The organism is Photobacterium ganghwense, from assembly GCF_003025595.1.
GTDB classification, from domain to species: Bacteria; Pseudomonadota; Gammaproteobacteria; order Enterobacterales; family Vibrionaceae; genus Photobacterium; species Photobacterium ganghwense.
The window spans coordinates 172723-288065 of the sequence record NZ_PYMI01000004.1 but is presented as its reverse complement, the minus strand read 5'-3'; the positions used below and the strand labels follow the sequence as shown (position 1 = coordinate 288065).

General features: G+C 47.9%; 117 protein-coding genes, 4 pseudogenes and 1 riboswitch (2 of these 122 only partly in view). Of the genes and pseudogenes, 72 read left to right on the top strand and 49 right to left on the bottom strand.

Translation table 11 applies throughout. The features are described from left to right. The 4 genes from C9I92_RS15740 to C9I92_RS15725 all read left to right on the top strand — a co-directional run. Positions 1-473, top strand: the 3' portion of a protein-coding gene (locus tag C9I92_RS15740) for a YceH family protein (RefSeq protein WP_047885960.1). It extends 193 nt beyond the left edge of the window; the window shows 473 of its 666 coding nt (coding positions 194-666); its start codon lies beyond the left edge, outside the window; the stop codon is at positions 471-473. Positions 474-625: 152 nt separating this feature from the next. Next, complete coding sequence (locus C9I92_RS15735; RefSeq protein ID WP_084712608.1) at positions 626-997, top strand: GIY-YIG nuclease family protein; 372 nt, start codon at positions 626-628, stop codon at positions 995-997. 162 nt (positions 998-1159) lie between these two features. After that, positions 1160-1702, top strand: coding sequence for a YaeQ family protein (locus C9I92_RS15730; RefSeq protein ID WP_047885959.1), 543 nt, complete (start codon positions 1160-1162; stop codon positions 1700-1702). A gap of 300 nt (positions 1703-2002) precedes the next feature. Then, positions 2003-2671, top strand: a complete 669-nt coding sequence (locus tag C9I92_RS15725) for a YdcF family protein (protein ID WP_047885958.1) — start codon at positions 2003-2005, stop codon at positions 2669-2671. Between the two features lie 218 nt (positions 2672-2889). Here the strand turns inward: C9I92_RS15725 and tenA are convergent, their stop codons facing one another. From tenA to thiD, 5 genes and pseudogenes are all read right to left on the bottom strand, one after another. Beyond that, positions 2890-3561, bottom strand: a complete 672-nt coding sequence (gene tenA, locus C9I92_RS15720) for a thiaminase II (RefSeq protein WP_047885957.1) — start codon at positions 3559-3561, stop codon at positions 2890-2892. Positions 3562-3688: 127 nt separating this feature from the next. Beyond that, entirely contained in the window at positions 3689-4636 is a 948-nt protein-coding gene (locus C9I92_RS15715; RefSeq protein ID WP_047885956.1) for an ABC transporter substrate-binding protein, read from the bottom strand. Positions 4637-4671: 35 nt separating this feature from the next. Then, positions 4672-5400, bottom strand: a pseudogene (locus C9I92_RS15710) (ABC transporter permease); the annotation flags it as partial. A gap of 154 nt (positions 5401-5554) precedes the next feature. Continuing rightward, positions 5555-6310, bottom strand: a complete 756-nt coding sequence (locus tag C9I92_RS15705; protein ID WP_047885955.1) for an ABC transporter ATP-binding protein — start codon at positions 6308-6310, stop codon at positions 5555-5557. A gap of 6 nt (positions 6311-6316) precedes the next feature. Further along, a complete protein-coding gene (gene thiD / locus C9I92_RS15700) occupies positions 6317-7144 on the bottom strand; it encodes a bifunctional hydroxymethylpyrimidine kinase/phosphomethylpyrimidine kinase (RefSeq protein WP_047885954.1) in 828 nt (275 codons plus the stop codon). Between the two features lie 71 nt (positions 7145-7215). Then, positions 7216-7312: riboswitch (TPP riboswitch) on the bottom strand. Between the two features lie 532 nt (positions 7313-7844). Here thiD and C9I92_RS15695 point away from each other — a divergent pair. The 6 genes from C9I92_RS15695 to C9I92_RS15670 all read left to right on the top strand — a co-directional run bounded on the left by C9I92_RS15695 (position 7845) and on the right by C9I92_RS15670 (position 11592). Further along, positions 7845-8264, top strand: a complete 420-nt coding sequence (locus C9I92_RS15695) for a GFA family protein (protein ID WP_047885953.1) — start codon at positions 7845-7847, stop codon at positions 8262-8264. Between the two features lie 39 nt (positions 8265-8303). Continuing rightward, a complete protein-coding gene (locus C9I92_RS15690) occupies positions 8304-9314 on the top strand; it encodes a S66 family peptidase (protein WP_047885952.1) in 1011 nt (336 codons plus the stop codon). A gap of 2 nt (positions 9315-9316) precedes the next feature. Further along, positions 9317-9655 carry a hypothetical protein gene (locus C9I92_RS15685; protein WP_047885951.1) on the top strand — a complete coding sequence of 113 codons (339 nt, stop codon included), beginning with the start codon at positions 9317-9319 and terminating at the stop codon, positions 9653-9655. 279 nt (positions 9656-9934) lie between these two features. Next, a complete protein-coding gene (locus tag C9I92_RS15680; RefSeq protein ID WP_047885950.1) occupies positions 9935-10270 on the top strand; it encodes a DUF4144 family protein in 336 nt (111 codons plus the stop codon). Between the two features lie 205 nt (positions 10271-10475). Beyond that, a complete protein-coding gene (locus C9I92_RS15675) occupies positions 10476-10913 on the top strand; it encodes a GNAT family N-acetyltransferase (RefSeq protein ID WP_146149701.1) in 438 nt (145 codons plus the stop codon). A 130-nt stretch (positions 10914-11043) separates the two neighbouring features. Then, positions 11044-11592, top strand: a complete 549-nt coding sequence (locus C9I92_RS15670; protein ID WP_084712606.1) for a GNAT family N-acetyltransferase — start codon at positions 11044-11046, stop codon at positions 11590-11592. A gap of 88 nt (positions 11593-11680) precedes the next feature. Here the strand turns inward: C9I92_RS15670 and C9I92_RS15665 are convergent, their stop codons facing one another. Continuing rightward, positions 11681-12244: a PhnA domain-containing protein gene (locus C9I92_RS15665; protein ID WP_047885947.1), complete on the bottom strand. Its 564-nt coding sequence runs from the start codon at positions 12242-12244 to the stop codon at positions 11681-11683. Positions 12245-12498: 254 nt separating this feature from the next. Here C9I92_RS15665 and C9I92_RS15660 point away from each other — a divergent pair, with 254 nt between their 5' ends. Both C9I92_RS15660 and C9I92_RS15655 read left to right on the top strand, forming a co-directional pair. Further along, the gene (locus tag C9I92_RS15660; protein ID WP_047885946.1) at positions 12499-12990 is read left to right on the top strand and encodes a hypothetical protein; all 492 of its coding nucleotides are present in this window, start codon (positions 12499-12501) and stop codon (positions 12988-12990) included. Positions 12991-13389: 399 nt separating this feature from the next. Then, on the top strand, positions 13390-14637 hold the full coding sequence (locus C9I92_RS15655) for a S1 family peptidase (protein WP_047885945.1): 1248 nt from the start codon (positions 13390-13392) through the stop codon (positions 14635-14637). A gap of 367 nt (positions 14638-15004) precedes the next feature. On the opposite strand, the gene C9I92_RS15650 is transcribed toward C9I92_RS15655, so the two are convergent. From C9I92_RS15650 to C9I92_RS15635, 4 genes are all read right to left on the bottom strand, one after another. Continuing rightward, positions 15005-16291, bottom strand: a complete 1287-nt coding sequence (locus C9I92_RS15650) for a cytosine deaminase (RefSeq protein ID WP_047886352.1) — start codon at positions 16289-16291, stop codon at positions 15005-15007. 1135 nt (positions 16292-17426) lie between these two features. After that, the gene (locus tag C9I92_RS15645; protein ID WP_047885944.1) at positions 17427-17690 is read right to left on the bottom strand and encodes an Lpp/OprI family alanine-zipper lipoprotein; all 264 of its coding nucleotides are present in this window, start codon (positions 17688-17690) and stop codon (positions 17427-17429) included. 176 nt (positions 17691-17866) lie between these two features. Further along, positions 17867-18457: an SCO family protein gene (locus C9I92_RS15640; protein ID WP_047885943.1), complete on the bottom strand. Its 591-nt coding sequence runs from the start codon at positions 18455-18457 to the stop codon at positions 17867-17869. After that, positions 18454-18966, bottom strand: coding sequence for a hypothetical protein (locus C9I92_RS15635; protein ID WP_146149700.1), 513 nt, complete (start codon positions 18964-18966; stop codon positions 18454-18456). Before C9I92_RS15635 ends, C9I92_RS15640 begins: the two co-directional genes overlap by 4 nt. 321 nt (positions 18967-19287) lie before the next feature. On the opposite strand from C9I92_RS15635, the gene ansB reads away from it, so the two are divergent. Next, positions 19288-20352 carry an L-asparaginase 2 gene (ansB, locus tag C9I92_RS15630; RefSeq protein ID WP_047885942.1) on the top strand — a complete coding sequence of 355 codons (1065 nt, stop codon included), beginning with the start codon at positions 19288-19290 and terminating at the stop codon, positions 20350-20352. 143 nt (positions 20353-20495) lie between these two features. Here the strand turns inward: ansB and C9I92_RS15625 are convergent, their stop codons facing one another. After that, entirely contained in the window at positions 20496-21407 is a 912-nt protein-coding gene (locus C9I92_RS15625) for a polyprenyl-phosphate transporter (RefSeq protein ID WP_047885941.1), read from the bottom strand. A 301-nt stretch (positions 21408-21708) separates the two neighbouring features. Here C9I92_RS15625 and C9I92_RS15620 point away from each other — a divergent pair, with 301 nt between their 5' ends. Continuing rightward, positions 21709-22107: a VOC family protein gene (locus C9I92_RS15620; protein WP_047886350.1), complete on the top strand. Its 399-nt coding sequence runs from the start codon at positions 21709-21711 to the stop codon at positions 22105-22107. A 128-nt stretch (positions 22108-22235) separates the two neighbouring features. Here C9I92_RS15620 and C9I92_RS25445 read toward each other — a convergent pair whose 3' ends face one another. Together C9I92_RS25445 and C9I92_RS15615 are read right to left on the bottom strand one after the other, a co-directional pair. After that, positions 22236-22409 carry a hypothetical protein gene (locus C9I92_RS25445; protein WP_169776041.1) on the bottom strand — a complete coding sequence of 58 codons (174 nt, stop codon included), beginning with the start codon at positions 22407-22409 and terminating at the stop codon, positions 22236-22238. Between the two features lie 487 nt (positions 22410-22896). Further along, the gene (locus tag C9I92_RS15615) at positions 22897-23208 is read right to left on the bottom strand and encodes a DUF3081 family protein (RefSeq protein ID WP_047885940.1); all 312 of its coding nucleotides are present in this window, start codon (positions 23206-23208) and stop codon (positions 22897-22899) included. 267 nt (positions 23209-23475) lie between these two features. Between C9I92_RS15615 and C9I92_RS15610 the strand changes: the two genes are divergently transcribed. Continuing rightward, positions 23476-24657 carry an amino acid aminotransferase gene (locus C9I92_RS15610; protein WP_047885939.1) on the top strand — a complete coding sequence of 394 codons (1182 nt, stop codon included), beginning with the start codon at positions 23476-23478 and terminating at the stop codon, positions 24655-24657. Positions 24658-24718: 61 nt separating this feature from the next. Here the strand turns inward: C9I92_RS15610 and C9I92_RS15605 are convergent, their stop codons facing one another. From C9I92_RS15605 to C9I92_RS15585, 5 genes are all read right to left on the bottom strand, one after another. Continuing rightward, a complete protein-coding gene (locus C9I92_RS15605; RefSeq protein ID WP_047885938.1) occupies positions 24719-26434 on the bottom strand; it encodes an ATP-binding protein in 1716 nt (571 codons plus the stop codon). A gap of 2 nt (positions 26435-26436) precedes the next feature. Continuing rightward, positions 26437-26976, bottom strand: a complete 540-nt coding sequence (locus tag C9I92_RS15600) for a heme NO-binding domain-containing protein (RefSeq protein WP_047886349.1) — start codon at positions 26974-26976, stop codon at positions 26437-26439. A gap of 167 nt (positions 26977-27143) precedes the next feature. Then, positions 27144-27638, bottom strand: a complete 495-nt coding sequence (locus C9I92_RS15595; protein WP_047885937.1) for a hypothetical protein — start codon at positions 27636-27638, stop codon at positions 27144-27146. A 90-nt stretch (positions 27639-27728) separates the two neighbouring features. Continuing rightward, positions 27729-28457 (bottom strand): nitroreductase family protein, encoded by a 729-nt coding sequence (locus C9I92_RS15590; protein ID WP_047885936.1) that lies wholly within the window; start codon positions 28455-28457, stop codon positions 27729-27731. 177 nt (positions 28458-28634) lie between these two features. Then, positions 28635-29483, bottom strand: coding sequence for a lipase family protein (locus tag C9I92_RS15585; protein WP_047885935.1), 849 nt, complete (start codon positions 29481-29483; stop codon positions 28635-28637). Between the two features lie 265 nt (positions 29484-29748). Between C9I92_RS15585 and C9I92_RS15580 the strand changes: the two genes are divergently transcribed. The 4 genes from C9I92_RS15580 to C9I92_RS15565 all read left to right on the top strand — a co-directional run bounded on the left by C9I92_RS15580 (position 29749) and on the right by C9I92_RS15565 (position 33649). Further along, the gene (locus tag C9I92_RS15580; protein ID WP_047885934.1) at positions 29749-30414 is read left to right on the top strand and encodes a hypothetical protein; all 666 of its coding nucleotides are present in this window, start codon (positions 29749-29751) and stop codon (positions 30412-30414) included. A 250-nt stretch (positions 30415-30664) separates the two neighbouring features. Further along, a complete protein-coding gene (locus tag C9I92_RS15575) occupies positions 30665-31150 on the top strand; it encodes an acyl-CoA thioesterase (RefSeq protein WP_047885933.1) in 486 nt (161 codons plus the stop codon). A 216-nt stretch (positions 31151-31366) separates the two neighbouring features. Then, positions 31367-32491: an acyl-CoA desaturase gene (locus C9I92_RS15570; protein ID WP_047885932.1), complete on the top strand. Its 1125-nt coding sequence runs from the start codon at positions 31367-31369 to the stop codon at positions 32489-32491. A 255-nt stretch (positions 32492-32746) separates the two neighbouring features. Further along, positions 32747-33649: a L,D-transpeptidase family protein gene (locus tag C9I92_RS15565; RefSeq protein WP_047886348.1), complete on the top strand. Its 903-nt coding sequence runs from the start codon at positions 32747-32749 to the stop codon at positions 33647-33649. Positions 33650-33931: 282 nt separating this feature from the next. Here the strand turns inward: C9I92_RS15565 and C9I92_RS15560 are convergent, their stop codons facing one another. Both C9I92_RS15560 and C9I92_RS15555 read right to left on the bottom strand, forming a co-directional pair. Further along, positions 33932-34558: a hypothetical protein gene (locus C9I92_RS15560; protein ID WP_047885931.1), complete on the bottom strand. Its 627-nt coding sequence runs from the start codon at positions 34556-34558 to the stop codon at positions 33932-33934. 446 nt (positions 34559-35004) lie between these two features. Next, positions 35005-35382: a hypothetical protein gene (locus tag C9I92_RS15555; RefSeq protein WP_242551908.1), complete on the bottom strand. Its 378-nt coding sequence runs from the start codon at positions 35380-35382 to the stop codon at positions 35005-35007. 730 nt (positions 35383-36112) lie between these two features. On the opposite strand from C9I92_RS15555, the gene C9I92_RS15550 reads away from it, so the two are divergent. The 8 genes from C9I92_RS15550 (at position 36113) to C9I92_RS15515 (ending at position 44508) form a co-directional block, all read left to right on the top strand. Further along, the gene (locus C9I92_RS15550) at positions 36113-36874 is read left to right on the top strand and encodes a DUF3450 domain-containing protein (protein ID WP_047885929.1); all 762 of its coding nucleotides are present in this window, start codon (positions 36113-36115) and stop codon (positions 36872-36874) included. A 1-nt stretch (position 36875) separates the two neighbouring features. Next, positions 36876-38210, top strand: a complete 1335-nt coding sequence (locus C9I92_RS15545; RefSeq protein ID WP_047885928.1) for a MotA/TolQ/ExbB proton channel family protein — start codon at positions 36876-36878, stop codon at positions 38208-38210. After that, complete coding sequence (locus C9I92_RS15540) at positions 38210-38770, top strand: MotA/TolQ/ExbB proton channel family protein (RefSeq protein WP_047885927.1); 561 nt, start codon at positions 38210-38212, stop codon at positions 38768-38770. Before C9I92_RS15545 ends, C9I92_RS15540 begins: the two co-directional genes overlap by 1 nt. Further along, positions 38770-39174 carry an ExbD/TolR family protein gene (locus C9I92_RS15535; RefSeq protein WP_047885926.1) on the top strand — a complete coding sequence of 135 codons (405 nt, stop codon included), beginning with the start codon at positions 38770-38772 and terminating at the stop codon, positions 39172-39174. The genes C9I92_RS15540 and C9I92_RS15535 overlap by 1 nt, the downstream gene beginning before the upstream one ends. Then, complete coding sequence (locus tag C9I92_RS15530; RefSeq protein ID WP_047885925.1) at positions 39174-39794, top strand: energy transducer TonB; 621 nt, start codon at positions 39174-39176, stop codon at positions 39792-39794. The genes C9I92_RS15535 and C9I92_RS15530 overlap by 1 nt, the downstream gene beginning before the upstream one ends. Further along, complete coding sequence (locus C9I92_RS15525; RefSeq protein WP_107193880.1) at positions 39791-40963, top strand: tetratricopeptide repeat protein; 1173 nt, start codon at positions 39791-39793, stop codon at positions 40961-40963. Before C9I92_RS15530 ends, C9I92_RS15525 begins: the two co-directional genes overlap by 4 nt. Before the next feature lie 367 nt (positions 40964-41330). Continuing rightward, positions 41331-43358 carry an elongation factor G gene (fusA, locus tag C9I92_RS15520; RefSeq protein WP_047885923.1) on the top strand — a complete coding sequence of 676 codons (2028 nt, stop codon included), beginning with the start codon at positions 41331-41333 and terminating at the stop codon, positions 43356-43358. 262 nt (positions 43359-43620) lie between these two features. After that, the gene (locus tag C9I92_RS15515) at positions 43621-44508 is read left to right on the top strand and encodes a DMT family transporter (protein WP_047885922.1); all 888 of its coding nucleotides are present in this window, start codon (positions 43621-43623) and stop codon (positions 44506-44508) included. Positions 44509-44630: 122 nt separating this feature from the next. Here C9I92_RS15515 and C9I92_RS15510 read toward each other — a convergent pair whose 3' ends face one another. Further along, positions 44631-45527, bottom strand: a complete 897-nt coding sequence (locus C9I92_RS15510) for a LysR substrate-binding domain-containing protein (protein ID WP_282958012.1) — start codon at positions 45525-45527, stop codon at positions 44631-44633. A 139-nt stretch (positions 45528-45666) separates the two neighbouring features. Here C9I92_RS15510 and C9I92_RS15505 point away from each other — a divergent pair, with 139 nt between their 5' ends. The 4 genes from C9I92_RS15505 to phnE are packed head-to-tail and all read left to right on the top strand — an operon-like array spanning position 45667 to position 49287. Continuing rightward, positions 45667-46758: a phosphonoacetaldehyde reductase gene (locus C9I92_RS15505; RefSeq protein WP_047885921.1), complete on the top strand. Its 1092-nt coding sequence runs from the start codon at positions 45667-45669 to the stop codon at positions 46756-46758. A gap of 19 nt (positions 46759-46777) precedes the next feature. Next, the gene (gene phnD / locus C9I92_RS15500) at positions 46778-47629 is read left to right on the top strand and encodes a phosphonate ABC transporter substrate-binding protein (protein WP_084712605.1); all 852 of its coding nucleotides are present in this window, start codon (positions 46778-46780) and stop codon (positions 47627-47629) included. 40 nt (positions 47630-47669) lie between these two features. Then, the gene (gene phnC / locus C9I92_RS15495; protein WP_047885920.1) at positions 47670-48485 is read left to right on the top strand and encodes a phosphonate ABC transporter ATP-binding protein; all 816 of its coding nucleotides are present in this window, start codon (positions 47670-47672) and stop codon (positions 48483-48485) included. 1 nt (position 48486) lies between these two features. Then, entirely contained in the window at positions 48487-49287 is an 801-nt protein-coding gene (phnE, locus tag C9I92_RS15490) for a phosphonate ABC transporter, permease protein PhnE (RefSeq protein ID WP_053061874.1), read from the top strand. 319 nt (positions 49288-49606) lie between these two features. On the opposite strand, the gene C9I92_RS15485 is transcribed toward phnE, so the two are convergent. From C9I92_RS15485 to C9I92_RS15445, 9 genes are all read right to left on the bottom strand, one after another. Continuing rightward, positions 49607-50881: an FAD-dependent oxidoreductase gene (locus tag C9I92_RS15485; RefSeq protein WP_084712604.1), complete on the bottom strand. Its 1275-nt coding sequence runs from the start codon at positions 50879-50881 to the stop codon at positions 49607-49609. Positions 50882-50942: 61 nt separating this feature from the next. Then, a complete protein-coding gene (locus tag C9I92_RS15480; protein ID WP_084712603.1) occupies positions 50943-52085 on the bottom strand; it encodes an ABC transporter substrate-binding protein in 1143 nt (380 codons plus the stop codon). A gap of 74 nt (positions 52086-52159) precedes the next feature. Then, positions 52160-53167, bottom strand: coding sequence for a Rossmann-fold NAD(P)-binding domain-containing protein (locus tag C9I92_RS15475; protein WP_047885919.1), 1008 nt, complete (start codon positions 53165-53167; stop codon positions 52160-52162). Between the two features lie 2 nt (positions 53168-53169). Beyond that, positions 53170-56067, bottom strand: coding sequence for a type I polyketide synthase (locus C9I92_RS15470; RefSeq protein ID WP_084712602.1), 2898 nt, complete (start codon positions 56065-56067; stop codon positions 53170-53172). A 12-nt stretch (positions 56068-56079) separates the two neighbouring features. Further along, positions 56080-56655, bottom strand: a complete 576-nt coding sequence (locus tag C9I92_RS15465; protein ID WP_047885918.1) for an allene oxide cyclase barrel-like domain-containing protein — start codon at positions 56653-56655, stop codon at positions 56080-56082. Then, positions 56642-57688 (bottom strand): pyridoxal-phosphate dependent enzyme, encoded by a 1047-nt coding sequence (locus C9I92_RS15460; RefSeq protein ID WP_047885917.1) that lies wholly within the window; start codon positions 57686-57688, stop codon positions 56642-56644. The genes C9I92_RS15465 and C9I92_RS15460 overlap by 14 nt, the downstream gene beginning before the upstream one ends. 26 nt (positions 57689-57714) lie before the next feature. Beyond that, on the bottom strand, positions 57715-58497 hold the full coding sequence (locus C9I92_RS15455) for a thioesterase II family protein (protein ID WP_047885916.1): 783 nt from the start codon (positions 58495-58497) through the stop codon (positions 57715-57717). A 2-nt stretch (positions 58498-58499) separates the two neighbouring features. Further along, positions 58500-60110, bottom strand: a complete 1611-nt coding sequence (locus C9I92_RS15450) for an AMP-binding protein (RefSeq protein WP_047885915.1) — start codon at positions 60108-60110, stop codon at positions 58500-58502. Then, complete coding sequence (locus C9I92_RS15445; protein WP_047885914.1) at positions 60103-60378, bottom strand: hypothetical protein; 276 nt, start codon at positions 60376-60378, stop codon at positions 60103-60105. The genes C9I92_RS15450 and C9I92_RS15445 overlap by 8 nt, the downstream gene beginning before the upstream one ends. Before the next feature lie 274 nt (positions 60379-60652). Between C9I92_RS15445 and C9I92_RS15440 the strand changes: the two genes are divergently transcribed. The 3 genes from C9I92_RS15440 to C9I92_RS15430 all read left to right on the top strand — a co-directional run bounded on the left by C9I92_RS15440 (position 60653) and on the right by C9I92_RS15430 (position 63109). After that, on the top strand, positions 60653-61147 hold the full coding sequence (locus tag C9I92_RS15440; RefSeq protein ID WP_107193879.1) for a TonB-dependent receptor: 495 nt from the start codon (positions 60653-60655) through the stop codon (positions 61145-61147). Between the two features lie 181 nt (positions 61148-61328). After that, entirely contained in the window at positions 61329-62318 is a 990-nt protein-coding gene (locus C9I92_RS15435; RefSeq protein WP_211320522.1) for a FecCD family ABC transporter permease, read from the top strand. Further along, entirely contained in the window at positions 62318-63109 is a 792-nt protein-coding gene (locus C9I92_RS15430; protein WP_047885912.1) for an ABC transporter ATP-binding protein, read from the top strand. The genes C9I92_RS15435 and C9I92_RS15430 overlap by 1 nt, the downstream gene beginning before the upstream one ends. A 23-nt stretch (positions 63110-63132) precedes the next feature. Here the strand turns inward: C9I92_RS15430 and C9I92_RS15425 are convergent, their stop codons facing one another. Continuing rightward, on the bottom strand, positions 63133-63765 hold the full coding sequence (locus tag C9I92_RS15425) for a TetR/AcrR family transcriptional regulator (RefSeq protein ID WP_047885911.1): 633 nt from the start codon (positions 63763-63765) through the stop codon (positions 63133-63135). Between the two features lie 309 nt (positions 63766-64074). Here C9I92_RS15425 and C9I92_RS15420 point away from each other — a divergent pair, with 309 nt between their 5' ends. From C9I92_RS15420 to C9I92_RS15405, 3 genes are all read left to right on the top strand, one after another. After that, positions 64075-65631: an MFS transporter gene (locus tag C9I92_RS15420; RefSeq protein ID WP_084712600.1), complete on the top strand. Its 1557-nt coding sequence runs from the start codon at positions 64075-64077 to the stop codon at positions 65629-65631. A gap of 1078 nt (positions 65632-66709) precedes the next feature. Further along, complete coding sequence (locus C9I92_RS15415; protein WP_211263838.1) at positions 66710-68968, top strand: TonB-dependent siderophore receptor; 2259 nt, start codon at positions 66710-66712, stop codon at positions 68966-68968. A 607-nt stretch (positions 68969-69575) separates the two neighbouring features. Next, on the top strand, positions 69576-70895 hold the full coding sequence (locus C9I92_RS15405) for an LLM class flavin-dependent oxidoreductase (RefSeq protein WP_107193878.1): 1320 nt from the start codon (positions 69576-69578) through the stop codon (positions 70893-70895). A gap of 692 nt (positions 70896-71587) precedes the next feature. Here the strand turns inward: C9I92_RS15405 and C9I92_RS15400 are convergent. Then, positions 71588-72001, bottom strand: a complete 414-nt coding sequence (locus tag C9I92_RS15400) for an LmrA/YxaF family transcription factor (protein ID WP_248827388.1) — start codon at positions 71999-72001, stop codon at positions 71588-71590. A 65-nt stretch (positions 72002-72066) separates the two neighbouring features. On the opposite strand from C9I92_RS15400, the pseudogene C9I92_RS15395 reads away from it, so the two are divergent. After that, a pseudogene (locus C9I92_RS15395) lies at positions 72067-72426 on the top strand (helix-turn-helix domain-containing protein); the annotation flags it as partial. Here the strand turns inward: C9I92_RS15395 and C9I92_RS15390 are convergent. From C9I92_RS15390 to C9I92_RS15370, 5 genes are all read right to left on the bottom strand, one after another. After that, entirely contained in the window at positions 72427-73302 is an 876-nt protein-coding gene (locus tag C9I92_RS15390; RefSeq protein WP_047885909.1) for an efflux RND transporter periplasmic adaptor subunit, read from the bottom strand. Then, positions 73299-73529 (bottom strand): DUF1656 domain-containing protein, encoded by a 231-nt coding sequence (locus C9I92_RS25895; protein ID WP_084712599.1) that lies wholly within the window; start codon positions 73527-73529, stop codon positions 73299-73301. Before C9I92_RS25895 ends, C9I92_RS15390 begins: the two co-directional genes overlap by 4 nt. After that, positions 73522-75462 carry an FUSC family protein gene (locus tag C9I92_RS15380; RefSeq protein ID WP_047885908.1) on the bottom strand — a complete coding sequence of 647 codons (1941 nt, stop codon included), beginning with the start codon at positions 75460-75462 and terminating at the stop codon, positions 73522-73524. Before C9I92_RS15380 ends, C9I92_RS25895 begins: the two co-directional genes overlap by 8 nt. Continuing rightward, on the bottom strand, positions 75459-75923 hold the full coding sequence (locus C9I92_RS15375; protein ID WP_047885907.1) for a MarR family winged helix-turn-helix transcriptional regulator: 465 nt from the start codon (positions 75921-75923) through the stop codon (positions 75459-75461). Before C9I92_RS15375 ends, C9I92_RS15380 begins: the two co-directional genes overlap by 4 nt. A 164-nt stretch (positions 75924-76087) precedes the next feature. Next, positions 76088-77011 (bottom strand): LysR family transcriptional regulator, encoded by a 924-nt coding sequence (locus tag C9I92_RS15370; protein ID WP_047885906.1) that lies wholly within the window; start codon positions 77009-77011, stop codon positions 76088-76090. A gap of 127 nt (positions 77012-77138) precedes the next feature. Here C9I92_RS15370 and C9I92_RS15365 point away from each other — a divergent pair, with 127 nt between their 5' ends. From C9I92_RS15365 to C9I92_RS15320, 10 genes are all read left to right on the top strand, one after another. Further along, a complete protein-coding gene (locus C9I92_RS15365; protein ID WP_047885905.1) occupies positions 77139-78056 on the top strand; it encodes an alpha/beta hydrolase in 918 nt (305 codons plus the stop codon). A 231-nt stretch (positions 78057-78287) separates the two neighbouring features. After that, positions 78288-78470, top strand: coding sequence for a DUF1330 domain-containing protein (locus tag C9I92_RS25690; protein WP_242551906.1), 183 nt, complete (start codon positions 78288-78290; stop codon positions 78468-78470). 55 nt (positions 78471-78525) lie between these two features. Beyond that, the gene (locus tag C9I92_RS15355) at positions 78526-79164 is read left to right on the top strand and encodes an SDR family oxidoreductase (RefSeq protein WP_047885904.1); all 639 of its coding nucleotides are present in this window, start codon (positions 78526-78528) and stop codon (positions 79162-79164) included. A gap of 179 nt (positions 79165-79343) precedes the next feature. Further along, complete coding sequence (locus C9I92_RS15350) at positions 79344-80174, top strand: SDR family oxidoreductase (protein ID WP_047885903.1); 831 nt, start codon at positions 79344-79346, stop codon at positions 80172-80174. A gap of 90 nt (positions 80175-80264) precedes the next feature. Beyond that, entirely contained in the window at positions 80265-81404 is a 1140-nt protein-coding gene (locus tag C9I92_RS15345; protein ID WP_047885902.1) for an NADH-dependent flavin oxidoreductase, read from the top strand. A gap of 178 nt (positions 81405-81582) precedes the next feature. Then, positions 81583-82710, top strand: a complete 1128-nt coding sequence (locus C9I92_RS15340) for a low temperature requirement protein A (protein ID WP_047885901.1) — start codon at positions 81583-81585, stop codon at positions 82708-82710. Between the two features lie 294 nt (positions 82711-83004). Next, complete coding sequence (locus tag C9I92_RS15335) at positions 83005-83919, top strand: alpha/beta hydrolase (RefSeq protein WP_047885900.1); 915 nt, start codon at positions 83005-83007, stop codon at positions 83917-83919. A 60-nt stretch (positions 83920-83979) separates the two neighbouring features. Then, positions 83980-84918, top strand: a complete 939-nt coding sequence (locus C9I92_RS15330) for an alpha/beta hydrolase (protein WP_047885899.1) — start codon at positions 83980-83982, stop codon at positions 84916-84918. 97 nt (positions 84919-85015) lie between these two features. Next, entirely contained in the window at positions 85016-85681 is a 666-nt protein-coding gene (locus tag C9I92_RS15325; RefSeq protein ID WP_047886335.1) for a flavodoxin family protein, read from the top strand. Next, positions 85668-86558: an AraC family transcriptional regulator gene (locus C9I92_RS15320; protein WP_047885898.1), complete on the top strand. Its 891-nt coding sequence runs from the start codon at positions 85668-85670 to the stop codon at positions 86556-86558. The genes C9I92_RS15325 and C9I92_RS15320 overlap by 14 nt, the downstream gene beginning before the upstream one ends. Positions 86559-87297: 739 nt before the next feature. Here the strand turns inward: C9I92_RS15320 and C9I92_RS15315 are convergent. Next, positions 87298-88203, bottom strand: a complete 906-nt coding sequence (locus C9I92_RS15315; protein WP_107193877.1) for a LysR family transcriptional regulator — start codon at positions 88201-88203, stop codon at positions 87298-87300. Between the two features lie 264 nt (positions 88204-88467). Here C9I92_RS15315 and C9I92_RS15310 point away from each other — a divergent pair, with 264 nt between their 5' ends. The 3 genes from C9I92_RS15310 to C9I92_RS15300 all read left to right on the top strand — a co-directional run bounded on the left by C9I92_RS15310 (position 88468) and on the right by C9I92_RS15300 (position 91177). Continuing rightward, positions 88468-89376, top strand: a complete 909-nt coding sequence (locus C9I92_RS15310) for an alpha/beta hydrolase (protein ID WP_207104248.1) — start codon at positions 88468-88470, stop codon at positions 89374-89376. Positions 89377-89448: 72 nt separating this feature from the next. After that, a complete protein-coding gene (locus C9I92_RS15305; protein ID WP_047885895.1) occupies positions 89449-90114 on the top strand; it encodes an NAD-dependent epimerase/dehydratase family protein in 666 nt (221 codons plus the stop codon). 10 nt (positions 90115-90124) lie between these two features. Next, the gene (locus tag C9I92_RS15300) at positions 90125-91177 is read left to right on the top strand and encodes an NAD(P)-dependent alcohol dehydrogenase (protein WP_047885894.1); all 1053 of its coding nucleotides are present in this window, start codon (positions 90125-90127) and stop codon (positions 91175-91177) included. 432 nt (positions 91178-91609) lie between these two features. Here C9I92_RS15300 and C9I92_RS15295 read toward each other — a convergent pair. Then, a pseudogene (locus tag C9I92_RS15295) lies at positions 91610-91867 on the bottom strand (IMP dehydrogenase); the annotation flags it as partial. A 138-nt stretch (positions 91868-92005) separates the two neighbouring features. After that, positions 92006-93028 (bottom strand): phage integrase, encoded by a 1023-nt coding sequence (locus tag C9I92_RS15290; protein WP_047885892.1) that lies wholly within the window; start codon positions 93026-93028, stop codon positions 92006-92008. Between the two features lie 276 nt (positions 93029-93304). On the opposite strand from C9I92_RS15290, the gene C9I92_RS15285 reads away from it, so the two are divergent. Together C9I92_RS15285 and C9I92_RS15280 are read left to right on the top strand one after the other, a co-directional pair. Next, positions 93305-93640, top strand: coding sequence for a hypothetical protein (locus tag C9I92_RS15285; protein WP_146149699.1), 336 nt, complete (start codon positions 93305-93307; stop codon positions 93638-93640). A 36-nt stretch (positions 93641-93676) separates the two neighbouring features. After that, the gene (locus C9I92_RS15280; RefSeq protein ID WP_053061871.1) at positions 93677-94399 is read left to right on the top strand and encodes a hypothetical protein; all 723 of its coding nucleotides are present in this window, start codon (positions 93677-93679) and stop codon (positions 94397-94399) included. Here the strand turns inward: C9I92_RS15280 and C9I92_RS15275 are convergent. Then, positions 94393-95247 (bottom strand): hypothetical protein, encoded by an 855-nt coding sequence (locus tag C9I92_RS15275; protein ID WP_047885890.1) that lies wholly within the window; start codon positions 95245-95247, stop codon positions 94393-94395. The two genes, C9I92_RS15280 and C9I92_RS15275, sit on opposite strands and share 7 nt — an antisense overlap. Positions 95248-95525: 278 nt before the next feature. On the opposite strand from C9I92_RS15275, the gene C9I92_RS15270 reads away from it, so the two are divergent. Then, positions 95526-95876 carry a Rap1a family protein gene (locus C9I92_RS15270; RefSeq protein ID WP_047885889.1) on the top strand — a complete coding sequence of 117 codons (351 nt, stop codon included), beginning with the start codon at positions 95526-95528 and terminating at the stop codon, positions 95874-95876. A gap of 29 nt (positions 95877-95905) precedes the next feature. On the opposite strand, the gene C9I92_RS15265 is transcribed toward C9I92_RS15270, so the two are convergent. The 4 genes from C9I92_RS15265 to C9I92_RS15250 form a co-directional block, all read right to left on the bottom strand. Further along, complete coding sequence (locus C9I92_RS15265) at positions 95906-96742, bottom strand: hypothetical protein (protein WP_053061870.1); 837 nt, start codon at positions 96740-96742, stop codon at positions 95906-95908. Between the two features lie 2 nt (positions 96743-96744). Beyond that, positions 96745-97149 (bottom strand): hypothetical protein, encoded by a 405-nt coding sequence (locus C9I92_RS15260; protein WP_047885888.1) that lies wholly within the window; start codon positions 97147-97149, stop codon positions 96745-96747. A gap of 1 nt (position 97150) precedes the next feature. Continuing rightward, positions 97151-98200, bottom strand: a complete 1050-nt coding sequence (locus C9I92_RS15255) for a hypothetical protein (RefSeq protein ID WP_047885887.1) — start codon at positions 98198-98200, stop codon at positions 97151-97153. Between the two features lie 170 nt (positions 98201-98370). Beyond that, positions 98371-98961 carry a phage repressor protein CI gene (locus C9I92_RS15250; RefSeq protein WP_047885886.1) on the bottom strand — a complete coding sequence of 197 codons (591 nt, stop codon included), beginning with the start codon at positions 98959-98961 and terminating at the stop codon, positions 98371-98373. 89 nt (positions 98962-99050) lie between these two features. Between C9I92_RS15250 and C9I92_RS15245 the strand changes: the two genes are divergently transcribed. The 6 genes from C9I92_RS15245 to C9I92_RS15220 are packed head-to-tail and all read left to right on the top strand — an operon-like array spanning position 99051 to position 101398. Next, the gene (locus C9I92_RS15245; protein WP_047885885.1) at positions 99051-99266 is read left to right on the top strand and encodes a hypothetical protein; all 216 of its coding nucleotides are present in this window, start codon (positions 99051-99053) and stop codon (positions 99264-99266) included. A 40-nt stretch (positions 99267-99306) separates the two neighbouring features. Next, a complete protein-coding gene (locus C9I92_RS15240) occupies positions 99307-99852 on the top strand; it encodes a phage regulatory CII family protein (RefSeq protein WP_047885884.1) in 546 nt (181 codons plus the stop codon). Positions 99853-99861: 9 nt separating this feature from the next. Next, positions 99862-100143 carry a hypothetical protein gene (locus C9I92_RS15235; protein ID WP_047885883.1) on the top strand — a complete coding sequence of 94 codons (282 nt, stop codon included), beginning with the start codon at positions 99862-99864 and terminating at the stop codon, positions 100141-100143. Positions 100144-100179: 36 nt separating this feature from the next. After that, positions 100180-100761, top strand: a complete 582-nt coding sequence (locus tag C9I92_RS15230; protein ID WP_047885882.1) for a hypothetical protein — start codon at positions 100180-100182, stop codon at positions 100759-100761. Further along, positions 100758-101174, top strand: coding sequence for a hypothetical protein (locus tag C9I92_RS15225; RefSeq protein ID WP_047885881.1), 417 nt, complete (start codon positions 100758-100760; stop codon positions 101172-101174). Before C9I92_RS15230 ends, C9I92_RS15225 begins: the two co-directional genes overlap by 4 nt. After that, complete coding sequence (locus tag C9I92_RS15220; protein WP_047885880.1) at positions 101171-101398, top strand: hypothetical protein; 228 nt, start codon at positions 101171-101173, stop codon at positions 101396-101398. Before C9I92_RS15225 ends, C9I92_RS15220 begins: the two co-directional genes overlap by 4 nt. 53 nt (positions 101399-101451) lie before the next feature. Here C9I92_RS15220 and C9I92_RS15215 read toward each other — a convergent pair whose 3' ends face one another. Beyond that, positions 101452-101922, bottom strand: a complete 471-nt coding sequence (locus tag C9I92_RS15215; protein ID WP_047885879.1) for a hypothetical protein — start codon at positions 101920-101922, stop codon at positions 101452-101454. Positions 101923-102268: 346 nt separating this feature from the next. On the opposite strand from C9I92_RS15215, the gene C9I92_RS15210 reads away from it, so the two are divergent. From C9I92_RS15210 to C9I92_RS15200, 3 genes are all read left to right on the top strand, one after another. Further along, positions 102269-104581 carry a rolling circle replication-associated protein gene (locus tag C9I92_RS15210; protein WP_047885878.1) on the top strand — a complete coding sequence of 771 codons (2313 nt, stop codon included), beginning with the start codon at positions 102269-102271 and terminating at the stop codon, positions 104579-104581. Beyond that, positions 104563-104745, top strand: coding sequence for a hypothetical protein (locus tag C9I92_RS15205; RefSeq protein ID WP_047885877.1), 183 nt, complete (start codon positions 104563-104565; stop codon positions 104743-104745). The genes C9I92_RS15210 and C9I92_RS15205 overlap by 19 nt, the downstream gene beginning before the upstream one ends. Before the next feature lie 171 nt (positions 104746-104916). Beyond that, positions 104917-105123 (top strand): hypothetical protein, encoded by a 207-nt coding sequence (locus tag C9I92_RS15200; protein WP_047885876.1) that lies wholly within the window; start codon positions 104917-104919, stop codon positions 105121-105123. 106 nt (positions 105124-105229) lie between these two features. Here C9I92_RS15200 and C9I92_RS15195 read toward each other — a convergent pair whose 3' ends face one another. Further along, positions 105230-105673 (bottom strand): ogr/Delta-like zinc finger family protein, encoded by a 444-nt coding sequence (locus C9I92_RS15195; protein ID WP_084712596.1) that lies wholly within the window; start codon positions 105671-105673, stop codon positions 105230-105232. 219 nt (positions 105674-105892) lie between these two features. Between C9I92_RS15195 and C9I92_RS15190 the strand changes: the two genes are divergently transcribed. Further along, positions 105893-106516 carry a hypothetical protein gene (locus C9I92_RS15190; RefSeq protein WP_047885875.1) on the top strand — a complete coding sequence of 208 codons (624 nt, stop codon included), beginning with the start codon at positions 105893-105895 and terminating at the stop codon, positions 106514-106516. Between the two features lie 146 nt (positions 106517-106662). On the opposite strand, the gene C9I92_RS15185 is transcribed toward C9I92_RS15190, so the two are convergent. Both C9I92_RS15185 and C9I92_RS15180 read right to left on the bottom strand, forming a co-directional pair. Next, complete coding sequence (locus C9I92_RS15185) at positions 106663-107685, bottom strand: phage portal protein (protein ID WP_047886332.1); 1023 nt, start codon at positions 107683-107685, stop codon at positions 106663-106665. After that, entirely contained in the window at positions 107682-109466 is a 1785-nt protein-coding gene (locus C9I92_RS15180) for a terminase large subunit domain-containing protein (protein WP_047885874.1), read from the bottom strand. Before C9I92_RS15180 ends, C9I92_RS15185 begins: the two co-directional genes overlap by 4 nt. Before the next feature lie 175 nt (positions 109467-109641). On the opposite strand from C9I92_RS15180, the gene C9I92_RS15175 reads away from it, so the two are divergent. From C9I92_RS15175 to C9I92_RS15140, 8 genes and pseudogenes are all read left to right on the top strand, one after another. Then, positions 109642-110574, top strand: a complete 933-nt coding sequence (locus C9I92_RS15175; protein WP_047885873.1) for a GPO family capsid scaffolding protein — start codon at positions 109642-109644, stop codon at positions 110572-110574. After that, positions 110574-111584 carry a phage major capsid protein, P2 family gene (locus tag C9I92_RS15170; RefSeq protein ID WP_047885872.1) on the top strand — a complete coding sequence of 337 codons (1011 nt, stop codon included), beginning with the start codon at positions 110574-110576 and terminating at the stop codon, positions 111582-111584. The genes C9I92_RS15175 and C9I92_RS15170 overlap by 1 nt, the downstream gene beginning before the upstream one ends. Positions 111585-111594: 10 nt before the next feature. Then, positions 111595-112311 carry a phage terminase small subunit gene (gene gpM, locus C9I92_RS15165; protein ID WP_047885871.1) on the top strand — a complete coding sequence of 239 codons (717 nt, stop codon included), beginning with the start codon at positions 111595-111597 and terminating at the stop codon, positions 112309-112311. 103 nt (positions 112312-112414) lie between these two features. Further along, positions 112415-112834, top strand: coding sequence for a head completion/stabilization protein (locus C9I92_RS15160; protein ID WP_047885870.1), 420 nt, complete (start codon positions 112415-112417; stop codon positions 112832-112834). Further along, a complete protein-coding gene (locus C9I92_RS15155) occupies positions 112834-113316 on the top strand; it encodes a phage tail protein (protein ID WP_047885869.1) in 483 nt (160 codons plus the stop codon). Before C9I92_RS15160 ends, C9I92_RS15155 begins: the two co-directional genes overlap by 1 nt. Then, on the top strand, positions 113294-113962 hold the full coding sequence (locus C9I92_RS15150) for a hypothetical protein (RefSeq protein ID WP_047885868.1): 669 nt from the start codon (positions 113294-113296) through the stop codon (positions 113960-113962). Before C9I92_RS15155 ends, C9I92_RS15150 begins: the two co-directional genes overlap by 23 nt. 20 nt (positions 113963-113982) lie before the next feature. After that, a complete protein-coding gene (locus tag C9I92_RS15145; protein ID WP_047885867.1) occupies positions 113983-115098 on the top strand; it encodes a DUF2586 domain-containing protein in 1116 nt (371 codons plus the stop codon). A 2-nt stretch (positions 115099-115100) separates the two neighbouring features. After that, a pseudogene (locus C9I92_RS15140) lies at positions 115101-115343 on the top strand (phage protein) (its annotated part continues 204 nt past the right edge of the window); the annotation flags it as partial.

Genomic DNA, 115343 nt, shown 5'->3' with positions numbered 1-115343 from the left:
AGCGTATTATTCAGGAAGTGACCGCAGGCTTTGGCAGTCGCGTGTCAAAGTATCAGCACCGATTCTGTAATACAGAGTTCAGCACGTTCCAGTTCAGCCAGCAGGAAAAAGCGGTCATTTGTGTGTTATTACTGCGTGGTCCTCAGACTGCCGGTGAAATTCGTACTCGTACCAATCGTCTTTGTGATTTTAAAGATGTCAGGGAAGCGGAACAGGTTCTCAATGATCTGGCTGAACACCCGAAGGGGCCGTTTGTCGTAAAACTGCCTAAAGAGCCGGGTAAACGTGACTCCCGCTATATGCATCTGTTCAGCGGAGAAGTGGATCTGGACGCTTTGCAACAGGCTGCCGCTTCAGCTGCACCGGTTTCATCTGCTGCGTCTGAACGTATTGAAGCGCTTGAGAGTGAGGTTGAAGCCCTGAAGCAGGAAGTGGCGGAATTGAAAGCCTTGGTCGAATCTTTAACCTCTTAATTCTGTTTTTACACAAAGCCCGGCAGTGCCGGGCTTTTTTGTGTTAGGCTGCGTCTTTCTTAACACTTTGCCAATCAAGTTATCTACTCTTTGGTTATCCACATCATTGATGAGTGGTTAAAAGAGTAGAGTTGAGAGTGTCAGGACTTTCGATGGAATTGCCAACCGCCAGTGAACCGATCCTCTCCACACAGGATTTCACAGATCAGGCTCTTCAGAAACAGACTTGCAAGAAACAGGCTATCTGGTCGGTCTATTTAATCAGAACGGCCCGAGACCAGCTTTATTGTGGTGTGACGACAGACGTCAATCGCCGTTTTGAGGAGCATCAGTCCTCGCCCCGAGGGGCAAAGTATCTGAAAGGAAAAGGTCCGCTGTCTCTTGTCTGGTCGCATAGTGTTGGTGATAAACGGACAGCGATGCAGTTGGAATATCGGATAAAACGGCTGACAAAAGCGCGAAAGGAGCAACTTATCCTGCAGAGTGATAAAGACTCACAACTGCTGTGGTCACTGCTGGATTGAGACTGAATGTAATCCTTTCCGTTATTGGTTGATATTCCTCTCATTAAACCTTCAGGTATCGTTAAAAGGTATCTTTTGGAAATTGAACCGTCAGTCAGTTGACACTAAACTGCTTTCGGTCGCGTATTTACCCCAAAAGGGGAATGTTTAGGGAACACTGTTATGGCGCTTAAAGCCACTATTTACAAAGCACACATCAATGTGGCGGATCTTGATCGTCATGTATACATCGACAAGTCTCACACCTTGGCGTGTCACCCTTCTGAAACTGTTCAGCGTCTAATGCTCAGACTGATTACCTGGGGACTGAATGCGGATGAAGATCTGCTGTTCACCAAGGGGCTGTGCGATACTGATGAGCCGGATCTCTGGATTAAAAACCTGAGTGATGAGATCGAACTATGGATTGATCTTGGTTTACCCGATGAGAAACGACTGAAGAAAGCGGCACACCGTGCAAAGAAAGCGCTGATTGTGGCTTATGGTGATAATGCCGCGCCAATTTGGTGGCAGCAGAACAAAACCAAAATTCAGCAGTATGGCAATATTTCCGTGATGTTTGTTAATGATCAGACATTGGCAGAACTGGAAGACTTGACTGAGCGTTCAATGCAGTTGCAGCTGACCATTGAAGGTGAGCAGGGGTGGCTGAGTGCCGGTGAAAAGAGCTGCACGATCAATCCTGAGTGGTGGCATCGCGCCTGATTACCAGTCAGTTTTCAGGTCAGCGTTATAATTTCTTCCCTGTCAGGTTATTCGGGTGAAAAATGCTCAGAAGACGGCTTGCAATGATTGTCATCAAGCCGTCATTTGATTTCGCCACTGTATACTGAAAGCATCTGATTGAGATCGCGCAAAAGAATGTCGTGAACTCACCTGCGAATCACGGTTCACATTGCCTCATTCTGAATTCGAGGCAATGACCTGCTTGTTACCTTCTTACACATACCGTGATGTATGGTGATGACATTCGATGGAAATATCCCACTGATAAGGAGTAATGCTATGTCATCAACGGTTCATGCCCTGGCCACCAAGGTATGGAATTATCACCAGCTCAATCACACCTTGTCTCCCGCCGATTGCATTGTCGTGCTATGTAGTAATGACCTTCGGGTCGCTGAATATGCAGCACAACTTTACCTTGATGGCTTTGCTCCTTATCTGGTTTTCTCCGGCGGTGTTGGTGAACTGACCCAAGGACTGTTTGACGCATCAGAAGCTGAAGCTTTCGCTGCTATCGCAACGGATATGGGCGTACCTGCTTCCGATATTCTGATTGAGCCACAGTCGACCAACACCGGAGAAAATATCCAGTTTACCCGCGCCTTACTTGAAGCCAAAGGCTTGGCACCACAGCGTTTTATTTTGGTGCAAAAGCCATTTATGGAACGCCGCAGCTATGCGACCTTCATGTGTCAGTGGCCGGGCAAAGAGGTGATGGTTGCCTCTCCGCCAATCAGCTTTGACAACTACCCGGATGACCACTTGTCCTTTTGTGACGTTGTGAACGTGATGGTGGGGGATTTGGAACGGATTAAAGTGTACCCACAATATGGTTTTGCCATTGAACAGGACATTCCTGACGATGTGTGGGCAGCTTTTAATGAACTGGTGAAGCTGGGGTTTGACGGTCATCTAGTGGCAAAAGAGCCAGAAGAGAGCACCAGTTAAGCGACGCCAGAGCCCAGTGAGGCCAACAAGCCAGTTAACATATCGGCTGAATTGCCTTGTTGCTTCAGAAACCTTGTCGCTTCAGACACCTTATCGCCGCCACTAAAGGCTAGATAAATGCTGCGACGATAAGGTCGGAATCCGTATAGACAGGGCGTTTGAGAGAGGGGGCTGAATAGCCCCCTCTGATCTGAACAGACACACCCAGGATACTGCCGTTAAATCGGCTGGGCGGCATTCATGCCCTGTTGCCAGAAGGCGACTTCCATGCGGGTTGCGGTTTTAAATATCTCACACAAACGCTGCCCGCGCTGGCTGTTAAGCGGAATTTCTTTCAGCATCGCATCCAGGCGTTCAATTGTTGTTGCCATCCCTGCCTGAAATTCTTCGCCGCCATAAAGCTCAATCCAGCTCCGGTAAGCATTACCTTCCAATACGGTTTCGTTGTTAGCCAGTAGTTGCTGGCCAATCACCCCGTAGCCGATAGCACAAGGCGCTAAAGCTACAAACAGATCGGTTCTGTCTCCCGCCATACCAGTATCCAGTACATAGCGGGTGTAGCTGACCGTACCAAAATCTTCCGGCTCGGCTTCCATATCACGCTCTGTCAGCCCCCAGGTGCCGCAATATGCCACGTGGTGTGACATTTCGGTTTGCAGCAGAGCTGTCAGGCTAGGTAGGGGCTCTCGCATTTCCTCCAGCGTGACTGACTTGTAAATGGCCAGCGCATACGCCCGTGAATAGTGCTTAAGGAACAGGAAGTCTTGTTTCAGGTAATGCAGATAGGCGTGTTTGTTCAGCTCACCATGCGCAAGCTGAATAACGAATTCGTGCTCGGTGTATTCTGCCCAGTCCTGTTGGCAGTATTGAATCAGCTCTTTATGGTCCATCAGTATTCTCTCTTGGTTGTGTTTTGTTATCGCCAAGGCACGCAGCCCGGTGCCGGCTTATCACACTAAACTCAGGCAAATTGCTGTTTGCGGTTTTTGCTGGTTTTGCGCCGGGCTGCGAGGTGAATCAGAACGTCAGTACATAGTCTTTAGCGGCCGGTACGCTCTTGATAATGTCGAACTTTTTCATGAAGGCGGCATAGTCATCGTAGCGTTTCAGCTCGACGGCCCCCGGACGCAGCGCAAAGCGGGTCAGGGTATCTTCCCAGGCGTGGCGGTTTAGATCATTGTTCAGTGTGTCTGGAGAGTAAGCTACAAACTCTTTCCAGGCTTGCTCCGGGTGGTTGATCAGGTAAACCGTGGCTTTTTCCAGCGCCTGGTTGAATTTGGCGATAACTTCAGGATCGTATTTGTTCTTGTTCGCGACAAAGATCAGTTCATCGTAAGGAGGAACGCCGTGCTCTTCCGGATAAAAGGCCGTCGCCTCGTAGCCTTCCAGCTCAAGCTGGTTCAGTTCGAAGTTGCGTAATCCGCCCCAGATGGCATCTACTTTGCCAGAAGCCAGAGATGAAGACAGTGCCCAGCCTACGTTGATAATCTGGACGTTATCCATCTCGGCACCGGCAGAGCGCAGCATGGTGCCGATGGTGGCATCTTCATTTCCGCCAATGGCGACACCAATCTTTTTACCTTTCAGATCGGCCAGAGAGTGAATTCCCGACTTATTCAGCACAATCAGTGAGTTCAGCGGGCCGGAAATCAGTGTGGCAGAGCGAACCAGCGGCAGCTTGGCAGCTGTTGATGAAATCAGCGTGCTCTGGTACGACACGGCCAGATCAATTTTACCGGCGGCAACCAGCTTGTCCGGCACACTCGGATCGGCGGGTTCCTGAATCTCGACCTCCAGACCTTGTTCGGCAAACCAGCCTTTTTCTTTTGCCAGAATAATTGGGCCGTGGTTCGGGTTTACGAACCAGTCCAGCATTAGGGTCACTTTTTCGGCAGCGGCCGCATTGAAGGCTGTCAGGGACAGCAGCGTCGCTAACAGGTGAGACGGTTTAATCGGGGATTTCATTGTGTATTCCTTTTGATTGTGCAAGCGAAATGACGTTATTGTTTTTGCCATGGAATGGCTTTTTTCAGCAGCATATCGGCTGCGAAGTAAAGGGTGACCGAGAAGAAAGCCAGAATGAACAGGGCGGCAAACATCTCATCAACAAACATTCGGGCATTGGCCTGGAGCATGATGTAGCCCAGTCCCTCACTGGAGCCGACCCATTCTCCGATCACTGCGCCAATCGGCGCGACCACGACAGCAACCCGAATACCGGACGCTAAGGCAGGCAGGGCAGCAGGTAGTCGGATTCGCCACAACAGTTGCCAGCGCGTTGCTCCCATGGTTTTGGCAAGATCCAGGTAACCGTGAGGTGTGTGCCGTAACCCGTCGTAACAGCAGGTTGTGACTGGGAAAAAGATAATCAGTGCTGCCATGACGACTTTTGATGCAATACCATACCCCAGCCAGAGCATCAGAATAGGCGCGATTGCGAACACCGGAATTGCCTGACTGGTGATCAAAATCGGCAATAACCAACGGCGCAGCGGTGCAAACAACAGCATCTGCAGCGCGAAAAACAGTCCCATGGTCAGGCCCAGCATCAGGCCAAGAATCACTTCGCTGCCGGTCACCAGTGTGTGCTGCCACAGCACATCAAAGCGCTCTACCAGCTTGGTAAACACGGCGAGAGGACCTGGCAAAATAAAAGGCGGTAGCTCAAACAGGGTGACGCAAGACTGCCAGAGACCAAGAATGACAGCCACACTGATCCCGAAACGCATCAGCTGCATCCCAAGCCCGGCAGTTTGACGACCTGTAAGGTTCTTACGCGTAGAATCGGCACTATGGCGTTGTAGCATCAGCGGATTCTGTAGCGTCTCTGTACCGGGCTTTTTGCTTTGTACAGCTTCATTGCTGAGTGAAGGCGAGAAACCGTCAGCCATAATCATTCTCCAACTGAGTGATAATCATCTGTTGATGCTCAGCCATTTCTGCATCAAAGGTTCTTGGCGGCCGCGTATGGGGTACAGTCAGCGTCTCCAAACGGGCTGGAGAACCGGACATCACATGAATGTGATGACCGAGCCGCAATGCTTCCTGCGGATCATGCGTGATCAACAAAACGGTTTTGCCTTTCAGCAAAGTAGCGGAAAGCGTCTGAAGCTTATGGCGGGTAACCGCATCCAAAGCGGAGAAGGGTTCATCCATCAGTACCAGTGGTTTGTCCTGCATCAGTGTTCGCGCCAGCGCAACGCGCTGACGCATACCGCCGGATAATTGATCCGGCATGGCAGATGCATGCTCAGCCAGTCCAACAGCCGCGAGCAGTTGCCGCGCTTTGTCATAGTCAGGTTTATGTGGCTGATTAAAACGGGCACTCAGGCAGACGTTATCCAGTACGTTGAGCCAAGGCAGCAGTAAATCCTGCTGTGCCATGTAAGCAATATTATTCGCTGTCGGCTGGTGGTTGTGCGGTGTCAGCTTGCCCGTCCATTCAACCTGATCTTCCAATAACCCGGCCAGATATCTGAGGAGGGTTGTTTTGCCACAGCCACTTCTGCCGAGCAGGCAGGTCCACTCACCCGCCGGTAGAGACAGATCCAGAGACGAGAAGAGCGGTTGGTTGGCATCCCGATACCGCAGGGTGAGTTGCCGGATGTCTACGGAACACCCAGTTGACAATTGACTCATACGGGATCACTCAGGTTGATAATGACCGGCAAAAAAATGGTGAACCGGGCCATGTCCTTCACCGATAGTCAGCGCATCTGCATGCTGAATGGCTAGTGTGATGTACTGCTTGGCGTGCCCCACAGCTTTCGCCAGTGGGTAGCCTTGAGCCAGAAACGAAGCAATGGCGGCTGACAGAGTACACCCTGTGCCATGGGTGTTACGTGTTGCAACTCGAGGTTGGCTAAAGCGGAGAACATCGGTGTCCGTGATTAGCAGGTCGGTACTGTTCTTGTCACTCTCCAGGTGTCCCCCTTTGAGCAGCACAGATTGTGCCCCTAATGTGCGAAGCGCACCTATCATCGCTTCCATATCCGATTCATTTTCTGGGATCGGTAATTGCGTCAGTGCCGCGGCTTCCGGCAGGTTGGGGGTGATCACTGTGGCTAAAGGAAGCAATTCCGTTTTCAGCGTGGTAATGGCATCTTCCTGCAGCAGAAGATCCCCGCTGGTGGCAACCATGACCGGATCAATGACCAGGAATTCAGGTTGAAATTCGCGCAGTTTCCGCGCGACGGCACGGATAATGTTCGTGTCGCTGAGCATGCCGATTTTTACGGCTTTGATGTGAAGGTCACTGAATACGGCATCAAGTTGTTGCTCGACGAATGCCGGCTCGATACCCAGAATGCCGGTCACACCTTTGGTGTTTTGTGCCGTCAGGGCGGTGATAACGGAGCAGGCGTAGCCGCCTGTGGCTGAAATAGCCTTAATGTCGGCCTGAATGCCTGCGCCACCACCGCTGTCTGAGCCTGCGATAGTGAGTGTAATTGGAGTGTTGGAAATATTGGCCATAACTACCTCAGTCTTGCGTAGGTAGCTAATGCCAGAGATATGCCCAGTGATTCCGGTGAGGGAGAGTGGGATCTGATATTCAGCTAGTTCCCTACGCCATTGCTAAATGGATCAGGTTCAACGGGTCCCACAGAGTGGTCTCAGCACAAGGCTCCCCGACTAACAGTCTTCGATTTTCCGGTAGATAAACGAAAACCGGAAAATATTAAATTGTTTTTCAGACTTACGCCTGAAGTAAATTGATTTAAACACCTTTTAGAACAATCAGCAATAACAACAGATGAAAATTCTGTGTTTCAACATGTCTATTGTTAGTTGCCTGTCGCTCGATCAACCTCAACCTTTCAAAGTATTAGCTGCAGTGCGGTATTCCATTTTTGCGATCTGTTGCGATAAAAACGTTCTATTGGTTTTGCTCTGTTTTCACCCGTTTTCTCTGCTGCCGGGAGATAAGCCTGCAATCTTACCTGTAACCTTACCTGCAACCTTAATAGGGGAGCTGCCTGTGTATGAATGTTTCCTTCTGATGGGGGGTGCGTCATTGCTCTCAGAATCTGGGGGCGAACTTGCTGGGAATTAAATGTGTCCTCACCTTTTCAAGAACCGGCGACTCAGGCATAGTGCAAAGGAATATTCATCGTGATGAATATTTGGTTGCAAAATGACATATCTGTATATCCCGTCATGAAGGAGAATGAAAATGGGCTATCCGATCGAAGCAAGTTGTCAGTGTGGTCAGGTCACTTACAAATTATCAGCGCCACCGAAGAAAGTGATTGCCTGCCACTGTCGTGAGTGCCAGAAACTGGCAACCAGCCCTTTTAGTGTGACAGCAATTGTGTCCGCCGCAGACATTGAATTTTCCGGGACGATGCATGAGTGGGGACGCTTGGCTGAGAGTGGCAACAGAAACAACGCTAAATTTTGTTCCGGCTGTGGAAATCGGATTTTTCATTTCAATCCGGAAGAACCGGACGTTATCAAGCTGAAGTTGAAACCGGTTGGTATGATTGACGATACGGTTTTTGCGCCGACCATGCACGTCTGGGTCAGTGAAAAACTGAGCTGGTACCAGATTCCGGAAGGGATGCCGACATTTGATAAACAACCTGGTGCCTGATATCGAGTCTATTCAATATCCACGTAGTACGGAGAAAACATGGACGTTATTTTACCTAAGCCATTGAAAGCTGGAGATACGATTGGTTTCTTTTCACCTTCATCCCCAGCCACCGCGTTTGCCCCAACACGTTTTATGCGCGCAAAAGCCTATCTTGAACAGCAAGGGTTTGTGCTCAAAGCCGGACAATTAACCGGATGCAGCGATCATTATCGGTCGGGGACGATTGCGGAGCGGGTAAGTGAACTGAACACATTGATTCGTGACCCGAGTATACGCTGCATTATGTCGACAATTGGGGGAAGTAACAGTAATGCGTTATTGCCGTATATTGACTATGAGGCGCTGAAACGCGATCCCAAAATCATCATCGGTTACTCCGATGTCACCGCGTTACTGCTCGGTATTTATGCCAAAACTGGCCTGATTACCTTCTATGGTCCGGCTTTGGTGGCCTCGATGGGTGAGCTTCCCCCTTTGGTGGATGAAACATTTGCATCCTTTCGTGATTTGCTATGTGCTGAACGTCAGCAATCCTTTACCTACAGTGTGCCTGCACAGTGGAGCGAGGAAATGATTGACTGGGAAAAACAGACTGCGCCGAAGTCAACCCATGACAATCGGTGGGAGTTTCTGGGTACAGGAACGGTGTCCGGTAGAATCATTGGCGGTAACCTGAATACCATGACAGGGATTTGGGGCAGTGAGTTTATGCCAGAGGTTAGGGAAGGTGACATTCTTTTGCTGGAAGACTCACTGAAAGGAATTGAAACCGTTGAGCGATCATTTTGTCATTTGAAGCTTTGCGGCGTTTTTGATCGTGTTTCCGCCATTATTTTGGGTAAACATGAGCTTTTTAATCATCGAGGAACCGGACGTACCCCTCTGGCAGTATTGCAGGAAGTGTTGAACGATCAGGAAATGCCCATTCTCAATGGCTTTGACAGTTGTCATACACATCCGATGTTAGTGACGCCATTGGGTGTCAAAGCTGATATTGATTTTGATGCCGAAACGGTATCGCTGCGGGGACCGTGGTTGGAACAGTGAGGATGCGGAACCTCTATCGTTTGGTATTGGGGTTATACGGCCTTTGGATTCTGCTTGCTATCAGTATTACCCTCTTGATTTTATATAGTTTTGATAGCCCGAAATGGCTGTTGGGCTATCTTTTGGTGTTAGGGGATCTTGCTTTGGTGCTGTTTTGGGCGAATGTTCGATTATATCAAAGAGCCAAACAAGGAGGTCTGTGTGTCAATACCATCGGATTTAAGGAAACGCTGCTATCATGTTTGCTCTTTACCCCGATGGAAGCTGTTATTGTGCTGCCCGCGATGAACCTCTACCGTCTTCGTCATGCGGTGTTAGTAGAGAAATCACGTTGTGGGTAAAGTGTCAAACGGTCAGCATCTGGAGAGTCGACTTGACCGTTTAGCAGTGCGGACTATTCGTGGTGTAAAACATTTTCAGTGTAGAACCTTAGCAGTGTAGAACCTTAGCAGTGTAGAACATTAGTAGTGTAGGACATCAGCGGCGAAGAAAATTCGCTATACTGCCAGCCATCAGGCGTGTTGCTTCTGTTTTTAACAGGGATAAGGCGTTGTGATTTAGTCTTTTTATGCAGATCGTGAGATTAATAAAGTTGTTAAAACATGTTCAAGGTATGCGACATGACAAACGTTAATTGGCCTGCGGTGCTCAAATATGCCGGTGATTCTGAGCTGGTATATGTTTCTGGTGAGCAAGCATGGGCCGAAGACACTGACTTGCATGCGCTGGGTTATCAGGAAGAAGATGTTCTGATTGATTCCAAAGGAATGCTCTTTGTACCGCAAGCATTGGCTAGCCAGCAGGCGGCATTGATACCGACCGGGCGTCAACTAACGTTGACGGAAATGTTGAGTTATGTGCAGCTGCATCAATCATGCTCGGGTTTCTGTTGTGCGGCGAAATCCAACTTTGCAACGATCGAAGAGGCTGTCAGGGCTCTGGATGAAATGGCTTAAATGCATATAGAGCGCAGAAAAGAATAACCAATAAGTAAATGAAACAGGATGGAAAGGGCGATATGTGTCAGTGAACCGGAAATGGATAAGTTTCTGATGCTAATTGTACCCTCGACGTTTTGACGTTAATGGTAAGTCGTACTGGATATGTGCGGCGTTGACAATATCTGTTTTATTTATCTTCAGCAAAAGGAGTGGATGTCTGGTGGAAGTGCATTTTGAAACGATGGACCAAGAGGATGTCAGATCTACCTTCGTTTTTTATAAACAAGGTATGATGCCAATTATTTCTGAAGCAATTGGATGGGACGAAGACTTTCAGCAAGAGAGATACCAAAACAGGCTTCACTCAGATTGGTTTTACTGGCTAACGCAAAATGGCCAGCGATGTGGTTATGTCTGTTATAAATACACTGACACTCACCTGCATGTACATTTGTTGATTCTTTTTCCTGAGTATCAACGAAAAGGCATTGGGCGAAAGGTTTTAATTCGGTTATCAGAAGAAGCGTATAGAAAAAATAAGGTATTGTCACTGAGTGCGTTTAAAAATAATCTTCCTGCTATTGCGTTATATCAGTCATTGGGTTTACAGATTCTCAGCGAAGATGATCTTTTCTACGATTTCACTAGTGTGATGTAAGGCGTTATTCGTCCAAACGCAAGAAATTCAGTCATTTTTATCCACAGTATGAATACCATTATTATCCATCTTCAATAGTGGTTGTTTTAAATGCGTTTGAGAATGTTGCTAAATAGCTGAGGGAAGAACGGTGTTAAATATAGAAACAGAACGACTCGTATTACGTCCATTAGTACACACAGACAGTGACTCCTTATTAGATATATTTTCTGACCCTGTAGTTATGGAATATTGGGATGGTTCACCGTGGCGCACTATCGATCAAGCACATGCATTTATCCATGATGCCCATTTGGAAAATGAGCGCAGGGAAAGCCTGACGTTGGGTATCTTTGCGCGTGATTCAGGTGAGCTGCATGGGAAATGTATGTTGTTTAAAATACATGAGGAATCGAAGCGGGCTGAATTAGGATTTGGAATCGCAAAGTCAAGTTGGGGAAAAGGCATTGCGCTGGAGGCGACATCGGCTCTTGTGACATACGCTTTCACAACCATGGCCCTGAACAGATTGGAAGCGGAAATTGATCCTGCGAATTTCGGTTCCGCTCGATTGCTGGAACGTTTGGGCTTTATAAAGGAAGGGTACCTGCCTGAAAGATGGATTATTGACGGCAAAGTATCAGATTCTGCATTGTATGGTTTGCTGATAAAAAATTGGCAGTCTTCACATTCATATTGATCCGAAAATATGATGACGTGAGTCTTTCCCTTAAGCAGAAGAAAAAACAGGCACTTTAGGTGCCTGTTTTTAAATCAAGAAAAATAGCTTATTTCTTACGGCAGTATTCAGCAATGATGAACATTGTCTGACCGTTAACTTTGCCCTGAATGTGTTTAGGATCATCTGTCACGCTGATACCACGAACCGCAGTGCCTTGTTTGATGACCATGCTGCTGCCTTTAACCGGCAGATCTTTGATGATAGTGACATCGTCACCTTTTTTCAGCTCAACGCCATTAACGTCGCGAGGCTTGTCTTCGTCAGACAACATACCTTTTTCAGCCCACTGACGAGTGTCTTCTTCCAGGTACATCATATCCAGCAGATCTTGTGCCCAGGTTTCAGAAGCCAGGCGGTTAAGCATACGGTAAGCCATAACCTGAACGGCTGGTTCTTGGCTCCACATGCTGTCGTTCAGGCAGCGCCAGTGGTTTTGATCCAATGTTTCCGCATCTTCGATTTCTGAACGGCATTTCTCACAAACCATTACACAGCTACCAGCTGTTGCATCTGGAGACGCTGGTACTTCGTAAACGCTCAGGCCTTCAGTGGAGGTACAAAGCTCACATTGTTCACCAGAACGCTGCTTAACAATAGATTCGATACTCATAGGAAAATTGTCCGTTATTGTGTAATGGTAATTTCACATACAGTGTGTTGTTCGGTTTAATATTATGCCATTAAATCCCAGAAAGGGAAGGAATCCAGATCAAGATCACAACAGTAAAGTGCGTATCGGGCGTAACACCGGCAGTCGGAATCAGTAAAATCCTGCGTTAAACTGGGATAAATTTGTGGTAACAGCTAAGCTTTCTATGACAAGAAATGAACTGTCATTTAGGTAACAGACTATCAGGGGATGCTATGAGAAAGCTGGCTGTACTGCTTTGTATTCTGGGACTTACTGGATGTAATGACGATGATGTTAAAGATACGCTGACAGGAAAAGCTGATGTTTATGCTGTTACGTCGGCCAAACTTGATGGTGAAGACCGTTTCAAGGATCTGGCAACACTGGAAAATGAGACAGGCACTACGGTTCCTGATGATTTTCCGGCTGGAACACCGGATGAGCTGGCTCAACGACTTGCATCTCTGGGCATTGACGTTGAAGAGACATCCTGCGGTGCCATCGATACCAGTAATGGCGACGTCTGTTTTGGCGAAGAAGGCAATAAAACCTGTGTTCCGCCGGAAGTTCAAACGGTAGGACTGACCATTTACAAAATCAGTATCGGTGATGTGAAATTAGCGTATGACAATGGTTTTTATCCCAAACTCGCCGCGGAACTGTTAGGCAATACCTATGCGTCATTTGATATCGACGAGGTGGCTTGCTCAGTTATTGGGCAATAGCTTAGCTTAGCTTTGATTTGAATTTGCCGTGCTGGCGTCTTCCCTTGGAACTTTGAAACAGGCACCGCCACGGCAAATTGTTCTTATGCTCTCATCTTGTCCAAGCAATGTATGTTGATGTGACCTCTTTTTTTGTCACCGATCTTGACGTAGTTGATGCTAATGTTACTGATGCTAACGTAGCATTGGCCTGCGAATTAGCCCCTGCATACTTGTTCTTTTCAGCCTCATTATGAGGCGGCTCCTCAAGTTGCGAGACATATAACGCTTCTTGGAAACGTCACTTCCGGACTTCAATAAAATTCAGCTACTCAGTCGCAGGCCTTACTTAATATCAGTAATTTGCTTTGAAAGATTGATACATTGCCCCGAGCTTAAATTGTCTTGGAAATCAATCTCATGAAATTACCTGTTTTATTACTGGCGATCGGGGCTGCCTTGAACACGCCATACTCGCTGGCTTCTGATGTGACTAGCTATGTGGTTGGTGGCGAGCCAGTAGTGGCAACAGATGATCAGAACTGGATGGCCTCGATTCGGCTCACCCAGGCAGATACCAGCCATATCTGTGGCGGCAGCCTTATCAACAAAGATTGGGTGCTGACCGCCGCGCACTGCTTGGTTCATTCGGGGGATAAAGGTTTTTTCGTCTTGGCGCCAAATCAGCTGAATGTGATGATCGGTTCAAAAAGTGTGGATGTTGAAGATACATCCAACCTTTATGCCATCACGCATGTGGTTGTCCATCCGGCTTATTCGCCAGTGCCAACGGTGAAAGTGACTTCCCAGACGGATGGTTCAGTCGTCACTGAAGTCCTGTCGTTGGCGCTTGATAATGATATTGCTCTGCTCCGGCTGGAACAAAGTGTACCTGAGTATAAAGCGACGCCGATTCAGTTGACCAATGGTCTTATGGCAGATGAGCTGGATAGACGCTTGGCCGATGAATGGGAAGATTCTAAACGTCCGAAAAATACTAAAGTGTCAGGTTGGGGTTCGATCAAGCCTGATGGCACCGGTATCGCTGAGCGGCTCATGGAAGCAGAGCTTGCATACCTGCCGATTGATGAGTGTTTCGAGCGCCTGGAACTAGGCAACCAAGCTCACTACATTATCGATAGTCCGCTAAACCGGACCAAGATTTGTACTATGCCACCAGAGGCATTGTTTGATGATGAAGGAAAACCCCTTGGGCATGGTGCTGATTCCTGTAAAGGGGACAGTGGTGGACCGTTGAGAGCAAAGGATGCTAACGGTAACTGGTTACAGCTGGGCATCGTTAGCGGAGGTCCCGCCGGAACACCAGTATGTGGATCGTATTCCCGCCCAGGATTCTACACCCGTGTAGGAACCTACTTTGAATGGATCGAGCAAAACGTCGGAAAGATCCCGGATCAAATCATCACGGAACCTGATTTTATTGTTGATCAGAACAATGACAGCAGCACAGGCGGTGGCAGTGATAGTGGTACGGGGGGGACGCCGGGCGGCAAAGACGAGGAAATCACTGGCGAATGTAATCCGAGTGTCGAAGGCATCAGTCCTAGCAACTGTAATATCTCATCGGGTGGTGGCGGTACTGCTTCATGGGGAGCCTTGTTTTCATTGCTGGTGGTCGCAGGCTGGCGACGATTTCGTCATCGTTAACAGCAAGCAAACAATCATAGGAAATCGATAGGGCCTAAACCTTGATGTCGGCTGCCTGTGAGGGATCTATTGGTTTAAGACGTATCTATTTGTCATAAGGTGTTAGCTGTAAGGTAGCCATCTGCAAGGTAGCTATCTGTAAGGTAGCTATCTGCATCGCCACTATGACTGCATGATCACTATAAATAGCTCTGAGCTATTCTCAATGGCTCAGAGCTATTTCTATATAAATTTCCCCAGAACGCTTTTTTAGTTGGCTATTCTGAACGGCAGGAAGTGACATTTTTAATAGATTACGCCTTAATCCTTTCTCGATATTCTCAGTGACTACTGAATAGCCTGGCTGAGTGTTTTGCCGTACAGATTCTCAGCGTTGAAAACTGACCATTTCATCCTTTCCGTTCAAACAGATGCTGGTCGACGCCGGCGTTGTCTGTGCAAGTATCTTTCCGTGTCGGACAGAGTAACGAACCGGAACCTGCCGACGCAGGGCATCAAAGTCATTTTCAGCCGGTAGTATGATCAGATTGCCGGGTTTACCATCATCCAGGCCATAGTTATCCTGTAAGTTCATGGTGCGTGCAGAATGGGTGCTGATTAAATCAAGAGATTGATTTAATTGCTCGTAGCCCATGATTTGACAGATGTGAAGCCCCATGTGCAGTACCTGGAGCATGTTTCCGGTTCCCAGTGGATACCAGGGGTCAAAAACATCATCATGGCCAAAGCAGACATTGATTCCGGCGGCCAGCATTTCTTTGACACGGGTGACGCCTCGTCGTTTCGGATAATCGTCAAATCTTCCTTGGAGGTGGATGTTTACCAGTGGATTGGCCACAAAATGGATGCCGGAGAGTTTGAGGAGTCTGAACAGTCGTGAAGTGTAGGCGCCATTATACGAGTGCATGGCGGTGGTGTGACTGGCAGTGACCCGATGACCGATTTGGTCCCTGTGGGCCAAGGCAGCAACGGTTTCCACAAAGCGTGATTGTTCGTCATCAATTTCATCACAGTGTACGTCAATAAGCGTATTGTATTTTTGGGCAAGCTCGAACACATAGTGAAGAGATTCAACACCGTACTCGCGGGTAAATTCGAAGTGCGGAATTGCGCCAATTACATCAGCCCCCATTTCAACGGCTTCTTTCAGCAGTGCTTTTCCATTAGGGTACGAGAGAATCCCTTCTTGCGGAAAAGCCACTATTTGAAGGTCAACCCACTCTTTTAGATCTTCTTTCAGTGATAGCATCCCTTTTAGGGCAGTCAGAGTCGGGTCAGAGACGTCCACATGGGTGCGAACATGCTGAACACCATTTGCTATCTGCCACTTTAGGGTTTTCAGGGCGCGTTGTTTTACGTCCTCTTCGGTGAGGAGTGCTTTGCGCTCAGCCCAGCGTTCAATACCTTCAAACAATGTCCCGGTCTGGTTCCAGTTGGGCTCTCCCGCCGTTTGTGTCGTATCGAGATGAATGTGAGGTTCACAAAACGGGGGCATTGCCATGCCGCCTTCGCCATCCAGTATCGTGCCTGAATAGTTAAGCTTGGTATCCATGGAAGTAATGCGGCTGATCACTCCCTGTTCTATAAGAATTTGGTGTAAGCCGCTGATTCCACGTAGGCTGACATTGGTTATCAACAGGTTGGCTTTAAGCATCATTCATCGTCCCTATGTGTAATTCCGGTTTCTGAGTATTTCCAGACTGCTGGCCGTATCTTTTCAGTATCGCTTACACCTTATTAATCCAACACAAAAAGGGGCTGAATATGGTATCTCATCCATCTTTTTTACGACCTCTTTGCTTGTGATGCCGGAATGAAAATGGGGAGAAGAGGAAGGAAAAATGTTTGATGTGCGCCCAACAAGGTGATAGTGGGCTCTGTTGATTGTAACGGAGGGCATTGAAGTGTTTTTACGGCCGCGTGTTATTGGCCAAACAGGAAAGTACAGAATGCAATACTGGCTTAATGCTCTGGGGGTAAACTGTGAGCTCTCTACCTGTGGATAACTCTCTTATCCACAAAAGTTGTGAGTAACTCTGTGGGAAATGCTCCGGTGCTAATAGCCATGCTGCTTTCCGCAAAGTCAATACCTTTGAATAATGAAAAATGATGTAAATTCAACACCCTTGATGCAGTTCAATTAATCGACATCTTGAGTGGAAATTTCACAAAGTGATGATTTTTTCGGGTTTGGTGTCCAATTTGTTAGATATCTAAATGGTACTGAACGAAAGATGATGTGCCTCGGAGACCAACACACTCAGGTAAGTGGTGCTCGGAAATGGCTCACTTGTTTATATTGTTTGTTTTTACACGTGTTGATTTCGTCAGGTTATCGACTGCAACGGGATGGAGGGCCGTGCATTAATGTGCAGGCTTTGGGCTAGCCAGGCTCCTGGCATCGAGTCATTGGGTTTCTACGTGCCGAGTGAAGTATTTTTCGGTTAATGGCTCTGTCTGATGATTTTCTATACCTAATATTTTTTCAGAGGACCAATTTTCATTTAGCTCTGGGGAATGACGGCTTTGAAACGGCAAGAGTGTACATGTAAGTTCACCCTGAATGATATTTGGGAACTGAACAAAAGTGGTGATAATTTTTACGTGGTTATTGTGAACCAGTAGACAAATAATACATCTGAGGCGGCATACAAAAATGAGTAAAAATAGATATGACGTAATTTTTTGTGTATTAAGGTTTATCGGTTAGTTGAATTTAACTGAGGCTTGAAAAGAGGAGAGTGGCAGGGTGGAGGCAAAAAAAGTGGCGCCAGAGCGCCACTGTTTAGTTATTTTCTGTAAGAACTAGCGATATTATCAATACGCTGGTTGGCACGCATAGCTTCTTGATAAGCAGCATCAGCCGCTGCGCGTGCATCGTTTACAGCGCCAGCCATCTGATCTTGCTGGCTTTGTAGCGCACCAACCTGATCAGAAAGCATATCGACTTTGTTGGTGAGTTGCTGCATTTGATCTACTTCGTCTGAGCTTGAGCAGCCAATTAGCGTCGCACTCAGGATGATTCCGGTAAGGATAGATAATGAACGGTTCATTTTTCTTAATTCTCCTTTGTTTGCCACTACAGACCGAGTGTTAAAAGATTCAGTCGGCAGAATTAGTATGGCAGAACTTGTGAAATTTGCTGCTTGAACATCAATTTAACGCGATTTTTTTTCTCTCAAATGTGAGAATCATCGCCTAAACAAGCGTAAAAATGCGGTCTGCGGTGTTACGAGCTTTTGCCTTGTAAGACTTGTTCGATGGTATCAACCAGGCGTTTCGGGTTGAGTGTGTGTTGCACTTTTTCGATTAGCGAACCGTCAGGTTTCAGGAAATAGAAGTAAGAGCTGTGATCGACAGCGTATTCAAGGGCCGATCCTTCCAGTTCTGTTCGCATATATAACACGCCGTATTTTTGCGCTAGGGCTTTAATCTGCTCATCTGTCCCCGTCATCCCAGTAATATTTTTGTGGAAATATTGCGCATATTGAGCACTTTTTTCAGCTGTGTCACGTTCTGGATCAAGAGTAATAAAGACAGGCCAGACACGTTGAAGTTGATCGTCATTTAATTGTTGCAATGCTGCCGAAAGTACAGCTAGAGAAGTAGGGCAGACATCCGGACAATGGGTATATCCGAAATAAACGACACGGATACGTGAATCTTCATTGTTATATAAATCGATAGCTTCTTTACCGCTTTCCAGAATATTCATAGGATATTCAGGCTTTGCAGCGGTCTGATTTTGCTTATCAACAATAATGCTGGTAATAAGGCCGGCAGCGAGCGCCAAAGCCAGAATTATCCATTGGTATTTCATTGTTTCATCCTTACTGAAATATATTGCGGCTGATAATCATTATTGATCGTAGTGGGTATAATCCGCCCTTTCCATGTCATTGCATCTGACACACAGAAAGGCAGCATCAGCTCACCTCGAAAAAGTGGGCTGTCAGATTCTCGGGTCAACTTGGCCTTATAAACACCCATCATCATCTCATGCCCTTCGAGTTCCACTATGAGTTCTTGAATATCGTTATCAAGTTTTGGCCAGGTAACAGAGAGGTTGGCTGGTGCCATCGGGCGAACAATATCTGTGTCCAACTCAAGCTGTGCTGAGGTTGTGTGACAGGGGGTTGTCGATAGCGCACAAATCTCCTCATCAGGTACACCTGCTATCAGTGTTGCCGTCGAGGTTTGCTGTGCATGAGAGGACATGCTATCCCCAAGCGAGCCGGACAGGACATTTTTCCCCATCCAGTATGTTAAGCCAAACCCCAGTACACATGCGCCGGCAAGGAGTACGGGATGATTCAGATGTCGCTTCATTTCAAAGACCTAACAGAAAACAGTGCGCGAATCATATCACTGAGCAGGCGAGTCACGGTGCTGATATGTGCAATTTGTGAGGAGGCTTTTGATAAAAAGGGGGAATTGTTGCTGTGACTGGATGTCTGTAATGCCTTTTTGACGTTAATAACATCCGTGTTATCACCTTGTTGGTGTTCTGAGCTGTGTTCAGGAAAATGCTAGCAGGATCACTTTAAGAAGAATACGAAAAGTGACCTCTACCTCAAAAGTATTACGCAATAGGAATAATATCCTGATCCGATTCCAATCAAATACATAAATTGCTACAGGATAATTCCGATGAAGAAGAATAAAGTGTCTCTGGGAATAATGGTTGCAGGTCTGTGCTTCAGTTCCCTCAGTTTCGCAGCTAACGACTTACCTAACATCAAAATTCTGGCAACTGGTGGGACTATCGCCGGTGCAGGACAGTCAGCGACAGAATCCAGCTATACCTCAGGACAGGTTGGTGTTGAGTCACTGATCCAAGCTGTACCCGAAATGACCAAAATTGCGGATGTCAGCGGCGAGCAAGTTGTGAACATTGGCTCGCAGGATATGAACGATGAGGTTTGGCTGAAACTGGCCAAACATGTAAATGAATTGCTGGCGCGAGATGATGTTGATGGCGTGGTGATCACCCATGGCACAGACACTATGGAAGAGACAGCATACTTCCTGGATCTGACAATCAAAAGTAATAAGCCTGTTGTGTTGGTTGGTGCAATGCGCCCGTCAACCGCAATGAGCGCGGATGGCCCGGTCAACTTATACAATGCAGTTGTGACTGCGGCTGATAAAGACTCTGCCGGACGCGGTGTACTGGTTGCCATGAATGATACGGTGTTTGATGCACGTGACGTCACTAAGACAAATACCACTGCCGTTGATACTTTCCGCTCACCAAACATGGGGGCGTTGGGGTATATCCACAACAGCGACGTTAGCTACCAGCGTAGCCCGGAACGTAAGCACACATCGGAAACGGTTTTCGATGTGACTAAACTCGATAAACTGCCGAAAGTCGGTATCGTTTATAACTATGCGAATGCCTCGGCGTTGCCAGTTAAAGCCATGGTTGAAGCTAACTTCGACGGAATTGTGAGCGCCGGTGTCGGTAACGGTAATATGTACCACACGGTATTTGATGAACTGGCAAAAGCCAGTAAAGATGGCGTGATGGTGGTACGCAGTGCCAGATCGGGGGCGGGTTCCACAACATTGGATGCAGAAGTGGACGATAAGAAATATGGCTTTGTTGCGTCCGGTACGCTAAACCCGCAGAAAGCCAGAATCTTGCTTATGCTGTCTCTGACACAAACTCAGGACTATCGTGAAGTGCAGAAGATGTTCCAGTATTACTGATTTCAGTGTGAACGATTGCGAGTGCTTTGTTCAGGCTGTAGTGAGTATCAGTAAGTACAGTTTTCAGTAAGCACAGTTCAGGTACAGAAAAGCCCGGCATAGTCCGGGCTTTTTGTATTTTGGTGAATGATTAAAGGTATACCTTAATCTTCTGCGAGCTTTTCAAGCCCCCATACCAGGGCAATACCGACAATCATTGCCAGAACAGCATAGCCCAGCAGTGCAGGCTGGCCGGTTAGCTGTTCAAAGCTGAGAGGGGACAGGTTCTGTTCAATCAGGGGCACTTGTTCACCGCTGGAGTTTGTACGCCAAGTCAGTGTTTGTTTCCACGGCCAGATTTTGCTGAGAGTACCTATCATCAGGCCAGTCAGAAATGTCAGGGCAATGTCCCGATAGTTGCGTAGTACCCAGGATAGAACATGGGAAAACGTCAGCAGGCCAATGACACAGCCAGTAGCAAACAGTCCCAGGGTGGTGATATCCAGCGTTTTAGCAGCTCCAAGAATCGGGGTATACATGCCAAGCAGTAACAGGATGAAGCTACCTGAAATCCCCGGCAGAATCATGGCACAAATGGCGATAGAGCCGGCAAGGAGAATATTGAGCGAGGTCGGCTCCAGGTTCAGCGGGTGCAACACCGTAATGCCGAAGGCAAACAAGGCGCCTAGTGCGACAGCAACGAGGCGGCTGAAACCCCACTGGCTGACCTGCTTGAACATGTGAATTACGGAAATAATGATCAGTCCGAAGAAGAATGACCACAATGGGATTGGGTGGGTATGCAGCATCCAAGTAATGACACGGGCAAGCGTGAAGATGCTAGTCAGAATACCTGTCAGCAACAGGATCAGAAATGTACCGTTAATATGGGCAAATGCGGCTTTAAAGCCTTCGCGTCGCCAAAGCCCAATCAGACTCGGGTTAACACGGCGGATACTCTCAAGCAGGGTGTCATATATGCCCGTAATGAAGGCGATGGTGCCGCCAGACACACCAGGAACAACGTCTGCTGCCCCCATTGCCATTCCTTTCAAAAACGTAAGAACTTTACTCATGCTTTTCTGTAATCGAATCAATAATAAAAAACTGGAGGTATTATACCTGTTTAATAAAGAATTGGTCGGGTTTTTCATGTTAAGAGGTTGTCAGATGTCTGGCTCGGCGCGGTAAATTGTTCATAGGGATAACTGGACTTCCTGAGCCAAAACAGTATAAATCCCGGGAAAAATCATTAGAACCCAATATTTGTGTGACTAAATTCAAGGAATGTACAGAAGGTATTATCAACTTAGTTGAATAGACTCAACTAGAAGCATAAAATAATGCATTCCAAAGAAAATGGAGTTTGAGTTCAATATGATACCGACAGATTCGACACTTCGCGTTGTCAGACCAACCGACAATGTCAATGATATTGCCATCATGTACAGCAAAGCGCTGGGTTTTGAAATGCTAAAGCAATTCAAAGATCACGAAGGCTTTGACGGTGTTGTGCTCGGACACAAAAAGCACCCTTATCACCTGGAATTTGTGCATCAGATTGGAACAAAAGTAGGTAAAGCCCCGACTCAGGAGCATCTGCTGGTGTTTTATGTTGATTGCAGCCAAGCTTGGGAGCGCGCTTGTCGCAGCATGATTGATGCAGGCTTTAGCGTCGTTGAATCAAGCAATCCATACTGGGAACAGGTCGGTAAGACTTTTGAAGACATTGACGGTTACCGTGTTGTGCTTCAAAACCGCGACTGGGATAAGTGATTGCAGACCGGGAATGTGAAGTAAAGCTCAAGGATATCCTTGAGCTTTTTTGTTTGTATCTATCGATACCGATCACATCAGGTCGGGACCTGAACCAGTAAAGAATCAGCCGTATGCGATGTTAACTGCTAGTGGTGTCGTTTGGTTGCGACGGTTTGATAGGCTGATTTGAACATCAGCGTGAAACCATCCTGGGTCAGCTCTTTAGCGGAAATGTCAGCGGCTTTAAGGCGGCGGTAGCATTCGTCAAGCGCACGGATCACAGTATCTGCTTCATTCGATTTTAACTGTTTTGCAAACATTGCTTTTTCCTTAATAAGGCATTGACCTGGCCGCTTGATGGGGGCATACAGGCGAGGTGTTATGCCGATTACAATCATTGCTTGGATGAAAAGTCTCAGTGTTAACTTACAGTGTTTGTCATGAACCATCTCTGAATGGACTCACGCGTTTTTCTATGATTGCTTCTTTAAAACTGTAAGTTATCAATAAGAGTAATCAAGGAAAGTAGGGGAACTGTCAGAATAATGTTAGAGCGATGTCAAAAAGGAATGGATTTGCGATTTTGGTGCGAATTTATACTGCAATAATACGTGTTTTTATAAAATTTGTGGGTAGTTACCCATAATCATAGTGGCAAAATTATGCGTGGTTTATGCTGTGAGCATAAGCCAGCGAGTTATGATAAGCAGTATGATGTTCAAGCGATGAAAGTGAGTGGGAAAGTGACTCAGTCGGTGCCGTGACCACCCATGTCATCGGCACCGATGTTGAGATCAGATGTTTAGCTCAATAGTTCTTGTCAATTTCTTCCAGTTTTTTCAGGAATGCCTGAATTTGAGTCTCGTTGTTATTGTGAAACTCTGTGGTCGTTTGATTGATCACTGATTCAGGGTCTTCGTTCATGGTATGGAAGTGATATGTATTGTGGAAGTTGATATCCAGGCTGACATGCTCATCCGACAGGCTGACAGAGTAGCCATCATGACTTTCAGTGCATTTAATATCTTCCAGCTGACTGCCGAATTCTATGGGTTTTCCCTGGGTTTTTATTTTTTCGTAGACACTCAAAAGGGTACGTACATCAACGCTGTTTTTCATAATAGCCTCCATCTCTGCTGTCGATGAATGCAGGTACATTCAGGGCCGATAGCGGGTAGCAAATATCGCAGAATTTTCTATTCCTACTTTTAAATTTAGATTCTGCTGTATGGGCTGCAAGACAACCTGTCAAATCCTTATTCCAGATCAACTTTTTTAATTGCGTTTGATGTTGATTTTCCTCTTCATTTCAAGGTGACGGCAGGCAAATGAAGTGGTAGCTTGATAGTACGAAGAATGAAATCACCATAAAACGGAATTTTTATTATGTTTAAGCAGCTAGCCGAAGCACAACCGGACCCGATACTTTCCCTGACACTGGCTTTTCGTGAAGACCCGCGTGAAGAAAAAGTCGATTTGGGTATTGGGGTTTACCGAAATAATCAGGGGCAGACCCCTATCATGCAAGCTGTGCAATTGGCGCAGCAACAGGTTGTCGCAAACCAGACAACCAAAGCCTATGTTGGGCTGGCTGGCAGTGAACCTTTTAACCAGTCAATGATGGATTTGTTGTTAACTGGTACATCGGCACATTCGCGTTCAGCTGCAGTTCAAACGCCGGGTGCCAGCGGCGCACTGCGTATGCTGGCGGATCTGATGCATCTGGCGCAGCCTGATACAACGGTCTGGATCACGAATCCAAGTTACGTTAACCACAAGCCTGTGATGGAAGCTGCTGGCCTGAAAGTACGTTTTTATCCGTATTTTAATCCTGAAACCAAACAGGTGGACAGTGACGCAATGCTGGCTGAGCTGGCTAAAGCTGGTCCGAAAGATGTCGTTCTGCTGCATGGCTGTTGCCACAACCCGACCGGCGCAGATATATCCTTCGCGGACTGGCAGGCTATTACCGATCTGGCGAATAAGAATGGTTTCCTGCCATTTGTCGATATCGCGTATCAGGGGTTCGGTGACGGGTTGGAGCAGGATGCTGCAGGTCTGCAGCATCTGGCTAATAACGTTGAAGAAATGGTGATCGCAACGTCCTGTTCTAAAAACTTCGGTTTGTACCGTGAGCGTACTGGTGCAGCGATTGTGGTCAGCGATTCCTTGCAACAAGCCAACAAAGCGAAAGGCCGTATTTTGAACCTTGCTCGCTCTTCTTACACTATGCCACCGGATCATGGTGCTGCGTTGGTGGCAACCGTTCTTAATGATGCCGCACTGACGAAAGTCTGGAAGCAGGAACTGTCTGAAATGCAACAGCGTTTAGTATCACTGCGTCATGGTCTGGTTGAAGCCGTACGGGCGCAGGGCTCGGAGCAGTTTGATTTTATCTGTCTGCATAAAGGGATGTTCTCTGTGACAGGGCTAAGCCCGGAGCAGATTGGTCGACTGCGGGATGAGTTTGCCATTTATGCTGTAGGCGATGGCCGTATAAACATCGCGGGCTTGCAGGAAAATCAGCTTGATTACGTGGCGAAAGCTTTGCTGACGGTTTCTGCCTGAAAACGGTAGTACCGACCGTTGAGCACGGTCAGACACGATAGCTAATCACATGGGGCGCACATCAGGCGCCCCATTTTTCCAGCATTTCTCTGAGTTCTGAAGCCTGATAGGGCTTGCACAGAATATCGTCCATGCCACAGGCAAAACAGTCTTCTCGTTCCGCTGTGGTTGTGCCGGCGGTCAACGCGACAATCGGTTTTCGGTAACCGGATTTTCGTAGTTTTTCTGTTGTGGTGTATCCATCCATGATGGGCATTCGGCAATCCATCAGAATGATGTCAAATTCAGAGTTCTTCAGTATGTCCAGCGCTTGCTGACCATTCTCAGCAATGACTGGCTGAATGCCAAATTTACTCATCATGAGTGTAATAATCATTTGGTTGGTTTTCAGATCTTCGACAACCAGTACCCGAAGCGCATCAATTGGCCCTGGCAAATCCGGAGAAATTAGATTGGTGGTATTATCGGCATGATGTGGTTCCAGGGGGAGGGCAACTGTGAATGTGGCTCCGGCGTTCTCCTGACTGTTCACCCCAATAGCGCCGTTCATCTGTTCCGTGAGTTTTTTGCAGATTGCCAGCCCCAGTCCTGTCCCTTCATGATTTCGCTGACTTGAATTATCGACCTGAGTAAACGGCTCAAACAAATCCTGCTGGCTGGCCACAGGAATGCCGCAACCGGTATCTGTTACTGAGAATGACAAGGCGTTATCTCGCCAGCATAGCTCAGCGTTGACAGCTCCTTTCTGGGTAAACTTAATCGCGTTGCCGATAAGATTGACGTAAATCTGCTTAATCCTGTCTTCGTCCCCGATCAGCCATCGGGGGGTGTCTGGTTGACAGTGTATGTTCAGGGCCAGTTGTTTTTCATTGGCTCGGTGCTGAAAAATATCGTTTAACACCGTTGCCAGATTGTGACTATCAAATGGCTTGTTGGCGAGTTCCAGCATACCGGCGTTGATCTTACTGTAATCCAGCAGGTCATTGATGATGGCTCGTAACAGCTCCCCGGAATGGTTCAGTGTACTGAGCAAACGGTGCTGGTGCTGATCGAGCGAGGTGTCGGCAAGCAATTCAGCAGAGCCGAGCAGGCCATTGAGCGGCGTTCGCAGTTCATGGTTGATCATGGCAAGAAAATCTCGGGTGGATTTCTCGGATGCTTCTGCCTGTTGTCTGGCACGTATGGCTTCCTCCAGCTTGAGTTGACGGTCAATCGATGAACGAAGCATCTCCCCAAAAAGGTGCATATGTTGCTGAATGGTTTGAGACCATTCCGGCAGGGTATTGATGCGGGTGACAAAAAAACCGTCGACCGCGTGGTTAGACAAGGACAACCATAACGTGCCGTCTTTGGCATCCCAGTAATCGCCATTCAGGTGCAGGGTGTCAGGGCTGGTCCATTTCTGTTGTCGTCCGGAGGTATAACTGACATTGAGTCCCTTATCCAACTCACAGCGGAGGTATAACCCGCAGGCGCGAATAGTATGATTATCGACTAACGCATCAGCCAGCGCCTGAAACAGGGCTTCATTCGGGGGATGCTTGAGAAACTTGCGGCCAAATTCCAGCAGCTGCTTTTCAATCCGCATTTGATAAGCCAGGAGTTCCGAATCACTTTCCGCCCGGGCTTCGAGTTTGTCCAGACTCTTTTGAACGAGTAAATTGGCGTTAAACAGCTCCCGACTTTTTGCTTCCAGTAACTTCTCGGCGGTTCGTCTGGCTTCACGCTCTCGCTCCACTTTCTTTTCAAGGAGGGCAATGTGTTGGTGCAAATCCATAGTCACTCCGTGAGCCGCTCCACTTTGAAACGGACATGATCCTGCTGCCCTGATACCGGCATCATCTCGATAGCGATGCGGTCACCAAAATGAACGGCACAGCCTTTAATCAGCCCGAGACAGACGTGGCCCATGCAACGCGCTGACTTGTAGTCCATGATGAGGGTCGATTCTGTCTGAGACAGAAAATCAAACTTTGGCGGATTAGCATCAGGATAGAGTTTTTTGACTTCGGTGTGGATGTGGGCCTCAACCCGGTTGATGAAACTGAGGGTGTGGTATTGTTCGGCGGGCATTTCTGGCAGATTACTGAGCAGGCGAGGAAAAACGGCTTCGCCAAACCGCTCCTGTAATGAAGCTACTGAGTGTCCGGTGATGGCACTCAGGCTGCTTATTAGCCTGACCAGTTCCCGGTGGTCATAACTACCGACACTGGTATAACTTCCCTGATCGCCGGCATCGTCCAGCATTTGCTGACAGACCTGAAGGCCAAACTGATGCTCAACAATATCCAGAAATTCAGTAAAAATGATTCCTTTCATTTTACCCCTGACAGACATAATACTCCTGTCTGAAGTATGGGAAAGGAACGAGCGATGGTCAAAAATTTCTAAGTGATTACAAACCTTTGTCGCATCGCGTTGATGATGAAGACTTACCCGAATGGGGTAGATTTATGCAATGAAAATGTGAAAGAAAGCGGTTGGGATTATTGCATCTCGAACAGTGGGGAGTCAGCCTCGGCTCTGGCGATCAAAGCGTCACGCATTTCCTGGCATAAAGCGTCCTGCGCCGGAACCGGCAACGCTGCAATGTCGCTGACCAGGGTACCGAGTTCAGGATCGTGGTACAACATTCCGCATGCAGCGGGCTTACCTTTAAAAAATCCGACAAATAACTGGGCGGGAGAGTCCGGTTCAAACATGATTTGCGTAAGATATTCCACAACGGCGCTATGTTCATCCTGATCATCCCATTGGCTGGCGTATACGACGGCATAGCGGATGGTGAGAGGGTGGCAGTCAACAGGATAGATTGACAGGGCAGACGGTTCGTAACTGGCATGTGAAGCGGAAGTTGCGGTCAAACTGGTTTGCTTTGCCTGATACAACGCGAGACCCTGTTCACTTTCCGGCGTGGGAAATTCGGCTTCGGTGATGTGGCTGTCCATCCAGTGATTTTTCTTTGCGATGAGTGCTTCCATCAGTATTTCTGCCCCTGTGTTTTTACTTATTTCCCCACACCTTACCGTAATTAATCCGGTTAAGGTATGGGAATGGGGTTAATTGCTCAATTAATGACTAAAAATGACGTCATTGTTGTTTACCCGGTGTCTTTCACTATAAATCCCATCTTCAGCACGCTTGCCACAGCTGACGATCATGGTGATTTCTGCTTGTTTTGGCAGCCCTAACAGCGCTTTTATGCGCTTAGAATCAAACCCTTCCATCGGACAGGTGTCATAACCTTCTGCACGCATGGCTGTCATAAAAGTCATCGCTGCCAGCGAAGTGCTCTTGTGCAGGCAAACCCGTAAATCCGCTTTACTGACCTCTCTTACCATCGGTTTTCTCAAGCCCATGTAACAGCTCAGAACTTTTCGACCCAGTCCGAACAGCCCGAATCGATCATTGTTGTACAGAAACGGGATGAGTTTCTCATAGTAGCGTAGTGCGCGTTTTGCCGTTTCATCTTCACGGTCGGAGAAGGCTTCCCGGATAGTAGCCGCGTTTATTTCCGCTTGCTGCTTCCATTTGTAAGGGGTGACCACAAAGAGGACCAACTCGTTGGCTGTTTTCGCAGCATTCTGCCCCATACAATAATGCGCCAGTTTTGCCTTTTTATCCGCATTAATGACTCTGTGGAATTCCCATAACTGCATATTGGAACTGTTAGGTGACAGTGTAGCAAGCTCCAACGATCGCGTGACCACATCATGGTCAAATTCTGCGGCCTCATCGTATTTACGAACTGAGCGGCGGGAGCGGATGATATCGGCAAAAGTGTGGTGTTCAGCAGACATAGCAAGGTTAAGAGCCGTGAAATTAAGGGGGAGGCACTATACCGTTTTTGTCTGATGACGGATACCTGGCGGCAAACCCGAAACGGTGTGAAAACTCAAAAATAAGCGTTGCTACCAATGACTTTCTTACTTGGTGAAAGGTATCGGGGGGGGAAATCAAACTGCTAGCCCCGGAGTTTAATGTTTATCAAAAAAGTCTTTGTTTCTGATGTATTTGTTCATGTAGTGGTAGGTGATGGGGCGCAAAATCCAGCTGACCAAAGAGCGGTATAATCGTTGATACGTCGGCGTATCCTCATAAATTTTGCCATTATGAAGCCACAGTAATTTACCAACATGCCAGAACATCAGTGGCACGGGTGGCAGAAAGGTAACAACGTCTAAATCGCAGCAAATACGGTATGTTCTCTGCTCCAGCGGGTAGTGCTTTCTGAAATTCCAGAAGCCAGCAGCGGGTTGACCAAATGTCACAATGCGCTTAATGGCGTGCGGGTAACGCTGATACAGGCGGTGCGCAACCAGAATGGCCATCGCGCCACCGGAAGAATGTCCGGTAAATGCCACTCGTTTTCCCTGTGCCAGCAGAGGTTCAAGCACAGACTCAATCTGCTCATAAATGGTTTTGCTGGCAAAATCGCGTTGCCTTTCCTGAGATTGCTGGAATTCCACATTCATACTGTCAGTGACAAACGGGTCAGCAGCAGCTGGCGGTAGCTGACTTTTTTGCTCCAGCAATTTGTAGTAGCCCCAGTGAACATGGCAGCGTTTCTGCCCATAGGGTAATTGCTTGGGTAAAAATGCCAGGTTAACTAGCCAGTCCCAGATACTTTGAGAACCTTTAAAGACCACCACAATCTCCGGGTGTTCCCCCCAAAGCACTCGAATGATTGTACGCCCCCAGCGGTCAGTGATTTCATGGCGTCCTTCCGGGGAAAAACCGTATTGCGTGTGATTAAAGGTGGTGGGGTAGGCAAGCTGACACAAGATGGCGTAACGCTCATATTGATAACGTTTAAGAGGTTTCATTCATTTCCTGATGTGGGTGCAGAACTTGCTATGTAACAGACTCCTCCCAACTTAAAGGTGATTTATCTCAAACAGATGACACCCACTTTGAATCTGTTTGAGGTGACATAAAAAATGTCATGCTATGCGGTTAACCTGAACATACATCGAATTGGGTTCAAATTTTATGAAAGATAATGCGTAAAGCTTGAATGATTTGATATAAGAATAGATGTGTTTGGGCTTATTCTTTTTGGCAATTGTTAGCAAATGCATGGCAGGTAACATGATGGAATATGATTTTAAGTCTCACCCGTTCGTAAAACTCACACAGGCAGCGCAACCGGAAGAACTCTTCAGACAGTTTCAGGGGATGATGGTGGCTGGTAAGGCTATGGAAGCTGCGGCGGTGTCGAATGCCCGTCAGATGATGGACCAGAGCTATCAGCAGACACTCAAAATTCTTGAAGAAATGGATCGAAAATTTTATCAGCAGAAGGAAGAACAGCCATCGTTGCATTTTCCTTTTGATGTGTTGGATCAGATGACTCGTCAGGCGCATGAGCAGTGGAATCGCGTCACCGGTGTTTCTGGTCAGGAGCAGAAGCAAGCAGAGGAAGCGTTAAAAGCGCAGCTCGCTGAAATGGAAAAGCTGCTGTCTGAGCGTGATGACACGTTGGAAATCGCCTTGGCCGATATTGATAAGGCGGTTAAAGCTAAAGCAACGGCACAACGCAATGCGCGTAAAGTCAAAACGGAACGTGAAGAGTTTGAAGCGCAATGTAAAACTCTGTATGAGGATATTAAAACCAAGGATGCGAGCCTAGCAGAAGTCCAACAAGAGAATAACCAGCTTAAAACCAAACAGGTTGATTTGGAAAAACGCCTGGAAGTCTTAAACGCCGAACTGGCAACACTGAAGGTGAAACAGGCACAAAACGCAGGTGCCTGATTTCAAGTAAGTCTCTATAGCCAAAATAAAAAAGCGCCCACTGCGGCGCTTTTTTTCGTTTTGGCTAATAAGTCAGGGCAAAGCATGGCTTGAACGATGATGCTCAGTTAGCCATGAGAAAGCAGACAGAAAAATGTGATGCCGTCAGCATCCTTATTTGTCTCGTTCACTATTAATAGGAATATTCAGAGTGTTTTGTTATCACTGTTGTTAACACAATCGAAGCCGTTGCAAAAAGGAGTAGTGGTCAATGAGCAAGCAACAACGGGAAGTGACATTACGTTTTCTGGCCGAGCCGGGAGATGTCAATTTTGGCGGTAAAGTGCACGGTGGTGCCGTGATGAAATGGATCGACCTTGCGGCTTACGCCTGTTCCGCCGGGTGGAGTGGCAAATACTGTATTACAGCTTACGCAGGCGGTATCCGTTTCGTTAAGCCGATCCATGTCGGGAACCTGGTAGAAGTAACGGCAAGAGTCATTTATACCGGGAAAACCTCAATGCATATCGCGATTGATGTGCAGGCATGTGATCCGAAAGAACTGGAAAATCAGCTGACTACGCACTGTATTATGGTCATGGTGGCTGTGGATGAAGCGGGTCAGCCGACGGAAGTTCCTGAGTGGCAGCCGGAAAACGCGGAAGATAAAGCCCTGCGGGAATCGGCCATTAAACTGATGAACATGCGAAAAGAGATCGGCGAAGAAATGGAAGCTCACGTTAAGTTTATCAAGTAAGCCCTTGCCTCGAAGATAAGAGCAAGCAACGCAGTTCAGGGAGTGAAGCTCTGCTAGCGTTGCGATGAAGCTGTTGTTGAGCACAGATTCTTAGTTAGTCCGTCAGATCAGGAATGGGATGTCATTGTGCAACTTTAACTAAAGCATATTGACGGTTAATCGGTATGCAGTTAGTCTTGGCGTACACTTGTACGCTCAACGACTATAGGTTTCAGGATGACATCCTCAAAGCCGCCACTGATTTGGCTGAATATTTTTATCTTTACATCAACCTTGCTGATCGCTGTGATTGGCGCCCCGTTATATGCTTACTTCGTCGGTTTCGACTGGACGCAATGGGCCATGTTATTGGCGGCTTTTTCTTATTGCGGCATGTCTATCACGGCGGGTTACCATCGCTTGTGGTCGCACAAAGCTTATGAAGCCAACGCAGTGATGCGCTTCATTTTTGCCGTTGGTGGTGCCTTTGCATTGCAAAACAGCATCCTTCACTGGTCTTCAGATCACCGAATTCACCATCGTCATGTCGATAACAACGAGAAAGATCCGTACTCTGCCAAAATGGGCTTTTTCTACAGCCATATTGGCTGGATGTTGCGTGAATACCAGGCGAACCGCTACTCCGATTACAGCAACTGCCGTGATCTGCAGAAAGATAAAATCGTTATGTGGCAACACAAGTACTACGTGCCTCTGGCTGTCGCGACGAACTTTGGTATTCCTCTGCTGTTTGGTTTATGGCATGGCGATATCTGGGGGGCTTTGTTACTGGTGGGTATAGTCCGACTTGTGCTGAGTCATCATACCACTTTCTTCATTAACTCCCTGGCGCATATCTGGGGAAGTCAGCCGTATACCGATAAAAATACTGCCCGAGACAACGGTTTTCTGGCGTTGCTGACGTTTGGCGAGGGCTATCACAACTACCATCATATTTTTGAATACGATTACCGTAATGGCATTCGTTGGTGGCAGTTCGATCCGACGAAGTGGCTGATCAAATCCTGTGCTTGGATGGGAATGGCAAAGAACCTCAAAGTTTGTCCGGAAGATCGAATTGAAAAGGCCAAAGCCACCATGCAGTTACAGCGCCTGCAGCAGAAATTGGAAGCGGTGCCGAATAGTCACGCCTGCCTTGAGATGCTGAATCAGGAATATGAAATTCTGTTACATAAAATTGCTGACTACTACGGTGCCAAGAAGCGTATGCTGGAACTGAAGAAAAATGATTTACTGAAACAGTATGAGAGCTTTGAATTTCTTCAACAATACCGTGAAATGAAGTATCGTCTGGAAATGCAAAGAAAAGTCTGGAAGCAGTTGACGGCTCAGTATGCCTGATAGGGCATGAACGAGCGGCCTGACGGTCTTACAGATGAGACAGAAACAACCAAAGCGGGGCATTTAGCCCCGCTTTGTTATGCATACTGTTAATACTGCGATGGCAAAAGCTTGACGGAATGATGACGTACTTCCGCGGAGAAATCCGATACAATCGGCGATATTGCTGTCTCGATTCAGAGAAAAGCACACAAGAGCAACAGCGCAATGCGCTCATTTGCCATAATTGAGGGGATAAAAGATGGAGGCACTGTTTTGAGACGAATTTTACTCTTAATGTTTGCTTGTTTCATGTCAATGTCGGCGCAGGCGGTAGAGTATGATCGGCCGGATTCCAGCACTAAGCTGATTGGTACGATGGAGTACTACCAGGTTAACAAAGGTGACAGCCTTCTGGATATCGCCAACCGTTATGATGTTGGTTTGCTGCTGCTGATGGCGTCAAATCCAGGGGTGGATCCGTTTCTGCCGACTCCGGGATCTCTGCTGAAGATTCCGATGCAACTGATTCTGCCGGATGTAAAACGTGAAGGGATTGTCATCAACCTGGCTGAGCTGCGTTTGTACTACTTCCCATCGAACAGCGACAAGATGTACGTGTTCCCGATTGGGATTGGTCGTGTTGGACGTGAAACGCCTAAGATGACCACTTCGATCAGTCAGATGATCAAGAACCCGACGTGGACGCCGACGGCAAATATTCGTCGTGAATATCGTGAAAAGCACAATGTGATCTTGCCTGCAGTAGTCCCTGCTGGTCCGGAAAACCCTCTGGGTGATTACGCGATGCGTCTTTCCCATGGTTCTGGTCAGTACCTTATCCATGGTACCAATAAAGATTTCGGTATCGGTATGCGTGTAAGTTCAGGTTGTATTCGCATGAACCCTTGGGATGTAGAGTGGCTTTTCCACCAAGTGTCACGAGGTACTAAAGTGCGTATTATCAACCAGCCTGTTAAACAGGCGATAGAAGCAGATGGTTCAGTATACGTTGAAGTTCACGAACCGCTGTCACGCGATGAAGATCAGATGGGCGAGCATAAACGTGTTTCTGCCCCAGATCAGCTGTTGGCGGAAGTTGCTGGTGATGTTCGAGCTCGTCAGTTACTGGATGAAGCCCTGATGAACCAGGTTGGCCTACCGGTGCAGCTTCGCTGATTAACTCGTTTTCATGGCGCTATTGTTTCATAACGGTTCTGTTTATGGCGTATTTTTTCATGATGCTAACTGTGATTTTATACGTTGACCGACACATTTATCGTGTGGTGTTCCCTCATGGTTTTTTGGCTGTTGGGAACATTGGTGAGCCTTATGAACAGGGCACAGTAAAACGCCATTATTACCGCTTGAACACGAAAAGCTTTGAATGAAAAACGGCAACCTTCGGGTTGCCGTTTTGTTTTGGGTTAGCTGATGCTAACCCGAAGTCAGCTCATTCGATCAGTTGGTGACCGTCGAAGGAATGCGGCTGTCGGTTAACCCTGTCAGAGGAGAGATGACGAAGGACATTGTGCGTAAATTCGGGTTGTGTTTGTCAAATAGCGATTTGTCCCGTTGGCTGGCATCACTGTGTGTGACAACGCCGTATCCGCTTGGGAAAAGTGTGTTCCACAAGGTACTTTTGGCGACCAGGCTAGAAGTGAGGAACTGGCCAATATAGGTGACCTGAGCCGGTCGGACGGTAAACGCGATATTCAGGTTATCTTTCGTTTTTGATTCAACACTCTGAATCCCGTTACTTCCCCTGAAGCTGATACTGTATAGCTCATACTGCCCAGGCGGCAGCGCAATAGTGAACAGCTGACCTTTTTGCAGGCCGTTATTGTAATCAAAGTCGGATTTAGAACTGGTGACCGTGATTGGATCTGCACTGCCTTGCTGTCTGAGATACAGCGTTGTGACAAGTCCTTCCCCCGTTGATGGCCATTCTGTGGTCACCCCCAAACTACCGGTAACATATCCGTTGTTCGATTCAGACTGAGCCAGTCTGTCTGGGACGGAAATGTTGATGCCGTTACTGCACCCGGATAGCAAAACTAATAAGAACAGAGAAATAAAAAGTTTCATATTGCATCCTAGCAAACGGTTAACGCTTCGTTTTAAAGCTGATACCACAAGTTTCCAATGTCACAACCAATGAAAACACTAATTTAACAAGTGCCAATGGTTGAATATAGACAACTCTGACCTCTTAAAATAGCGAGCCGCCAAAAAAAATCTACTGCTTTTCTCAATTTCACGAGGAAAAGTAGACGGATCACAAATTCAGTGCAGCAAGACACGATGATCAGTTGATTTTGACTGATCGCTGATCGCTGATCGCTGATTGGTGATTGGTGATTGGTGATTGGTGATTGGTGATTTTATATGCAGCTAGTTGGTATTAAAGGGAAAGATTATTTTAGCCGGGGAGATCTTGCTAGCGCAGATGATAGAGACGCAGAAAATATTACTCAAATCGAAAGACAGAGAGAAAACGAAAAGCCCCTGTAAAATACAGAGGCTTGAAGGCATTATTTTCGTTTTATTTTATCAACGTCAATGACGTTTTTAAATTTTTCAGCCTTACTCAGTACGTAATCAACATCCGGCGGGAAATCCTTGTTAGACTTCGCGTGTTTCATCATATCGAACACAGTAAACTCGGTCAGGACTGCAAACTGATATTCAGAAAACTCGCCCTCTGACTGCAGAGTAGGGTCGTAGTACTTGTCGCCTTTACGAATAATCGCGTGGTCAATCACGGTCTCTTCACAGCGGTAACCCAGGACATAGCGATCGCCTTTCCCGTAGATCACATTCATGTAGCTGTTGTAAAAGCATTCACCTGCGGTGGTGGTGCAAGACTCCAGTAAGTCAGCATCCATGGCCGAAACAGTTACAATACGCATCTTGTCTGCTTTAAAATTCAGCGCAGCAAGTTGATGACGTACGTCATCAAGGTTTACTTCATTCACTTCAAAGTACCGGAAAGTTCATTTTGAGCGCGGCATTATACATGAGGGATCAGAAAAAACGCACACTTTATGCGTTTATCGACAGGATGTTATTGCGAAGTCGTTTGAAGGTCAACGCTGTGACATGACTGGTGTCCTTGAGCTTTTAAATTAGGTCTTATTCAAAGAAAGATATAGAGGGGATAAGTGGCATTGGTGACATTGTCACTTAGTTATTGGAAATAGAGACAGGCATACATACACGTTGGCTGAGGTGTGTAGACGTAATCATGTAAAATAGACGGCGCGTATCGGGCTAGAAGTCTGGGGTGAAGTCTGGGTGTGTAGATATAGTTATATACACACGTCGTGTTGGTACCACACTGCGACAACTTATGAACAGGGTGATGCTCATGCTTGTTATTAGATCGCGTACAGACTCGCGACTGTTATCGCATTTATCAGGGGATTGCATGCAAACCGTACAACAGGGCAGGTAAACACATGATTCAGATCGTAGTCAGAGGTGCTATTACGGTTTTTTGTATGAAAATGGTTTAAATGAGATTCGTTTACAATTAGAATCTATAACCATTACCAGCTATGACGATAGCGGTTTATGTTTGTTTTTATATCTTCATTGATTGAAGCCTTTTATTTTTCTTAACCGACTGATTTATTAACAATGAAAGTAGCAAAAACCAGCCTGGCACTGTTGATGCTGGGCATGATTAGCGGAGCCAACGCCAGTACGCTGGGTGACGCACGTTCCATCGAGAACTCCATGAACGCCGCCTCGGCTAACAGCCAGAAGAAAATCGATCGCAGTGCTGACTCTGTGCTCAGCATGAAAGCGGAAATGGAACAGCTGAAGGAAGAAGTGAACAACCTCGGCATTTACCGCGATCACCTTTCAAACCTGGTGGCCAGTCAGCAGCAGGAAGCTGAAAGCCTTCAGCATCAGATCGAGGGAATCAAAGATACTCGTCAGGGGGTTGTGCCTCTGATGTACCGTATGCTTGCTGGCCTGAAGACAACAGTGGAAAACGATAAACCGATTCGCCATGAACAGCGCCTGGATCGTATCAGCAAGCTGGAAGACATGATGGCAATGGCGGATGTCAGCGACGCGGAGAAATTCCGCCGTATTCTGGAAGCCTACCAGATTGAAATGGATTACGGCACCAAGATGGGGATCTATCAGGGCCAACTGGCGCTGGATAACACGAAGATTGAAGCGGATATGCTGTACCTGGGACGCATTTCGCTGGTTGCCCGCAGCCTTGATGGCAAGCGTTTCTGGGCCTGGAATGATAAAACGTCCGGCTGGCAATCGCTGGAAAACGGCTATGCCAAAGACATCAATAAAGCATTTGCGATTGCTTCCAAGCAAGCTGCGCCAAGCCTGATCACCCTGCCGGTTTCCGTTAACGTGGAGAATAACTAAGATGAAATTCAAAGCGTTAGCAACTGCGCTGTGCCTTGTTTCCATGCCAATGCTGGTGTCAGCCCAAACTTCGCTGGCCGATCAAACACGTCAGGAACAACGTGTTCAGAAAGCGCATGACGCCGATCGTGAGCAGGATTTTCGTCTGACTGAGCAGGAAATTCGTGCTCAGTACAATGCGTTGGTCAAGCAGCGGGATCAGCTACAAGCCGAAACCGATGAGCTGAGCGCCACATTCAGTAAAAATGAAAACGACCTGGCCCGCCTGGAAGAACAGCTGCGTTTGGAAACCGGTAGTCTTGGTGAACTGTTTGGGGTTGTTCGTCAGGCCGCCAAAGAGCTGGATAACGAATTGGCTTATTCCGTGACCGGGGTCGACCGCAAAACATTCCGTCCGGTGGTCGACTCAATTGTTGAAGCCAAAGCGCTGCCTTCATTAAAGCAGCTGACTGCGCTGTGGCAGGGAATGGAAGACCAAATTTCGGCCAGCCGAGAAATGCGTCTGGTGCAGGTGCCTTTTATTAACGGCGAAGGGCAGACCAATAATGTGGATGCTTACCGACTGGGCAGCATCGGCCTGGTGGCTGAATACGGGTACATCAATTGGGACGGCAAGCGTGCTGTAGCGAAACCTTATCTGAAGCAGCCTGAAAATGGCCCGGTACTTAACACCCTTACGGGGTTGACGGAAACTGGGATGCAGGCAGCCGTGGTGGATCCATCACGCGGTATCATGTTGGAACAACTGGCAAACTCTCCAGAGTTGTCTGACCGTCTCGAGCACGGCGGCATCGTCGGAAAAATTATTCTTGGTTTGCTGGCGATTGGTCTGGGAATTTCTTTGTTCCGCGGTATCAAGCTGACCCTGGTGCGCCAGCAAATCAACAAGCAGCTGAAGTCGCCGACTCAACCGGGCGATAACCCACTGGGACGCGTGCTGTCAGTTTATAACAAAGAACAGAAGCGCAGCGTGGAAGCACTGGAACTGCGCTTACTGGAAACCATTGTCGATGAACAGCAGGGATTGGAAAAAGGCCTGTCGATGCTGAAACTGCTGGCGGCCTTGGCGCCAATGCTGGGTCTGTTGGGTACTGTAACGGGTATGATTGAAACCTTCCAGGTTATTACTCAGTTCGGCAATGGTGACCCAACCATTATGGCTGGTGGTATTTCTACTGCATTGGTTACGACGGTTCTTGGTCTGGTTTCAGCCATGCCGTTGTTGCTTGCTCATAATATCCTGAGTTCACAGGCAGAAAATATTCGCACCATTCTAGAGAAACAGGGAATAAGCCTGGTCGCAGAACAGGCTGAAAAAGCAGGAACTGCCGCATAATGGAAAACAGTCTTTACGACATCCCATTGATCCACAACTCAGCACTGGAAAGCTGGTGGTACTCACTGGAGCAGTTTATGAATCAGGGAGGCCAGATCCTATGGTGGCTGGCCGCCGTGGTAATGCTGTGCTGGGTACTGGTTGTTGAGCGGGTTGTGTATCTGTCTGTGACATATCCGAAGCAGAAGCAGCAATGGCTGACGTTGTGGCAGGCCAGAGATGATCAAACGTCCTGGTATGCCCACGCGGTTCGTAGTGGCTGGCTGAATCAGGCTCATCTGGCGCTGAATCAGAATCTGAACCTGATCAAAGTGCTGGTTGCAATATGCCCGATGCTGGGACTGCTTGGCACAGTCACCGGGATGATTTCTGTGTTTGATGTCATGGCCACGCAGGGCAGTAGCCAGCCTCGTCTGATGGCGTCTGGGATTTCCCTTGCGACCTTACCGACAATGGCCGGTATGGTTGCAGCGCTGTCTGGTATGTTTGTCCATTCCCGTCTGGCTAAAGCCTGTCATTTACGGGAAATGAAACTTGAAAAATTATTAAGGAGCCAGTGATGAGACTTAATCGTCCGTCTTCTGCCCGTGAAGATGCCCAGGTTGATCTGACCTCAATGCTGGATATCGTCTTTATTATGTTGATCTTCTTCATCGTCACCAGTTCATTTGTCCGTGAGTCCGGTGTTGAAGTGAATCGTCCGCAGGCCAGTAATGTTGTCAGCCAAAAAGACGCCGGGATTTTTGTGGCCATCACGTCAGCTAACGATGTCTATATTGATAAGCGTGTTGTGGATGTGGAGCGTGTGCAGGCGACGTTGGAACACTTGTTGCTAGATCAACCGGATGCCTCCCTGGTTATTCAGGCTGATGAACATGCTTACAACGGTACCGTGGTCAAAGTTATGGATGCGGCCAAAGGGGCCGGAGTGAAGAATATTGCTTTGGCCGCGGAGAAACGCTGATGTTTCGATTGTTAATCGCTCTGCCCGTGGCTTTTTCTGTCGCCTTGGGACTGTTTACTTTCATGGCATGGATGGTGGATAACGGCCATCCTCGAGCCCAGGAGGAAAAACAGGTTCTGGCGTTTGACATGGTTATGGTTGAGCAGGAACGGGACGTATCCCGCCGTCAGCGCGCGGTACCTGAACCGCCGGAGACACCGGAGCCGCCGCCACAGGTAATGCCGAAAACATCGCAGTCAGTGACAACCAATACGGTTACTCCGACCATGCCGAGCCTGAGTCTGGATACCGCAATTTCCGGGCTGGCGATTAATGTCCCGACGTTTTCTGATTTTGGGACAAGCGTTAATCAGCAGGCGATGCCGCTTTATAAACAGGATCCGGTTTATCCCCCTAAAGCGCAGCAGAGGGGCATTGAAGGTTATGTGGTGTTTTCGTTTACCGTGGATGCACAAGGACGCCCGACGGATATTCAGATAACCGATGCGAATCCTAAACGTATCTTTGATCGGGAAGCGATGCGGGCGCTGAAAAAATGGAAGTATCAGCCTAAAGTAGTGGATGGCCGAGCTGTGCCTTACGTCCAGACCGCGAAAATTGTGTTCAAGATGGAGAAATGATGAAGAAGTTCACTCTGGTTGCTTTGCTGGCAATACCACTCAGTGTTGCTTCTGTTCATGCCGCAGATTTGTCGCAGGGTATCGCGAACAAGGTGCAGCGGGCGAATACGTTGCAGCAGAATGAAAAGCTGGGCGAAGCCATTAATCTGCTGAAGGGGCTGAACCCTTCAAGGGAGTACGACAAAGCTTACGTACAACGTATGCTGGGGGTGTTCTATTGGCAGAGCGGTAACAAAAATCAAGCCATTACTAACTTGCAGAATGCGGTTGAGTCGGGTTTGCTGCAAGACGAGCAAGCCTGGGTAACTCGCCGAATGTTGGCTGACATTCTGCTGTCCAGCGAGAAATTCCGGCAGGCTTTGCCGCACTATTACACGCTTTCAAAATCGGTTCCGGAAAATCAGAACGCTGCCGAACTGTGGCTGCGTATTGCGCAAAGCCATTATCAACTGGAACAATGGAATGACGTGTTGAAGGCTGTTGCCAAACGCGATCGTTTTTTAAAGAAAACGGATAAGCATTCACTAAACATGAAGCTGGGAGCACAACTGCAGCTTCAACAGTGGAAAGGGGCGGTACCCACTCTGGAAGCATTGATTGCGCTGGAACCGAACCATGTGGCCTGGTGGCAGCAACTGACCGGTATTCAACTCCGACTCGGTCGTTCGCATGATGCCCTCAATACCATGGCGCTGGCGAAAAGGCAGGGGGTCGCACTAACGCAGCGGGATCTGCGAAGTCTTGCGCAATTATATGCCCAGAGAGGCATTCCTGAGCGAGCGGCACAGCAAATTGCTGAACTGGAAGGAGCCGAGTCCGACAGTGAATTGCTGGCGATTCAGGCCCAGTACTGGCAGATGGCAAGAGAGTGGGAGCAGGCGGTGAAAGTCTGGGAACTGGCAGCCAACCGCGACAATAAATACCGTTGGCAATTAGCTCAGCTATTGCTTCAGGAAGGGCATTACCGGCAGGCATTGACTCAGTTGCAAAAAGTGACGGATAAACGCCGTGCGGCAGATGTTGAACTGGCCAAAGTAAGGGCGTACTACAAGTTGACCGACTTTGATAAAGCGATTATCCACGCCAAGCGTGCCGATAATATTCAGTCGACTTCGACGTCACAAAGCTGGATTCGTTATTTGAATCAAATGCGTAAGATGGATTCCTGAACCATCCCTTTTTATTAAAGGCTGCAAACGACAAGGTATACGATTATCGTGTTAGACCTTTGTCACATTTGCAGCCTTTTCTTTCTCTGCCACGTTGCCCATTCTTCTGGTCATGAATTGCTTCACAGTATTGTGTCTGTCTGAAAGGCAAGCTGATGAAGTCTGTCAACTTTCCTATCCTTAATGCATAGCTCCTGACTTAGAGTTACTGACTCAGAGCTACTGACATCTTGTTCCTGACGACGGGCAACCAATAGGGTACGCGTATGAATGTTCCCATCCGGAAAATGACCTGGAAGACGATGAGGCGGAAATCCCGCCTACCTCAGCCTGTCTTTTCGTTTTCTGCGTGTAATGGGAGCAAGGTATGTCTGTTAATGAAATCCGCAATATCGTCTTTGTCGGCCAGAGTGGCGTAGGGAAAACGTCGCTTATTGAGCGGTTGCTGTTTGACGCTCAGGCAACAACTCACCTCGGGACAGTAAAAGGGGGGGATACCGTCACCGATTTTGATGATCAATCCATCCACTATCAACACAGTATCGAAGCTACTCCGGTTGCCTTGAGCTGGCAATCTCACCGGATGAACATTCTCGATACGCCGGGACTGCCTGAGTTGATTGGCAGAGCACTCAGTGTATTTCCGGCGGTAGAATCCTCAGTGTTGGTCATTGATGCTAACACGCCTTTGAATCAGGTCTCTGACAGACTCTATCAGTTTGCCCGCGATCAGCAGAAATGCCAGATGGTTGTCATCAACAAGATTGACCTCAATCCTTCTAAGTTAAGCGCATGCCTGACACAGATTCAGGCGCAGTTTGGTGCGGAGTGTTTGCCATTGAATCTGCCATCAGAAGATGCCAGCCAGGTGATTGATTGTTTCTTTACACCGGAGGAATCTGCTTCGACCTTGTTCAGCTCTGTCAGTGAAGCCCATGAACAGCTAATCGATCAAATCATCGAAGTGGATGAAGATCTGATGGCGTTGTATCTGGAACAGGGCTCGGAACTCAGCCCGGTTCAACTGCATGCGCCTTTTGAGGAGGCACTTCGTACCGGGCATGTTATTCCTGTTTGTTTTGTTTCTGCTGAAACCGGTGCTGGCTGTGACCTGCTGTTGCAGACACTGGCTGAAATCATGCCTATGCCGGAAGAAGGCAACCCGCCAATGCTTGAGAAGAAGGGTAAGCAGGTTCCCGTCAACAGTGAGCAACTGGATCATGCTGTCGGGCATGTGTTTAAGATCAGCGTGGATCCATATCTCGGTAAACTGGCTTACATCCGGTTGTTTCAGGGGGCAATAAACGCTGGTTCTCAGCTGTACATCGGAGAAAACAATAAAGCGTTTAAAGTCGGTCATCTCTACCAGCTTCAGGGCAAAAAGCGCAATGAAATCAGCGCTGCACGGTGTGGTGATATCTGCGTGCTGGCAAAGGTTGATGAGCTTCAGTTTGACTCGGTGATCCATGATTCACATGATGAAGACGGCATCACCATGCGTACGCTGGATTTTCCTGAACCTATGTATGGTTTGTCGATCAGTCCGATCAAGCGGGGCGATGAACAAAAGCTGTCTGAGATCCTGAATAAGATCGTGGCGGAAGATCCGTCTTTGCGGCTTGAACATCGGGCGCGGACAAATGAAACCGTACTCAGCGGACAGGGAGAGTTCCACCTCAAGATTGCGCTCGAAAAAATGTCATCACTCTATAAGCTCGATGTGGAAGCCACCGTGCCCAGCATCGAGTATTTTGAAACGATCACGCAGCCTGCAGAAGGCCATTACCGGCATAAAAAGCAGAGTGGCGGTGCGGGACAGTTTGGTGAAGTCCAGCTGCGGGTCAGGCCGCTTGAACGCGGTGAGGGATTTGTTTTTGTCAACAAGGTGGTTGGCGGAGCCATTCCGACGTCACTGATCCCTGCGGTTGAAAAAGGGATTCGGCAGGCGTTGGCTGAAGGCGCTATCTCTGGTAATCCGATTCGCGATATCGAAGTGACAGTGTATGACGGTAAGTATCACTCGGTGGATTCGAAAGAAATTGCTTTTGTGATTGCCGGTAAGAAAGCGTTTTTAGACGCGGTGCGTAACGCCAACCCGATTGTGCTGGAGCCGATTGTAGAGATGGCACTGACTATTCCAACCGAAGCCGTCGGGGATATCACCGGGGATTTAGCGGCCAATCGCGGAATGATATTAGGCACCAATGCAGAAGACAGCCATTTCACTCATATTCAGGCCCGCATGCCGCAAAAAGAGTTGATTGAATATGCCCAGCGACTGAAAGCCATGACCGGCGGAGAGGGCAGTTTCAGTATGTCGATGAGCCATTATGAGCCTGCACCGGCTCAGGTTCAGATGGAAGTGTGTAAGGCGGCTACTGCCTCAGACTACTGACAGGTGAAAGTGACTGATACAAGCTAGCTGCCAGATTATGGGAACTCGGTGGTGTCGTCTGAATAACACGCCCAGAATACCATCACACGTACAGGCAGAAAAACTATCCCCCTGAGCTGCCGCTTCTGGCGGCTCTTGGGGACACTCCGCTAATTTCCGTCTATACCCTCAGGTAATTAATCAGTTAGTACTTCATTCCTTGTAGTAAATGACGTTACAATATCGGTACAAAATTATCATACAAATAACATAACAGGTTGCTATGTCGTCATCACGTCGTGCTGATTTAATCTTGGTCGCCACCACCATGCTCGCGGCATCGGGCTGGATTTTTTCCAAAGAGACTATTCAGGGCTTGCCACCATTTGGGTTTATCGGATTCCGCTTCGTGCTGGCTTCAATCTGTTTGCTGCCATTTTGTCTGCGTGCTTTTCGACAGGTACATCGCTCTGATATTTTCAAGGCAATGGGGGTCGGGGTGTTATTGGGTATCTCCCTGATGTGTTGGGTTTATGCGATCTCTCACTCTCAGACGTTAGGTGAGGGAGCGTTTATCATGAGCTTGTCCATGCTGTTTGTGCCAATTGTCGCGTGGGGAGTCTTCAAGTTAAAGCCGTCGCGGAATTTCTGGTTTTCATTGCCCGTTGCGGTGGGGGGGTTATTGCTCCTGGCGCTTGGCGGCGGGCAGGCGTGGCAATTGTCTGTCAGTCAGCTTTGGTTTCTGATTGCAGCTTTGACGCTCGCAGTGCACTTTAACTTCAATAGCAAATATGCCAGCCGTATTCCAACTCTGCTGCTGACCTGCTTGCAGCTATTTGTGACGGGATGCATGGCACTGAGTGTTGCCATTTTCACTGAAACCTGGCCCGAAAGTGTACCAGGTTCAATCTGGGGATGGTTTGCACTGAGTACGTTAGTCGCAACCAGCCTGCGATATGTGATGCAAACGACAGGTCAGAAATATGCCAACCCAACCAATGCTGCCATCATCATGATTCTGGAACCGGTCTGGACGGTGATTCTCAGTGTGATTTGGTATGGAGAGCAAATGCCACCGCATAAGGTGATGGGCTGTATGATGATTCTCCTGTCTCTGCTCATGTTCCGGGGTGGCCATTTGATCTTCAGGCGTTTCAGAGCCCGGGCGTAACCAGTTGTTTTCGCGTTTTGTGATTCAGGAAAAACATCTGATACCACATTGATCTTATTGATAAAAAAGCGACACCCATTAATGGGTGTCGCTTTTTTAATATCTAATTCTTTCCATCGTGATTACACGGTAATAGCTACGGTATGGCTGGTTTTAATGGAAGCCAGTATCGCGATGATGGCCTGTATCATGGGCAGGTTTTCCAGCTCTTTAGAGTAAATCAAATAGGACTTTGACAAGGTATCCAAGTCATTCAGATGAACCAGTGAAATGTTGGGATGAGGCTGAAACTCATGTTGTCCCACATAGCTGATGCCGATGCCATAAATACTGGCTTCCCGAACGCCTTCTCGGCTATTGACCTCCAAAATGCATTTCGGACTGATACGTTGTACCTGCAGCGCATCTTCAATGATTTTTCGGGTGGTCGAGCCAACTTCACGGTGTACCAGAGGCACATCTTCCAGCGCCGCTATGGGAATCGCACGACGGCGTGACAGTGGGTGGGAATTGGGAACCGCTAACACAACCGGTTGCTGGGTTATCTCAAGGGACACCAGGTCCGGATTCGGTTCGCGGTAGGCGAGCATGCCCATATCCAGTTCGCCGTTGAGCACACCGTTTTTGATATGTTCTGAGCCCCCGGTATGTATCGTGATATCGATGCCGGGGTAGTGGGTGTTGAATGCATCAACCAAAGGCATCACTGCGCCGGGACTGACCGCACCCAGATGGAGCTTGCCCGAACGTAGTGCGCCGTTTGACTGGAGTAGCTGTTTGGCACGTTGCTCGAGTGAAAACATGATCAGTGTTTGCTGGTACAGCTGCTGACCGGTTTCCGTCAGTCGATTATTGTTTCTTTGTCGGTAAAACAATCTTACGTTGTACTGTGATTCCAGCTCCCGAATTTGAGCCGTAATTGTCGGTTGCGTAATGTTGAGTTCATCTGCGGCTTTTGAAAAGCTGCCAAATTTAGCAACCATATGAAAAGAACGTAACTGAGTATGTCGCACTGGCATCATCCAACCAAATAGAATCCTAGCAGCATAGATTTTTTCTATGACAATCCTATTTAATTAGTATTTTCACTCCATATTACTGTCATTTCGCACGCTTACCTTGTGTTCATTCAGAACAGAATCAGAAAGGTAATGCGATATGTGGCAGTTTCATAATCCGGTCAACGTCATCTTCGGCCAGGGGGCGATTACTGCTCTGACTGAGCAGATAAACGGACGTTCGTTTGCGTTGGTGACCTACGACCATCCTTATTTTGCATCACTGGCTGTTGGTATCAGGGAGTCGCATTCAGGCTGTCGAGTTGTACTCAATCAGGTGAGTGAAAATCCGGATATCTCAGATATGGCGACGATTTGTGCGGCGTTTTCCCCTTATGCGGCGGAAGTCGAGGTGCTGGTGGCATTGGGGGGCGGGTCGGTGATTGATGCAACCAAAGCACTGGCGGTGGCGAAAACTGAACCCAATCACATTAGGGCTGTGTTGACGCAGGGCGAAAAGATCATTGGCACGCCCCTGCCTATCATCGCGGTGCCAACCACTACCGGCACAGGCAGTGAAGTGACATCTTGGGCCACAATCTGGGATACCTCCGCAGGTCGCAAGTATTCACTTGTTCACCCCCATTTATACCCGGAAGTCGCAATTTGCGACCCGCAACTGACGTACCAGCTTCCGGTTTCGCTGACTATCCAGACCGGGTTGGACGCGTTGTCTCATGCGCTGGAAAGTCTTTGGAATAAACACCGAAACCCTCTGTCGACTCAGTATGCCAAGCGGGCTATCCGTCTCATTCTGAAGGTGCTGCCGAAGCTTAAGTGTGAACCAACAGACTCGTTGTTACGAGAGCAGATGATGACGGCGTCACTACTGGCCGGGTTGGCGTTCTCTAACACCAAAACCTCCATTGCCCACAATATTTCCTATGCCATCACGATAGAGACCGGACTGGCTCATGGCATTGCCTGCTCATTCACTTTGCCGGCGATTGTACGGAGCTTTGCGAACGATGACAGTGATATTGCTGATTCGCTGCGCTCATTGTTTGGAACTGATCTGACTGATGCAGCCTGTGAGCTGGAAGGCTGGTTGGCAGCGTTGGGGGTAGCAACAGAACCACAATGCTACGGCTATAGCGAAGAGCGCTGGCAAATACTCGTCAATGATGCGCTAAGCGGCGAACGGGGAAAAAATTTCGCGGGCAATTCAACCACTTTACTTCAATCATTTTGAAACAGATGAGGAAATCCTAATGAACAATACATGGAAGAAACATGCAGCGGTATCTGGTTTACTGGCCGTTTTACTGGCAGGGGCTTTACCAGCACAGGCAATGGATGATCTGAAAATGGCGCTGATTCCTTCTGAAGATTCACGAGCCATGCTCAAACAGAGCAAAGTGTTGATAGAGACACTGAGCAAAAAGTTGGGAGTGAACGTCGAAGGCTATGTGGCGACAGATTATAACGGCGTGATTGAGGCACTGCGTGCCGGGCATGTAGACATTGCTTATCTGGGGCCGTTTTCGTATGTGAAAGCCAGTGAAGTAGCTGATGTTGAAGCCTTTGTGGTTGCCGAAACCGCAAAAGCGGGCGATGTTGCCTATCACAGCCAGATTATTGCGCCGGCATCTGCGACGGAGATTCAGACGTTAGCTGATCTGAAAGGCAAAAATTTTGCTTTTGTTTCGCCGACCTCAACGTCTGGTTACCTGTTCCCCAGTGTTGCGCTCAAAAAAGCCAACATTGAGCCTCGTGAGTATTTCGCCAATGTTGTTTATACCGGTGCGCATGATGCCAATATCCTGGCTGTCAAAAATGGTCGGGTTGATGCTGCGACGGTTGCTGACCGAATTCTGAATGCCGCGGTGGAAAAAGGAATAATCGGCAAAAACGACTATAAGGTGATCTGGCGTTCTGAAGCGATTCCTGAATCGCCGATGGTTTGGCGTAAAGCGCTGCCTGAGCAAGACAAACAGAAGATTAAGCAGGCATTTCTTTCTATTGAGTCCGTACAGTTTGGTGACCAGGGTATTGTGAATCGCTATGTGGAAACCAACGATGCAGCCTATAACCCGGTACGCGAAGCGGCGAAATATAAGTAATCCAATGAACAGATAATACAGGGCATCTGTGGAAATCATTATGTTAGTTATTAAAGATCTACAAAAGTCTTATGGCGATAATCAAGTCCTGAAAGGGGTTGACTTAACCATTAACGAAGGTGAATTTGTTGTGATTCTCGGTCCTTCCGGTGCGGGTAAATCGACATTACTACGCTGTATTAACCGCCTGACAGAAGCGACCAACGGGGACATTTTTCTGAACGGTAAAAACATTGCCCATGTGCAGGGGAAGGAGCTGATTTACCTACGACGTAATGTGGGTATGATTTTTCAGCATCACAATTTGACCAAACGACTTTCTGTACTGAAGAATGTGCTGGTTGGCAGAATGTCAGAGCTACCTTTCTGGAGTTGTGCGCTGCAGCTGTTTCCTCAGTCTGATATCACCATTGCCCATGAATGTCTGGAGCAGGTTGGGTTGGCAGATAAAGTGAATCAACGTGCAGACAGCTTGAGTGGAGGTCAGCAGCAACGTGTGGGCATCGCCCGGGCACTGGCCCAGCAGCCACAACTGATGCTGGCTGATGAACCGGTAGCCAGTCTGGACCCTAAATCATCCCGTAAAGTTCTCAGCTACATCCGTAACAGCTGTAAACAACGCAAAATTGCCGTGCTGTGCAACCTCCACCAAATTGATTACGCCATGGAGTTCGCTGAACGTATTGTTGGTCTTTCTAATGGCAAGGTCATTTTCGATGGGCTGCCAGAGTCTCTGACCCCTGAGGTTGTCAGCCAAATATACTCGGGCCTGGAAGATGACAGCATCAGCCAATTAGTAACGCGTATGGCAAGTGAACGACGGGCAACCCGTTTAAGTGAAATGAGGGTGGCCTGAGATGACGTTATACCCGTTAAAGCTTGTGATGAATCCGCCAAAACAGGGCTGGTGGATTGTGTTTCCGATCATTCTGGTGAGTTGCGGACTATTACATTGGTCTGCAGAGGGAGCACGCATGAGCGTGTCTGATTTAGTCGCTGGTTTGCCGTGGATCGCAGATTTCGTCTCACGGATGATGCCACCCAATTTGCCTTATATCGGTGAAAGTTTAATTGAACCTGCTATCCAGACATTGCAAATAGCCTTGTGGGGCACCGTTTTGTCTGTTGTTATTGCTATTCCTATCAGCTTTCTGGCTGCGAAAAATATCACCCCTCATACGGGTATTTACCATATCTGCCGGCAGATATTGAATGTACTCAGGGGAATTAATGAACTGATATTGGCGTTGATCTTTGTGGCTGCGGTCGGGCTGGGGCCTTTCGCTGGTGTGTTGGCTCTCGCTTTACACGGCGCGGGTATGGTTGGAAAGTTCTTTGCTGAAGCAATCGAAGAAATGGATCAGGGGTCAATGGAAGCCATGAAAGCGTCCGGCTGTACAACGTTGCAGACGATAATATTTGCTGTGCTTCCACAGGTTTTCCCTAATTGGATCAGCATTATACTGTACCGTCTGGAAGCCAATATCCGTATTTCTGCAGTATTGGGCATGATCGGTGCTGGTGGAATCGGTTTTGAGCTCATTACCTCAATGAAAATGTTCGAATACGGCGATACCGCATCTTGCGTGATAGTGATTCTATCGCTGGTTTTTCTGACAGATATTTTTTCGGCTAAATTGAGGCAGTTGATTCGGTAGGAAAGCTGAAATCACTTTCTGTCGTTTAGGCAGCCCCAATAAATATCGACAAACTTGGAATGTTTGAATAGTTAAAAGGCCACTGTAAGAGTGGCCTTAAATTATGCGAACACGAAAAGCAGCAAAGGCTCTTTTGCATCAGGTACAAATAGGTTTGTCCAAATATGATTAATCACTGTAGTGCGAAAGAACAGTGGTGGCTATTCAATTGAATTGATGGAAAAGGTCTGCAGCGTGTTATGAATTGAAGAATTTTCATCAAAGATGCAAAGCATTTCACCATTGCAAGAGTGCTTGCTTTGAACTATCAAATCGACGATCAGTTAAAGAGCCCCTCCCGCAGAGGTGAGAAAATATCCAGATCGGACTGATAGGGGGATTTCCCATCAATAGCCAGTTCCACCAACACTCGGCCAAAGAGCGGGGCGTATTTGAAAGCGCGCCCAGACTCCATGATGCACATGGAAGCGCCATGATAAAACGTCTCTGAGCATGGTTGCGTGGGAATACGGCCAATCACCAGCTTGCCGTCCGGGCTCATCGAATAAAGGCAGGTGCCCGCATCTTCCATTTGCTCTAGATGAATGGCTTGCGGGTTTAGCAGCGATGATAAATGTCCGGAGAGTTCCTTCATCAGTCTCTGACTCACCTTATGATGAATCTGTGCGGGATGATCGAAAACATCATAGGTGTAGTCCGCACTCATCTTGACGCGGTTTGCCATTGAAGGGTCAAAATTGAGCGGCGGAAAACCATAGAATGTGCCATGGTCGTTCGCGTCCAGATTGCCGAACTCAAACCAGATCGGGATTTTGACGTCATGACTTTTTACTGGCCAGTAGGCATAGTTCATCTGCCAGATTTTCCAGTCCCGTGTTTGATGAAGTCCCAGCGGGTTCAAGACACTATCCGCCCATACACCAGGAGACAGGATCAGGTGACGTCCCCTTATGCAAAGTGCATCCTGCTCGGATTGTGCATAGATGGCATAGGTCTGGTTCTGATGGGGGACGCCGCTGGGTTCAAGGCCGGACACTGCATATTTCTCCAGCACAGATAGTCGGCCTGTTTTCATTGCGGCACTGAAGAAAGCGCTTGCAGCAGCCTGGACATTGATTGAGGCGCTTGAAGCCTGAACCAGACCAACGTAATCGCTCGGCAGGGCTTCGCGATTGAACACCGGAAACCGTTTGTGGATCGCGTCTGGTGAGTCCAGATACTCATAAGGCATGGCCATGCGATCCATGGTTTTCTTCACCTGACTGACGTTGCCTTCTGTGGTCAACGGTGCGTCTTTGTGTCCGAAGAAAATCAAATCATCCATGGCCAGCAGTGGTGTACCAGTGGCCATCTGAAGTTCCATCCAGAGTGCCAGAGATGTTTCAGCAAGGCGGGCTTCGGATGTGTTGTCCTGCATCAGCCTGAACATTCTTTCGTTTCCTTTGGAGCTGTTGACGTTGTTTCGGATGCCATACTGATCGACGACTAGAGTGCGAAGGCCTCTTGCCGTTGCATAATAGGCACTAGCAAGCCCGACAATCCCGCCGCCGATGATCACGACATCGTATTCGCTTCCTGGTTTGATTGATTGCATGTGTTTTCCTTTGATGAAATTGAGTTTGATGGGCAGAACAAGGACTTTGGACTGCCAATGCCTACAGGCTCAGCCAATAGCCAGGCCGGTAGGGAGTTGGCAGAAACCGCTGGTGAAGTTCCCTGAAGGTTGCTTCCGGATCTAAATCTTCAAACTTTTCCGGGTGCAGCCATTTGGCTATTTGCTGCAACGCGATAAAGTTGTAAGGGTTGTCATAGAATGCGTGCCAGATGGCATATACCTGCTTCTTGCGTACAGCTGGCAGTGTCTGGTACGCAGGCCGTTCCATCAGACGGGTGAGATGCTGGTGGGCAACGTTCAGGTCGGCCCCCGGTCCCAGCCGAATCCAATCGCCTGAAGGCGAATAAAGTGACCAGTTTGCCCCGGTGACCAGCACGACGTCGGGTTGTGAGTGAATCACTTGCTCCGGGTGTAGTGTCCCGAAGTTACCCCCAATGAAATCTGAACCAAGGTTCCGGCCACCAGCAGCCTGGATTAACGCGCCAAAATTTCCCGGCCCATAACTCATGCAGCAGTCCTGATAAAGGCCAGCCGAACGTTCAATCATGACGCTCGGGGAATAGTGCACGTCGGAAAGACGGGAAAGCACCCGGGTAATCTGTTCTTCACGAAATTGCAGGAATTGGCTAGCCCTTTCATTAGCGTCCAGCAGGGTGCCTATCGTCTGTATGCTCTTTTCCACACTGCTGAAAATGTGCGTGCGGAAGTCGACAAAAACCACCGCGATACCGATTTTGTTCAAATGTGCCAGTAAGCCTGAGGACTGTACTGCCGCAAGTGAGCTCAAGTTCATTAAGACCAGATCCGGTTCCAGTCCGATCACTTTTTCTGCATTGAGCGAGTCTGTCGTGTTGGCCGGAAAGGTCGGAATCGCCGCCAGTTCGGGAAAGCGTGCAAGATAGCTTTGATATCCGTCGAGATCCGCCGCTCGGAAGTTTTCTCCCCAGCCGACGACTTTGCCAAAGGGATCCTCAGGCAGCAGCAAAGGCAGCGTGTACGCTAATGTCCCGTCGGCCAGAATCAATCGTGAAACCGGGCGGGTCACCGTGACTTGCCGCCCTGCCAGATCGGTGATCGTGACGGGTTCGCTGGCAATTGCCTTTCCTAAATACAGCGGTATGCACCAAACGAAAATAATAAGGCACCGCAGCAGGCGGAACTGGCGGGAAGAAATTCTGTTCATGGCTTTTCTCATGTTACATGCGCCGGTAATGCCTGTTATTTCAGGCATTACCGGACACGGATGACGGTGAAGCATTACGCGGTCAGCAGCATATGGACATCGAAGCCCAATACCTGTGAGCGCCCGATCAGCTCTCTGGTTCGGTTGCTGATCAGGGCGGCGACATACTCGTTGGCCTGATCCTGAGACATGTTCCGGTAACGATCCGGGTACATCTTTTCAATGCTGTCACACAGCACGGCGCCTGCATTACTCACGTAATCAGGGAGATAGTTGATGCCTCTTTCAAGCAGGCGGTTCTGTGTTTCTGGGCTGGAGAAGGGCGAGTTGGAACTGCTGATGACCCAGCGGGCAGCCACTTTCTCCACGGTGGAAGCGTCGAGAATGCCGGACAGAGAAGCGATACAGAGAATATCTGACGGGAAGGCCCAGAACGCCTCTTTGTCCAGCATACGCACTTCGGCAGGAATTGCCGGTGTGGGACGGACATCAAAGCCGACAACATCGTATCCGTGTTTCAGGCACTGGCGGGCGATTTCACAGCCAACTTTGCCCATGCCGTGAATGGCAATCTGGGGGCGGGCACCTGTACCGGGCGCATGTTCAATGACGGTTTGCAGAGCACTCCATACGCCATACCCTGTGGCGATCGATGTGTTAATTTGCGGGCTTTCCAGCGCATCCAGAATCCAGGGAGAGGACAGCCGCAGGTACTGCATATGTGTGCTGCTGGTATTAATATCGCAGCCGGTGTACATCGAGCCGTTGTAACGATTCAGCAGTTGAGCGATAGCATCAAAGACATGCATTGCATTTTCAGGCTTCGCTGTGCTGTTCACCACAATTTTTCCGCCGCTGAACCCCGTCTGGTACAGGCCGTGTTTTCGATCCATTGCGTGTGCCAGCATGATGGCTTCTTCCTCCTGTGCTGCACGGGAGTCGTACGAGAGCCATCGAATACCGCCGTTGCCCGGTAAGGTATTTCTTCTTGGGGAGCAGGCAAGGGTAAAGGATGTGGTGTCATCCACGACAATGGTTTCTACTTCGTAGGTGCCATATGCCGGGTGATCGATTATTGCCATGATCAAATTTCCTTCGCTGTTTGTTGTTGGATAGCTTTGTCTGCACCGGCCGCGGTCAGGCAGGTGCTCAGGCCAAAGGGTGTGGGGTCATTCATCAAGTCGGATACGCTGATTTTCACTCCAAGTGTCTGCTCTGCCAGAACGGCGAGCTGAATGACGGCGAGCGAGTCGCAGCTTTCATCCAGAAGCGAATTGTGGATGCCGGACGGCGTCATTCCGGTTGTCCGTTCCCAGATCCCGGTTACAGCCTCGTCAAGCGTTGCGTAATGACTTGTGAATAGAGGTGGTTCACGGTCATCTGCCTGTTCACTGTGTCCGCCAAACGCCGGCGTGCCGGGGCCGTGGTGCTGCCGTTCAAAGGGGTAGTGCGGTAATTGCACCCGAACGCCAGCTTGAGCCCATGAGGGATGCCAGTTCAGGTTTATCCCTGCCAGCCATAATGACTGCAGCGCGCTGTGCCAGATTTCAGTGTCACTTGAGCGGTCTTTGATACCGCCCAGAGTCCGGATGGTGGTGCCTTCTGGCCGGATTGCTTTGACCAGAGCCGAGAGCGTTGCCCCTGGCCCCACCTCGATAAAGAGGGTGTTGTGTCTGGTTGGCAGGGAGTTGACTGCCTCTAGGAAGCGGACCGGTTCCCTCGCGTGTCTGGACCAGTAACGGGGTGTCAGTTCGGTCAGTGCATTCAGTTTTGTGCCGTAGAGCGTTGAGTGGAAACGGATGCCAGAACTATGCGCCTTGGCCGCCGGAGCCACTGCCGTGAGAGGGGCAAGGATCGGCGTCATCATGGCTGAGTGGAATGCATGAGAAACGGATAACTCACGGCAGCGTGTTTGCTGTCCGGACATTTCTGTCTGAACTCGCTGAATCGCCACTGAAGTACCAGAAAGCACGCAAGCGTCTGGCCCGTTGACGGCTGCCAGCGAAATCTCGTCGGACAGCCAGGGTGCGCAGTCGTCCTCACTCATATTCACCGCCAGCATCGCGCCGCTATCCAGAGCTGACATCAGGTCGCCTCGCTGTGCAGCGAATACCAGTGCCTGTTTGCTGGTGAGAGAACCCGAAATACAGGCTGCGGCGATTTCTCCGAGACTGTGGCCGATGACTGCATCCGGCATGATCCCGTGTTGCATCAGGAAACGTGCCATAGCAATCTCAACGGCAGTCAGGGCTGGCTGGGCCATTGAGGTGTTTGTGATCCCTGCAGCAGTCCCTCTGCCATCCAGCAGGAAACTCAGGTCAATCTCAGTCGCCTCTTTGAGCTCGTGAATCAAGACCTGAAGAATCGTTGCGAAAGCAGGGGTAGATCTAGCCAGCGCTGCGCTCATTCCAACGAACTGACTGCCTTGACCGGGAAACAGGAAGACGACCTGGGGGCGGCGTTTTCCAGCGTCTGTGATCTGCCCCGTAATCTGCGGGCGCCCGCTGTCGTCCAGTGCCATTATGGCTCGGTAGCGCAAGGGTTTTCGCGTGGACTGGGCGCTCCATGCCAGCGCTCGCGGTGATATTTTAGTTAGGCTTTGCTGGTAAGATCGAATCAGCCGATGACAGGCGCCCATGCTCTGTGCCGAAATCGGAATAGCAGCAGGATAAGTTCCGGACGGTGCCGGTTCACGAGCCTCAATCATATCAGGGCGAGCCAAAATAATGTGGGCATTGGTACCACCGATCCCAAAAGCGCTCACACCGATGGCGGACCGGGGATCCTTTGCCGGCCAGACTTCGGCAGTTAGCGGGAAGTAGAGCGGACTGGACTCTGTATCAATGGAGGGATTTACCGCTGTCATATGGAGCTGCGGCGCAATCCACCCATGCTGAATCTGCAGCACGGCTTTGATGAGGCCAGCCATACCCGCCGAGGTTTCCAGATGTCCGAGATTGGCCTTCACCGCACCAAGCGCGCAGCAGTCTGGGGACAGGCCCGCGCTGGACGTTATTGCGTCCAGCACCCCGAATTCAATTGGATCCCCGGCGGCCGTACCCGTGCCATGGGCTTCGAATGCCCGAAGGTCTGCTGCGGTAAGTGCCGCATCCGCCAGCGCCCGGTTCACCAGCCGACGCTGACCATCAGCGCTGGTTGTGGTGAATCCGACTTTGCGGGCACCATCGTTGTTCACCGCGCATCCTTTAATGATGGCAAGGATATGATCGCCATCTCTGGCCGCATCTATTGCAGGCTTGAGAACGACCAGGGCTGCGCCGCTGCCAAAAATTGTCCCGCTGGCCCCAGCGGTAAACGGCATACAATGACCGTTGTGCGAGTAAATCATACCTTCTTGCGCTTGGTAGGGCGCATATTGGGGATAGCGAATGGTGCAGCCGCCAGCCAGTGCCTGCCGGCAGCGACCGGCGCGGAGCGCTTCGACAGCCTCCGCAACGGCAACCAGAGAGGTGGCGCACGCGGCTTGGATTCCCATAACCGGTCCTTCAAGGCCGAGATGCCAGGCTGTGCGGGAAACCAGATAATCCTTGTCGTTGGCTATCTGTAAATCGAACGCTGAAGGACGATACTTGTCTATCAGCTCGGATGTCATCAGGTACGGCAGGTATGCAGAGCTGCTGCAGCCGCCGAACAGTCCGGTATCTACAAGCTGGCCGGGCTGAATACCTGCTGATTCCAGCGCGTGCCAGGCACATTCCAGAAAGATGCGATGTTGCGGATCCATCAGAGCGGCATCTCGCGGGGAGATGCCAAAGAAAGCCGCGTCGAAGGCGAGAACATTGTCGCTCAGGGGAGCCGCGAAGGAGACGGATTGCTGATCGTCCGATCCCGGATCGAACTCGACAATCGACTCAACCCCATTTAGCAGATTATGCCAGTATTCATCTGGATCATCAGCGCCCGGAAAACGGCAGGACATTCCGATGATCGCAATATCATGATGAGTGAACGGATGGTTCATATCACATTTGCCTTAATCGGTTATGTAGCCATTGCGGATTGCAGTCTGCAGCGATTCGTCAGTACGCTCGAGTGGGAGCAGCAGGATAAAAGCGCGGTAACGTTTGCGTGGAGTTTCCTGAAAAAGTTGCCTGACCCCAAACATGCCGGTCACATCACCAGAGACACCGGTCGCCGGGAGCGACTGCCACTGTTTTTGCCAAATTGCGCTGGAGTTCCACAGTCCTGCGACTTCGATCCGTCCCAGAGCGGTTTCGGCGGTCTCTCTATAGTACGAGATGATGTCTTCTCCAAACTGGGCGATTTTCCAACCTTCACCGCTGATTGTGCCAATTTCCCGTCCCGAATCGTCGAGCCAACGATCTGTGTGCGAATTGACATCACCGACACTCGGCTGGTCGTCTTTCTCTGCCTGGTATTTGATTTCGCTCAGCTCAAGCAGATTCAGCATCACGAAGTGGTCATGACCAATAATCTTTGTTACGACATCGCGAGCCTGCTGCTCACTTCCGGTGGCAGACAGCTCTTCTCTGGCGAGGTTAGCCAGCTTGACCAGCGAGGACATCATTTCATTGTTAGCAATTTTCATATGAAGCATCTCCGTGCGTGTGTTGTTCTTTTTCCAGAATGTTTTTGCCGCGCTCCCGGTCCGCATCGCTCCCTGCATCGGCGAATACAGTGACGACATTGGCATTTTGATCAAGGTGCTCGGCAGCCCGTTGTGCTGCGACCCAGTTGGCTGCAGCGGAACCGCCAATCTCAATGCCTGTATTTTCGAAAAACTGGTACATGGCTTTCAGCGACGTTTCATGGGAGACGTGCTGGAAAGTGACTGGTGCAGGAATCAAAGACACGAACGGTTGCTCGAAGCCGTAACCCAGGCCGCCAGCACCGGCGAATCGTGGGTCGCCATTGGGGGGATCCATCGTGCCGAAAGGCATCTCGCTCGGCGTACAGCCTATGACCTTGAGATTGGGATTTTGCTCGGAAAGCGCTTTGTAGACGCCTGCGATTGTGCCTCCCGTTCCTACGGCTGCAACCCAGACATCCGCCGTCTTGCCTTTCAGCTGCCGGCAGATCTCGGCACCGGTATGATGCTGGTGAACGGCGGTATTGACTAAGTTCAGGTGCTGGGACAACAGCGTCCAGTCTGGGTTCTCCCGGGCAATCTGCTGGCTTTTCGCAATGATCCCTAGCAGAAAGTATCTCCGGTCAACTTTGGTAATCGTGGCATGGCTCTCGGCCAAAGATCGAAGCAGGGCTTCGGGGGCAGTATCCGGAATGACGACATGAACCGGCACATCACAAAGATGTCCCAGATGGGCAAGTGCTCTGGCCATGTTGCCCCCTGACGAATCGATTAATTTCAGGGGGCCTTTTTCGAAGTCGTGACGGTTTACTGCGTCACAAAACAGGCCGAAGGCCACCCGATCTTTGATTGAGCCGGACGGGTTGCCTGACTCCAGCTTGGCAAATATACGGGCTCCATGTTTCGGACTAGGGACTTCAATCAGTGGGGTGTTGCCCAAGGCTTCGCTGTAGCTGAGCAATTGGGGAAACATCTGAATCGCTTTGTCTGGGGATGGCGCATGTGTTTGCGCGTTAAACAGTGAAAAGTCCATGTAAAAACTCCTATGGCGAATGAATGTCAAAAGTTGCATGAATGTGGTTTGAGCGATAAGGCTGGATACGGCTGCAATATGGCGTCGATCACCGAATTCAATCCATCGGACAGGTAAAAATGCCCGCCCGGGAAAAGCATTGGTTCAGCGCTTTGCGGCAGGAAACCGGACCACGCGTTGAGTTTATGTCTGTCCACGAGGGGATCATTTTGGCCGCCAAAGACCCTTGTCGGGGGCAGATTGCCGACTGGCAGGGCAGACAGTTGCTGCAGCAGTCTGAGATCGCTGAGGATCTGCTCGCCCAGATACTGGTGAGCGGTCTCATCCAGCGTGCTGATCCCATCGACCTCACCTAGAGACAAGGCTTGCTCCTTGAGAGATTCGATCTCTTGCTCCGATTTCAGCATCTGAGACAGTGTTGGCGGGGGACATTGCGAGGAGACAATGAGCTGCCCGATTTGAAATCTGGATCCGGCCAGTGCTTTGGCAAGATGCAGAGCAAGGATCGCCCCCATGCTATGGCCAAACAGGGTAACAGGCGCGATACCCAGCAGGCGGTTCAGGCTTCGCTCACAATGTCGGATTGCTGTTTCCGGAGCGCGCCATTTCTCTTGGTCTGCGTCCTGCAGCGAGTGCGGATACTGCATGATGATCAAATCCACCTCGGGTGGCAGCGCACTGCGCCATGCCCGGTAAAAGCTGAGATCGCCGCCGGCATGGGGAAAGATCACCAGCTGGTGGCTGACGGGGGCGGACGAAGCCAGGCTGAGTCGGACAGCAGCCGGGGTATAGGTTTCAATGAGCTTCATGGTTACCCCGTAATCATTTCAGTGACGGGGGCGCCGGAGAGCTGACGTACGCTGGCACTCAGCGACACCCGATCCACTTTTCCGATCCCTTTGCGGGGAATCGCATGAGTAATGACGAGCTTTTCTGGGAGTTTGAACTGTGCGGCACCTTTCTTTTCAAGATACTGGCGGCATTCCGGCAATTGCAGTTGCTGGTGGTCGTTGAGAACGACAAATAAGCACGAGACCTCGCCAAACTGGCGATCCGGCATTCCGACACAGGCGGCATCATGCACACTGGGATGGGATTTAATCAGCTCCTCAATTTCTTCCGGACTGAATTTTTCGCCCCCGCGGTTGATAGCGTCTCTCACCCGACCGTCGATGTAGACGTTGCCAGCCGCGTCCAGATGCGCAAGATCCCCGGTTCGGTAGAACCCTTCGGGTGTGAATGACCGGGAGGTCGCCACGGGATCATTGAAATAGGTTGTGATGGTGTAGGGGCCACGGGTAATGATCTCCCCAGACTCCCCGACGGGAACCGGTTCTCCTTCCGGGTCGACAATCCGTATCTCGTCGTCTGGCAATAATGGCCTTCCCTGGGAATGGTGCCGTATCTCCGCATCGTCCGTGTAATGCGTAAAGCACAGCAGTCCCTCGCTCATGCCATAGCACTGCTGGATTAGGATATTGAGCCTCGATTCAGCCTGCGCGGCAAGTTCAGGAGAAATCCGTGATCCGCCAACCTGGATGTATCGCAGCGAGTCCAAAGAGGCATAGTGATCACCGATTTTATCCATCCACTGATCCAACAGCGCCGGAACCAGCGTGGTATGGGTGACCTGATGCGCTGAAATCAGTGCCAGCGCTGTTCGTGCAGAGGTGTCCGGTGCCAGGACAACGGTACCCCCACAGGAAAGTGTTCCGAGTATGCCCGGACAGTTGATCACAAAGCCATGAGAGACTGGTAGAACCGCGAGATATACTGATTCCGCGCTCAATCCAAAGACTTCACTGGCGGCTGCGATCATATTGCTGTAGCCACTGTTCAGCCGGGCAATGGGCTTGGGTAAGCCAGTGGTTCCGCTCGACAGCAGCATCATCGCGGGATCGTCATTGCCCATCTCAGCCAGATACGGCGCAGCAGGGGCGTCTGCGGATGGTGCACAGAAATCTGAGAGTTGCTGCCATTCCTGCCAGGTTGGTGCAGGGATCCCGTCAATTAGCTTTAACTTGATCCCTGTGTGGTTCTCATTGAGATAGCGCTCAATGAACTGAGCAGAACTGAAACGACGGTTTCCCCGCGTTACAGCGACCACGGCGGGACGTGTTTTGTTCAGAAGATGCTCAAGCTCACGCTCTCGGTAGGCGTGCAGAACCGGCACCGGGATGGCGCCGAGCATCGTGGATGCAAGCATCAGTACAATGGCTTCGGCAGCATTGGGCAACTGATACGCAACTCGATCTCCTTTCTGAATCTGCGCGGCCTGAAGCCGGGCGACCGTACTGAAAACACGATTGTTTAATTGACGATAGGTGATGACTTCACCCTGAGACACCAAAGCAGGGGTATCAGCGTGATGACGCAGTGATGCTGCGATTTGTCGGTTCAGGCAAAAAGAAGTGTCAGCCATGATTCACCTCTGACCGGCCGAGGGCGGAATGGGCGTTTTCTTCAGGGGCAGTGATCATGGTTTCCAGTTCCTGAAGGGAATAGTCGTGTGTATCCCACAAATTGAATCCTGTGCATCCCAGCTGTTCGAGTTGTACCTGAAGATGCAGAGTTTCTGCCGAACTCAATCCCAAATCGGTCCTAAGTTGCCAATCACTCTCAGCCGAATGCAATAGATCTGGCGGAAGCCCAATCTTGACCAGCAAATTTATGACTCGTGTTCCTGTCATCTGTACCTCATTATGCGTCTCGTTTAATAATAATGATTATTATTATCAAATGAACCGTCGGTCAGTCAATTTATAATTATTTGTTTTAAATAAAAAAATAAGTTGCAATGAAAATGATATTGAATATCATTACACGCCGACCATCGGTCGGTCAATGTGGGTGCATATGACTGGGTATCAGAAAACGGAGATGAATTGCTCCGGATCAGGTGAGTGCGCACCCTTAGCTGAGTGCTTTTGGTCGAGGCCATTTTGAACAGTACATCGGAGAGATATGAAACCACGTCATCGCGAACTGCCAGTGGCAGTTAAACCGGGAGATCCCCCTAAGCCATTTCCTCGTTCGTTAGGCAAAGGACTACCGTGTTTCGTTGTCTTGTCGGCGGGCATTTCGTGCTTTGGAGTCCATGCCCAGACAGAAGCGGGCATGAAATATCATCCTGAGGGCAGCGCAACAATGCTGACCGCCGCGGTTTTTCAACTCAATCAGGAATACGTGAAATCCGCCGACACCCAGCATCTGGGCTTCTGGACACAAACCGGGGAGACTTGCTCCAGAGGTGCCGGTATGCGTTATTCGGGCTCATCTGGGGGCAACCCGCATAACATATTTAAAGAGCCATCAGTTGCTCTCGATGATCTGGCGGTGAGCTATGACCTATATGGCCTGACAGGTACCGAAGTAACTGTTCCGATGAATGTGAGCAACCTTGCCGACAAGCAATACACAGCTAACTGCAGGTCAGATATGTACTTTTTTATTGGATGAGGGCGCTATGCGACAGTAGCCCAGACTTACAGGTGTTGAAATGAAACAGATCTCGCCGGATATTCCATCTCCAGAATTCAGGAATCACGCTGTCAGTCCCTCGCAGCTTGAAGTGTTAACAGAGGGGAGCACTGTGTCGGCTGGAGCTAAACCTGCTTATTTGTCGCTTGTCAGGCGTCGCTTGTGGCTGCTTACAGCCATGGCGACTGTGGTTCTGCTTCTGGCAATGATTGATTTAAGCACGGGACCGTCCAGCTACAGCCTCACGGATATTGCTCGTCTGCTTTGGGATTCAGAGTCACCGATTGCTCTGGAGGTGATTGTCTACGACATCCGGCTGCCTGCAGTTTTGGCTGCACTTGTCATTGGTGCAGGGTTGTCCGTTGCCGGTACTCAAATGCAAACGGTGCTTCACAACCCTTTGGCCAGCCCATTTACTTTGGGGGTTTCAGCCGCAGCCAGTTTCGGGGCCGCATTAGGATTGGTGTTTGGTGCAACAACGCTTCCCGTATCTCTGGGCAATTGGGTCGTGCCTGCGAGTGCTTTTTTCATGTCGACGATGGCTGTTCTGCTGATTGAGCGACTGACCCGGTGGCGGGGTATGAATAATGAACTGATCATCTTACTGGGTACGACTCTGGTTTTCACCTTCACGGCGCTGTTGCAGGGGCTTCAGTATGCCGTCCCAGATAGAGCGCTGGAAGCCGTTGTTTTCTGGACTATGGGAAATCTGTCAAGGGTCAGCAGCACTCAGCTTGTTCTGATCGCGGCCATTTTATTCTTGGTGATGGTGTGCTTCATGCGCAGCGCCTGGCAACTGACAGCTATGCGTCTGGGGGAAGAGCGAGCCAGTGCGATGGGGATTCCGGTCGCACGCTTACGATTGCAGACCATTCTGCTGAGCAGCGTGCTGGCATCGCTCTGTGTCTCTTTTGTTGGGACGATCGGGTTTGTGGGACTGGTCGCCCCGCACATGGCCCGGATTATCGTTGGTGAGGATCAGCGATTTTTGATTCCGGCATCGGCGTTATGTGGTGCTGCACTGTTATCTGCGGCTTCCATTGCCGGGAAAATCGCGGTGCCTGGTCAGGTTCTGCCAATTGGTATTGTGACTTCTCTGGTCGGCGTACCGATGTTTCTTGTTCTGATTCTGCGCCGGAGGAGGGTGTGATGATAACGTTAACCATTGAAGGGGTCAGTGTCAGGTTTGGCCGTAAGACTGTGCTGCATGATGTCACTATGGGTCCGCTGCATTCGGGAAAGCTGAGTGTGCTTTTGGGCGCCAATGCGGCAGGGAAGTCTACACTGCTGCGGCGGATCGCCGGTCAGCTTCAAGGTCAGGGACAGGTAAGGGTGGATGGCCAGCCAGTTTGTGATTGGCCTGAACAGCATCCGAGCCGACCAGCATTAGTGCCGCAGGATATTTTTACCGGCACAGGCCTGAGTGTTATGGAGGCGATCTTGTTGTCGGCCAAGCAGGGCAGTGGCTGGCGAGTTCGGGAGCATGAGCTTAACGCAGTGACTCGTTTGGTCGAGCAATTACAACTAACTGCCCTCGCGGGCAGCGAGCTGCACACACTCAGCGGCGGGCAGCGTCAGCTTGTTTCAGTTGCTCAGGCACTGGTCCGGAACCCCAAAGTATTGCTATTGGATGAACCGACCAGTGCGCTTGATTTGCAGCGTCAGTTTGAACTGCTGACGCTGCTTCGCCAACTGGCTCATCAGCATGGGTTATGTGTTCTGATGACTTGTCATGACATCAATCATGTGCTCAGATTCGCGGATCATGTGGATGTGTTGCACTGCGGGCAGATAGTGGCATCCGGCGAACCACGCACTGTGATTACGCCAGCATTGCTCCGTCAGATTTATGGTATTGAGGCCAGTATCGAACAAAGTGCGCAGGGATACCCCTATGTGGTCGTACTCGGAACCCGCGTTTGTGCAACAAGCGCGGAATGAGAGACAAGGTTCCCGACGGCTTGTCAGGCTTGATGCTCCGAGACCCCGACCATCCGCAGGCAATTCGCAAGGACCACGCGGATAAAATGCTCACGATCTGTTTCTGGGTAAGCAATGATATCGTCGGTCGCACCGTGTACACCGGCATAAATCAGGAGCGAGGTAATGCGTGGCTCAGCAATCTGCCACACACCTACGCGGGTACCGTTTTCGAGAATAACCTGCAGTTGTTCGAGAATCGCATTCTTTTCCAGGTTTGTGCGGTTATGGTGGTGATGATTGGTATAAACAATATCATGCAGGCGGTACGTGTCTGCGTAAGCCTCAATACTTTCTTGAATCCAAGCGCAAAGCCGGCCCTGCCAGTCATCTGCTTTGCAGGTGTCGATTTTATCCTCAAGCCGCTTCAAAAACTGGGCGGTATAGCGCTCCCCCATGGCTGCAAGCAACTCATTCTTAGAAGCGAAATAATGGTAAAAAGTACCTTTGGCTACCTGTGCCAGTTCGACAATCTCGTTGATGGTCGTCGAGTCGACCCCTTTGGCAAGGAACAGTTGTTCGGCGGCTGACATCAACTCGTTCAGGCGAACTTCTGCGGGCTTGACACATCTGGCTTTCGGAGGAGTAAACTCCGGACGGTTCTTTTTATATCTCATCGTAATCAGTGTTTTCCATTTCAATCTGTGTCGCTTGTTCCCGCAATGAGCAGGAGCAAGATCGCTTGTGCATTCGTGGAGTGTGTACTTAGACGTAACCGCGAATACCAAACAACGGATTCAAAGTGATACGACCAAAGTCACCTTAGATCCACGTATCGAAAAATTTTCGTAAGCATATCAAAAACTACCGGCCAAATCCTGAAATTATAATTCCTTCCATCAACGTCACGAAGTTTATCACATATTGACCGACGGTCGGTCGTTGTATATTATTGAGAATAGTTATTATTCAATTGGTGGGTGATCATGCAACGATACCGAACTCATGCTCTTGTCATCGCGGCCTATCTCGGGACCTTTCTGTCGACACTGGACATCAGTATTGTCAACGTCGCGTTGCCGACGCTTCAGGAGGCCCTTCATGCAGATATGGCAGGGCTTCAGTGGATTATTAACATTTACGCCATCGCGCTCTCTGCAGTGATGTTGTCCGCAGGCCCACTGGGCGATAAATATGGTCACAAGCGGGTGTGGCTGGGCAGCGTTGCCCTGTTTGTAATTGGCTCCGTGATTTGTGCCTTCGCCTCCGATCTGAACACTCTGCTGTGGGGGCGAGGGGTTCAAGGGGTTGCCGGTGCGCTGTTGATCCCCGGAGCCATGCCTATCCTGACCCACGCATTTCCCGATCCCCGTCAGCGTGCACGTGCAATCGGTGGGTGGTCGGCTTGTAGTGCCTTGTCATTGGTTTCAGGCCCTTTGATCGGCGGCTTGTTGATTGAGCATATTGGCTGGTCAAGTATCTTTCTGGTCAATGTCCCAATTGGTATCATTGCTGCCTTGCTTGGGGCCTGGGGAATTGTCGAGCGCAAACACCCTGAACATGCAGCGTTTGATCCGGTTGGCCAGATATTGAGCATGATTTGGCTTGGAATGCTCAGTTATGCGCTGATTGAAGTTGGCGAGCATGGGGCTTCCACGGAGAAAGTCCTGCTTCCGCTTTCATGTGCCGCAGTGGCTTTTGTGGCCTTTGTCTGGATTGAATTGACAGTCAAGAGGCCACTATTCCCTATTCTTCTTTTTCGCAATATTTCTCTGGCCGTGGCAAATCTGGCTTCTTTTGCGTTGGGATTTTCGGCCTATGCAAGCCTTTTCTTTCTGTCACTGTATCTGCAACAAGCGCAAGGCGACACACCACTTACTGCTGGGTGGCACCTGATGCCTCAATTTATGGTAATGGGGGGGGCATCGTTGCTGTTCGGCCGTATGGCACAAAATATTTCGCTAAAAAAACTAATGGTTGGTGGATACGCCTTGATTGGGGTATCCCTATGCTCAATGTCACTGTTTACCGCCAATACGCCTTACCTTATTGTCGGTAGTATCCTGGCGATTCTTGGGCTTGGGATGGGGCTCTCCGTTCCAGCGACCGGGATGATGGTCATGAGCTATGCGCCCGCTGAGCGTGCCGGGATCGCATCGGCAACCATGAACGCGCTGCGGCAGATAGGCATGACACTGGGTATTGCGGTACTGGGCAGTATCATGAGCATCTATGCGATCCAGCAGATGGCTGAGGTAGTCAGTTCCAACAATATGCAAAATGCTGTGGAGATTGCCCAGCGCGCAATAGTCAGCAATGAACTTCCTCCTGGTCAAGAAAGGTTGCTCTCGGCTTATCGTGCCTCGATGGCGGCCGGGTTTGGAATGGTCATGTTCTGTGCGGGCTTGCTCAGTGTGCTGACTGCGGTGCTGCTGGTCGTTTTCACGGATGACAGCCATACCTCGCATGTTCATTCACATGCTGGCAGTACAGCCAGCAACCATAGGAAGGCACATAAACATACCTACAACAAGTCTGCCTGAAATCATTGGTTTGCATAGTGTCTAGGGCAAGAAGTACTTTCCTCTATGCGGCCTGTGGTTTAGTGGTTTAATGAATCCGGGCACCATATTAGGTGGTAAGTCGCTACCAAAGAAAGAGGTGCTCCATGACAAGACAGCGTCGTTCATTTTCCGCCGAATTCAATCTTGAAGCCGCTTGTTTGGTTTTTGACAAAGGTTACTAAATGCCAGCAGCGAGCCGTTCATTAAATGTTGGATAAAGGGTTCTTAGGCGTTGGTTACACATCTTGAACAAGGGCTTGTCGAATGGGGGCTGCGGTGTGTTCGGTGTTGCAATGTCTACTTATTATGATCATCGCCAGCGCCGCCATGTGGTAGATGCAAAACGCTTGAATCTTCGTAGTGAGGTGAACAGACTGTTTACGTTAAGACGAAGCTCTGCGTGCATTTCCTAAAACAGCTAGAGGAGAAAATCGACCGCTGCCAACCGGATGACTGGCTTGGCAAGTTGTGTGCCTGGATTTAGGGAAATATTGAAGCCTATACAGAGAGTTACCGCCTCATGACATGGTTTCTCCGGAGATGGATCGCCAAATCTCTCTCTGTGTGATGATTGCAGACTGCTTACGTATTGTTGGAGTAACGGATTGGAAAGCTTGATGGTTGGTACTATCGCTCAAGAGTATTAACCAGAAGCTGGAGTATGGAAATACCCTCCCTGGTAGCTACCTACCATCATATTTTTCTAGAGATCAAAACTTTTGCCGCCTATTTACTAAAAGGAGCGATTCTAGCGAGGAGTTAATGCCAGTCGTATTTTGTGTGTCGGTATAACTAATGAACAATTGAACAATTCGCCTGAGCAATTCGCCTGAGCAATTCGCCCGTAAAGGGGTAGAGAAAGTCTTTATCATCGACCGTGTGGGTTTGTCAGAACGTTATTTATACAAGAAACAAAAAGTTGTAAATAACCGGCCAATTAACTAACAGTTCTGCATCAATATGGTTAAATGCAATTAATTATCATTCGAATTGACTGACGGTCAGTCTTTAATTAAAATCTCCGCAACTCGTTCAATCTTTAACCTTTGAGGCCAAGATGTTTTACTTTCATGCGTTACGTTTCCAGACATCTACGAATTCAGTATTTTCTCGCTTTTCTGACCCATTAGCTTCAATTACCGCATCGCTGCTGCTTGTTAGCGGTGCTTCAGTTTATGCTGAGGAGACGTCAAAAGGGGGAGTTCAGGAGACAGGAAAAGCCAGATTGAATGACACTTATACTGTGACCGTAACTGCTGGCAAAATGTCGGATGAGGGAAATGGCCCGGTTCGAGGCTATGTTGCAGAGCAATCAAGGGTCGGGACAAAAACTAACACCTCAATTCTGGAAACCCCGCAATCGGTTTCTGTAATTACTCGTGAGCAAATGGATACTCAGCAGCCAGTTAGCAGTAGCTCTGCACTGCGTTATACAGCGGGTGCGACAAGTGAGAAATATGGAGGATATGGTGGCTACCTCGATATTACTAGGATCCGTGGTGTTGACGCAGATTATTATCTGGATGGATTAAGAATTATCAGCAACCCAGGGAGTTGGCTGCCACAAATTGATCCCTATTCGCTCGAGCGGATTGAAGTACTGCGCGGCCCTGCTTCAGCCATTTATGGCCAAGGGACGGGGGGCGGTATCGTAAATCAGATCAGCCGCAAGCCGCAAGATGTTGCCCTGCACGAATTGAATCTTCAGTACGGCAGCTTCAATCGCAAGCAAATAGGTTTTGATAGCACAGGGCCGATTAATGATGATGGTACTTTTCTCTATCGTTTTACGGCAAGTGGCTTAGATACTGAAGGCCAAGTTGAAGATACCCGTCATAAACGGCTTTATGTGGTGCCTTCACTCACCTGGCAGCCAAATTTACAAACATCGTGGACGGTTATCGCGATGTACTCTCAGGAGCCCGAGCTTCCTAACTATAACAGTCTCCCGGCCGCGGTATTGGGGTTGGATGGCAGCCTGTATCCGCAGATAAACCGGCGAAGAAACTTTACGGATATGAATTTTGAAAACTCTTCACGCCAGCAGAGTTTTCTGAGTTCATTATTTGAGTATGATTTTGAAAACAGTTGGCGATTGGTTAGCAATGCACGATATATGTATGTCAAATCCGACATACAGCGTGGTGTTGTTTATGGATACCAGGAAGTAAACGGCTCCCCACAATTAAAGGGTTATTATGAACTGACACCCGCCAAGGTGAATACATTCTCCATGGATAACCACTTGATCGGCAATGTCGAATGGGGCGATATGACCCATACCATCCTGATGGGCGTTGATTACGCAAAAGGAACCCTGAAAAATGAGCTGTATAGTGTCGGCCCTATTTTGTTGGATCCTTATGGTTCTCAGTACCGCCCGAACATTGTTCCGGATTTCACCGCAAGTCGTCTGGCACCCTGGAAAGTAAAGCAAGAATTCACTCGTGTCGGTGCGTATCTTCAGGATCAAATGGCTTACGATCGCTGGCGATTGGTACTCAGCGCAAGGCATGACTGGTCGCAAATAGATGATGAGACTCACAGTTATTCACCGACGTCCCGAGTGAGCAAGCAGGACGATACAAAGTGGAGTGGCAGAGCGGGATTGAGTTATCAATTCGATATAGGCTTAGCGCCATATATTAGCTATGCAACGTCCTTTGATCCTTTGTTGGGAACGGACTATCAGGGAGAACCCTTTGTGCCGGTTGAGTCTGAGCAAACTGAAGTCGGCATCAAATTCCACCCTGCGAACTCTAGTACGCTTTTAACAGCAGCAGTATTTCAGCTTGAACAGACAAACGTGAAGACAAGTGACGCGGACCACCTGGGATTTAATACACAGGCCGGGAAGGTACGAACGCGAGGGCTTGATTTACAGGCGACAACAGAAATAGTAAGTAATCTCAACTTGATTGCAAACTATACATATTTAGACAATGAGCTCGTCAAAGATACCTCCTACCAAGGGAAAAGCCTGACACAAACACCAAAGCACAGCGCTTCGATTTGGATGGACTATTTGATTAACTATGATGCCTTTTCCGGCTTGAAGCTTGGTGGAGGCGTGCGCTACCTCGGTAAGTCGTTTGGAGACCCGAGCAATGATTTCGAAGTGCCTTCCGCCACTGTGATCGATTTGGCTGCCACGTACCAGCTTGATTCTCTTTCTTCGGAACTGAGTGGGGCGACACTCGCATTCAATGTGAGTAACCTGACGGACAAACAGTATGTCGCTAGCTGTACATCGCGACTTTATTGCTTTGTTGGGCAAGAACGGTCGATGATCGCAACATTGAGCTACCGTTGGTGAATTCTGTGACCAATTGTCTATATTCTCGCCGCGATGTACTGGGCCAGTTGCTGATGGGATGCACGGTTGTCGCGATGTCTCGTTTGTACGCAGGGATTTCTGCTTCGATGGTTATCACCAATATTGCCGCGCGCAGGATACATCTCGACCGACCTATCAAGTGTCTTCTGTTGGGCGATGGGGCTTTAGCTTATGTACTGTCTTCTCTCAATGGTGGCCAGAGGCAACTGGTTTCGAAGGCCCAAGCGTTAATTTTGACCCCTCAGGCCCAGTTACTCGATCAGCCTACAAGTTCCCTCAATTTACAGCATCAGCTCGTAGTGCTTGGGTTGCTGTGTCAGTTATCGCGAGTTCGACCAATGTGCGTCGTCATGGCAGTGCACAACATAAATCATGCCTTGCGATTTACAGATAATGTGGTCGTTCTTCGTGACGGTGAAGTGGAAGTTTCTGATTCGCCGGTTGATGTATTGACGCCGAGTCTATTGGAAAAAATATATGGTGGTCAGGCTCGAGTGGAACGGTGTTTACAGGGATATCTATATCTTTTAGTGGATTATTCAGTCAGAAACAGTTCGATATTACCTACAATAACGAAGGAGACGGTATGAGCATATCTCGTGGTCAGTTAACCCTCTTGGCAATGCCCAGTATCCACGCGGGTGCTTGGCGTTACCCCGGAGCTCGGCCTGATTTTCATGCCAATTTTGAGCAGATGAAATGGTTTGCCCAGACTCTGGAGCAAGGGTGTTTTGATGGGCTGTTTTTGCCAGATACCTTGGCGATAAGAGCAGCACCGCTCGAAGCTCTGATAAAAGGGCATAGCGTATCTACCCTAGACCCGTTGACCTTGCTTCCTGCACTAGCAGCCGTGACGCAGCATATCGGCCTTATCGCTACGGCGAGCACCACCTACAATGAACCCTATACGCTTGCTCGTCGTCTGGCTTCGCTTGATGTCATCAGCAACGGCAGGGCAGGCTGGAATCTCGTGACTTCAAGTAATCCAAACGAAGCGGCAAATTTTGGTGCTGAACAGCATATGGAGCACAGTGCAAGATACTTAAGAGCCAGAGAATTCAGTTCCGTTATGGACGGACTGTGGGAGAGTTGGGAAGAAGATGCATTCTGCAGGGATGTACAAACTGGTTGCTATTTCGATCCTGAAAAAATGCATATCCTCGATCACAAAGGCCCACACTTTTCTGTGCGAGGCCCCTTGAATGTTGAGCGACCTATTCAGTCTCGCCCTGTCATTGTCCAGGCCGGCGCGTCGGAGGCTGGGCGACAAATTGCGGCTGAAACTGCAGAAGTTATCTTCACTTATCAGACTGATCTCGACGGGGCTCAGCGCTTTTATACTGACATGCAGTCCCGAGCACAGGCTGCCGGGCGGCCACATAAACTGAAAATAATTCCAGCAGTTTTCGTTGTGCTGGGCGATAGCTTGGAGCAGGCGCAGGAAAAAAGACGCCAATTAGATCAACTGGTCGATGACGCGAGTAGTTTGGCAACCTTGTCAATTGCACTGGGACATGATGTCTCGCAATATGATGAAACAGCTCCTCTTCCTGATATTCCTGAAAGTAATGCGAGCAAAAGTGGCCGTGATCGAGTCATCGAACTGGCAAAAAAAGAGGAACTGAGCATTATTGCATTGGCAAGGCGCATTTGTGGATATCAGGGTCTGGAAATGGTTGGAACGGCAACGATGGTCGTTGAGCAAATGCAGCATTGGTTCGAAAACGGAGCTGCGGACGGGTTCAATATCATGTTCTCTCATTTACCCGGAGGCGTATCTGAGTTCGTAGAGCAAGTGGTTCCTGAATTACAAAGGCGGGGGTTGTTAAGATTGCAGTATGAGGGTAACACGTTTCGAGAAAACCTCGGTTTAGCAACGCCTCCTCACGGTTACTCACGCTGTTAAAATGTCGTACTGTTTTGGGGCAGGTCAGTTATGTGTAAGCATTTTGACATTGATATATCGATGAATATTCTTGCTCCGAGATTTTGTAGGTTTTCGGGCTGGGATTCAAAGGCGGATTCTAGAACGTGAGAACCACTTTATGGTACTGCCATAAAAAACGCCTCTTAATACCGTTCGTTGTAAACCTACAAAAGCGTGGTACAGAAAGAGGCGTTTTCAAGTTATCGTTGTGACAATTATCAAGTTATGGTGGTAAATATCACTTTATGGTTGTTTCAACAATAAATTCGCAGGTGTAGACAGTTGGTGTTTTGAGGTAGTAAAAAGGCCGCTAAAAAGCGGCCTCAAATAGTGTTGATGCAACCATAAAGTGATAATCACACTCTAAATATAATCAATTGGTTAAAAGAAAAACAACCATGTGCTGATATCGAGTAATACAACCATAAGTTGAAATTATTGTGATTTATTGTTTGTACTGAGGTGCCTTATAAAGGAAACTTTCTTTCAAAAACACTTCAAAGACCAATAATAAGTGAGGCGGGTTAGTGCATATTTTCCTTGCAATAATGGCTCAATATTAGACAGAAGTGTGTTTCGGAAAACAGAATATTAGCATTCCATGAATTAAACCAGATATGGCAAAGTCGCTTAACTCGATATCTCAAACTAGTTATGTAGCACACTCACTATTAGGCGTTATATTCCATTAACTTAGGCACGCATTTTAAAATTGCATCTAAAGGTTGGATATTTTGATGCGCTCGACACAACACAACGGCTCCTTCGATACTCGCAATGATTCCCAACGCAAGTGTTTGCGCATTAGATACCGAGTGACCTTGAGAAATTAGGTGATCAGCGATAAGCGATTGCCAGTTATTAAATACTTGTGGTAGCGCGTTTTTGACCTTTTCTCCTTCCGGCTCCTGCGGAGCTTCAATGGCCGCATCCACAATTGGGCAACCAGCACGAAAATCCGATTTTCTTAGGCGCTCACGCCACTGCGACAGGAACAAGCTAATTCCATTTTTATTATCCACATCAAGACAGGCTTGTAATTGTGCGGCCGCTTTTCCTCCCGCCCAAAAAATGGCCTTGGTCACAATTTGCTGCTTTCCTCCAGGGAAATTGTGGTACGTAGAACCAAGCGGTGCATTAGCAATGTATCAAAGCCTGTAAGGTCATGGGCGTATCAAGAGACACGTTATATCGTTATCAAGAGTTGGTTAAAACTGGTGGTATCGATGCCCTTATTAATCATAGTCTTATAACACCAAATATGAAGAATCGTGTCGATAATGAAACTGAACAAGTGGTTCTAAAGTACGTCATTGATTTTCCAGCTCATGGACAAGCCCGAACAAGCAATGAACTACGCACACTGGAGGTGTTTATTTCTCCAAGTGGCGTTCGCTCAATCTGGCTTCGTAATGATCTAGAAAACTTCAAGAAACGCCTTATAGCACTTGAGAAAAAGGTTTCTGAGAACGGTATCATCTTAACGGACGACCAAGTTGCAGCCCTTCAATTAATTAAATTCTTCTAGCGAAACAGAAACGGTTCGTCCTGCAATTAACGTGAAGTCCTTTGGAATCGTATCTATTTTGATCCGAACTGGAATGCGCTGAGCGAGGCGTATCCAACTGAATGTCGGATTCACATTTGCCAGTAATGTTCCTGAAGCTGTTGTTCTTTCACTGTCGTTAATTCCCGCAGATAACCCTTCAACATGCCCATATATCGTTTTGGTTTCGCCCATCACAAAGATGGTGGCGAGTGCACCATTCTGTATACGGCTTAGTTTTGTCTCTTCAAAATATCCGGAGACATAAAAACTATTTTGATCAACAAGTGCCATGACTGGTACGCCAGCAGAGGCGAATGTACCTGGTCTGAGAGAGAAGTTCGTTATCACACCATTAACCGGCGAGTAGATGTCGGCTCTGCTCAGGTTAATTTCAGCCAGTTCTAGGTCTGCTAAAGATTTATCCACGCTGGCCTGAGCCAAAATTAGTGCATCGCGTTTATCGTCACGTTGCTGCGCCGAGACTGCGTTATTTAATCGCTGATAGCGTTTGTATTCCCGATCAGCTGCGTGAAGTGTGGCGTTGGCTTGTTTCACCATTGCTTTGGCTTGCGTAACTTCATTGTTCAGGCGCTTTTTATCCAAACTAAACAGCAGTGTGCCTTTGTTAACGACCTGATTATCGTGAACGTAGACGGCTTCTACATTTCCTGAAATATCGGTGGCAAGCGGAACGATATCGGCACGAATCTTTCCATCTCGAGTTTGCGGCGCATAGTGATAGTAACTGTATAAATTCCAAACAACGACGCCTGCTAGCAGCACTGAACCTGTTGTTATTAGAACTTTAAAGCTCGATACAACTTTGTTTTTAATCATGATAGTGAATGACCTGTTGGTGTTGTGATGATCGCAAATACGTGAAAGACCAAGCCGGTAAGAGAAATTAATAGGGCTGAGTCAAAAATGGGTCTTTGCGCGATGAGTCGATAGAAACCTGTCCTTAAAAGTAAATAGGAGAGTAAGATTCTGAGGCAATAAGCGAGCACTATACATAACAGCAATGGTGAAACGTAAATCCCCAAAATATCGAGTTCGTTAAGCATAAGATGGTTTCCAGTGTGGTGCTGTTGGATAGAGGGCGATTCGCAATCCGGTTAATAGATGTAAAACGTCAGTTTGGTTTTCATGGTTCGCACGCTGAATGTTGAGATCGATTTGTCTGAGCAATTCGTCCGTCAATTGAGATTGACTGTCACGGTGCTGGCTGAGGTTTTGCAGCAGTGGTTGCAATGTTGAGGGCATTGAGTGTTCGCTGCTCATCAACTGTCTCAATTTGGCCGTTATGATGTTGGCTCTGAGTTGAGTCAGAAGGATGAGGCTGTCTTTGCCGAGTGTTGCGTCTAGTCTCGATAACTGTAAAGCCATTCTGTCCAAGGAACGAATCACATAGTTTTCGATCGCTACGTCATCAAATCTGTGAGTCAGTGCCTGTTGATCTTTTTGCTCGCGCTTCAATAGTTGGTGTAGTGCATGTTGTGCTCCCCAGCGGCGGCATAATGCGACGGCAACGAAAGCTACAAAGATGCCTGTTAACGTTGCTACAGAGCTTTCCAAAAAGAAGCCAATGTCGAAAGGTGAATAATGATTTTGGAAGTTGATGTTACTCAGACTCAATGCCAGAACCAACACCGCCAGGGGGCTTCTTGATGCCCAAATTCCCATTGGCAACATAAAAGCAGCCATGATCACCAGAAAGCTGGTTTGGTTATTTGCCATTGGTAGCAACAGGTATCCCAAAATAAACGCGGTAAAGGTGGAGATAAATGCAAAGCGTCCAAACTGAGTTATAGCGATACCGGGTTCATCGCTGGCGCCAAAAAAGCTAATCGCCACCACACCCAGCAAGACTAAGTTGGGGCCCTGAGTCCATCCTGTCAGATACCAGACGGCACTGAGCAACGAATACGTCAGTAATATCCCGACGAACATGCGTGACATCAAGCCCGTGTCTGGCGGGAGCGGAAATGCTTTGGCTTTCATCGCCGCGTAGCGCATGAAACCGTGAATGGGTTTGTCTTCCATAAGACGTTGAAACGCAGTCACATATTCCCAGTCCTGAATGTGCTGGTTGAGCAATAACTGAATTCGATTGAGCACCAGTTTTTCCCATGGGGAGGATTGATGATAAACCTCGCTAGGTATCTTAATCGGTTGAACTTCCAATGCACCGCTATGGGTTTTCAGGCTTTCCAAACTTGGTAACAGGCGTTCACGTGTTTCAGAAGATAAATTGTGTATTGCATGACCCAGTGCAGAAATCGTCGGAATCATCTTCATGATTTGACTTTGCAGTGCGATGACGGCTTGGCGTGTCTGTCGATTAACAGCGTGGTCACGCTTGATGGTTGAAACCAGCAGAGACAATGATGAAACGTCGTTGAGAACTGCCAGCCTGTCTGCGTCTGTCGAATGATCGGTAATGCCAGCGAGGCAATCATCACGCCATGTTTTAAGGTCACGAACCCAGTTATCCACTCGAGATTGAATCATGGGTTGCGTGGTTCCCGGAAAAAACAGCGTATCGACGAAGGTGACCGATAATATACCAATGCAAATTTCGACAACTCTCGTCACAACCATCGTAAACATATGTTCAGGCTGACCGATGTACGCAACCAGCACTAACATAATGGTGACACCAGCCAATTGCAGGCTGTAAGCTCTTGGTGTTCGGTCGGCAAAAGACAAAGCAAGGATTGTAGAGGCAACCAAACCTGTTACGATCACCAAAATGAAAGGTTCACTCGCTAGCCAGGCTGAGAGTAGCAGTGAGATGAGGCCAGCAAATAATGTTCCTGCAAACCGGTATGTGGCTCGGGCTCGGACAGCGCCGGACAAAGGGTTACTTAACACACAGCACGTCACCATCGCCCAGTAAGGGTTCGTCAATCCAATCTCTACCGCGACGAAATAGGCGAGCATGGCCGATACATAAATTTTGGCAGCGAATAGCCATTGTTGACGCGTGATGTTCATTTCTTTGACTTAGATTGCAGCACAAACTCGTTGGCCCGCTTTTCAAACAACCGTAATACTTGAGTTGCTTGTTCAATCGCTGCCAAATCAACGTCATTCATCAGTTCAAGACGCAACGCGTCGGCAGCCCGCTCTATGCTTACCGCGATTTCGGTTCCCTTGGGCAAGATATGCAGAGTTTTGATTCGTCGATCGGCAGTGTCTTCGCGGCGCTCTAGCAATTGTTCATTGCTAGCTTGATCCAATAGGCGAACTAAAGCGCCAGGATTGATGCCAATTTCCTCAGCTAATAATTTCTGATTTAAACCTTGTGGATTTCGATACACAAGAACAACAGCGCTTGCCAGAGACATCGAGATGCCGTAGTCCGCGATGACTTCAGATACCGCTCGTTTCCAGGCGCGTCTTACTGGTTGAAGACTATTCGTGAGTTCGTGAAGAAGTGCGATTTTTTCTTGCATAGTCATGCCTCATATCAAGCTTTCTGTATGCCGTTCGTGGTGGCGTGGAGCGGATGATAGGAAATTATCGTTGCTTTAGCAATTATTTTGAAGGCAATCTAATTCTGTATGGACAGGCAGGGTTGAGGATAAAAAAATAGCCCCAGTATTTTGGGGCTACATTTTTATGGCGTGAAAAGTTCCCGCTTTTCTATCAGAAAGTCCATGAGAACTCTGATTTTTTTCGGCATCTGTTCGCGTGAAGGAACATAGAGGTAAAAGCCTGGGAAAGGTTTGCACCATGGGGTAAGAACTCGCGTCAGTCTTCCATCTTTTATGGGCTCTTGTACCCATAAATCAATGTGCTTAACTAATCCTACCCCCTGAATTGCGGCTTGGAGCATACTGTTGTCATCATTGAACACCGCATTGCCTTTAGGTTCAAAGACAACGGTATGACTGTCAGAGCCTGGCGCCGTCAACGCCCAATGATCGAGTGTGCTACTGGAAGTAAATCGATAGGCGAGGCAGTTGTGCATCTCCAGATCTTTGGGGCTTTGCGGAATCCCATTTTTTTTCAGGTACTGTGGGGAGCCCACGATTGCCGTCGTCAAAGGGGGAGTGATGGGAACGGCGACCATATGTTCATCCAAACTTACCCCCAAGCGAATACCCGCGTCCAACCCATCTGCCACGATATTTGTGAATCCGTCGTCCATCATTAACTCCAACCGTATCTTTGGATAACGTGACAAAAACTCACCAATATGTGGCTCGATAAGAAGTCTGGCGGCAGTCCTGGATGAACTGATACGTATCAGTCCAGACGGTTCAATGTGGGAATCATTTAACTCGTTAACGACTTGCTCAATGCTTGTCAGAGAAGGATGCATAATATCCAGTAGACGTTGCCCCTCGTCTGTCAGTGACATATTACGAGTGGTGCGATTCAACAATCGCACCTGGAGTTGCTGTTCCAGCGCTTTTAGATGCTGCGACAATGCAGCACGCGTTACCCCCATTTCTGAGGCGGCTTTCGTAAAGCTTCGGTGGCGAGCAATGTGAGCAAACCACGTCAGTGAAGAGATAAGAGAAGGTTCAATAGGCATTTGTTTAGTTTAACTTAACACTCATGTGTGTGAAACGATATTTATCATATACAGTTCGTTCACTAAGATTGCTTCAAGTTTACGTCATCCTAAGACGAACGGTGAATCGCTACAGGAGCAATGAGATATGTCTAAAGTCACTTTCAAAAACCTAAATGGTCAAGGCATCGAGATTTCTGCTGAGATCAACTTCCCACGCAATTTTGACGAAAGCAAACAATATCCAGCCATCGTTGTTTCCCACCCTGGTGGTGGCGTGAAGGAGCAAACGGCGGGTCTGTATGCCCGAAAACTTTCAGAACATGGCCTCATTACCATTGCGTTTGACCGCTCGTATCAAGGTGAAAGCACTGGAGAACCGCGCCAATTGGAAAACCCTTACGTAAGCACTGAAGATGTCAGCGCTGTGGTGGATTACCTAACCGTACTGCCTTATGTCGACAGCGATAAGATTGGTGCAATGGGTATCTGTGCCGGCGCGGGTTACAGCGCAAATGCGGCAATAAATGATCGTCGTATTAAAGCTTTGGGCATGGTGAGTGCCGTTAACATTGGTCAAATGTTCCGCAATGGCTGGGACAATACTGTGGCAGATGCTGACGCAGTGGGTTATCTGGAGTTCGGTTCTAATGCACGTACGACAGATGTAAGTAGCGGTGAGTATGCGATCATTCCACTGGCTCCGATGCGTGAAGAAGATGCTCCCAATGCGGAGCTACGCGAAGCATGGGAATACTACCATACACCCCGTTGTGAACATCCAAACGCACCGGGTTTCGCACTGACACGTAACCTGAATCAGATCATCACCTATGACGCTTATCACAAGGCGGAAGCTTTCCTGACTCAACCAATTTTTGCGATTGCAGGTAGCGAAGCTGGCAGCAAATGGATGAGTGATGACCTTATTGCTCGTGCGGCCAGCAAGAATAAAACGCTCTATGTTGTTGACGGTGCTAATCATATGTCTCTTTACGACGTACTACCGTATGTCGATGAAGCGGTAGCGCAGTTGGCTCCGTTCTTTAAAGAGACGCTGAAGTAATCGGTAACAGAGATCGGGCAGTGGCTCAATTATCGGTGCCACTGTCCACTATTGGTCATATAGCGGCACGCAAATTGGACTGATAAGCCGTTGATACCCAAGCCAAATGCATTTTGAGGAATATTAAATGTCAACGTTCATTGTTTTTACTCGGGAAAGCACGCAAGACCAAGAGGCGTTGGATACCTATATGAATTTGGTCGCCCAACCCTTGAAGGGCATACAGTTAACGTGCTCTCGTCTTACGGAGCATTGGAAACATTAGAAGGTGAAGAACCTGAGGGTGTGATCATTGTGGAATTTCCAACGAAAGCCGCAGCACGTGCTTGGTATGACAGTCCAGCCTACCAACAGGTTGTGCAATACCGCTTTAAAGGGGCTAAGTACCGAGCGCTTATGGTTGATGGAAACTAAGTTTCTCTATTAAAGCAGGGGATACATCTAAACGATTGTGATGAGGAAAAGTGATATGAGTAATGTTCTTGTACTTGGTGCCAGCGGGCAAATTGCGCAGTGGGTTGTGAAATCATTGAATGAGCAAACAACCCTAAATCAAACGTTACTGCTGCGTAACCCCCAAAAACTCGTCGACATTGCTTCTGCGAAGGCGAAAGTTGTTGTGGGAGATGTGTTAGACCGAGCACTGCTTAAATCCGCGATGGACGGGCAGGATATTGTTTATGCCAACTTAGCCGGTGATGATCTCTATGCCCAGACAGCCGCTGTGATCGATGCAATGCAGGAAACTGGCGTGAAGCGTCTGATCTTCGTGTTGTCTCTGGGGATCTACGATGAAATCCCTGGCAAATTTGGCGAATGGAACGATGCCATTATTGGTGAGTCGCTAAAGTACTATCGGCGAGCGGCTGATGCAATCGAAGCGTCGGGTTTGGATTACACCATTCTGCGTCCGGCTTTGCTGACTGATGAAGACGAAGTGGACTATGAAATCACAGCGAAGAATGAAGCATTCAAAGGTACGGTCGTGTCACGAAAAAGTGTCGGTGATCTTATTACGCAAGTCATTCTAAACCCAGCGACTTATGTGGGTGCAAACCTCGGTGTCAATAAACCGAATACCGACGGCGATCAGCCCTATTTCATGTAAGAGTAAGCACGCTCTGCGTTGACGAAATACCTTTCTGGTCAGCGCGTTCATTCTCACTGTTATTTATATGTGCACGTCTTTTGGGGCGTGTACTGGAGCGCTAATGTCTTCCGTTTTTGTTAACGAAGATATTTCTGAATGACGGTACATTTTTACCCTTATTTTACTGAGGAGAAATTATGACTCGTATTTGGTTTGTCACGGGCACGACCCGAGGTATGGGAACAGCCATCGTTAAAGCCGCTTTGGATCAGGGTGATAAAGTCGTGGCGACTGGCCGCAATATAGCGCGTCTTCGGAAGCTCTTCGCTAACGTACCCACAGATCGCATCGAATTTTTAGAGTTGGATGTCGCGAGTGAGCCACAGGCTCAGTCTGCAGTCAACGAAGCCGTAAAGTGTTTTGGTCGTATCGATGTGTTGGTCAACAATGCTGGTTATTGCTTATTGGGGCGTTTTGAGGAAGCAACGGCACAGCAAATTGAAGCCCAGTTTGCGACCAATCTATTTGGCATGGCCAACGTATTACGTGCGGTGCTGCCAGTGATGAGGCGTCAGGCCAGTGGGCGGATTTTTAATACGTCTTCGATTGCTGGCGTCAAAGCGGTTGCCAATGCGACTTTCTATTCCGCTTCAAAATATGCCGTTGAAGGGATGACTCTGGCTTTAGCTGATGAGGTCGCGCCGTTGGGCATTCAAGTGACGGCGATTGAGCCGGGCTTTTTCCGGACCGAGTTCCTCAATGATCAGTCGGCGGAGTACGGTCAAAACCACATTGACGATTACGAGCCTTATGGCAATACACGCGACCGGCTTGCTGCAGCCGACGGCCAGCAGCAAGGAGATCCAGCCAAGTTGGCCCAAGTGATCGTTCAAGTCGCTAATTTAGAAAAGCAGCCACGGCAACTGTTGATAGGCAATGACGCAATTGATTTCGTGATGCCTTCGTTAGAGGCACGAATTGCAGAAACTCACGAGTTCGCAAGCCTTACGCAATCGACCGATTTATAGCACACGTTAGTGGCAGCTGAGTGAAACTCAATCCCGTGATTATGAATGGGTTACACCAATAGATAGTGTTTTTAGAGGTTATAAACAGAAATGAAAGATGCATTATTTCAATCCTTTAAGTTCGACAATGGCGTGACATTGCGCAACAGAGTCGTGATGGCACCAATGACGACTTGGTCATCCAATCCGGACGAAACCATCTCCGATGAAGAACTCATGTACTACCGCGCTCGTGCCCAGGGCGTGGGTTTGATGCTAACAGGATGCAGTCATGTTCAACCCAGCGGGATTGGATTCACCGATGAATTTGCCGCGTATGACGATCGCTTTATTCCCAGCCTGAGCAAACTTGCGGATGCTTCCAAAAGTGGCGGTGCGGTCGCGGTGTTACAGCTGTTCCATGCGGGTAATAAAGCAGTGCCGGATTTAATCCCCAATGGTGAATTAGTCAGTGCCAGTGCCAGTGCCGTAGCGGCACCGAAAGGGCCATTTAACGATGGTAAATTGGCAAGTCGTGAGTTAACAGAAGCAGAAATTCTGGAATTGATTCGTGATTTTGGCCAAGCCACGCGTCGAGCGATTGAAGCGGGTTTTGATGGGGTAGAACTACATGGTGCGCATGGATTTCTGATTCAGAACTTCTTGTCGCCACTCTTTAATCAACGCAATGACCAATGGGGCGGTTCTCTTGAAAACCGTATGCGTTTCCCTCTGGAAGTAGTGCGTGAAGTTCGCAGAGTGATATCTGAACATGCAAGCCGTCCTTTCTTGCTTGGCTATCGTATTTCACCGGAAGAGCCGGGCGAGGGATCGTTGCGGATTGATGATGCGTTAGTGCTGTCGGAAAGATTGGCCGAAGAAGGTAATATCGATTACTTGCACACTTCGCTGTACAACATTATTTCTGGTCAGTCGCAGGATGACACCAGTGGTAAAACGACGGCTCAACGTTTTATCGAGCGTGTGGCTGATCGAGTTCCATTGATGGCTGCTGGTGAGGTACGTACTCCTGATGAGGCTCGCAACGTGCTTAACATCGGGATGCCACTTGTTGTGGTAGGACGCAGCTTGGTGATGAACCCAACGTGGGTCGAAATGGCGCAAGATGGACGTGACCCGGATATTCGTAAGGCGTTAGATCTGGCTGATAGCGCCGAAGGGCTGCAAGTCCCAGCGAAGTTATGGGAAGTCATAAAGTCGACGCCGGGGTGGTTTCCTGTTCAGTCATAATGTCGAGTATACATCATTGACTTTCGTCCAATGGCCCTATTGATTAGGGCCATTTTCGTTTGGAAAGTCCTTACGTGACCGCCTATGATTTAACGTATTCAAACCAAGCTCTGTATGATGAAATTCGAAATAAGGGTTCAGTGACCGAGGCCATTTAAAAGCCCGTAGGGATTTCGCGATGCAAAAACAAGAAGACTATGAAATTGCGCCTTTGGAGCTGTTTTTTGACCTCATTTTTGTTTTTGCCCTAATACAGTTATCACATCATCTTGCTGAGCATCTAAGCTGGCGAGGTTTTGCCGAAACAGCGACCCTGCTCGTTGCTGTGCTCTCAGTCTGGTCTTATACCAGTTGGGCGGCCACAATGATTCCGGTGTCCAGAGCAACGTGTACCATGATGTTGTTATTGGTCACTATGCTTGGATTGATCATGAACGCCGCCATCGGTTCTGCCTTTAGTGTTGCCCCCTGGAGTTTTGTTCTCCCCATGTTATGCATTCAGATTGGCCGCACAATCTGGACGATTATCAATGCCCCAACCAAAGATTATAAACGGCACTTCAAGGCATTATTGATCTGGCTTCTATTTGCCTCGCCGTTGTGGATTTTAGGTGCACAGGCTGATTCGGATACGAGGCTTTTTTGGTGGGGCGCCGCGGTCTTAATGGATTTACTGGGCTCTTATCTCGCTCACCCAATCCCAGGATATCGTTTGAACTTTGAACAACTTCCTTTTGACGCGGAACATATGCTTGAGCGATATAACCTTTTCATTATTATTGCGCTTGGTGAAACAATCTTGATGACGGGAGCATCCATAGCAAAAGCCCCTACAGACTTGATGACAATATTTACGGGTTCGTGCGCTTTATTGATTACGATTTCACTTTGGGCATTGGCATTTGGTTCCATCCAAAAGCATGCTGAAGCGCACGCTATCGTTACGATAAATCCAGTTAGAATTAGTCACTATGCCATGAATATCATGACGATAATGGTAGCCTGCCTAATTGTGTTGGCGGTCGGAAACGAAAACGTTGTCCATCATCCCGTCGGTCATGCAGCTTTATCCACTGGGTTAATGATTTCGCTTGGGCCTGGAGTCTTTCTACTCATGCAAGGTCTATTTCTTAAGAGCATGCTAAACATCAAGTCGAAATTGCATTGGTTCGGAGGGATTCTGACGGGGTTGTCGGGCTTATGGATTCTTATTCTTTCGCCGTATTTTGTCATTTTTATCATAGGGCTTGTGCTTGCCTGTTTTGCGTTTTTGGACTGGCATAACTGGCATAAATCGATGGAGTAAACCCGGTGGCAGCACTAAGAATTTGTTGAATTCGACAGGGTGGTGTTTTTGAGTTTTCATGAAAAATATAAATTTATCATTGTGTTATGATTATATTTTGCTGAGGCTTACTCAAGCAAAGCGTCCGGCTTCGTTATTTCAGGCATAAAAAACAAATCAGGCAAGTAGCTCGTCATTTTAGGCAAACATACGAATTGCCACCTACCTATAATAGCTCTATGTCAGGAGCAGACGACAATCGTTGGTACATCAATTCCTCCTGATAACGACGAACTCTAGTTAGGAGCAATCCAAATGAATAAAGTCTACTTCCCAAACACAAACGGTCTGGATATTACGCTAGCCGGACTGATTAACTTCCCTACAAACTTCGATGAGAACAAACGCTACCCAGCGATTGTTGTTTCGCACCCAGGTGGGGGTGTCAAAGAACAAACAGCGGGCACGTACGCTAAAAAGCTTGCTGAACAGGGGTTTATCGCGCTCGCATATGACGCTTCTTATCAAGGTGAAAGTACGGGGAGTCCTCGTCAACTGGAAAACCCTCATGTACGTACTGAAGATGTAAGTGCGGTTATTGATTACCTAACGACTCTGGAATATGTCGACAGCGATCGCATTGGTGCGATGGGTATCTGTGCCGGTGCTGGTTATACTGCAAACGCAGCGATTAATGATCGTCGTATCAAAGCGGTGGGTACCGTGAGCATGGTTAACATTGGGCAAATGTTCCGAAACGGTTGGGACAATAATGTCAAAGACAGCGATGCCATTCCTTTTCTTGAAGCTGGTTCTGGTGCGAGAACCGCAGATGCGAGTGGTTCCGAGCCTGCGACAATCCCAATGGCTCCAATGAAAGAAGAAGATGCACCTAACGAAGAATTGCGTCAGGCCTGGGAGTATTACCATACCGATCGCGCGGCCTATTGCACTGCGCCTGGCTTCGCGACCGCTCGTAGTCTGACACAAATCATTGCCTATGATGCGTTCTTCAAAGCAGAAGCTTTCTTAACTCAACCTTTACTTACAGTTGTTGGTAGTAATGCAGGCAGTAAATGGATGAGTGATGACCTGATGGTTCGTGCCGCGAGCAACGATAAGCAAATGTATGTCGTTGATGGAGCTAATCACATGGATCTCTACGACGGAGAGTCTCCGATTGCTGAAGCAATCGGTGTGCTGGCACCATTCTTTCAGCGCACGCTGTAACCACAAGCCAATCAATTATGAAGGCTCAATGTCATGAGCCTTCATGTCAGGAGTTGAATGATGAACATCAAAAAAGTGACCTTCCGAAATGCTGATATGGCCTGGGATATGGCTGCGTTAGTTCTGCTTCCGGACGGCTTTGACGATTCAAAACGTTATCCGACTATGATCAGTGTCCATCCATTTGGCAGTTGTAAAGAGCAAACATCCAGTGCTGTTTATGGCAAAGCTCTGGCGGAGTTGGGTTATGTCGTCATCGCCTTTGACGCCAGTTTCCAAGGTGAGTCGGGTGGTTTGCCTCGGTACGTGGAAGACCCAACTCAGCGAGTTGAGGACATCAGCCGCGTGATCGACTATGCGATAACATTACCTTATGTCGATGAAACCCGAATCGGTGGACTGGGGATCTGTGGCGGTGGTGGTTATATTCTAAACTCGGCACTGACAGAAAAACGTTTAAAAGCCGTGGTTGGTATTACGCCAGTTAACGTTGGACGTTTGTTCCGTGAAGGGTTTAGTTTGTATAACCCAATCGGCGCTCTTGAAGCCATGGCGGCGCAACGCACTGCAGAAGCCCGTGGTGCTGAGTTGCAAGTGAATGAACTTTTACCGCCAAGCCTTGAATTTGCCAAAGAAAATGGTTTGACTGAACGCGATGTTTTTGAAGCAACTGATTACTATAAAACACCGCGAGGCCAGGCTGAAGGTGGCGCAACACGTATGTTGTTCTCTCATGCACAAAAAACGTTAAGTTGGGATGCATTCGCTTTTGCGGAAACCTTGATGACGCAACCAATGATGGCAGTGGTTGGGCAGAAAGTTGGGGCGTTCGGAGCATTTCGTGATGGGCAGGAGATCTATGGCAGAGCCGTAGCGTCGAAAGATCGCAAACTGGTCGATCTGGAGAACTGGTCACATTACGAACTGTATGACCACCCTGAAGCGGTGGGACAGGCGATGGATAAAGTGGCGCCGTTCCTGGCTGAATATCTCAAATAAATGACCCAAATGCGTTCTTCGAATGTTCGAGGAGCGCATGATTTTCATTGGTCGCAATCAAACGATTGTTCTTTTTAATACTCATGGGATGGCAGCTATGGTTCGCTGGATAATGATTTTTCTGTTTGCTCTGGCCATCTTGTTGTTTGTTGTGGCCTTTGTGGTTACGCGTATTGAGAATTCACAATATGCTGAAAACAAGTCGTACAAGGATAAGTGGTCAGGGGCGGAACTACGAGAAACAACGACGGCGATTGTCGTATTTTCACGCTCTGGGAATACCGGGGTATTGGCTGATCATATTGCGACTAAAACCGATGGCGATGTCTATGAGATTTTGGCTGAAAAATACCAGCTTGGAATTCCAGGTTTGATCAGCGCATTAAATGACGCGAGGGGTAATGTTGCAGAAATCTCACCGGCTCAGATCGATCTTACGCAATATGATACCGTGTATTTGGGTTCGCCTATTTGGTTGTATAGCCCGGCACCACCCCTATGGCAATTCGTTGAAAATAATGATTTTACCAACAAGAACGTGGTTCTTTTTAATACGTTTAACAGCAAATTTGAGCAACATTTTATCGATGAATTCGAGGCATTAGTACGCTCAAATGGTGCGATAAATTTCACTCATCAATACGTTAAACGTGGACGAATGGGAGGACAGATTTCATCGCAGGAACTAACACAACGGTTCGATGAAAAATACGATAATGAAAGTGTAAGCGAAATAGTGGGTGATAGTGATGAACAACAGTAAGGCAAGTCAGATTCTGGTGGAGCAAGTGCAAGCGTATAGCAGTAAAGAAGGTAGCTATACGACGGAAATACCGGGATTAGAAGTTCATATCCGAAATACCCCCACGGCACCACTGCATTGTATTTATAGCCTCGGATTCTCGTTGATCCTCCAAGGCAGTAAGAAATTGGCGATTAATGATATGCAAGTGCCCGTGGAAGCTGGCCAATCGATGCTGACAACATTTGATACGCCGATTGTGTCACATGTCACTGAGGCGACGCGGCATCAGCCTTTTCTAGCGATCGTATTAAAACTGGATTACGAACTGATCATGCAGACGTGTGCTGAGCTGAAACTCGATAAACCAGACCGTAACTTTGATTACCAGCCCATTTCCATCCAGAAAATGGACAATGGGATATACCGAACCATGAGCCGTCTTTTGGAGTTAGAGCAAGAACCTGAGTATCTTAACAGCTTAATCCCGTTGATTAAAAAGGAACTCATTATTCGACTTTTACATGGGCCGCATGGTATGCAATTACGTCATATCGCCTCCGTGGGCTCTCCCAGCAATCACATACTTAAAATTGTGACCTGGATGAAGAAAAACTTCACCGAGACAGTGGGGATGAATGAATTGGCTGATCAAGCACACATGAGCGCCTCTAGCTTTAGGTTGCATTTCAAAGCATTGACTGGAAGTAGTCCGTTACAATATTTGAAAAACTTACGCCTCCAAGAGGCGAGAGAACAAATGCTGATAAATGGCTTGGATGCGACTCAGGCAAGTAATCTGGTTGGCTATGAAAGTGCGTCGCAATTTAGCCGTGAATACAGTCGTTTGTTTGGGCTTCCACCACAAAAAGACATTCAACGTCTGCGTCAAAATTAGACGTTTTAAAAAGAATGAATATTAATATTTGTCTGTGGTGCTGACCCTTTTGATAAGGGGGATTATTGTTCTGTGTCAGCGGAAGTCATAGAACCATGAGAGGAGGCTCAGTTGGGGCACGTCAGATTCCAGTTTTGCACCAAATATGTACACTGATCTCAGGCTTTCAGCAACATCATGGCATAGAACCGATTCAGTAAGCTGGCTTCAATAGCGAAACAGCTTTTGCTTTGGTCAGCTTGTGGCGTGGTATTGATGGCCAAACGGGTTGCTCAGGATTTTGAAGTAAAGCGATAGATTGCTTTATTTTTTTGCCCAGAACTGCATTGAAAATATCATAGAGATGAGTCTGGTTGTGTCATCGTGACAGTATGAAAGAAAAAATCTTACACTTTCCGTTGCAGCTGCTTAATCAAGGGAAGGTTATGTCACCTTATGCTTCATTTCTATGTCATATTATGGTGAGATTGGTTCGATAAGCCTCTGATATGATGCTCGCATTTATGTCTGCTTATGACATATCTTCCCCAATTTTCAACATAAATTGCAGTAGAAGCTGAGATAGTTACTCAATTGCGTAAATCAATGACATTCCAATTGAGTGTGTCGTTTTTTAGGAACGGTTTTCTTTAACTCATATTTGCCCCACTCCTTGATGGAACCAGATAAACTATGATTTCTGATTACTATGTTTTGACCTACTTTTCCTAATGTGATGAGGTGTTTATCTAATAGTGCTTTACCAGAGATCTCTTTTCTCCTTTAGAAAATGAATGAGAATACGAGTTTTGGCTGGCATATTTTCGCGTGATGGGACGTAGAGGAAAAAACCAGTGAATGGTGAACACCATTCATTTAGCACTCTGACTAATTTACCGCTCTCTATATGCTCTCTGACAGCGAAATTTATATGTTGTATTAACCCAATACCGTTTACCGCAGCCCTAATCATCCCTTCATCATCATTTGTAATAAGTTTGCCGTTAGGTTGAACCTCAAAATCTCCGCCATTCGGATCCGTGAATTCCCAGGAATACAAAGAGTGGCTTGTTGAGTTTCTAAAGCCTAAACAGTTGTGATTAACGAGATCTGAAGGTTTGGCCGGGGTGCCATATGTTTCAAAATATTGAGGTGACCCAACTACCGCCATTTCCAACATTGGAGTGATAGGGATCGCTACGACATGCTCTGCCAGAGATTCCCCCAATCTTATACCAGCATCGCACCCATCCGCGATTATATTGGCTAATCCGTCGTCCATAATTAGCTCGATTTTTAACTTCGGATATCGGGTCAAAAATTCCGCGAGATGGGGTTCTAAAATATACTTTGCTACGACTCTGGAAGTATTAATTCTTAACAGCCCTGTAGGCTCGACATTGATTTGACCAATATTTCGTAATGCTTCTTCAATTGACCCAAGCGCTGGTTGCAGAGTTTCATACAATAATCGTCCCTCTTCGGTAAGGGACATATCTCTGGTCGTTCTATAGATCAACGTGACGCCTAATTTCTGTTCCAGAGATTTTAGGTTTTGAGACAGGGCAGCCCTAGTAACCCTGAACTCTCTAGCTACTTTAGTAAAACTTTTTAGATGTGCAATGCGAACAAACCACAAAAGCGCTGGGAGTAGTGATGGTTCCATAAATATAACCCAATTGTTAAGTGTTGCTTAATTCTGTAGTCATTATTATGTGCTTGTTGTATCCAAATAACAAATCTATATTTAACTCAGTTTCCGGTTACCTAAGCCTGACGACAAGCTTCTAGAGTTGAGCAATCTCCTTAGGTGATTAGTTAACGGGAATGAAACCTACAGAGGTGATTTACAAAACAATCGCAATAACGTTTGCCTGTAAATTTCCTCGTAAAACAGATTGTTAATGAGGAATTTATTGTGAAAAGTGTAATGATAAAAAACAAATACTGGGATATTGCCGCTGACATTTACTATCCGCCAGGCTTCAGTGAAGATAAAAAGTATGCAGCCATTATCAGTGCCCATCCAATAGGTAGCTGTAAAGAGCAAACCTCAGGTGAAGTATACGGTGCGGCTCTAGCTGAAGCGGGATTTGTAGTAATCGCATTTGACGCAAGTTATCAAGGTGCAAGCGGTGGTGAGCCTCGCTATATCGAAGACCCAACACAACGAGTTGAAGACTTTAGAGTTGTTACTGATTACTTAATGACACTGCCATATGTTGATGAAAACAGAATCGGTGTGTTGGGGATATGTGGCGGTGGCGGTTACGCTATTAACGCTTCAATGACAGAACGACGTATAAAAGCCGTTGGTACCATCACGGGCGCAAACTATGGTCGATTAATGAGAGAAGGTTTTAGCGGTTTTGACCCTATCAGTGCAATGGAAGCTATGGCAGCTCAACGCACCGCCGAAGTGCGCGGAGAGCAGCTTCGAGTTGATGATTTATTGCCTTCATCTCCAGAAGAAGCGAGAAGTTTAGGCCTCGTAGAAACAGATTTAATGGGTGCAACTGAATATTACCGTTCAGATCGTGGTCGTAAACCAAACGGCGTCAATCGTTCTATGTTTTCTCACCAAGCAGCAGCAGTGGGTTGGGATGCATTCCATTTGGCCGAAGTACTTTTAACTCAACCTCTTCTGGTTGTTGTCGGCGACAAAGTAGGTGCGTTCGGCGCGTATCGAGACGGTTGTGAAATCATAGGCCGAGCGGCTTCAAAGAATAAAAAGTTAGTAGAGTTGCAAGGTTGGTCTCACTATGATCTTTATGACAAACCGGAGCCAGTAGGCATGGCGCTAGAAAAGCTGATCCCGTTCTACAAAGAAAACCTATAGTCGAAAAGCAGCACTGTGTTAACGCGCAGTGCTGCGGACGCGGTCGCTGATCCTTCTCTTACTGGAAACAATATGAAGCTAATAATATTCGGGGCGTCTGGCATGGTGGGTCGTGCGACCCTTAGGGAGTGCCTAAACGCGAATGATGTAACTGAAGTTCTGGCCATTGGTCGCAGTAAGCTAATGGTAGAGCACCCTAAGTTAAAAAGTCTAATCCTGGACGATATGTTTAATTATGAAGGGTTGACGAACAAGCTTTCTCAGTTTGATGCATGTCTATTCTGCGTAGGTACTTCAATAGGAAGTAGCACTGAAAAAGAATATTTAAACCTGAATCAGACGCTACCTTTGGCGGTCGCAAAAGCAATGTCTGAGGCGAACCCTGATATGAGTTTTGTTTATATCTCCGGTAAGGGTACGGATTCAAGTGAAACGGGAAAAGTGGCTTGGGCACGTATAAAAGGAAAAACTGAAAACGATTTGCTGAGAATGCGCTTTAAAGCCGTTTACTTGCTTAGACCAGCGTTAATTATTCCGATGAACGGTGAAGAGTCTAAGGAAACCACATACCGACTACTGTATCGCTACACAGGCTGGTTAATGCGTTTAGTACGAAGCGCTTTCCCGTCGATGATTACCGACAGCGAAAAAGTAGGAACAGCCATTTTGAACTTACTGAGACAAGGACAAACTTCTGTTGTGGTTGAGAACCAAGACATAAATATACTCACCAAATAGGTAGTAAACAATGAATTCAAAAGTAAAGGGATATGCCGCGCACTCATCTGAGGCAGACCTAGTACCGTACTCGTTTGAGCGTCGAGAGCTTAGAGCTGATGATGTTGAAATTGACATTTTGTATTGTGGTATCTGCCACACTGACATTCACCATGTGCGCAGTGATTGGGGAAAGGAAGAATACCCAATGGTGCCCGGCCATGAAATTGTCGGACGGGTGAAACAAGTTGGAAAGGACGTAACAAAGTTCAAAGTTGGGCAGGCTGTTGGCGTGGGTTGCTTGGTGGACTCTTGTCAAACATGCTCTTCGTGCACAGATCACCAGGAGCAGTACTGCGACAATCTAGTCACTACTTATGGCGGGCGGGACCGTTTCGATGGCTCAATAACCTACGGCGGTTACTCTGAAAGAATTGTGGTCTCAGAAAACTTTGTACTGGATATCCCTGAAAACATCGATTTAGCTGGCTCTGCTCCTTTGCTTTGCGCGGGCATCACGGTTTATTCACCTTTACGACGTTGGAAGATTGGAGAGGGGAAAAAAGTTGCAATCGTGGGGCTGGGTGGACTAGGCCACATAGCGATCAAACTGGCAAAAGCAATGGGCGCAGAGGTCACCTTGTTTAGCCGCTCAAAAGGCAAAGAAGAAGATGCGTATCGCCTTGGTGCGGATAACGTCATTATTTCTACTGATGACACCCAGATGCAAACCGTGAAAAGTACGTTTGATTTGATCATCGACACCGTTCCTTACAATCACGATGTCAACCCATATATCAACACGCTAGCGCCAGATGGTGCATTGGTGCTGGTTGGTTATTTTGGTCCGTTAGAGCCAGCGGTTCAGTCCGGTCCATTAATTGCCCGTGGAAAAAGTTTGACCGGGTCTCTTATCGGAGGCCTAGAAGAAACTCAGGAGATGCTCGATTTTTGTGGTGAGCACAATGTGGTGGCAGATATTGAGATGATCGATATCCAAGATATTAATGACGCGTTTTCAAGACTATTGAATGCAGACGTAAAATATAGGTTTGTAATTGATATGGCGACTTTGAATAGCTAGCCTTATATTTGCTTCGGATTGTTAGGGTTAGACTTGGTTTGTCACAGAGAGCCGCTGTTCATTGTCAATCTGAGGAGTGCACTAGTAATAGGCTAGAAGCATTGTTGAATCAATAGATAAGCTCTGCGTTTAATTATAACTTTTATAGAAGTGTTTAACGGCTTTAGATAATTTTTCTAATCTATCGTTGCTGTGTTAGTGCTAGAGCACTAACACATTTCTGTCCATGGGCGTTCCAGAAAGCTCGGTCCGACGCTGCAACAGTTGTAGTTGATGCCAGACTTTATGTTAACCACTACAATATCAAGTTATGGTGGTAAATATCACTTTATGGTTGTTTCAACAATAAAGTCGCAGGTGTCGCCACTAGGCGATTCTGGCAACGAAAAAGGCCGCTTAAAAGCGGCCCTAAAAACTGCGGAAAAACCGAGTTTACTCTTTACCGTAAACGTTGTTTTCCTGCTCGCGGACGCGGATGAACGTGGTGCGTTTTGTTAGCTCTTTCAGCTTCGCCGCGCCAACGTAGGTGCAGGTTGAGCGCACACCGCCCATGATGTCCTGAATGGTGTTTTCTACTGGGCCACGGAATGGCAAGAGTACGGTCTTTCCTTCAGCAGCACGGTAGTTGGCTACGCCGCCGGAGTGCTTGTCCATCGCGCTCTGGGATGACATGCCATAGAATTTCATAAAAATCACTCATTTCATTATATTTCAATAGCTTATTTTTATCTTGGTTTGTTTTTCTGTATGGATATACAGCTATTTAGGGCGATTTTTTGCTATGTTTTTCATGTCTGCCGCCATTTTGTCGCCACTGGCGGCAGGGTGCTAAAGGCTTGAAAGTGGGTTCTTTGTGAGTGCATCAGTGAGGTGATCGGGAGAGAAGTGTGCGTAACGCATCGTCATCCCAATATCAGCATGGCCGAGAATTTCTTTCAACACGAGGATATTGCCACCGTTCATCATAAAGTGGCTGGCAAATGTATGGCGAAGAACATGGGTAGCCTGGCCGGCAGGAAGACCATCACATACCTTGTTTTTTAAAAGGTAGCAAAAAGGGGTATAGCATTCTTCGAACAGCTTACCCGATGTGGGTTTATAGATCTCGTCGTAGAGTTCCTGGCTGATGGGTACCGAGCGGTTCTTCTTGTTCTTGGTGTTGGTGAACGTGACCTTGTATTTGCTCAACTGGCTACCACGTAATTGAGCTGCTTCATTCCATCGTGCTCCGGTAGACAAACATAGCTTCACGATTTTGAGCATGTCCTTACGCGAGTGTGCCGAAACATGCTTCAGAAGTGAGCGAATTTCATCCTCATTCAAGAATGCCATTTCACGTTCGTGATCTTTCAGTGGCTTGATGTCTTCGAGTGGGTTAGGGCCATCCCATTCACCCAATTCCTTCAGCTTACTGAACACAGCTTTGAATCGTGCAAGCTCAGAATTGATGGTAGCAATGCTGGGTTTTCCCTTTTGCCATCGCTGGTCAACAAAATTGATATCACCAGATAAGCGAAGTTGGCGAAAATTAGAGTACACCTTGCTGCTAAACTTGGGCGCTAAAGGGTTGCCCATTGCTTCAGCCATTTTGAGCATCTTGCTCTTAATGAATGCCCCATTGCCCAAACTGATCCCATAGAGCGAGTACCAGACTTCCAATAAGTCAGTTAAGTGACGTCTATCAGCCGACTTTCCTAACCAGGGCTTGTCGTCTATCTCACGCATCGTGAAGCGTTCAAAGGCCGTAGCTTCGCCTTTGGTTGCGAACTTCTTTCTAACACGCAAACCTTCGCGGCCCTGAGGGTAGCATTCGCAGATCCAGCTACCATCTGCTTGCTTTCGAACTGCCATAACAATTTGATACTGTTTTTATATACAGTTATTTTGCCGATTACAGCAATGTTTTGCAATGTTTCTAAACTCAACTAGAAACATTCAAATGTTTGAAATTAGTTGCTTAACGCATTTGTGGGTGCAGTTGCTTAAGCATACATTGCAATAAATGGAAAAGAATTGCTCAAATGCGCAGGATTCATATCAACAAATTTATGTTGATATTTGCGCATAAAGGATAAATACTTGACCTGTGAACGTAATATTTAATGGATATTAGTCAAGGTAAGCGTAATGTATACACGTACAGTACAAACGATCATGAGTAGAACGAAAATGGTGGATACCTTCGATCTGCCTGGTTTTGCATGTGCTGTTGAAGTACGTTGCCTCAACATGCGTACCAAAAACCATCGCTACATTGTAGTGCTAGATGATTTCCATAACAAAAAAGCTTGGGAAGAAATTCCTGTACTTACAGAAATCAGCTTTAAGCACAAGAAATCCCGGTATCTAACTAGCCCTGCGTCTCAATACCCAGAGCTGGCTGATTATGAGCGCTACATCATTGAGCATATCGACTCTATAGTTGCCGGCGATACTGAGCATGCCCATGCCTTAGCTGTTTGAAGCTTATATTAACCTTATACGGAGATTGGTTAATCTATGGCTCCAGCCATCACTCAAGTGTATTCGAAGGCCCTGGACGAAGAAGTTCAGGGCCTTCTTCCATCTACATATGATTGTCACTTTTATAATGCAATTGATGGTTTTCTGTATCGCTTAGAGATTCGGGCTATAGAAAGAAGCATGTATACAGGTGCTGTCATTGTCTATAAATTGAACTATGCCGAAGGTGATGAGTATCCTGAAGAGTATGCCGAAGAAGCTTTCAGTGAGTCCCAGTGTAAGTTCAAAGCTGCTGAAGATGCGCTAGCCTTGGGCATTCCTGTGCATAACGAACAGTGTGTTGCAAGGTATATCTTTCGTGACATGGAAGTAACGTTGGGAGAAGAAAACGTTGTTTCAGGTAAACAAATCCGTGGCGCATATGTAGATCCTGAGTTTCAAGCTTCAAGTATAACCAAACATGTGTATCTAACTTTGTTGGAACAACATGGTACGCTGATTAGCGATCACACCCAAAGTATTGCAGGACACAAGCTATGGGCCTTTGGTGTTTGTAAATGGGGCGTGGTTAAGGTTTATGATAGTGATAATAAAAAGGTATTAGTAGATCTTTTACCCGGCGGAGATTCACCAGTAAATGGAGTTGTACCTTGGTCTGCTGAAGGGTTGGAACAGCCCGATTTAGACCAGCTTCGTGAAGGTCATTGGGCCCTTGGTAATTTTCGCCATCTTGTTCTGGTTTTAAGCTATCATCATTGAATGTCAGTCTCTCGATAGTTAATAAAATTCATGTACTTAGGAAAGCCCGTTTTGAGAATAGGCTTTCCTTTTTTTGAATTGCCTACAATGCCAACCAGGATAAAGTACGATCCTTTAAACCGCTCCAAGCTGTTGATTTTTAACTTGTCCATTAAATCAAATTTAAGCTCGCTATCTAAAATGATGCTTGGTTGTGACCAAGTGCCGTAGTTCAACCATACTGAGCCATTTGGCTTTTCTGTATAGCTGGTTATCATCCCCCAGAAAATCTGTTCTTGACGATAGTGGCGTTCTTCGATGTGAGGGACTTCGACTAAATTGTCCCTAAACATTCCTTCGACCATTACGCGGTCGGAGTCAGTAATAATTCTTATGGACTTCCCACTACCATATTCAGGGTTTTTGATAAGGTAGCTTAGAATTTGTCTGAGGGACTTATCCATCGGAAAGCCAGCTCTACCACCGATAACCTGGAGGCGAGGAGAAGGCTGCCAGTTGTGGGGTGGGGCTGTCGTTTTGTCGCTGTCAGCTGTTTTATCAATGCTGCCATGTTTGGTCTTATCGAGATTTACGATGATATCGGCTGATTTGTTATCGCTGCTTTCATCTGCATCAATGCCTTCCATGTTTTCGGCTTCCAGGATTGTTGTAGCCCTGTTACAGCCATTTTCATGATGCGCATTGAAGCAAGCCGTTCTTTCATAGTCTCTGACTTTGTAGGCTTTCGTAAACCAAGCTCTTTTTCCGCATTCAATGCAGATTATTTGGCCCTGATATGTATCAGGATCCTCCATGAACATACTAGTTGTGCAGCGGCTACCATCAACTGTGAATTCAACTTCTAACATGACATTCCTTCAAAAAATAAATATGCCACCAGTATCAATGAAAGGTGGCGTATTGGTCAATCCTTGAACTGCGCTATGCGACGCAATCTTACGCTTAATAAATGGATTTACAGGAGTTATCGACGTTAACTGGCTGATAGAAACCAAAGGGAGGCGGGATGAAATTACTTTGCAGAAACCTCAAACATAAAAGCAACGAGTGGCTTGTTCAACCCGATGGATGCGTGTGGATAAGCCTCGCTGGGCTTGCAATTTTTTTGGCATGAACGAGGTAAGCAATGAAAAATTGGATACTAGCCATAGCGTTATTTTTCACATGTCATACCCACGCGCAAGAAGTCGCCTGGACGGGGATGAAAACGGACAGGTTAATTGTCATTAGTGAGCAAGGGGATAAAGGCTTTCAATTTGCTATGCTCTACATACTTGGTATAGCCGATGGATTAGAAGGGCAAAGGGCTATCTCACGAGTTGGTCCTTGTCGAGTAGAGGGGACTACGACAAATCATGAAATAGCGAGCAAGATATTAAACTCAGTAAAGGCATTGGATAAACCAAAGGAGCCGGCAGGAAAAGTGGTGATCAATGCCTATCTGTCATCTTATTGCCCGGATAGCATGACTCAATAAGCCGTGTCAGCGGCTTATGTATATCATTTCTATGATCTAAAATCGTCGGGATCAATATTTCGAAACTTTCTCTCTAATATACTAAGAAGTTTGTGTTTATCTATTTCAGAGTCAGAATCTAACAAATCAAAGTAAAATTCGGTTAGTTCGTGCTCTGCATTATTAGTTCTAATATAGTTAGCTTTCTCAGCAGAAGTATCAGCAGGCCAAAAAGAGAGATTCACAAAGAAACATCTAACAGCAATGTTCTCCACTCCAGGACATTGAAATTTACACTCTAAATAGCTTTCATTTTCTTTAATAACCTCGATGGTACGAAAAATGGATTTACATTCTTCAGCGAGTTCTGGTGGTTTTTTATTAGTATGTTCAGACCACAATTTCTCGTCTTTTAGATAATGAATAAAGCTAGATACTCTTTTATTGAAATTTTTCCCTTTAAAATAAACAAAGAAGCCTGCTTTTTTGTCTCTTGTAATATAGCGTGTTAATAATTGTATTAAACCTTCAAGTATCTTTGTGTTGTGATAATCTATTTTAGCTTCAGCGATCCAAGTGTAATCACCTTCCTTAACAGTTAGATCAACGGCTCCTACTTGTTTTGTTTGTTCAGATGCAGTATAACCCATTGAATCAAGATTTGAGCATATATAGTTGGTTATAGAATCCTCATCAAAAGAAGAGTATTTATCTTTTGTCTTTTCAAGATTAATAATTATTTGATTTATATGATTATGCAGTTGAAAAACAAACTTATCATAAGGTGAGTTTGGAAGCCTTTCAGTTAATTCTAATAAAAGGTTATTAAAGTCTGGATGTTCATGATAGGCCTCAAAAAGCTCTTGTGAAGATCTATGCTTGACCATAATTACAACATTTCTTCATTCAGCATACAAAAAAAACCAAGCCTTCTAGGCTCAAAGTCATCAATTGGCAAACCAGTTTCGACAGAGTAAGGTGGTGTATTATTAGCTAAGGCTTCTCTAAAACTTTCAACATCTACCTCAATCTCTTCACCATCATAATCAAAATAACAGAAGGTTATATCTAATAGTTGTTGTTCAGCTGAACTGAAAAATATTGCAACTTGAAGTGCATCTATTGGGGAGTTACAGTTAGATGCTTCCATTAGTCTAGTTAAAGGAAAATAGTTTACGTGTTCATTGTTTTCCACATAAGAAATAAAACTTTTAAGGTGGTCTACTGCATCGGCATTGTTGCCGATGCATACATCAATGTTATAAACCTTTTCTTTTATCTTCTTAATAGTCATATTATGACCTTGATATAATATCTTTGATTATGTTCAGTAAGCTTAGACTATCACTTGGTTTTTTTATGTAGAAATCATAACACTCTTTATTTTCCCAATCATGCCTAGTTGGGAAAATACCCATTTCTACCTCATGATTCTTATCGTTGTGATATTTCCATCGAATGAGAATAGAACGGCATATATATGTTAATTTCTTTTCTTCATCTTCGACTCTTTGAGTTCTAGCACAATATGTTTTACTCTGTAAGTCTTTTAGATGTGCATCCCTGGAGTTGCCATCAGGAGATAAAATAGCATGTGGTACTCGACCAGACTTTTTATCTTTGAAATAATTAATAATTGCCTTATGAAAGTTTACATACTCTAACTTTCCTTTCACGCCTGGGATATTGATAATGTTAATAAATTCTGTTTCAAGCTTATTAAAAAACCGACCGATTTGTTTTTGGTTTACATCTCTTGTAACTAAAAACTCAATAAAATTTTCGTTATAAGGGATAAACACACAATTAAAGTATTGCTTGTTAACCATTAAACTTGACATAGATGAATATTTATGTACTTTTTCTTTAATAACAGTAGCGAAAATACATAAAACTCCGTCACCTGAATCCGTAATTTTACAGAGAAAATCACCTGTAGGTGCTTTCGAGTTTTTTTCAAAATCGACCTTACATGGATAAACCTTGCTGTATGTATTGGGATTCTTATTTAAATCATAAGCTAAAACCGCTTTTCTGACATCAGCCATTGTTTTAGGGTCAAGCTTGGCTATTCGATACTGATGATCGGAGAAGCAAATAACCCTATCGACTATTTTTTCCAGTGAATCAACTGTACATTTTGCTTTAGAGCTCTCAGAAGATAGAATATCTGACTTAAACTTCTCTATAGTTCTTTTCAATTGGTTAGAAGTTTCAAAGCCATAAGTTCGACCAACTATCCTGGTGTATGCAAGGTTTTCTGTCTGCTCAAGTCCATTCAACAGTTGTTCGAGCTGATTGTTTGGAGCAGTATTTACCACAGTAGTATTTGCTGGCTGATTCATTGTTATGTCTCTAATATGTCCCTAATTGCATTATATGTTGACATTCAATATGCTTCAATGTGCATCGTCACAAAGTATGTTACAGCTGGGTGATTCATGTACTTGTTGGTTATCTCTTGTCTGGTGTCAGTTTTGTGAGGGCAATAATTAAACGCTAATATCGGATTGCTTTATTGAACCTTCCCAACAACCACAACATCTCCCTCATTCAGCTGAACAGTAGATTGAGAGAATTCTATCGCCACCATGTTTCCTGGTAACTTCTGCATTGAGTTGAGTGATACATCACCGTCGATGTTGATCAGGTATTGGCCACTGATCGCTTTGTTCTTGCTCGTATCCACAAACAGCTTCTGCCCCTCATACTCAACCAGCATCAAGTGCTCTGATTCAGGCATCCCTTCCAGAAACTGCGGATCAAAAAACATCTTGCCTTTATCGAAGAGCTCGCCGTTCTTGAGTTTGAAGTAGGGGAGCTCAACATTGTCTGTCGAGTTGGATGGTTTACCCCTTTCATACATTTCCCCTTCACCTAATAGTAACCAGGAAAGTGAAACGCCAAGACTCAAATGAGTCCTTGTTGCTATTTCAAAAGGAGTCATCTCGCGTTGATGCCACGTAGCGATGGTCGACTTAGGGATTCCAAAATATTCAGCAAGCTGGTTGAAGCTGCTGCAACCAGTTACTTTAAGTAATCTTTCTGTGATTTTGCGACCGCCATCATACGATGGAGGACTTAAATGAGCTTGATTATGACTCATAAACGATCTAGTATCCCATTTGAGTTCACTTTGAATGCTGCAAATTCGAGTGATAAGAAGTAATCTGAATGACGTTAAAGGATACCACCATGGAATCAACATCAATAGTTTTTAGTGCACCACTTTCACCGTACGTCACAGTTCAAAAGTTCTCTGATATCACGGGTATAGCCATTGGTCAGGTCAACAAAATGCTCCATGAAGGCCGTCTCCCAATTCGCCCCAAAACACCCGGTAAGCCAAAAGAAAAACCGCTCATTAACATGCTGGCGCTAGTTAAAGAAGCGGATTCGCAGGTGTTCTAACTAAGTCATTTGAATATAGCAATGGGGATGGGAGTCCACTATGTCTGCAAATGAATGCCCTAAACATACTGCGTTCCTCAACGCATGCACCACTTTCAGTAAAGATCATGTCATTAAGCATCTGGCTGCTAAGTTCGGCCTAGATGCTCAAATGCAGTGCAACAAGCTCGATGCCAACAAACCTCATAAGCTGTTTGTAGAAGAGCTGCTGTTACTGACCAAAGCCACCCTGAACCCTCAAACCGGGGCAATGGACTTGCAAATGGTTGATGGCCTGTTGCTAGAGCTGGGGCTTACAGCGGTACCGCTGCCGGCTGGGCAGGTTGAAAGCCTGAAGCGAACGCTTCCTGAACGAATGCTCGAAATTAATGCGGCAACCGGTGAGCTCAGTGCTCATACGCTTCAAATCAACGCCACTAACCGAGTTAACCGTCGCACCAAAGAACAAGTGGTTAAACGCGCGCAAAGTGCGGTACGTGAACTCGTGATGCTCATGAATGAAGTCGAGGGCAAGTTTCAAGCGGTACCGGTGCTTTCATGCGCTGTCGATGCATTGGGTGTTATGCCCATTCCTGGCCTTTCTTAGGAGGTTGCAATGCAACGCTTTCACTCTGCACCTGTTCGTCCCGCGTCAGACTCTATTGCAAAGTGCCACGCACTGTTTAATTGCGAAACCCGGCTTGGCCTGAGTTACGACAACTTGGAAGAGTCGGTAAAACGTACATTGTGTTTTTCCGCGGGCTTAAAGCAACGTCATATCACCTTGAAGCTGCATGAAATGACCATGCACGAACGCAAGGCGCTTCACCGGGCAATCAATCTTTTGGCCGATGCTTTGAAACCATTGGCTCATCACTCTTTAAAAGAATTTCGATAACAGCCCCTCAGGGCATCAGTTGGTCAGGAGAGCATCATGAATCAGGGAACCGTTACATGTCAGGCATCCACTCAATCTCTTGAGTGTTTTATCGAACAAGAAAACCAACACCGTGAATGTTTGGACGTGATTCAAGAGATCATGGGGTTGGCTATTTCCCATCACCAAATCATTAAAATTTTGGTTGAGTTTCTGCCGTACACGGCTCAATTTTCTGTGCGAGCGTTTGATATTAACTGGCAATCGCAAGTGGTATCGGGGAACGACTATGAAGCGAAGTTCTATCTGAATCGCAACCGTATTAAAGACAATGCGACGCCACTGCAACAGCTACTCGATATTGAAGATGATTTGATTGAACTGGTTGCTGAAGCCAAAGCGCAGCCAGCCAAGCCGGTATTGAACATTCAATCGCTGGATGACCTGGCGACATTCGCTGAAACCCATCCGTTCTCTGGCACTCAAATGCTGAACTTTTATGAAATCCGTCATGTGAATACTCAAAATATCCCAGAGGTTGAACTTCTGGCTGAAGCGCTGGAAAACGAAACCTATGGCATGGTTGGGCTGGCTACCCCTGAACTGATTCGTGGTTTTGTCGCAGGGGGTGAAGCATGAGCCAATCCCACATTATGGTAGCAGCTAATGAACTGACCGAATCGCTGGATTCTGTTGGTTTAACCTCTGCCGAAGTGGATGTTTTCGTGAATATCTTTCAATACATCCATGATGTCTCTGGTGAATGGTTCGCGCTTGATACGGTGAAAGTACAATCCTTTCATGTTGCTCACGACGCAACGTTAATTCAGCCAAACAAGATTTTTGCCGGGTGGTTTGCGTTCTGGATGTGTGTGTTTAATCACGCGGAATCAGGTTCTGAGTTAGAAGTTCAGGCATTGGGCGCTATTCGCGGTTTGTTTTTCACGGCTGCCCATAATCGCCAAATCACCGTTCCTTCCGTTATTGAAACGTGGTGGCAGGAAACCAACGATGTTCATCACAACAATTCGTTGAGCGAGGTAGTGGCATGAATTACCTCGCTGTTTTTCTTGGTGCCGATGGTGGTATTACACGTAACGCAACAACCGAAGAAGTAATGAACCTGCAGCTGGGTGAGTTTGAATCTCTCGAACTGGCCATTCAAAACGCCTGCGAAGTGCTGGAATGTACTCATGCAAAAAATGGCGTGTTGCTGAAAGGCGAAAATAGCGGCGGTTTTTTGATTTGCGATACACAGGAGTTCGCTGAGTTATGAGTGGGTGATTGTCTGGCGGGAGATAAAAGTAACGCCCCAAAAGGGGCGTGAGATTACTTGTTATTTGTTCTTGAGAGGGATTCACCAGCAAGAAAAGACATAACAATTTCGAGTCTCGTTAGTGTGATGTTAGAAACATCACAACCAAGCTCGATACCTGCTCTCACATAAGCAGCTGAGTCAAAGATTTGTAGTACAGCGTTATCTTGACTCTGGATCGTTTTGTACTGAGCAAGTAATGCATCATCACATGTTGGCTCTTGTGTTAGAAGCTCAACATATTTTTTATGTTGATACTCAGAATGAATAGCTTTTATTGCTGGTTTAACGGTATGTGTGATTGCGGCAATCAAAGCAATGAACAGCCCAATTACAGTGTTGAATTGAGTACTGGATACAACGGCAGACCCTAGAAAAATTTGTAGGATAGACATTGCTGAATCTAATCGAGAATAGAAACAAGCATTCATTTGCTCTAACCGATTGGAGTAACGAATTTTAAATTGGGTGTCATGCCTCGACATATTTAATCCTTATTTTTGGTTGGTGGTGGTGGGATTTCGCGTTGTGGCACATGGAACTTATCTGAATCATTGTTTGAACGTTTATCAGTAAAACCAGACATTTGGCTCTCCTTTAGCTGGGTGGTTGATGACAAAAGCATCTTAGCTAACGCGTGCCAGCTGCGACAGTGGGCCGTCTTCCCCACGTTACGGGGAACTTATCCGACGATTAGATTGTTTGTGACTATTGGGGGATATTTGTGCTTATTGGGGATAAACGAAGGAAATGGAAAAATAAATCACATTAATAAAAATAGTGTGAAAAGTTTTACAAATTAAATTTTTGGTTAGCTGGGAGGCATTCATCGTGAGCTTGAATGTAATTGAACATACCGAGAAGACTCTCGGTTTTTTTGCACCTAAAGAAATCCGACAATTCACATCTGCCCAACCGGCAGCCATTAGCAAAGCTGAATTCTTTCTTGCCGATCATTCTGACGACAAAATTTTAAAACGTGCACTCGGCTACTTCGATCCAAAACTTCCACCGGAATCAGCCCCGCAGGGCAGTCGCGAAGCGGCTGGGGATAATAGCCTTGTCCAGTGGCGCAAAAGTCCGACAAGGGAGGAATTAGCCGCTAAGAGGGCGACACTCACCACTCAAGCCAAGCGTAACCGGCTAACGAAGTGGGCAAACTTGCTGTCTCGGTTGCCTCGGCACTTAAACGGGGAACCCAAGCCATTAGAGGTTGTGAAGCCACTGACGTTTACTCCGATCCATCTGGATTGGCAGAAAAACCCGGTGAAATGTTTGCAGGCCCATGGGTTTGTTGAGAATGCGCCAGTAATGGCCAGGTTGCAGCATCGCGATTGGTCGAATGAATGGCGTATTCGTGTTGAGGCCCAGGCTCGCACGTCAGAAGCTCCGCCACCTCAGGCAGGTGATCGGTTCACTGAACAGCTAACTGAGCGTGCAGTCCGGAAAATTTTTGAATCCGGTGCTTATTTGCAGGTACTGCGCGGAGGGTATACAACATTCACGACGTTAACGTTTGATGATGAGCAACGGGAACGCATTCTTACCAGCAAGCCTCAAACCAAAAATCGTATCAAGCCGGGTGTCTGCGGCACTATCGTGGTGATGGGTCCTCATGGCCGAGAACCTTATCGTTTGAAAGCCAGTGGCAATTTCACCTGGTTAGATGACATGGGCAAAGCTGGAGAACTGGCTGCCATCAATATGGGGGCGATGAAATCAACCGGAGAAACAGACTTTACGGGTCAGGAAGTTTTTGAACTTGGTGCGCCCAGCATCCGGGCTGAAGGCCCATGGACGAAAATTCGTGACTATCATCCCGATTCATCAATTGGCAACGAAGTCAGCCGGTTTATCGACTTGGCGCAAAAAACATATCAGCGCGGTTGGGTTCCTGATTTTATGCCGGCTCGCGTTAAAAGAGGCCGGAGTCCGGTTCGGGAGGCGGGGGAAAAGTGCGGGAAAGTAATTGCCGATGGTCCATTCACACCTATTCGTCGCGGTGACGCTAAGGACAAGATCTTTCAGAATCCACGCTGGAAGGAAGTGAAAAAGAATGTTTTTAAAAAACGGTCTGTTCCGTTGGATTACTGTTGGGTGGCTGAAATGCCAGCCAATGAAGATGGATTGCCCAACCCTCATGTCCATTTACTGATGCGTTGGAAAGTGCCGGAAACTCATTTCTATGCTTGGGCCGGCCGACTGGAGCGACTATGGGGTAATGGCTTTGCGAAGCTAGAACGAATTCGGTACGCCAAAGCAGGGGCAGGGTATCTGGTTAAAGCTGTCGGCTACACCACAAAAGGTAAAAATGGGAATCAAGGCATGATTCGTGGCAACCGTTATGGAATTGGGGCATCTGCTAGGGCGGTTGACTGGGAAAATGTGGCAAGTTTCCAGGCCGATAATATGGCGGCGATTATTGCTGAGTGTGAAGAAAAACTGGCAAGAAAGAATGCCCACTATGAAGAACTCGAACGTCGTGCTCGTATCAAGCTGAAAGAGACAAAGCGAATCCATCAAATCACGCGTAATAACAAAAAGCTTTCTGAAGAGCAGCGCTTTTCACGTATCGAGAAGTATAAAAGCAGGATGCTTGCGCTTGATGCTGAAATTGAGCAGGTCAGAGAGGAACGCCGTGACCGTGGTGTCAGAGCTGTGGGTCATTACCAAATCACTTTCTCCGGAAGTAACTCGACTGAGAATTTCGATAATTTCTTAGGTTGGGCGTTTAACTGTCGTCAATGGCAGGCGAATAGTAGAAATGAAGCCATAAAAGATGAGCTGGAGCGGGCCAAAGACGAGCTGGTTCGGCAGTTAAGGGTAGAGCATAAAGCGCTGCGGGATGATCTTGATTTAACTGATGAGCAACTTGCCAGGCTTGAGTATGTTCATAACCGGTTGGAAGAAGTCGAGTCTGATATTAACTATCAGCGTATGTTGCGTTTACAAATGGCAAATACGCTGCAGCAGCAACGGAGCTACTGGCGTGGTTTTGTCAGTAATTTAGCATCACAAAGAACCAGTAATGACTATTGGGCTGCGTTCTTTAATCGCTATGAGCAGGATTGCCCTGAAGAAGATCAGGACAAACTGCTATCTGCTATACATTCGGAGGAGTATTTATGTGTTTTGATGGATTAGGGCTGAAGGTTCTTCGTCAACAAATTAGGGAGAACGCCGAGCGCGCTGCTTCTCAAGATCATGAAAAGGCTGACGTTCAGGCCAAGGTGTACACTGCTCACAAGACCACTCAATCTGATTTTGTGCTTGATCCGCTAGCGCCCACGGAAGAGGCGGAAGGTTAATTTGAATACAGTACCGATGACGCTTGCAGCCATCGCAAATTTCTAATCTGGGCTTTTTGATTAAACCATCATCAAAATCAGTTGGTTGAGTCACTTTTTTAACTACACGTGCTGCACATTGATTAATATTACTGTATATTCATACAGTGCTTGAGGCAAGGAGTACTGTACATGGCGCATTCAATCAGTTGGCAGGCGATTGATTTTATAGTTGAGGCCTTAGCCGCAAAAACTTACGGCGAAGACAGAACCGAGGTTGGTGTATACCTGGTGGAACTGGTAATGAAGGACAGAAAAAAGCCGCTCGATGCGGCTCAAATGAAGATGGTAAAAGCAATGCTTTCAGAGGCTTCGGACGTTTGTAAAAACAACAAGTGAAATGGCAAAAACTTAAATCCACCGTAATAACAGAATCTTGTCTTTATCTGCTTAATCCCTTTTATTGGCCAGAGCTGATTTTTACAGTGACGCTATGTTGATTTTGTTAAAACATGGCTAGTTGTTCGCGTAATTGCTTAGCGCCTTTTACAGATAAAGTTTTTACCAGCGCGACAGCTAATTGTTCTGATGCTCTCGAAGAGGGGCTAAGGCTGTGGCTGTAGTATAAAGACATCACGAATCTATGGCCGCATGCCGGATTTTTGCATAGGTAGTAGAGGTCTGCGCAATCATTTGTTAAACGATTCGTTTTTGTAATCACCGCACGATCACCACACCCACAAGTCACGCGGCTACCGTTCACATGGGGAACCGTAGCCGCCGTACTCATCTTCGATTGTACTAAGGAATGTTTATAGCCCAAGGGGCTGACAAAGGTATGACCGCATTCCGGGTCGGTACATGAACACAGAAGGTTCGCGCAATCATCCGTTACTGCTTCACTGCGACTGATAATGGCGCGAGAACCGCATTTGCAGAGAACTCGCATAACTGACTTAACCTGTTGACTGACTGCTTCAATGGTAAGGTATGCCTGTATTTATGTACAGTTGAGTGTTTCTGAAATCCCCTGCCTCAATAGTTTTTGTGGCATATCAAATAACTGATATGTGCTGCTAGTTATATAAATAAGGAGATTGTAGATATACACTAACCCCCTAAAAACTTCGAATAATCATAATTTAACTCATATTGTACGGACTGATTTATGAAACAGTTATTAGGTTTATACATTTTTGTATCATTTGTTGTTACGGGGTACTCCATTTTTACGACAAGCGAGCGAGACAGCTTCGGGAAAGATCACTTCACGGAAGGGTTGATGTGGCCTGTGGGGTTGTTTAATTATGTTTTTGAACCTGAAATAGATGGTGGCTCGTATGATTCATTGGTCGAATCTTTGAGCGAACTTCTTGAATCAAGGGATACAGACCATGATCGTTATTTAGGAGCTATCGCTGCTAACCAAGTTCTCCTTCATGCCTATGTTGAATCCGACCCTAACCTTACGAAACCTGAAGTGAAAAAGTTGGTAGATTTATCTCGTATGGATAAGTTTGCATCGTTGATCACTGTGAAAGAGCAAGTAAAGCAAAGTGTTGCTGAACGGCTTGATGGATTGGATTTTGATGGCTTGATACTAGCTGGTCAAAACGCCTTCAGCAAAACCATGAAAATCAGCGAATCACGACCTCTATATGCAACAGCGGAAGACTGTGTTGACGGACTTATTCGTGCATATAGAGAAGAGCTAGGCCCTGATAGTTTAATTCGATATGACCAGTTGCAGGAGTTTAATGAGAAATGTGGACTTCCTAGGGAGGAATGGTAATGGATGCGATTAAACTCATATTTGTCTTATTGTTTTTACTCTTTTGTATCAGCTTTCCTATGGTCGCGATGGTTATCGGTGTCGTTCTACTTCTAATAGGCGCTCTTTCCCGCAGGAAATAAACAATAAAGGCCGCATTTGCGGCCTTATTCTAAATCCAAGTTGAATTCCAAATGCAGCGATTTGGGAATTTCCCGGTCGTTGTTCACTTCATCCATAATCAGTTCGCAAACCGGAATAATTTCGTCCCTCGCGTATTCACGACCTACCTTCTCAGCGTCGCCAAAACTGGCCATGCCTTGTGGAATCATTCCGCTTTTACCGGGTGGGTAACGGTGGCCCACCAGAATGTCCTGCGCGGTAATATTTTTGATGCGCTCGAACTCGTCTTTGGTGGCAATGTCGCCAACGGGGATCAGCTGAATGCCTTTCTCTTTGCCGTTGGGCACATTCACAAACATGCTGCGGAAGTTGCCCACGCCCTTACTGCTGGCGATGGTTCGCTTCATCATTTCTTCATCTTCCGGGCTAAGGTTCGGGTCTGTCGCATAGAAGATAAAGCCCATGTGGGCACCGTTTTTGTAGTACCGGCGGCGGAACAGGGTGGCATCTTCATTGAGCAGGCTGCTTTGAATGCTGCCAAGGTAGTCCGGCATGCCATAGATTTGCTGCTGCGGGTCATACTGGCCTAGCCAGATAATGTCATTCTCGTTGTAGTCTTTGAATTGGTTATCGCGTAGAAGGAATCGCCAGCTGCCGTTCTTACGGCGCCGTAAGTACATTGACGAAATGTGCTCTAACCGCACAACGCGGCGGAAGTGATCGCGAATTTTCAGCAGCGCACCGTGGCCGAAGGTGAAGTAATCACGGCTGAACCCCTGAAACTGGCGCTTACGCATCTCGCCGCCATTAATGAATCGTCCTGTAACATGGTTAGCGCGGGCAATCAGAGCGCTGCCGTGGTAAGCGTTGGCTCGGGCAATTTGCGCCAGACCACTGGGGGAAATGGGCGGTTCCCAGTAGTCGTCCATGTCGTTGTAAAACAGTTCGCTGTATTCGGTTAGCCAGCGTCCGGCGTCTACCGGTTCGGCGTAGCTGTCAACGCTGTAGCAGGATGCTGCCGGCAGTTCGGTTTCTGTCTGCTGCTCTGGGTGTTGTGCTTCTGTCATGCTGCTGTGGCCCATGTCGATTTTCGTTGTTTGGTATGGTTAAGCGGTTCATTGATCAGGGCGTGAGCCAGTGCCCAGAAGGCATCGGCATGGCCGGTCATTTCACTGCGTTCTGCTTTATAGGTAATGCCATTGCCACTGTTGGTGGTTACCCGCTTAATGGCCATGAAGGCCATGGAAATGTCTTTGTGCTCGGCGTCGTACTGCAGGCGGTTGGCTTCTATCACATCTGCCATTTTCAGCACCATCCGGGTTTTGCTTTCGGGGTTATAGTGAATGGCCACCGCTTCCCGTGGGTGGGTCGCGCTAATCAAATCCCATACGCCGCTACCAATGCCCGTGGTATCAATGCCGATGTAGGTGACGTTGTATCGCTCGAAGACTTTGTCAATTTGCTCGGCCTGGTATTGGAAGTTAAGCCCGCGCCAGTAGTGCTTTTCTAGTACCCGGAATTTCTCGGGTGCCACAATGGGCGGGGCGACCACAACCAGGCAGGCGTTATCCCGTGTTCGTGACGGGTCATACCCCAGCCAGACCTCACGGTTTTCAAAGGGGCGAGGCGTGCCGGGTTTGAAGTCCTGCCAATGGGAGGTATCGACCATGCAGCGTTCCATGTGGCTGAACTTGAAGACGGACATTGAGCCATCCACAAACACACACATGAACAGGTTATTGAAGTCGTCTTCGCTGTATTCGTCGCGCAGTTCATCAATATCGAACAGGCCACAACCACCGTTAGCGGCATCTTCAATCGTGACCACGTAACGCCATTGCCTGTCGGGGCACAGGCGGCCGCCGTCCCGGTATTCATCAAAGGTTGGGAAATCCAGTCTTTCCCGTGCTTCCTTGCCTTTCTTCCAGCTGTCCCCGGTCCAGAACGGATACGCCTGATGGGTTTTGGCTGATGGGGTACTGAAATAGGTTTTCCGCCACTTTTTATGGGTAGCCATGGCGGAGGCCAGTTTGTTCAGTTCATCAAACTTTGGGATCCAGAAATATTCGTCAACATAAACGTGGCCATGGTAACTCTGGGCGGTTTTGCTGTTGGTCGACAGAAAACGCAGCTCGGCCCCGTTTGAGAGAATGATCGGGTTGCCAGTCAGCTCAACGCCCAGGAACTCTTTGGCGATTGACACAATGTAGCTGCGGAATACTTCAGCCTGAGCGCGGGAGGCGGACAGGAATATCTGGTTGTCGCCGGTCAGAATGGCATCTTCCAGTGCTTCACCACTGAAATAGTAGGTCGCCCCAATTTGGCGAGACTTCAGGATATTCCTGATCCGCTGTTTGAGGTTTTCACGCATAACCAGCTGGTACTTGAACAGCGAGGCATGCCAGTCTTTAAAGTGATCAGCGGTTATTTCGCTGATGTCGTTTTTCTTTCCTTTCCCTTTGCGTTTTTTCAGGTTGTCGCGGCTGCCGGAAGTGCTTTCTTTGCTGGCTGAATTCGAACGGTTATTGCTGTTGTTCGATCCGGGTTCCTGTCTGTTTTTCTCCTGTGTCCGAAGCTTTTTCAGGTTGGTGTGGTGCTTTATCAGCCGGTCGAGCATGTCCAGCTGGCGCGTCGTTGGGTCCGGGGTATCCAGCAGGGTTTGAATACGGGTTGCGATTGCTTCATCAACAGTGAATTCACGCAACATATCCCGCCAGCCGAATTTGTCAGCCCAGTAATAAACAATGCGTTCATTAGTGAGGCCAAGTTCGGCAGCGATCTCTTGTGGCGTCCACGCCTTTAAATAAAGCGCTTTCGCGGCTTGTCTAACTTCAGGTGAATATGCCATGCCGCAATCATACGCTTCTGAATAAGGCGTATGACTCACTGAAATTCCACTAATTTCGGATGAGGCTTATATCCGAATTTCAAGGAATTCAATTGAATGAATGCTTGCTCTCAAAGGCGTAACCTTCGTCGTGACTGATAGGAAAATGACTGACTAACGACGGAATTGGGATTCGATGAGTAAGCAAACGGGCTGGGTAATCGTAGCAACGGAAGGGGCAACCGTAGACGGTCGCACGATTACGGCTAATTGGATTAATGACATGGCCGCATTGTATTCGACAGATGAATACACCGCATTGATATGGCCTGAGCATTTCCGCTCGTCATGGGCACCGTTTGAAGGGAAAAACTGGGGAACAGTTGACGAAGTAAAGGCAGCAAAATTTAAAGGAAAACTGCGCTTGTTCGCCAAACTGACCGCCAACGACTACCTGCTGGAAGCCAACAAAGACGGGCAGAAGCTATTCACTTCCATTGAACCTAACCCTGATTACAAAGGCGAAGGCCGTTGTTACCTGATGGGGCTGGCAGTGACTGACTCCCCGGCCAGCACCGGAACGGCTCGTCTTAAGTTCTCTATTGGCGAACAAACACATGAACGTGAATACAGCCAACTTGAGGAACTGAACCCTTCCGATTTTTTCGCGGTTGAAAGTGATGACCGCAGCGCACTGGCGAAAGCCTTCAGCACCATTGCTGAGTGGTTTTCCAAGGGCGGGCAACCGCCATTTCCACATTCAACCGCAACACCGCACGACGAGGACACAGACGTGACCGAAGAACAACTCAAAGCCGCGCTGGCTGAGCATTTTAAGCCGTTCAGCGATCAGCTGGACTCGCTGCAAGAGAAGTTTAATACCTTCTCTGCGGGCAATCCGGAAACGCCACCGGAAGATGGCCAGAGCGGAAAGCCAAAGGATGACGAGGGCGATGACGCCTCTAAAAAATTCAGCCAGCAATTAGCCGCTGAACTGGCCAAGCAGCTTAACCCGCTGGCAGAAAAACTGACTGGCCTTGAAGCCCAGTTCGCCGAACTGAAGCAGGAAGTGCCGGGGCAAACGCCGGGTAACTCAGGCACCAGCAATGACACAATGGAGGTGTATTAATGCTTAACGCTATTTCAACGAAATACCTCCTGGAGTTCACTGCCGCGACGGTAACCGCTGCCGGAGCGACATCTGGTGCAACGCTGTTTAACATCTCGGCGCCAATGGAAACCAAGTTGCGCCAGGCAATTATGCAGTCTCATGCCTTCCTAGGAATGATTGCGCTGTTGCCTGTTCAGCAAATCAAAGGCCAGGTGGTTGATGTCGGTAACGATGGCCTTTCAACAGGTCGTTCATCGGATGGCCGTTTCAGCGTGGAAACCGGCCAGAGTGGTAATACCTACGAGCTGACGAAAACAGACTCCGGGGCCCATATTAATTGGGAAACCATGACGCAGTGGGCTAACTCTGGCCAGAAAGGTGAATGGCTGAAGTTGATGCAAAACTCGATTGCCCGCCGCTTCGCGCTGGACATGTTGCGCGTTGGCTTCAACGGTACTTCCATTGCCGCTGCGACAGACCCCGTTGCTAACCCGTTGGGTCAGGATGTGAACAAGGGCTGGCTGACTATCGTGAAAGAAAAGCAAGCCGCGCAGGTACTGCCTGCCGCCACACTTGACCCGACAGGAGCCACTGCAGGTTCATATAAAAACCTCGATTCACTGGTGCAAGACCTGATCAACACCACCATTGCGCCAGAGCACCAGGAAGACCCTGATCTGGTTGTTCTGGTGGGCTCTGACCTGGTGGCTGCTGAGCAGCACCGTTTGCTGGAAGCCGCGGCAACGCCGACTGAGCACAAAGCGGCGCAGTCTCTGGCGAAAACCATTGCGGGTAAGCAAGCCTACAAACCGCCGTTCTTCCCGAAAAAGGGTGTCTGGGTAACGAACCTGAAGAACCTGCAAGTGCTGACACAGGAAGGCACCCAGTGGCGTAGCCAGAAAAACAACGAAGACAAGTTGCGTTTCGAGAGTAGCCACATCCGCATGGAAGGCTACGCGGTGGGTAACCTGAATAAGTTTGCCGCTATCGAAGAAGTCACGGTGGCTGACCCAGCCCCGGCGGCGTAGGGGATAGCACATGGTGAGTCCATTAAAACGACAACGTGATGCGATTCTTGCCAATCAGCTTGCGGCGGCAATGCCGCAAGCTGGCACCGTTAACACCGACAGTCTGCACATTAAGCTGATTGAGTTAGAAGAAGACCGCAAACGCATGCGTGCTCAGTTCAACGCCCGTGCTGATCGCACCGACCATAAACGCAATGTGCTGATCCCGAAATACAAGCCACTGGCTGAAACCTATCTGGCCGCCGGTGAAAAGTACGAAAACCCGATATTCAGCACCTTGATTGTCTGGCTGTTCGATATCGGTGATCTGAGTACCGCGATTGACTGGTGTTTGAAAGCCATTGAGTTGGAATTACCCACACCGGAATTTATTCGCCGCGACTGGCCGACCTTCTGTGCTGATTCGGTACTGAAATGGGCCGAAACACAGGCTGAGCATGGCCACAGCATCGAACCGTATTTCAGCCAGGTATTCGCGAAAATTCGTGATGACTGGCGTCTGCACGAAGAAGTGAACGCCAAGTGGTACAAATTCGCCGGTTATTTCCTGCTGCGTGATGACGAAGGCAAGCCGCGTCCATCGGCGATTGCTGATAAAGCGACGTTGGAGCAAGCCAAAGCTTTTCTGCAACAGGCGAATGAATACCACAGCAAAATCGGTGTGGGCACGATGATCAGCAAAATCGACATGCGCCTGAGCGCGCTGGAAACCGGGAAGAATTTGTAAGTCTCCCTACCCCTCGCGCCTCGGCTGGCGAGGTAAGGATAGCCACGGCTAATCCGATACCGTCGACCCAGTGGGCAGAGGCGCAACTATTGAGAGAGTAACCATGAGCTTTGGCGGACGAATTGATACAGACACTGACACGCAGTTACCGGGTGATGGTTGGCCAGATTTGAGCACAGCAGAGTTTCGGAAAATGCGCCGCGTGCCCTCAGTGTTTGATGAGAGTTCGATTGTGGTTGCGATTGAGGCGGCATCGTTATTGGTGCAAGGGCAGTTAGATGCCTTGTTTATTAACAGCCAGCCACCGGAATTACCAAGGCAAAAAGCCGCTGTGTATCGGCGGGCTGTATATGGAATGGCTCACGCTGATCTGCTGCCTGAGTTTGCAACACAAGACCGCAGGGAAGTCGCAGAAAACGCAGCAGAGGATACGCCAGAGCAGGCAGACCGTTTCCGTGCACAGGCAACAAGGGATATTTGCCTGCTTCTTGGTCGTAGCGTGAACAGGGCGGAGATCATTTGATGGAAACCAAGCTGCAGCACCTGCACGGATTTCTGGTCGATAGCCTGAAAGGGTTGGTCCACCCAGGGAAAATTCATGCTTCGCAGGCCGGTGGCAAAGTCATTGTGGATGGCGAAGACAGAGGGAACGAAGGATACCGAATAGCTTACTGGCAATACGATGCCGGAGTGCTGATTGAAAGTTTTCCTCACCTGAAAATGGACCCTAAAACTCTGTTTGCCATGCTGGCGTGCTGGATCAGTCAATTCGATGGTGATCGTGATGTTCTGGATGATTTGAGTGATCCGGAAATTGAAGTGGATGAAAACAACGAGGCCACTGCTGATGTGCTCATTCGAATTACCTTCGCAGAGCAGATTGAAATCGTACCTGATGAAAATGGCCCAATTGTTTGGAATGACATTCGGTACAAGCTGAATCCAGTTGATATCTGGGTTGCAGAAGAGGCAGAGATTACCAATGACGCCGGTAATTACGCTTAACGCCAGTGATGCGGTATCGGCCAGAAAAGCCTTAGAGGCACTGACGTTATCACCAAAACAGCGGTTTTGGTTGCTTAAAGACTTAGGCCGCTGGGAAATACGTCAGACAAAAAGCCGCCTGAGGCGACAAAAGGACACTGAAGGCAGGCCGTTTGAAAAGCGAAAACGTGGTGAAGACCCTGTGCTCAGCAGCTTTGCTGATGGCATGGAGCCTTATGTTGAGGACAGGCTGCGGCTCAACCTTACCTGGAAGAGCAAAGGGAAAGCGAGGAAGGCGGCGGCAAACCAGCTTGGAAATGTCGAGCAGCATACCGCAGCAAGCCACGTGAAAAAGATGAATAAAAGGTTCGGTGAACCTGACTACCAGGCACCGGCGACAGACAATCAGGCCGTTGCGTTGCGGCGGCTCGGTTACAAGATGCGCCGTAAAGGTGGGGGATATAACCGCCTGAGCAAGCGAAATATCGCAAAGCGAATGACGCTTGGCCAGGCAGGCTTAATTATCAGGATGATGCGTACCGGTTCACGCAAAGGTAAGCAGAATTGGACCATTGAGAACCCGCAGCGCCAGTTTTTGGGAACGGACAAAGAGAGAGTTCGTAACCGGCTGCTTCAAAACATTGAAAAGGCCAGACAGCGCCGATAAAGACAGGATAAGGAATAGCAATGGCAATCGGTAAGGTTGAAGTCAACAACTTGAATTTAGGGCAGGGCGGAATTCCTGAAATTGAACGCCACCTGCTCTTTATCGGTACCACGGAAAAAGCCGAGCTGCAGGGTAAGGTGACCCGTGTTTCGTCCATGACCAACTTGGATGAAGTGGTGGGTGATGATGCGCTGGGGATTAACCTGAAAGCGGCGCAGCTCAACGGTAAACAAAACTGGACGGCAGCGATTTACGGCCTGACAGGCGAAGAAACCTGGGCGCAGGCGGTTGATACCGCCAACAAAACCGACTCGTTCGAAGGCATTGTGATTATCGATGAAACCATCAGTGCGAATGGGTTCAACGACATGCAGGCCAAGCACTCTGAACTGGTCAGCAAGCTGGGGCGCTGGGTGTTTTTCCTTGCCGCCGTGCCGGGCATCGACGTGCAGGCACAAACCTGGTCAGCCTATGAAACGGCCATGCTGGCACTGGTGAAAGATGTGGCTGCCAACATGGTGGTGCCGGTACCGCAGTTGCACGGAAATAACGTCGGGGTACTGGCTGGCCGCCTGTGTGACCGCAGTGTCACAGTGGCAGATACGCCAATGCGGGTGGCGACGGGTGCCGTGCTGGGGTTGGGCGAGCCGCCAGTTGATAGCGCCGGGAAAGAGCTGGAAATGTCGACCCTTGGCACGCTGGCCAATGCGCGATATTCGGTACCGCAATGGTATGCCGATTATGAAGGCGTGTACTGGGCTGATGCCATGACACTGGAAGCCAAAGGGGGCGATTACCAGTTCATTGAGTATGTTCGCCCGGTTCACAAGCTGAACCGCCGGGTTCGGGTAAAAGCGATTCGCCGTATTGGTGACAAGATTCTGAACTCCACCCCGGCATCAATTGAAATGAACCGCCAGTACTTCAGCGGTGACATGCGCCTGATGTCGAAGACTACCGAAATTGGCGGTATTACGTTCCCTGGTGAAATCATGCCGCCGCGTGAGCAGGATGTGACCATTCAGTGGATGACCAAAACAAAGGTCATTATCGGCCTGATGGTACGCCCGCACAACTGCCCCAAACACATTGTGGTCAATATTGCGCTTGACCTTTCTAACCCTGCGGAGGCGTAACCATGAGTCGTATTTCTGGCAAGAATATGCGCTTTAACCTGGGTGACCTGAAAATCAGTGCTCAGAAATTCACCCTGTCGATTACCGATAACAGCGCCGTCAGTAAAACCAACGGCGTGCCGGATGGCTGGGTGGATGGTGATGTGGAAGCCTCCGGTGAAATGGAACTGACGACCTCCCAGTTCAACCTGCTGTCGAAAGCGGCCAAAAACGCAGGCGCATGGCGCAACCTGCCAGCCTTTGAT

Coding starts and splice junctions, on each gene's coding strand:
- C9I92_RS15735 (WP_084712608.1), top strand. CDS start 626: ATGGAATTGCCAACCGCCAGTGAACCGATCCTCTCCACACAGGATTTC.
- C9I92_RS15730 (WP_047885959.1), top strand. CDS start 1,160: ATGGCGCTTAAAGCCACTATTTACAAAGCACACATCAATGTGGCGGAT.
- C9I92_RS15725 (WP_047885958.1), top strand. CDS start 2,003: ATGTCATCAACGGTTCATGCCCTGGCCACCAAGGTATGGAATTATCAC.
- tenA (WP_047885957.1), bottom strand. CDS start 3,561: ATGGACCATAAAGAGCTGATTCAATACTGCCAACAGGACTGGGCAGAA.
- C9I92_RS15715 (WP_047885956.1), bottom strand. CDS start 4,636: ATGAAATCCCCGATTAAACCGTCTCACCTGTTAGCGACGCTGCTGTCC.
- C9I92_RS15705 (WP_047885955.1), bottom strand. CDS start 6,310: ATGAGTCAATTGTCAACTGGGTGTTCCGTAGACATCCGGCAACTCACC.
- thiD (WP_047885954.1), bottom strand. CDS start 7,144: ATGGCCAATATTTCCAACACTCCAATTACACTCACTATCGCAGGCTCA.
- C9I92_RS15695 (WP_047885953.1), top strand. CDS start 7,845: ATGGGCTATCCGATCGAAGCAAGTTGTCAGTGTGGTCAGGTCACTTAC.
- C9I92_RS15690 (WP_047885952.1), top strand. CDS start 8,304: ATGGACGTTATTTTACCTAAGCCATTGAAAGCTGGAGATACGATTGGT.
- C9I92_RS15685 (WP_047885951.1), top strand. CDS start 9,317: ATGCGGAACCTCTATCGTTTGGTATTGGGGTTATACGGCCTTTGGATT.
- C9I92_RS15680 (WP_047885950.1), top strand. CDS start 9,935: ATGACAAACGTTAATTGGCCTGCGGTGCTCAAATATGCCGGTGATTCT.
- C9I92_RS15665 (WP_047885947.1), bottom strand. CDS start 12,244: ATGAGTATCGAATCTATTGTTAAGCAGCGTTCTGGTGAACAATGTGAG.
- C9I92_RS15660 (WP_047885946.1), top strand. CDS start 12,499: ATGAGAAAGCTGGCTGTACTGCTTTGTATTCTGGGACTTACTGGATGT.
- C9I92_RS15655 (WP_047885945.1), top strand. CDS start 13,390: ATGAAATTACCTGTTTTATTACTGGCGATCGGGGCTGCCTTGAACACG.
- C9I92_RS15650 (WP_047886352.1), bottom strand. CDS start 16,291: ATGCTTAAAGCCAACCTGTTGATAACCAATGTCAGCCTACGTGGAATC.
- C9I92_RS15645 (WP_047885944.1), bottom strand. CDS start 17,690: ATGAACCGTTCATTATCTATCCTTACCGGAATCATCCTGAGTGCGACG.
- C9I92_RS15640 (WP_047885943.1), bottom strand. CDS start 18,457: ATGAAATACCAATGGATAATTCTGGCTTTGGCGCTCGCTGCCGGCCTT.
- C9I92_RS15635 (WP_146149700.1), bottom strand. CDS start 18,966: ATGAAGCGACATCTGAATCATCCCGTACTCCTTGCCGGCGCATGTGTA.
- ansB (WP_047885942.1), top strand. CDS start 19,288: ATGAAGAAGAATAAAGTGTCTCTGGGAATAATGGTTGCAGGTCTGTGC.
- C9I92_RS15625 (WP_047885941.1), bottom strand. CDS start 21,407: ATGAGTAAAGTTCTTACGTTTTTGAAAGGAATGGCAATGGGGGCAGCA.
- C9I92_RS15620 (WP_047886350.1), top strand. CDS start 21,709: ATGATACCGACAGATTCGACACTTCGCGTTGTCAGACCAACCGACAAT.
- C9I92_RS25445 (WP_169776041.1), bottom strand. CDS start 22,409: ATGTTTGCAAAACAGTTAAAATCGAATGAAGCAGATACTGTGATCCGT.
- C9I92_RS15615 (WP_047885940.1), bottom strand. CDS start 23,208: ATGAAAAACAGCGTTGATGTACGTACCCTTTTGAGTGTCTACGAAAAA.
- C9I92_RS15610 (WP_047885939.1), top strand. CDS start 23,476: ATGTTTAAGCAGCTAGCCGAAGCACAACCGGACCCGATACTTTCCCTG.
- C9I92_RS15605 (WP_047885938.1), bottom strand. CDS start 26,434: ATGGATTTGCACCAACACATTGCCCTCCTTGAAAAGAAAGTGGAGCGA.
- C9I92_RS15600 (WP_047886349.1), bottom strand. CDS start 26,976: ATGAAAGGAATCATTTTTACTGAATTTCTGGATATTGTTGAGCATCAG.
- C9I92_RS15595 (WP_047885937.1), bottom strand. CDS start 27,638: ATGGAAGCACTCATCGCAAAGAAAAATCACTGGATGGACAGCCACATC.
- C9I92_RS15590 (WP_047885936.1), bottom strand. CDS start 28,457: ATGTCTGCTGAACACCACACTTTTGCCGATATCATCCGCTCCCGCCGC.
- C9I92_RS15585 (WP_047885935.1), bottom strand. CDS start 29,483: ATGAAACCTCTTAAACGTTATCAATATGAGCGTTACGCCATCTTGTGT.
- C9I92_RS15580 (WP_047885934.1), top strand. CDS start 29,749: ATGATGGAATATGATTTTAAGTCTCACCCGTTCGTAAAACTCACACAG.
- C9I92_RS15575 (WP_047885933.1), top strand. CDS start 30,665: ATGAGCAAGCAACAACGGGAAGTGACATTACGTTTTCTGGCCGAGCCG.
- C9I92_RS15570 (WP_047885932.1), top strand. CDS start 31,367: ATGACATCCTCAAAGCCGCCACTGATTTGGCTGAATATTTTTATCTTT.
- C9I92_RS15560 (WP_047885931.1), bottom strand. CDS start 34,558: ATGAAACTTTTTATTTCTCTGTTCTTATTAGTTTTGCTATCCGGGTGC.
- C9I92_RS15555 (WP_242551908.1), bottom strand. CDS start 35,382: ATGCGTATTGTAACTGTTTCGGCCATGGATGCTGACTTACTGGAGTCT.
- C9I92_RS15550 (WP_047885929.1), top strand. CDS start 36,113: ATGAAAGTAGCAAAAACCAGCCTGGCACTGTTGATGCTGGGCATGATT.
- C9I92_RS15545 (WP_047885928.1), top strand. CDS start 36,876: ATGAAATTCAAAGCGTTAGCAACTGCGCTGTGCCTTGTTTCCATGCCA.
- C9I92_RS15540 (WP_047885927.1), top strand. CDS start 38,210: ATGGAAAACAGTCTTTACGACATCCCATTGATCCACAACTCAGCACTG.
- C9I92_RS15535 (WP_047885926.1), top strand. CDS start 38,770: ATGAGACTTAATCGTCCGTCTTCTGCCCGTGAAGATGCCCAGGTTGAT.
- C9I92_RS15530 (WP_047885925.1), top strand. CDS start 39,174: ATGTTTCGATTGTTAATCGCTCTGCCCGTGGCTTTTTCTGTCGCCTTG.
- C9I92_RS15525 (WP_107193880.1), top strand. CDS start 39,791: ATGATGAAGAAGTTCACTCTGGTTGCTTTGCTGGCAATACCACTCAGT.
- fusA (WP_047885923.1), top strand. CDS start 41,331: ATGTCTGTTAATGAAATCCGCAATATCGTCTTTGTCGGCCAGAGTGGC.
- C9I92_RS15515 (WP_047885922.1), top strand. CDS start 43,621: ATGTCGTCATCACGTCGTGCTGATTTAATCTTGGTCGCCACCACCATG.
- C9I92_RS15510 (WP_282958012.1), bottom strand. CDS start 45,527: ATGCCAGTGCGACATACTCAGTTACGTTCTTTTCATATGGTTGCTAAA.
- C9I92_RS15505 (WP_047885921.1), top strand. CDS start 45,667: ATGTGGCAGTTTCATAATCCGGTCAACGTCATCTTCGGCCAGGGGGCG.
- phnD (WP_084712605.1), top strand. CDS start 46,778: ATGAACAATACATGGAAGAAACATGCAGCGGTATCTGGTTTACTGGCC.
- phnC (WP_047885920.1), top strand. CDS start 47,670: ATGTTAGTTATTAAAGATCTACAAAAGTCTTATGGCGATAATCAAGTC.
- phnE (WP_053061874.1), top strand. CDS start 48,487: ATGACGTTATACCCGTTAAAGCTTGTGATGAATCCGCCAAAACAGGGC.
- C9I92_RS15485 (WP_084712604.1), bottom strand. CDS start 50,881: ATGCAATCAATCAAACCAGGAAGCGAATACGATGTCGTGATCATCGGC.
- C9I92_RS15480 (WP_084712603.1), bottom strand. CDS start 52,085: ATGAACAGAATTTCTTCCCGCCAGTTCCGCCTGCTGCGGTGCCTTATT.
- C9I92_RS15475 (WP_047885919.1), bottom strand. CDS start 53,167: ATGGCAATAATCGATCACCCGGCATATGGCACCTACGAAGTAGAAACC.
- C9I92_RS15470 (WP_084712602.1), bottom strand. CDS start 56,067: ATGAACCATCCGTTCACTCATCATGATATTGCGATCATCGGAATGTCC.
- C9I92_RS15465 (WP_047885918.1), bottom strand. CDS start 56,655: ATGAAAATTGCTAACAATGAAATGATGTCCTCGCTGGTCAAGCTGGCT.
- C9I92_RS15460 (WP_047885917.1), bottom strand. CDS start 57,688: ATGGACTTTTCACTGTTTAACGCGCAAACACATGCGCCATCCCCAGAC.
- C9I92_RS15455 (WP_047885916.1), bottom strand. CDS start 58,497: ATGAAGCTCATTGAAACCTATACCCCGGCTGCTGTCCGACTCAGCCTG.
- C9I92_RS15450 (WP_047885915.1), bottom strand. CDS start 60,110: ATGGCTGACACTTCTTTTTGCCTGAACCGACAAATCGCAGCATCACTG.
- C9I92_RS15445 (WP_047885914.1), bottom strand. CDS start 60,378: ATGACAGGAACACGAGTCATAAATTTGCTGGTCAAGATTGGGCTTCCG.
- C9I92_RS15440 (WP_107193879.1), top strand. CDS start 60,653: ATGAAACCACGTCATCGCGAACTGCCAGTGGCAGTTAAACCGGGAGAT.
- C9I92_RS15430 (WP_047885912.1), top strand. CDS start 62,318: ATGATAACGTTAACCATTGAAGGGGTCAGTGTCAGGTTTGGCCGTAAG.
- C9I92_RS15425 (WP_047885911.1), bottom strand. CDS start 63,765: ATGAGATATAAAAAGAACCGTCCGGAGTTTACTCCTCCGAAAGCCAGA.
- C9I92_RS15420 (WP_084712600.1), top strand. CDS start 64,075: ATGCAACGATACCGAACTCATGCTCTTGTCATCGCGGCCTATCTCGGG.
- C9I92_RS15415 (WP_211263838.1), top strand. CDS start 66,710: ATGTTTTACTTTCATGCGTTACGTTTCCAGACATCTACGAATTCAGTA.
- C9I92_RS15405 (WP_107193878.1), top strand. CDS start 69,576: ATGAGCATATCTCGTGGTCAGTTAACCCTCTTGGCAATGCCCAGTATC.
- C9I92_RS15390 (WP_047885909.1), bottom strand. CDS start 73,302: ATGATTAAAAACAAAGTTGTATCGAGCTTTAAAGTTCTAATAACAACA.
- C9I92_RS25895 (WP_084712599.1), bottom strand. CDS start 73,529: ATGCTTAACGAACTCGATATTTTGGGGATTTACGTTTCACCATTGCTG.
- C9I92_RS15380 (WP_047885908.1), bottom strand. CDS start 75,462: ATGAACATCACGCGTCAACAATGGCTATTCGCTGCCAAAATTTATGTA.
- C9I92_RS15375 (WP_047885907.1), bottom strand. CDS start 75,923: ATGCAAGAAAAAATCGCACTTCTTCACGAACTCACGAATAGTCTTCAA.
- C9I92_RS15370 (WP_047885906.1), bottom strand. CDS start 77,011: ATGCCTATTGAACCTTCTCTTATCTCTTCACTGACGTGGTTTGCTCAC.
- C9I92_RS15365 (WP_047885905.1), top strand. CDS start 77,139: ATGTCTAAAGTCACTTTCAAAAACCTAAATGGTCAAGGCATCGAGATT.
- C9I92_RS15355 (WP_047885904.1), top strand. CDS start 78,526: ATGAGTAATGTTCTTGTACTTGGTGCCAGCGGGCAAATTGCGCAGTGG.
- C9I92_RS15350 (WP_047885903.1), top strand. CDS start 79,344: ATGACTCGTATTTGGTTTGTCACGGGCACGACCCGAGGTATGGGAACA.
- C9I92_RS15345 (WP_047885902.1), top strand. CDS start 80,265: ATGAAAGATGCATTATTTCAATCCTTTAAGTTCGACAATGGCGTGACA.
- C9I92_RS15340 (WP_047885901.1), top strand. CDS start 81,583: ATGCAAAAACAAGAAGACTATGAAATTGCGCCTTTGGAGCTGTTTTTT.
- C9I92_RS15335 (WP_047885900.1), top strand. CDS start 83,005: ATGAATAAAGTCTACTTCCCAAACACAAACGGTCTGGATATTACGCTA.
- C9I92_RS15330 (WP_047885899.1), top strand. CDS start 83,980: ATGAACATCAAAAAAGTGACCTTCCGAAATGCTGATATGGCCTGGGAT.
- C9I92_RS15325 (WP_047886335.1), top strand. CDS start 85,016: ATGGTTCGCTGGATAATGATTTTTCTGTTTGCTCTGGCCATCTTGTTG.
- C9I92_RS15320 (WP_047885898.1), top strand. CDS start 85,668: ATGAACAACAGTAAGGCAAGTCAGATTCTGGTGGAGCAAGTGCAAGCG.
- C9I92_RS15315 (WP_107193877.1), bottom strand. CDS start 88,203: ATGGAACCATCACTACTCCCAGCGCTTTTGTGGTTTGTTCGCATTGCA.
- C9I92_RS15310 (WP_207104248.1), top strand. CDS start 88,468: ATGATAAAAAACAAATACTGGGATATTGCCGCTGACATTTACTATCCG.
- C9I92_RS15305 (WP_047885895.1), top strand. CDS start 89,449: ATGAAGCTAATAATATTCGGGGCGTCTGGCATGGTGGGTCGTGCGACC.
- C9I92_RS15300 (WP_047885894.1), top strand. CDS start 90,125: ATGAATTCAAAAGTAAAGGGATATGCCGCGCACTCATCTGAGGCAGAC.
- C9I92_RS15290 (WP_047885892.1), bottom strand. CDS start 93,028: ATGGCAGTTCGAAAGCAAGCAGATGGTAGCTGGATCTGCGAATGCTAC.
- C9I92_RS15285 (WP_146149699.1), top strand. CDS start 93,305: ATGTATACACGTACAGTACAAACGATCATGAGTAGAACGAAAATGGTG.
- C9I92_RS15280 (WP_053061871.1), top strand. CDS start 93,677: ATGGCTCCAGCCATCACTCAAGTGTATTCGAAGGCCCTGGACGAAGAA.
- C9I92_RS15275 (WP_047885890.1), bottom strand. CDS start 95,247: ATGTTAGAAGTTGAATTCACAGTTGATGGTAGCCGCTGCACAACTAGT.
- C9I92_RS15270 (WP_047885889.1), top strand. CDS start 95,526: ATGAAAAATTGGATACTAGCCATAGCGTTATTTTTCACATGTCATACC.
- C9I92_RS15265 (WP_053061870.1), bottom strand. CDS start 96,742: ATGGTCAAGCATAGATCTTCACAAGAGCTTTTTGAGGCCTATCATGAA.
- C9I92_RS15260 (WP_047885888.1), bottom strand. CDS start 97,149: ATGACTATTAAGAAGATAAAAGAAAAGGTTTATAACATTGATGTATGC.
- C9I92_RS15255 (WP_047885887.1), bottom strand. CDS start 98,200: ATGAATCAGCCAGCAAATACTACTGTGGTAAATACTGCTCCAAACAAT.
- C9I92_RS15250 (WP_047885886.1), bottom strand. CDS start 98,961: ATGAGTCATAATCAAGCTCATTTAAGTCCTCCATCGTATGATGGCGGT.
- C9I92_RS15245 (WP_047885885.1), top strand. CDS start 99,051: ATGGAATCAACATCAATAGTTTTTAGTGCACCACTTTCACCGTACGTC.
- C9I92_RS15240 (WP_047885884.1), top strand. CDS start 99,307: ATGTCTGCAAATGAATGCCCTAAACATACTGCGTTCCTCAACGCATGC.
- C9I92_RS15235 (WP_047885883.1), top strand. CDS start 99,862: ATGCAACGCTTTCACTCTGCACCTGTTCGTCCCGCGTCAGACTCTATT.
- C9I92_RS15230 (WP_047885882.1), top strand. CDS start 100,180: ATGAATCAGGGAACCGTTACATGTCAGGCATCCACTCAATCTCTTGAG.
- C9I92_RS15225 (WP_047885881.1), top strand. CDS start 100,758: ATGAGCCAATCCCACATTATGGTAGCAGCTAATGAACTGACCGAATCG.
- C9I92_RS15220 (WP_047885880.1), top strand. CDS start 101,171: ATGAATTACCTCGCTGTTTTTCTTGGTGCCGATGGTGGTATTACACGT.
- C9I92_RS15215 (WP_047885879.1), bottom strand. CDS start 101,922: ATGTCGAGGCATGACACCCAATTTAAAATTCGTTACTCCAATCGGTTA.
- C9I92_RS15205 (WP_047885877.1), top strand. CDS start 104,563: ATGTGTTTTGATGGATTAGGGCTGAAGGTTCTTCGTCAACAAATTAGG.
- C9I92_RS15200 (WP_047885876.1), top strand. CDS start 104,917: ATGGCGCATTCAATCAGTTGGCAGGCGATTGATTTTATAGTTGAGGCC.
- C9I92_RS15195 (WP_084712596.1), bottom strand. CDS start 105,673: ATGCGAGTTCTCTGCAAATGCGGTTCTCGCGCCATTATCAGTCGCAGT.
- C9I92_RS15190 (WP_047885875.1), top strand. CDS start 105,893: ATGAAACAGTTATTAGGTTTATACATTTTTGTATCATTTGTTGTTACG.
- C9I92_RS15185 (WP_047886332.1), bottom strand. CDS start 107,685: ATGACAGAAGCACAACACCCAGAGCAGCAGACAGAAACCGAACTGCCG.
- C9I92_RS15180 (WP_047885874.1), bottom strand. CDS start 109,466: ATGGCATATTCACCTGAAGTTAGACAAGCCGCGAAAGCGCTTTATTTA.
- C9I92_RS15175 (WP_047885873.1), top strand. CDS start 109,642: ATGAGTAAGCAAACGGGCTGGGTAATCGTAGCAACGGAAGGGGCAACC.
- C9I92_RS15170 (WP_047885872.1), top strand. CDS start 110,574: ATGCTTAACGCTATTTCAACGAAATACCTCCTGGAGTTCACTGCCGCG.
- gpM (WP_047885871.1), top strand. CDS start 111,595: ATGGTGAGTCCATTAAAACGACAACGTGATGCGATTCTTGCCAATCAG.
- C9I92_RS15160 (WP_047885870.1), top strand. CDS start 112,415: ATGAGCTTTGGCGGACGAATTGATACAGACACTGACACGCAGTTACCG.
- C9I92_RS15155 (WP_047885869.1), top strand. CDS start 112,834: ATGGAAACCAAGCTGCAGCACCTGCACGGATTTCTGGTCGATAGCCTG.
- C9I92_RS15150 (WP_047885868.1), top strand. CDS start 113,294: ATGACGCCGGTAATTACGCTTAACGCCAGTGATGCGGTATCGGCCAGA.
- C9I92_RS15145 (WP_047885867.1), top strand. CDS start 113,983: ATGGCAATCGGTAAGGTTGAAGTCAACAACTTGAATTTAGGGCAGGGC.